The 115,343-nt window shown below is 33.0% G+C and carries 103 protein-coding genes and 1 tRNA gene (1 of these 104 cut by a window edge); 51 read left to right on the top strand and 53 right to left on the bottom strand.

Going from position 1 to position 115,343, the window contains the following annotated elements:
* Window positions 1–79 precede the first annotated feature (79 nt).
* From J3359_RS08560 to J3359_RS08520, 9 genes are all read left to right on the top strand, one after another.
* Window positions 80–646, top strand: a complete 567-nt coding sequence (locus J3359_RS08560) for a Riean_0653 family protein (protein ID WP_208080268.1) — start codon at window positions 80–82, stop codon at window positions 644–646.
* A 328-nt stretch (window positions 647–974) separates the two neighbouring features.
* Complete coding sequence (locus tag J3359_RS08555; RefSeq protein ID WP_208080267.1) at window positions 975–1,553, top strand: Riean_0653 family protein; 579 nt, start codon at window positions 975–977, stop codon at window positions 1,551–1,553.
* A 94-nt stretch (window positions 1,554–1,647) separates the two neighbouring features.
* The gene (locus tag J3359_RS08550) at window positions 1,648–2,184 is read left to right on the top strand and encodes a Riean_0653 family protein (protein ID WP_208080266.1); all 537 of its coding nucleotides are present in this window, start codon (window positions 1,648–1,650) and stop codon (window positions 2,182–2,184) included.
* A 314-nt stretch (window positions 2,185–2,498) separates the two neighbouring features.
* Window positions 2,499–2,837, top strand: coding sequence for a Riean_0653 family protein (locus tag J3359_RS08545; RefSeq protein ID WP_208080265.1), 339 nt, complete (start codon window positions 2,499–2,501; stop codon window positions 2,835–2,837).
* Window positions 2,834–3,073: a hypothetical protein gene (locus J3359_RS08540; RefSeq protein WP_208080264.1), complete on the top strand. Its 240-nt coding sequence runs from the start codon at window positions 2,834–2,836 to the stop codon at window positions 3,071–3,073. Before J3359_RS08545 ends, J3359_RS08540 begins: the two co-directional genes overlap by 4 nt.
* A gap of 94 nt (window positions 3,074–3,167) precedes the next feature.
* On the top strand, window positions 3,168–3,692 hold the full coding sequence (locus tag J3359_RS08535; protein ID WP_208080263.1) for a Riean_0653 family protein: 525 nt from the start codon (window positions 3,168–3,170) through the stop codon (window positions 3,690–3,692).
* Between the two features lie 302 nt (window positions 3,693–3,994).
* Window positions 3,995–4,531 carry a Riean_0653 family protein gene (locus J3359_RS08530; RefSeq protein ID WP_208080262.1) on the top strand — a complete coding sequence of 179 codons (537 nt, stop codon included), beginning with the start codon at window positions 3,995–3,997 and terminating at the stop codon, window positions 4,529–4,531.
* Window positions 4,532–4,852: 321 nt separating this feature from the next.
* A complete protein-coding gene (locus tag J3359_RS08525; RefSeq protein WP_208080261.1) occupies window positions 4,853–5,389 on the top strand; it encodes a Riean_0653 family protein in 537 nt (178 codons plus the stop codon).
* A gap of 78 nt (window positions 5,390–5,467) precedes the next feature.
* A complete protein-coding gene (locus J3359_RS08520; protein WP_208080260.1) occupies window positions 5,468–8,956 on the top strand; it encodes a T9SS type A sorting domain-containing protein in 3,489 nt (1,162 codons plus the stop codon).
* A 102-nt stretch (window positions 8,957–9,058) separates the two neighbouring features.
* On the opposite strand, the gene trpS is transcribed toward J3359_RS08520, so the two are convergent.
* Window positions 9,059–10,027 (bottom strand): tryptophan--tRNA ligase, encoded by a 969-nt coding sequence (trpS, locus tag J3359_RS08515; RefSeq protein ID WP_208080259.1) that lies wholly within the window; start codon window positions 10,025–10,027, stop codon window positions 9,059–9,061.
* Between the two features lie 200 nt (window positions 10,028–10,227).
* On the opposite strand from trpS, the gene J3359_RS08510 reads away from it, so the two are divergent.
* Both J3359_RS08510 and trhA read left to right on the top strand, forming a co-directional pair.
* The gene (locus tag J3359_RS08510; RefSeq protein ID WP_243766010.1) at window positions 10,228–10,992 is read left to right on the top strand and encodes a lysophospholipid acyltransferase family protein; all 765 of its coding nucleotides are present in this window, start codon (window positions 10,228–10,230) and stop codon (window positions 10,990–10,992) included.
* Complete coding sequence (trhA, locus tag J3359_RS08505; protein ID WP_208080258.1) at window positions 10,989–11,627, top strand: PAQR family membrane homeostasis protein TrhA; 639 nt, start codon at window positions 10,989–10,991, stop codon at window positions 11,625–11,627. The genes J3359_RS08510 and trhA overlap by 4 nt, the downstream gene beginning before the upstream one ends.
* 206 nt (window positions 11,628–11,833) lie before the next feature.
* On the opposite strand, the gene J3359_RS08500 is transcribed toward trhA, so the two are convergent.
* Window positions 11,834–12,307, bottom strand: coding sequence for a CYTH domain-containing protein (locus J3359_RS08500; RefSeq protein WP_208080257.1), 474 nt, complete (start codon window positions 12,305–12,307; stop codon window positions 11,834–11,836).
* A gap of 90 nt (window positions 12,308–12,397) precedes the next feature.
* Here J3359_RS08500 and porZ point away from each other — a divergent pair, with 90 nt between their 5' ends.
* From porZ to J3359_RS08485, 3 genes are read left to right on the top strand one after another with little or no spacing between them, the layout of a single operon-like run.
* Window positions 12,398–14,728: a type IX secretion system anionic LPS delivery protein PorZ gene (gene porZ, locus J3359_RS08495; protein WP_208080256.1), complete on the top strand. Its 2,331-nt coding sequence runs from the start codon at window positions 12,398–12,400 to the stop codon at window positions 14,726–14,728.
* Window positions 14,728–15,450: a DNA repair protein RecO gene (gene recO / locus J3359_RS08490; protein ID WP_208080255.1), complete on the top strand. Its 723-nt coding sequence runs from the start codon at window positions 14,728–14,730 to the stop codon at window positions 15,448–15,450. The genes porZ and recO overlap by 1 nt, the downstream gene beginning before the upstream one ends.
* Window positions 15,450–17,924 carry a TonB-dependent receptor plug domain-containing protein gene (locus J3359_RS08485; protein WP_208080254.1) on the top strand — a complete coding sequence of 825 codons (2,475 nt, stop codon included), beginning with the start codon at window positions 15,450–15,452 and terminating at the stop codon, window positions 17,922–17,924. Before recO ends, J3359_RS08485 begins: the two co-directional genes overlap by 1 nt.
* Before the next feature lie 7 nt (window positions 17,925–17,931).
* Here the strand turns inward: J3359_RS08485 and J3359_RS08480 are convergent, their stop codons facing one another.
* Complete coding sequence (locus J3359_RS08480; protein WP_208080253.1) at window positions 17,932–18,279, bottom strand: SdpI family protein; 348 nt, start codon at window positions 18,277–18,279, stop codon at window positions 17,932–17,934.
* Between the two features lie 86 nt (window positions 18,280–18,365).
* On the opposite strand from J3359_RS08480, the gene J3359_RS18400 reads away from it, so the two are divergent.
* Window positions 18,366–18,491: a hypothetical protein gene (locus J3359_RS18400; RefSeq protein WP_302850211.1), complete on the top strand. Its 126-nt coding sequence runs from the start codon at window positions 18,366–18,368 to the stop codon at window positions 18,489–18,491.
* A gap of 28 nt (window positions 18,492–18,519) precedes the next feature.
* On the opposite strand, the gene J3359_RS08475 is transcribed toward J3359_RS18400, so the two are convergent.
* Window positions 18,520–19,383 carry an acyl-CoA thioesterase gene (locus tag J3359_RS08475; RefSeq protein WP_208080252.1) on the bottom strand — a complete coding sequence of 288 codons (864 nt, stop codon included), beginning with the start codon at window positions 19,381–19,383 and terminating at the stop codon, window positions 18,520–18,522.
* Window positions 19,362–20,558 (bottom strand): peptidogalycan biosysnthesis protein, encoded by a 1,197-nt coding sequence (locus J3359_RS08470; RefSeq protein ID WP_243766009.1) that lies wholly within the window; start codon window positions 20,556–20,558, stop codon window positions 19,362–19,364. Before J3359_RS08470 ends, J3359_RS08475 begins: the two co-directional genes overlap by 22 nt.
* A gap of 533 nt (window positions 20,559–21,091) precedes the next feature.
* Here J3359_RS08470 and J3359_RS08465 point away from each other — a divergent pair.
* The 18 genes from J3359_RS08465 to J3359_RS08385 all read left to right on the top strand — a co-directional run bounded on the left by J3359_RS08465 (window position 21,092) and on the right by J3359_RS08385 (window position 40,254).
* Window positions 21,092–22,207 carry an efflux RND transporter periplasmic adaptor subunit gene (locus tag J3359_RS08465; RefSeq protein ID WP_208080251.1) on the top strand — a complete coding sequence of 372 codons (1,116 nt, stop codon included), beginning with the start codon at window positions 21,092–21,094 and terminating at the stop codon, window positions 22,205–22,207.
* 4 nt (window positions 22,208–22,211) lie between these two features.
* The gene (locus J3359_RS08460) at window positions 22,212–25,475 is read left to right on the top strand and encodes an efflux RND transporter permease subunit (protein ID WP_208080250.1); all 3,264 of its coding nucleotides are present in this window, start codon (window positions 22,212–22,214) and stop codon (window positions 25,473–25,475) included.
* Complete coding sequence (locus tag J3359_RS08455; RefSeq protein WP_208080249.1) at window positions 25,468–26,805, top strand: TolC family protein; 1,338 nt, start codon at window positions 25,468–25,470, stop codon at window positions 26,803–26,805. Before J3359_RS08460 ends, J3359_RS08455 begins: the two co-directional genes overlap by 8 nt.
* Window positions 26,806–26,872: 67 nt before the next feature.
* Window positions 26,873–27,004 (top strand): hypothetical protein, encoded by a 132-nt coding sequence (locus J3359_RS18395; protein WP_302850210.1) that lies wholly within the window; start codon window positions 26,873–26,875, stop codon window positions 27,002–27,004.
* A gap of 252 nt (window positions 27,005–27,256) precedes the next feature.
* The gene (locus tag J3359_RS08450; RefSeq protein WP_208080248.1) at window positions 27,257–27,847 is read left to right on the top strand and encodes a methyltransferase domain-containing protein; all 591 of its coding nucleotides are present in this window, start codon (window positions 27,257–27,259) and stop codon (window positions 27,845–27,847) included.
* A 233-nt stretch (window positions 27,848–28,080) separates the two neighbouring features.
* On the top strand, window positions 28,081–29,292 hold the full coding sequence (locus J3359_RS08445; RefSeq protein WP_208080247.1) for a site-specific integrase: 1,212 nt from the start codon (window positions 28,081–28,083) through the stop codon (window positions 29,290–29,292).
* A gap of 23 nt (window positions 29,293–29,315) precedes the next feature.
* Complete coding sequence (locus J3359_RS08440; protein ID WP_208080246.1) at window positions 29,316–30,176, top strand: AraC family transcriptional regulator; 861 nt, start codon at window positions 29,316–29,318, stop codon at window positions 30,174–30,176.
* 110 nt (window positions 30,177–30,286) lie between these two features.
* The gene (locus J3359_RS08435; protein ID WP_208080245.1) at window positions 30,287–30,880 is read left to right on the top strand and encodes an NADPH-dependent FMN reductase; all 594 of its coding nucleotides are present in this window, start codon (window positions 30,287–30,289) and stop codon (window positions 30,878–30,880) included.
* A 61-nt stretch (window positions 30,881–30,941) separates the two neighbouring features.
* The gene (locus tag J3359_RS08430; RefSeq protein WP_208080244.1) at window positions 30,942–31,364 is read left to right on the top strand and encodes a hypothetical protein; all 423 of its coding nucleotides are present in this window, start codon (window positions 30,942–30,944) and stop codon (window positions 31,362–31,364) included.
* A gap of 71 nt (window positions 31,365–31,435) precedes the next feature.
* On the top strand, window positions 31,436–32,695 hold the full coding sequence (locus J3359_RS08425; RefSeq protein ID WP_208080243.1) for a retroviral-like aspartic protease family protein: 1,260 nt from the start codon (window positions 31,436–31,438) through the stop codon (window positions 32,693–32,695).
* Window positions 32,664–33,716 (top strand): BtrH N-terminal domain-containing protein, encoded by a 1,053-nt coding sequence (locus J3359_RS08420; RefSeq protein ID WP_243766008.1) that lies wholly within the window; start codon window positions 32,664–32,666, stop codon window positions 33,714–33,716. The genes J3359_RS08425 and J3359_RS08420 overlap by 32 nt, the downstream gene beginning before the upstream one ends.
* Window positions 33,717–33,832: 116 nt before the next feature.
* Window positions 33,833–34,888 (top strand): winged helix DNA-binding domain-containing protein, encoded by a 1,056-nt coding sequence (locus J3359_RS08415; RefSeq protein ID WP_208080242.1) that lies wholly within the window; start codon window positions 33,833–33,835, stop codon window positions 34,886–34,888.
* Between the two features lie 136 nt (window positions 34,889–35,024).
* The gene (locus tag J3359_RS08410) at window positions 35,025–36,170 is read left to right on the top strand and encodes an epoxide hydrolase family protein (RefSeq protein ID WP_208080241.1); all 1,146 of its coding nucleotides are present in this window, start codon (window positions 35,025–35,027) and stop codon (window positions 36,168–36,170) included.
* 417 nt (window positions 36,171–36,587) lie between these two features.
* Window positions 36,588–37,298: a hypothetical protein gene (locus J3359_RS08405; protein WP_208080240.1), complete on the top strand. Its 711-nt coding sequence runs from the start codon at window positions 36,588–36,590 to the stop codon at window positions 37,296–37,298.
* Between the two features lie 171 nt (window positions 37,299–37,469).
* Window positions 37,470–38,273 (top strand): RteC domain-containing protein, encoded by an 804-nt coding sequence (locus J3359_RS08400; RefSeq protein WP_243766007.1) that lies wholly within the window; start codon window positions 37,470–37,472, stop codon window positions 38,271–38,273.
* A 295-nt stretch (window positions 38,274–38,568) separates the two neighbouring features.
* Window positions 38,569–38,853: a helix-turn-helix domain-containing protein gene (locus J3359_RS08395; protein WP_208080239.1), complete on the top strand. Its 285-nt coding sequence runs from the start codon at window positions 38,569–38,571 to the stop codon at window positions 38,851–38,853.
* A 2-nt stretch (window positions 38,854–38,855) separates the two neighbouring features.
* Window positions 38,856–39,608, top strand: a complete 753-nt coding sequence (locus J3359_RS08390) for a hypothetical protein (RefSeq protein WP_208080238.1) — start codon at window positions 38,856–38,858, stop codon at window positions 39,606–39,608.
* Window positions 39,592–40,254, top strand: a complete 663-nt coding sequence (locus J3359_RS08385; RefSeq protein ID WP_208080237.1) for an ATPase — start codon at window positions 39,592–39,594, stop codon at window positions 40,252–40,254. Before J3359_RS08390 ends, J3359_RS08385 begins: the two co-directional genes overlap by 17 nt.
* 104 nt (window positions 40,255–40,358) lie before the next feature.
* Here J3359_RS08385 and J3359_RS08380 read toward each other — a convergent pair whose 3' ends face one another.
* Window positions 40,359–40,991 (bottom strand): N-acetylmuramoyl-L-alanine amidase family protein, encoded by a 633-nt coding sequence (locus J3359_RS08380; protein ID WP_208080236.1) that lies wholly within the window; start codon window positions 40,989–40,991, stop codon window positions 40,359–40,361.
* A 189-nt stretch (window positions 40,992–41,180) separates the two neighbouring features.
* Between J3359_RS08380 and J3359_RS08375 the strand changes: the two genes are divergently transcribed.
* Genes J3359_RS08375 through J3359_RS08335 form a run of 9 tightly spaced genes read left to right on the top strand, consistent with a single transcriptional unit; the run spans window position 41,181 to window position 48,380 of the window.
* On the top strand, window positions 41,181–41,468 hold the full coding sequence (locus J3359_RS08375; protein WP_208080235.1) for a hypothetical protein: 288 nt from the start codon (window positions 41,181–41,183) through the stop codon (window positions 41,466–41,468).
* 1 nt (window position 41,469) lies between these two features.
* Complete coding sequence (locus J3359_RS08370) at window positions 41,470–41,748, top strand: hypothetical protein (RefSeq protein ID WP_208080234.1); 279 nt, start codon at window positions 41,470–41,472, stop codon at window positions 41,746–41,748.
* Window positions 41,741–44,143 (top strand): TraG family conjugative transposon ATPase, encoded by a 2,403-nt coding sequence (locus tag J3359_RS08365; protein WP_208080233.1) that lies wholly within the window; start codon window positions 41,741–41,743, stop codon window positions 44,141–44,143. The genes J3359_RS08370 and J3359_RS08365 overlap by 8 nt, the downstream gene beginning before the upstream one ends.
* A gap of 5 nt (window positions 44,144–44,148) precedes the next feature.
* Window positions 44,149–44,736, top strand: coding sequence for a conjugal transfer protein (locus J3359_RS08360; RefSeq protein ID WP_208080232.1), 588 nt, complete (start codon window positions 44,149–44,151; stop codon window positions 44,734–44,736).
* Between the two features lie 2 nt (window positions 44,737–44,738).
* The gene (locus tag J3359_RS08355) at window positions 44,739–45,581 is read left to right on the top strand and encodes a hypothetical protein (RefSeq protein WP_208080231.1); all 843 of its coding nucleotides are present in this window, start codon (window positions 44,739–44,741) and stop codon (window positions 45,579–45,581) included.
* 11 nt (window positions 45,582–45,592) lie between these two features.
* Window positions 45,593–46,216 (top strand): conjugal transfer protein TraK, encoded by a 624-nt coding sequence (locus J3359_RS08350; protein ID WP_208080230.1) that lies wholly within the window; start codon window positions 45,593–45,595, stop codon window positions 46,214–46,216.
* Complete coding sequence (gene traM / locus J3359_RS08345; RefSeq protein ID WP_208080229.1) at window positions 46,197–47,132, top strand: conjugative transposon protein TraM; 936 nt, start codon at window positions 46,197–46,199, stop codon at window positions 47,130–47,132. The genes J3359_RS08350 and traM overlap by 20 nt, the downstream gene beginning before the upstream one ends.
* Before the next feature lie 23 nt (window positions 47,133–47,155).
* Window positions 47,156–48,010, top strand: coding sequence for a DUF4138 domain-containing protein (locus J3359_RS08340; protein ID WP_208080228.1), 855 nt, complete (start codon window positions 47,156–47,158; stop codon window positions 48,008–48,010).
* 7 nt (window positions 48,011–48,017) lie between these two features.
* Complete coding sequence (locus tag J3359_RS08335; protein ID WP_208080227.1) at window positions 48,018–48,380, top strand: hypothetical protein; 363 nt, start codon at window positions 48,018–48,020, stop codon at window positions 48,378–48,380.
* Here the strand turns inward: J3359_RS08335 and J3359_RS08330 are convergent.
* From J3359_RS08330 to J3359_RS08240, 19 genes are all read right to left on the bottom strand, one after another.
* A complete protein-coding gene (locus J3359_RS08330) occupies window positions 48,377–49,528 on the bottom strand; it encodes a hypothetical protein (protein ID WP_208080226.1) in 1,152 nt (383 codons plus the stop codon). The genes J3359_RS08335 and J3359_RS08330 overlap by 4 nt on opposite strands.
* 4 nt (window positions 49,529–49,532) lie before the next feature.
* The gene (locus J3359_RS08325) at window positions 49,533–50,783 is read right to left on the bottom strand and encodes a type II toxin-antitoxin system HipA family toxin (protein ID WP_208080225.1); all 1,251 of its coding nucleotides are present in this window, start codon (window positions 50,781–50,783) and stop codon (window positions 49,533–49,535) included.
* 5 nt (window positions 50,784–50,788) lie between these two features.
* Window positions 50,789–51,076, bottom strand: a complete 288-nt coding sequence (locus tag J3359_RS08320; protein ID WP_208080224.1) for a helix-turn-helix domain-containing protein — start codon at window positions 51,074–51,076, stop codon at window positions 50,789–50,791.
* 179 nt (window positions 51,077–51,255) lie between these two features.
* The gene (locus J3359_RS08315) at window positions 51,256–52,836 is read right to left on the bottom strand and encodes a type IV secretory system conjugative DNA transfer family protein (protein WP_208080223.1); all 1,581 of its coding nucleotides are present in this window, start codon (window positions 52,834–52,836) and stop codon (window positions 51,256–51,258) included.
* A 5-nt stretch (window positions 52,837–52,841) separates the two neighbouring features.
* Window positions 52,842–53,873 (bottom strand): MobB family relaxase, encoded by a 1,032-nt coding sequence (gene mobB / locus J3359_RS08310; RefSeq protein ID WP_208080222.1) that lies wholly within the window; start codon window positions 53,871–53,873, stop codon window positions 52,842–52,844.
* 11 nt (window positions 53,874–53,884) lie between these two features.
* Window positions 53,885–54,265, bottom strand: a complete 381-nt coding sequence (locus tag J3359_RS08305) for a BfmA/BtgA family mobilization protein (RefSeq protein ID WP_208080221.1) — start codon at window positions 54,263–54,265, stop codon at window positions 53,885–53,887.
* 429 nt (window positions 54,266–54,694) lie between these two features.
* Window positions 54,695–54,892: a hypothetical protein gene (locus J3359_RS08300; protein WP_208080529.1), complete on the bottom strand. Its 198-nt coding sequence runs from the start codon at window positions 54,890–54,892 to the stop codon at window positions 54,695–54,697.
* Between the two features lie 11 nt (window positions 54,893–54,903).
* Complete coding sequence (locus J3359_RS08295; RefSeq protein WP_208080220.1) at window positions 54,904–55,284, bottom strand: DUF6876 family protein; 381 nt, start codon at window positions 55,282–55,284, stop codon at window positions 54,904–54,906.
* A gap of 78 nt (window positions 55,285–55,362) precedes the next feature.
* Window positions 55,363–55,707 carry a single-stranded DNA-binding protein gene (locus J3359_RS08290; RefSeq protein ID WP_208080219.1) on the bottom strand — a complete coding sequence of 115 codons (345 nt, stop codon included), beginning with the start codon at window positions 55,705–55,707 and terminating at the stop codon, window positions 55,363–55,365.
* A gap of 811 nt (window positions 55,708–56,518) precedes the next feature.
* A complete protein-coding gene (locus J3359_RS08285; RefSeq protein WP_208080218.1) occupies window positions 56,519–56,926 on the bottom strand; it encodes a VOC family protein in 408 nt (135 codons plus the stop codon).
* Window positions 56,927–56,937: 11 nt separating this feature from the next.
* Window positions 56,938–57,243, bottom strand: coding sequence for a DoxX family protein (locus J3359_RS08280; RefSeq protein WP_243766006.1), 306 nt, complete (start codon window positions 57,241–57,243; stop codon window positions 56,938–56,940).
* A 73-nt stretch (window positions 57,244–57,316) separates the two neighbouring features.
* Window positions 57,317–57,820: an SRPBCC family protein gene (locus J3359_RS08275; protein ID WP_208080216.1), complete on the bottom strand. Its 504-nt coding sequence runs from the start codon at window positions 57,818–57,820 to the stop codon at window positions 57,317–57,319.
* A gap of 10 nt (window positions 57,821–57,830) precedes the next feature.
* Complete coding sequence (locus tag J3359_RS08270) at window positions 57,831–58,241, bottom strand: SRPBCC domain-containing protein (protein WP_208080215.1); 411 nt, start codon at window positions 58,239–58,241, stop codon at window positions 57,831–57,833.
* A complete protein-coding gene (locus J3359_RS08265; RefSeq protein ID WP_208080443.1) occupies window positions 58,231–58,557 on the bottom strand; it encodes a metalloregulator ArsR/SmtB family transcription factor in 327 nt (108 codons plus the stop codon). Before J3359_RS08265 ends, J3359_RS08270 begins: the two co-directional genes overlap by 11 nt.
* A gap of 301 nt (window positions 58,558–58,858) precedes the next feature.
* A complete protein-coding gene (locus J3359_RS08260) occupies window positions 58,859–59,695 on the bottom strand; it encodes a DUF932 domain-containing protein (protein ID WP_208080214.1) in 837 nt (278 codons plus the stop codon).
* Window positions 59,696–59,712: 17 nt separating this feature from the next.
* Entirely contained in the window at window positions 59,713–59,874 is a 162-nt protein-coding gene (locus J3359_RS08255) for a hypothetical protein (protein WP_208080213.1), read from the bottom strand.
* A gap of 263 nt (window positions 59,875–60,137) precedes the next feature.
* The gene (locus J3359_RS08250; RefSeq protein WP_208080212.1) at window positions 60,138–61,925 is read right to left on the bottom strand and encodes a ParB/RepB/Spo0J family partition protein; all 1,788 of its coding nucleotides are present in this window, start codon (window positions 61,923–61,925) and stop codon (window positions 60,138–60,140) included.
* Window positions 61,926–62,218: 293 nt separating this feature from the next.
* The gene (locus tag J3359_RS08245) at window positions 62,219–63,211 is read right to left on the bottom strand and encodes a nucleotidyl transferase AbiEii/AbiGii toxin family protein (protein WP_208080211.1); all 993 of its coding nucleotides are present in this window, start codon (window positions 63,209–63,211) and stop codon (window positions 62,219–62,221) included.
* Complete coding sequence (locus J3359_RS08240; protein WP_208080210.1) at window positions 63,204–63,812, bottom strand: DUF6088 family protein; 609 nt, start codon at window positions 63,810–63,812, stop codon at window positions 63,204–63,206. The genes J3359_RS08245 and J3359_RS08240 overlap by 8 nt, the downstream gene beginning before the upstream one ends.
* Window positions 63,813–63,974: 162 nt before the next feature.
* On the opposite strand from J3359_RS08240, the gene J3359_RS08235 reads away from it, so the two are divergent.
* The 5 genes from J3359_RS08235 to J3359_RS08215 all read left to right on the top strand — a co-directional run bounded on the left by J3359_RS08235 (window position 63,975) and on the right by J3359_RS08215 (window position 68,298).
* Window positions 63,975–65,081, top strand: coding sequence for a helix-turn-helix domain-containing protein (locus J3359_RS08235; protein ID WP_208080209.1), 1,107 nt, complete (start codon window positions 63,975–63,977; stop codon window positions 65,079–65,081).
* Window positions 65,082–65,714: 633 nt separating this feature from the next.
* Window positions 65,715–65,891 (top strand): hypothetical protein, encoded by a 177-nt coding sequence (locus tag J3359_RS08230; protein WP_205334768.1) that lies wholly within the window; start codon window positions 65,715–65,717, stop codon window positions 65,889–65,891.
* A 257-nt stretch (window positions 65,892–66,148) separates the two neighbouring features.
* Window positions 66,149–66,643 (top strand): Pycsar system effector family protein, encoded by a 495-nt coding sequence (locus J3359_RS08225; RefSeq protein WP_208080208.1) that lies wholly within the window; start codon window positions 66,149–66,151, stop codon window positions 66,641–66,643.
* 1 nt (window position 66,644) lies between these two features.
* Window positions 66,645–67,631, top strand: a complete 987-nt coding sequence (locus J3359_RS08220) for a hypothetical protein (RefSeq protein WP_208080207.1) — start codon at window positions 66,645–66,647, stop codon at window positions 67,629–67,631.
* Complete coding sequence (locus J3359_RS08215) at window positions 67,624–68,298, top strand: hypothetical protein (protein ID WP_208080206.1); 675 nt, start codon at window positions 67,624–67,626, stop codon at window positions 68,296–68,298. The genes J3359_RS08220 and J3359_RS08215 overlap by 8 nt, the downstream gene beginning before the upstream one ends.
* A 140-nt stretch (window positions 68,299–68,438) precedes the next feature.
* Here J3359_RS08215 and J3359_RS08210 read toward each other — a convergent pair.
* A tRNA-Leu gene (locus J3359_RS08210) sits at window positions 68,439–68,520 on the bottom strand.
* Between the two features lie 220 nt (window positions 68,521–68,740).
* Here J3359_RS08210 and J3359_RS08205 point away from each other — a divergent pair.
* From J3359_RS08205 to J3359_RS08190, 4 genes are all read left to right on the top strand, one after another.
* Window positions 68,741–69,682: a ribose-phosphate pyrophosphokinase gene (locus J3359_RS08205; protein WP_208080205.1), complete on the top strand. Its 942-nt coding sequence runs from the start codon at window positions 68,741–68,743 to the stop codon at window positions 69,680–69,682.
* A 62-nt stretch (window positions 69,683–69,744) separates the two neighbouring features.
* The gene (locus J3359_RS08200; RefSeq protein ID WP_208080204.1) at window positions 69,745–70,359 is read left to right on the top strand and encodes a 50S ribosomal protein L25/general stress protein Ctc; all 615 of its coding nucleotides are present in this window, start codon (window positions 69,745–69,747) and stop codon (window positions 70,357–70,359) included.
* 325 nt (window positions 70,360–70,684) lie between these two features.
* Entirely contained in the window at window positions 70,685–71,314 is a 630-nt protein-coding gene (gene pth, locus J3359_RS08195; RefSeq protein ID WP_437440108.1) for an aminoacyl-tRNA hydrolase, read from the top strand.
* 138 nt (window positions 71,315–71,452) lie between these two features.
* Window positions 71,453–72,790, top strand: coding sequence for a transposase (locus J3359_RS08190; protein ID WP_367890397.1), 1,338 nt, complete (start codon window positions 71,453–71,455; stop codon window positions 72,788–72,790).
* A gap of 604 nt (window positions 72,791–73,394) precedes the next feature.
* Here the strand turns inward: J3359_RS08190 and J3359_RS08185 are convergent.
* The 27 genes from J3359_RS08185 to J3359_RS08055 form a co-directional block, all read right to left on the bottom strand.
* Window positions 73,395–74,111: a hypothetical protein gene (locus J3359_RS08185; protein ID WP_208077396.1), complete on the bottom strand. Its 717-nt coding sequence runs from the start codon at window positions 74,109–74,111 to the stop codon at window positions 73,395–73,397.
* A 2,308-nt stretch (window positions 74,112–76,419) separates the two neighbouring features.
* On the bottom strand, window positions 76,420–77,109 hold the full coding sequence (locus J3359_RS08180; protein WP_208080203.1) for a VOC family protein: 690 nt from the start codon (window positions 77,107–77,109) through the stop codon (window positions 76,420–76,422).
* 2,360 nt (window positions 77,110–79,469) lie between these two features.
* A complete protein-coding gene (locus J3359_RS08175; RefSeq protein ID WP_208080202.1) occupies window positions 79,470–80,162 on the bottom strand; it encodes a hypothetical protein in 693 nt (230 codons plus the stop codon).
* 134 nt (window positions 80,163–80,296) lie between these two features.
* A complete protein-coding gene (locus tag J3359_RS08170) occupies window positions 80,297–81,067 on the bottom strand; it encodes a hypothetical protein (protein WP_208077401.1) in 771 nt (256 codons plus the stop codon).
* A 209-nt stretch (window positions 81,068–81,276) separates the two neighbouring features.
* Window positions 81,277–82,080, bottom strand: coding sequence for a hypothetical protein (locus J3359_RS08165; protein ID WP_208080198.1), 804 nt, complete (start codon window positions 82,078–82,080; stop codon window positions 81,277–81,279).
* Window positions 82,081–82,932: 852 nt separating this feature from the next.
* On the bottom strand, window positions 82,933–83,679 hold the full coding sequence (locus tag J3359_RS08160) for an 8-oxoguanine DNA glycosylase (RefSeq protein WP_208080201.1): 747 nt from the start codon (window positions 83,677–83,679) through the stop codon (window positions 82,933–82,935).
* A 151-nt stretch (window positions 83,680–83,830) separates the two neighbouring features.
* Window positions 83,831–84,511, bottom strand: a complete 681-nt coding sequence (locus J3359_RS08155) for a PH domain-containing protein (protein WP_496559659.1) — start codon at window positions 84,509–84,511, stop codon at window positions 83,831–83,833.
* Window positions 84,512–86,400: 1,889 nt separating this feature from the next.
* Window positions 86,401–87,000 (bottom strand): hypothetical protein, encoded by a 600-nt coding sequence (locus J3359_RS08150; protein WP_208080200.1) that lies wholly within the window; start codon window positions 86,998–87,000, stop codon window positions 86,401–86,403.
* Between the two features lie 655 nt (window positions 87,001–87,655).
* The gene (locus tag J3359_RS08145) at window positions 87,656–88,414 is read right to left on the bottom strand and encodes a dienelactone hydrolase family protein (RefSeq protein WP_208077397.1); all 759 of its coding nucleotides are present in this window, start codon (window positions 88,412–88,414) and stop codon (window positions 87,656–87,658) included.
* A 14-nt stretch (window positions 88,415–88,428) separates the two neighbouring features.
* On the bottom strand, window positions 88,429–88,662 hold the full coding sequence (locus tag J3359_RS08140) for a DUF2798 domain-containing protein (protein WP_208080199.1): 234 nt from the start codon (window positions 88,660–88,662) through the stop codon (window positions 88,429–88,431).
* Window positions 88,663–89,849: 1,187 nt separating this feature from the next.
* A complete protein-coding gene (locus J3359_RS08135) occupies window positions 89,850–90,653 on the bottom strand; it encodes a hypothetical protein (protein ID WP_208080198.1) in 804 nt (267 codons plus the stop codon).
* Window positions 90,654–91,496: 843 nt separating this feature from the next.
* The gene (locus J3359_RS08130; RefSeq protein WP_208080197.1) at window positions 91,497–92,945 is read right to left on the bottom strand and encodes a S41 family peptidase; all 1,449 of its coding nucleotides are present in this window, start codon (window positions 92,943–92,945) and stop codon (window positions 91,497–91,499) included.
* Window positions 92,946–93,292: 347 nt separating this feature from the next.
* The gene (locus tag J3359_RS08125) at window positions 93,293–94,903 is read right to left on the bottom strand and encodes an Eco57I restriction-modification methylase domain-containing protein (protein ID WP_208080196.1); all 1,611 of its coding nucleotides are present in this window, start codon (window positions 94,901–94,903) and stop codon (window positions 93,293–93,295) included.
* Complete coding sequence (locus J3359_RS08120) at window positions 94,890–97,868, bottom strand: Eco57I restriction-modification methylase domain-containing protein (protein WP_208080195.1); 2,979 nt, start codon at window positions 97,866–97,868, stop codon at window positions 94,890–94,892. Before J3359_RS08120 ends, J3359_RS08125 begins: the two co-directional genes overlap by 14 nt.
* Window positions 97,869–97,870: 2 nt before the next feature.
* Window positions 97,871–98,206: a helix-turn-helix domain-containing protein gene (locus tag J3359_RS08115; RefSeq protein WP_151675475.1), complete on the bottom strand. Its 336-nt coding sequence runs from the start codon at window positions 98,204–98,206 to the stop codon at window positions 97,871–97,873.
* A 565-nt stretch (window positions 98,207–98,771) separates the two neighbouring features.
* Window positions 98,772–99,299 carry a condensin complex protein MksE gene (locus tag J3359_RS08110; RefSeq protein ID WP_208080194.1) on the bottom strand — a complete coding sequence of 176 codons (528 nt, stop codon included), beginning with the start codon at window positions 99,297–99,299 and terminating at the stop codon, window positions 98,772–98,774.
* The gene (locus J3359_RS08105; RefSeq protein WP_208080193.1) at window positions 99,274–100,503 is read right to left on the bottom strand and encodes a hypothetical protein; all 1,230 of its coding nucleotides are present in this window, start codon (window positions 100,501–100,503) and stop codon (window positions 99,274–99,276) included. Before J3359_RS08105 ends, J3359_RS08110 begins: the two co-directional genes overlap by 26 nt.
* Window positions 100,496–101,284: a DUF2220 family protein gene (locus J3359_RS08100; RefSeq protein WP_208080192.1), complete on the bottom strand. Its 789-nt coding sequence runs from the start codon at window positions 101,282–101,284 to the stop codon at window positions 100,496–100,498. Before J3359_RS08100 ends, J3359_RS08105 begins: the two co-directional genes overlap by 8 nt.
* 16 nt (window positions 101,285–101,300) lie before the next feature.
* Window positions 101,301–104,027 carry a coiled-coil domain-containing protein gene (locus J3359_RS08095; protein WP_208080191.1) on the bottom strand — a complete coding sequence of 909 codons (2,727 nt, stop codon included), beginning with the start codon at window positions 104,025–104,027 and terminating at the stop codon, window positions 101,301–101,303.
* Window positions 104,028–104,756: 729 nt separating this feature from the next.
* Window positions 104,757–105,074: a hypothetical protein gene (locus J3359_RS18305; protein WP_243766005.1), complete on the bottom strand. Its 318-nt coding sequence runs from the start codon at window positions 105,072–105,074 to the stop codon at window positions 104,757–104,759.
* A 4-nt stretch (window positions 105,075–105,078) separates the two neighbouring features.
* The gene (locus J3359_RS08085) at window positions 105,079–105,477 is read right to left on the bottom strand and encodes a hypothetical protein (protein WP_208080190.1); all 399 of its coding nucleotides are present in this window, start codon (window positions 105,475–105,477) and stop codon (window positions 105,079–105,081) included.
* Window positions 105,478–105,739: 262 nt separating this feature from the next.
* Window positions 105,740–106,030, bottom strand: coding sequence for a hypothetical protein (locus J3359_RS08080; RefSeq protein WP_208080189.1), 291 nt, complete (start codon window positions 106,028–106,030; stop codon window positions 105,740–105,742).
* A gap of 1,564 nt (window positions 106,031–107,594) precedes the next feature.
* Window positions 107,595–108,617: a hypothetical protein gene (locus J3359_RS08075; RefSeq protein WP_208080188.1), complete on the bottom strand. Its 1,023-nt coding sequence runs from the start codon at window positions 108,615–108,617 to the stop codon at window positions 107,595–107,597.
* Window positions 108,618–109,197: 580 nt separating this feature from the next.
* The gene (locus tag J3359_RS08070) at window positions 109,198–109,953 is read right to left on the bottom strand and encodes a CPCC family cysteine-rich protein (RefSeq protein WP_208080187.1); all 756 of its coding nucleotides are present in this window, start codon (window positions 109,951–109,953) and stop codon (window positions 109,198–109,200) included.
* 1,243 nt (window positions 109,954–111,196) lie between these two features.
* Entirely contained in the window at window positions 111,197–112,444 is a 1,248-nt protein-coding gene (locus J3359_RS08065; protein WP_496559661.1) for a transposase, read from the bottom strand.
* 884 nt (window positions 112,445–113,328) lie between these two features.
* Window positions 113,329–114,057, bottom strand: coding sequence for a hypothetical protein (locus J3359_RS08060; RefSeq protein WP_208080186.1), 729 nt, complete (start codon window positions 114,055–114,057; stop codon window positions 113,329–113,331).
* 46 nt (window positions 114,058–114,103) lie between these two features.
* Window positions 114,104–115,343, bottom strand: the 3' portion of a protein-coding gene (locus J3359_RS08055) for an IS110 family RNA-guided transposase (RefSeq protein ID WP_208080185.1). 119 nt of this gene lie beyond the right edge of the window; only the last 1,240 of its 1,359 coding nucleotides appear in the window; its start codon lies off the right edge, out of view — the gene reads right to left on this strand; it ends in the stop codon at window positions 114,104–114,106.

Here is a 115,343-nt window from a genome sequence, read left to right as displayed (position 1 = left end):
CCCAAATCGTGGAATTCTGGACTCTAAAAGTTTTCAAATAACATAATTTTACAATACAAACCTAAAACCCTATTTGATTATGAAACAATTCTTTTTAAAAACAACACTATTTCTTTTTGCACTTACTTTAAGCAATTGCGAAAAAAACGACCCACAAGACCAATTACCACCCATTACACAAACAGGTGAAAATACGTTTGGCTGTATTATTAATGGTGAAGTTTTAATACCTCAAAATGGTAAAGGAAGCTTAAGTGTAACCCCTAAAAGAGGAATAACAGCGAAATATTTATCAAATAATAATTTTATAATTGATGCTGGTAACTTTAAAGATAGTAATGGTAATAGAATATATATATATATATATAATTTAACCTCTACAGGAGTATATAACTTTGAGTTAAGTAATGGTGAAAGTACTTCTACTTTTGAACCACTTTACCCACATTGTTGGAGTATAATATCTCAAAACTCTAAATATATTTCTGATATTAATACAGGAACTATTACAATTACACGATTTGATAATAATATAATCTCAGGAGTTTTTAGTAAGCTTACTTTAGTGAATATTGACTCTCCTAATGACATTATTGAGATAACTAATGGAAGATTCGACATCAACCTAAATACAGTAAACAAATAAAAAGCAGTTGCTACCAACAACTGCCTAACAGCTAAATACATAAAAAACACAATTTATATGCGCTGAACTTGTTTCAGTGTCTAACTTAACACCTCAAAACTACAAAAAAACTGCATCATAAAACCTCCTTTTCATCCCTAAAGCAGTCCAAAATTCCACAAATGAGTCCAGAATTTCTAAAATCACTAAAAAACATTTAATTTTAGATGACTATAAATCAATGAATTAAAATTAAATGAATCCAGAATTCCCCAAATCGTGGAATTCTGGACTCTAAAAATTTTTAAATCACATAATTTTACAATACAAACCTAAAACCCTATTGATTATGAAATATTTATTTTTAAAAACAATACTATTTCTTTTTGCACTTACTTTAAGCAATTGCGAAAAAAACGACCCCGAAGACCAATTACCACCCATTACACAAACTGGAGCAAATACCTTTGGTGCTATTGTAGATGGTAGAGTCTTTATACCTAAAGATAGCAAAGGGTTTGTTGCTCCAGGAGGAAGAAATACAGAAGCTATTCGAATTACTTCAGGTGTTGGACTAAATAATACAAATTATTATGCAATTGCTGCATCTAATTTTGTTAATTCTAATATATACATATATATATATATTCCAGAAGAAAGACCTAGACAGAAAGAATATATTTTTCATTTGAGTCCAGGAGTCCCATCATCTTTAAATAAACCTAATTTTCCTCATATATTTTGTTATTTAAATGATAGAAAATATATTTCTTTTGAAAATTCAGGTACTATAAATTTTGAAAAAGTTGACTTTATAGAACAGATCTGTGCAGGAAATTTTTCTGCTAAACTAAAAAATGAAATGGACGAAAATGATACTATTGAAATAAAAAATGGTCAATTTGATTTGATTTGTACAATACCTTAAAGAGATTTATATAATAAAAGCAGTTGTTACCAACAACCGCCTAAAAGTTAAACATAACAAACACAAAATTTATTAACTCTAAAACCCTTTTAATATGAAACATTTATTTTTTAAAATAGTGCTATTTCTTTTTACTTTAACTCTTTTTAATTGTGAAGGTAATAACCTAAACACAAACGAATCTACAGGAAACGACTCCTTTTCTTGCCTTGTAAATGGAAAACTTTATACACCTTCTGCTGGAACAGGCATTGGTGGTGGTGATATTAGGCCTTTTGCTTGGGCATATTCAAATTTAGGTAATTCTAATATCCCAATGTTTTTTAAAATAACAAGTGGGGGGGAATATACTTTGTCCCTCGTATCTATTGAGCCTAACATAGGAATAAATAATTTAAATCAAAAATTAGATGATACTGTAGACTTTACACATTCAGGGATGATAATTTTAAATAGTCTTATTTTTTATAATACCAAAAACAATCAAAACAATGGTACTATAGTTTTTACTGAATTATCAGAAACAAAAGCAGTAGGAACTTTTGAATGTACTTTATACAATGATAAAGGGGATGAATTAAAAATAACAGAAGGTAAGTTTAATTTATCTCTTGACAGTAAAAAAAATTAAAAAGCAGTAGCGCTAACTACTGCTAAATGCTAAAAATACAAATACTCGAATATTAATATTAAAACAATCAAAATTATTAAAAAATTATACCATAAACCTTCCTTTTCATCCCAAAAAGAGTCCAGAATTTTGAAAGTACTAAAATTTAACAAAAAACATGAAATTTATAAATAATTAAAAATCAATTATTTAAAAAATAAATGAGTCCAAAATTTTGCAAATGAGTCCAGAATTTCCCAAATCGAGGAATTCTGGACTCTTAAAATTTTCAAATAACATAATTTTACAATACAAACCTAAAACCCTATTTGATTATGAAACAATTCTTTTTAAAAACAACACTATTTCTTTTTGCACTTACTTTAAGTAATTGCGAAAACAACGACCCCGAAGACCAATTACCACCCATTACACAAACAGGTGCAAATACCTTTGGTGCTATTGTAGATGGTAGGGTATTTATACCTAAAGATAGCAAAGAGTTTGTTGCTCCAGGAGGAAGAAATACAGAAGCTATTCGAATTACTTCAGGTGTTGGACTAAATAATACAAATTATTATGCAATTGCTGCATCTAATTTTGTTAATGCTAATATATATACATATATATTCCAGAAGAAAGACCTAAACAGAAAGAATATATTTTTCATTTGAGTCCAGGAGTCCCATCATCTTTAAATAAACCTAATTTTCCTCATATATTTTGTTATTTAAATGATAGAAAATATATTTCTTTTGAAAATTCGGGTACTATAAATTTTGAAAAAGTTGATTTTATAGAACAGATCTGTGCAGGAAATTTTTCTGCTAAACTAAAAAATGAAATGGACGAAAATGATATTATTGAAATAAAAAATGGTCAATTTGATTTGATTTGTACAATACCTTAAAGAGATTTATATAATAAAAGCAGTTGTTACCAACAACCGCCTAAAAGTTAAACATAACAAACACAAAATTTATTAACTCTAAAACCCTTTTAATATGAAACATTTATTTTTTAAAATAGTGCTATTTCTTTTTACTTTAACTCTTTTTAATTGTGAAGGTAATAACCTAAACACAAACGAATCTACAGGAAACGACTCCTTTTCTTGCCTCGTAAATGGAAAACTCTACATCCCATCTGCTGGAACAGGCATTGGTGGTGGTGATATTAGACCGTTTGCATGGGCATTTGGTAGTGCTAATGATCCTTACATTACTATAAATAGTGGAGGAGAATATACACTATTTATAAACTTAATAAACCCAAAAAAAGGTGAAAATTTTCTAAATGAAAAATTAACTGATGAACTAGATTATTATCATACAGGAATGGTAGTTCATAACGAACTTATTTTTTATAATACTCGAAACAATCATAATAACGGTACTGTAACTTTTACTGAATTATCAGAAATAAAAGCTGTAGGAACTTTTGAATGTACTTTATACAATGATAAAGGGGATGAATTAAAAATAACAGAAGGTAAGTTTAATTTATCTCTTGACAGTAAAAAAAATTAAAAAGCAGTAGCGCTAACTACTGCTAAATGCTAAAATACAAATACTCGAATATTAATATTAAAACAATCAAAATTATGAAAAAAATTACATTATAAAGTTTCCATTTCATCCAAAAACTTGTCCAAAATTCCAAAAATGAGTCCAGAATTTTTAAAACCACTAAAAAACATTAATTTTTAAACACATAACAATCAATAATTTAAAATTAAATTAGTCCGAAATTTTCCAAAATCGTGGAATTTAGGACTCCTAAAATTTTCAAATCACATAATTTTACAGTACAAACATAAAATACTATCATTATGAAACAATTATTTTTAAAAACAGTACTATTTCTTTTTGCACTAACACTATTTAATTGCGAAGGCAACAATCTAAACACAAACGAATCAACAGGAAACGACTCCTTTTCTTGCTTCGTAAATGGAAAACTTTATACACCTTCTGCTGGAACTGGCATTAGTGGTGGCGATATTAAACCTTTTAATTGGTCATATTCCAATCTAAATAACCCAAATATTCCTTATTATTTTAAAATAAGAACTACTGGTGAATACAATATAGCTTTAGTTAAAGTTTTGCCTGAAATAGGACAAAATATTATTACTGAAGAATTAAGTAGTACCATTGATTTTTCACATTCGGGTATGATTATCCAAAATGATAGAATCTTTTACAATACTAAAGATAATCAAAATAATGGTACCATAACTTTTACAGAAATTTCGGAAAACAGAGCGATTGGGACTTTTGAATGCACGTTATATAATGATAAAGGGGATGAATTGAAGGTAACAGAGGGGAAATTTAACCTGTCTTTAGATAGTCGAACAAATTAAAAAAGCAGTAGCGCTAACTACTGCTAAATGCTAAATGCTAAAATACAAATACTCGAATATTAATATTAAAACAATCAAAATTATTAAAAAATTATACCATAAACCTTCCTTTTCATCCCAAAAAGAGTCCAGAATTTTGAAAGTACTAAAATTTAACAAAAAACATGAAATTTATAAATAATTAAAAATCAATTATTTAAAAAATAAATGAGTCCAAAATTTTGCAAATGAGTCCAGAATTTCCCAAATCGAGGAATTCTGGACTCTTAAAATTTTCAAATAACATAATTTTACAATACAAACCTAAAACCCTATTTGATTATGAAACAATTCTTTTTAAAAACAACACTATTTCTTTTTGCAGTAACATTATTTAATTGTGAAGGCAGCAACTTAAACACAAACGAGTCTACAGGAAACGATTCTTTTTCCTGTTATATTAATGGTAAACTCTACACCCCATCTGCAGGTACTGGTATTAATGGTGGAGATATTAGACCTTTTTCTTGGTCATATACAAATTTAAATAATCCAAATATTTCATACTATTTCAACTTAAGTAGTTTAGGTGAGTATAGAACAGAATTATATATAGTAAACCCTAAAATTGGAGTAAATCTCATATCACAAAAACTTAATAATACATCTGATTTTACACATTCAGGTATGATTATCAAAAATGATAGAATAATTTATAATACTAAAGACAATCAAAATAATGGTACTGTAACTTTAACAGAAATTTCAGAAAACAGAGCTATCGGTACTTTTGATTGTACTTTATACAATGATAATGGAGACGAACTAAAAGTTACTGAAGGTAAATTTAATCTCTCTTTAGATAGTAGAACAAATTAAAAAGCAGTAGCGCTAACTACTGCTAAATATATTAAATACAAAAAACACAAATTTATTAATACTTAACATTTCAAAATTATGAAAAAAATTACACTTTTTTTACTCCTATTAATCCCTTTATATGGTATTGCCCAAAAATCAAAAGAAAGTAAACCTATTAATACACCAGTTTTAGAAAACAACGCTTTTACATACACACAGGAGAGTACGCTAACTTTAGCCCCCTTGCTGGCAGTAGATAAAGCTCTTTATAAAAACAGTATTTTATATGATAGAATATTAGGGTTGGCAAACTTACGTGAGGCAGGCAATATCATTGAAACAAACCCACAGCACTTTAAACATGCTTGGCAAGAGCTATACGATGCTCGTTTAACCCCTACTGAAAAACATTTGTCTCTACACGACTTACAGGCAATAGCTACACACTATCAAAAACAAAATATAATTTCTGTAGGTATTATAAATATGGACTTTACCCAATTTACCAACGCTACTTTGCAAGGCTTTGAAACCGACAAAATTACTGTTGCGCAACTGGTTGCCAGAAACCGTGCAACAAGTGTCTCACCGTATGAAAATAAGCAGGTGTTTTTAGCAAGTCCAGTAATTACAGAAAGTATAAAAACACAAGCCAATACTCCTGTTACTTTTAAAACAGATATTTTAGTATTAAACCAAGCTGCGTTGCCACTACATACTGTACAAGTTACTTACAACAACAAAACGATACCTATTGTACAAAACGGTACACTTACAAATGCAAATTTTACATTTTCGTTTGCTAGTTCTGGCCTTAAAACATTAACATTTAAAGCAACATATACTAATGGCAAACAACTAATAAGTAAAGCTACTATACATGTAGAAGTTACAACTTCTTTACACAAAACGAATGCAGTGAAAAGAATAGTAGCAACAGAACCCTTTAAAGGCTATGACGAAGCTACGGATTGTGGAGGAAATTGCTATGGCGAAGGTGAATATGAAATCTTTTTTGGTAATGATGCTAAAAAAGTACAAAGAAGAACCCTACAAAAACCACTAATTATTTTAGATGGATTTGACCCAGGTGATACAAGAGATATCGATGGAGGTTCTGGTTCAATAAGATACTTAATAAATAATGAAGGAAAAGAACCAAATATGCAGAAGTTTGCTGCAGCTGGTTTTGATGTGGTTATTTTAAATTTTCCGAAATATAAAATTAGAACAGAAACTAAAACCATTGCAAGTTTGTACGGAGGTAATAGAGATATAAATGTAGATATATACAGAGATGGTGGCGCAGATTATATAGAGCGTAATGCCAATGTATTAAAAGCTTTAATTGCAGAACTTAATGGAAAGTTAGTAAATAATGGTAGTACAGAAAAACTAAAAATTATTGGTCCAAGTATGGGTGGTTTAATAAGTAGAGTTGCTTTAACCCAAATGGAGCAAGCCAACCAAAACCACAATGCAGATATTTGGGTAAGTTTCGATAGCCCACATTTAGGTGCAAATATACCTATTGGTTTACAATACTTTTTCACCTTTATGGAGCAAGAACAAGTATCGTTACTAAAAAGTCCTGCAGCAAGACAAATGTTGTTAATACAAAATCCACCACCAATTACTTTAGCAGAATTGGCAAAAAAATATGGCGTTAACAGTTTAATATATAAATGGATAGCACCTGAATTAAAAAAGTATCCTGGCAATTATTCTTTTAGAAATACATTTAAAAATCTTTTAAATAATTTAGGTTTTCCTAATAATACCAATAGAAATTTGGCTTTAATTAATGGTAGTATAAATGGTGCAAGACAAGGCACTCCAGAAGGGGAAATGTTAGACTATAATATACAAGTAGTACAAACAATTTTAGGAAGTGTTGGAAAGTACAACATTAAAACATTTGCAACCCATGACGGTGGTAGGCATAAAATATTTGAGCGATATAAAAGATTCTTGTTCTTTAAAAGCACAAAATCTGTATATTTAGTAGACAATTCGGAAAATGGAAGTTTAGATAATTCTCCAGGTGGTACTTTTGACATGAAAAATCAATTTGAAAAGTTTTTAGGTATTAAACTTCCACTTACAAATTCTAATGCTGGTATTGCGGCAAACAATTTATTAAAAATTACTGATAAACCTACTCAGCTAACAGTAAAATTTTTAGTTCCATTGTTACTAAACGCGCTAAATTCTTCTGTATATCTTAACCTCAATCAAGGAAGTCCATCATTTATTCCAACTAAAAGTTCATTAGCTTATAAAGGCACTAATAAAGTATGGCACGAGAATTTAAGTCGTCGTAATTTGGTTTGTACCAATGAAACACCATTTGACAGTTATTTTGCACCCAATAAAAACGAACCACATATAACTTTAAATGCAACAAAAATAGATTGGATTTTAAAAGAGTTTAATGGAAATAGACAATTTCCCGTTCCAAACTCCACCACACCATATTTATCACTTAGAGAAACTTTATGCTTAAATAAAAAAAATGAAGTTACTTTCTATTTAAACGAATGTGCATCACCCAAAGCAACTTCTTGGGCAGTAAGCCCCGATTTGCAAATCGTAAGCACCACAGATTATACTGCAATTGTAAAACCTATTGGCAGAAAGACTACAAATACACCATCTACTGTAATTGCAACCTTATCAAATGGCAAAAAAGTAACAAAACAAGTAAGGGTTTTAAACAAACCCACCATAAGTTTTAAAGACACCTCTCTAAGAGATGCTATTTTAGCGGGTAAAAAACCTGCAGACTACCCAAATGTATCTATAACCAATGGTAGTAAAATTACAATAGACCAAACCTTAGCAAACACTATCTCTTGGAAATATACCCGAGAAAAAAAGTACATTCCAGAAGACGCTCCAGGTACACATACCTATTACGACCCTGCCTCTTTGGTTGGCGACTTTGTACCTTATACATCTTGCTTGCGACTAACAGATAGTGGTTTGCCTACTTTAGCTTCCAAAAGTGTAGCAAGTTTGGTGTCGTTAATTGATTATTATTTTCAAGAAGATTTTTATAGAACACTTCCTGATTCTTCTGGAGATGTATTACCAGATGGAAGTGCCTATAACTATGATTTGCCAACCATACAAGAAGTTTCTTTAAATGAAAGTTCTAAAATAGTATTTAGTAAAAGTGGTTTATTAGAAGTAGAAGTTACAGCAATAAACCAGTGTGGTTGTGCAACAGATACCAATGTGTATAAAACAGCTACCTCTACAACTCCAACAACTCCAGCACCCCAACCCTTTGTAACTTTTACTTTAACACCTAACCCAGTACAAGAAAGGTTTGTAACCATATCTTTAGATAGAAGAACTAAAACCACAAACCCACTAGCAATTGAAAATATAAATTGTAAAATTGCCTTTACAAAAGTTGCTACAGGTGCTACTGTATATAGTAAAGAAGTAATTTTTATTAACAACACCCAAAATTTCTTAGTTGATATTTCTCCTTTAACTAATTTAACTACTGGTGTTTACACAGTAACAGTTACTTCCAGTTACGGCACAACGTCTAAACAACTTATTATACAATAAGTGTAAAATAAAACTATTTTAAAACGTCATTATAAAAATGAAAAGCTCTTTTCTACTAATAGAAAAGAGCTTTTTTTAGAACAAGGGATTTAAACCCTTTGTTTAATAACCAATTTTACTTCGCACTCTTTTTATCACAGAATTCGCCGTTTTTCTTGCTTTTTCTGCACCAATAGTTAAAGCGTTGTCAATTTCGTTTTTATTTTCCATATAATGATGATATTTCTCACGAACCGTTTTAAATTTTTCTACGATTAATTCATACAAGGCTTGTTTTGCATGTCCATAACCATAATTTCCACCTAAATAATTGGCTCTCATTGTTGCAATTTGTGTCTCTGAGGCTAATAATTTGTAAATAGCAAAAATGGTATCTGTATCTGGGTTTTTGGGGTCTTCCAAAGCCAAACTATCGGTTTTAATACTCATTATTTGTTTTCTTAACTTTTTATCTGTTAGAAAGATATTAATTGTATTGTTTCTAGACTTGCTCATTTTTTCGCCATCAATTCCTGGAACCAATTTGGTATGTTCTTGAATTTTTGCTTGTGGTAACACCAATGTTTCTCCAACCATATTGTTAAATCTTCCAGCAACATCTCTTGTAATTTCTAAATGTTGCAATTGATCTTTACCAACCGGAACAATTTCTGCATCGTACAATAATATATCTGCGGCCATAAGCATTGGGTAGGTAAATAAACCAGCATTTACATCTCCTAATCTGTCGGATTTATCTTTAAAACTATGTGCCAACGTTAAACGTTGGAAAGGAAAATAACAGCTTAAATACCAAGTTAATTCTGCAGTTTGTGGAATATCGCTTTGTCTATAAAAAACAGTCTTATTAATATCTAAACCACAAGCCAGCCAAGTTGCAGCTGTGCTGTATGTATTTTCTCTAAGTTCTTTACCATCTTTAATTTGCGTTAAAGAATGCATGTCTGCAATAAATAAGTATGCTTCATTTGCTGGATTATTCGCCATTTCTATAGCAGGTAAAATAGCTCCTAATAGATTTCCTAAATGTGGCGTTCCTGTGCTTTGTACGCCTGTTAAAATTCTTGACATATTTTTATACTTTTCTTTTTTTAAGTATGAGTGAGATACAAAAACCATCTGGGATGGTTTGACCACAAAAATAAGGTTTTGTTTAAGAAAATTAATCAAACAAAAGAATATTACTACATTTGTTTTCTAAGATGGGTTTTATATTGATAATTTCTTTCGACAACCTAATTAAGAAAAAAAGCAATTTAATATTAAGTTTTTTGAAATCTCTAAAAATTCCTTTTTTACTTCTCTGGCGTTTGTGGTTTTACATTTTAATGTTTACCTCTTTATTGGTGCTATCTCCTTTTTTATTTATATTCTCTTTTAAGCAGAAACATTATCATCTTTTCTGGAAAGTAGCAAGAATTATTTCTAAGATACTTATCTATGGAATGGGTTTTCAATTAGATTTTAAAGCAGAAGAAAATATCGAGCCAGATAAAAGTTATATGTTTTGTCCCAACCATACTTCTTTAATGGATCCATTTGTACTAATTGCCATTAGCAAAAATCCCATTGTTTTTGTGGGAAAAAAAGAACTAGTTAAAATTCCTGTTTTTGGTTTTTTCTACAAAAGAGTTGTTATTATGGTCGATAGAAGCAGTGCCAAGAGTAGAAAAAGGGTTTATAATATGGCAAAACAAAGATTACAAAACGGAGTAAGTATGGCAATTTTTCCTGAAGGATTAGTACCCACTGAAGATGTAGTTTTGGCTCCATTTAAAAGAGGGGCTTTTGGTTTGGCAATAGAATATAAAATACCAGTTGTACCTCAAGTTTATTACGATTGTAAACGTTTTTTTTCTTGGGATTTTTTAAAAGGAAGACCTGGTGTTTTACGAGTGCATCAACATACATTTATTAACACAAAAGATTTAAATAATAAAGATTTAGATGCTTTAAAAGAGCAAACCTATCAACTTATGTATAACGATTTGCTAGATGATATGGAATATATGAAAGATATAAATAGAAAAAAATGAGCGAGAAATTAAACTACGAATATTCTGTAAAAGAAGAACGTTTAAATGTTATTACTCATGCTGTTGGTTTTGTTCTAAGTATTATTGCATTTCATTTTTTATTGATAAAAGCATTAAATTATAACGGTTTTTGGAAACCAACGAGCTTTATAATTTACGGACTAAGTTTAATCGTTTTATATACAGCTTCTACCTTTTATCATGCAGCAAAAAATCCTAAAAAAAGAAGAAAACTAAACATATTCGATCATGCAGCAATTTACGTTTTAATTGCAGGAAGCTATACCCCTTTTTGTTTGGTGGGTTTAAACTCTAGTTTAGGTTGGTATATGTTTATTTTTGTATGGCTTTTTGCACTTATTGGAATTATTTTAAAACTTTTTTTTACGGGTAGATTTAATATTGTTTCTACTGCTATGTACTTATTAATGGGCTGGCAAGTGTTGTTTTTTATAAAACCATTGTCTAAAAGCTTATCTCCTTTTGGGTTAAAGCTACTAATTCTCGGAGGCGTTTTTTACAGTATTGGTGCTATTTTATATTCGATAAGAAAACTGCCCTACAACCACGCAATTTTTCATGTTTTTGTATTGTTAGGAAGTTTAAGTCACTTTTTTGCAATATATTGTTTGTAAGGTGTTTTTTTATAATAATTACCTTTATTTATAGGTAAAATTTATGATAAATATTAAAAATTTAACAATTATCTTGTTTATTTAGAAAAAAAAATTATTTTTGTAAGGCTTACTATTTCTTTAACTTTAGTTAAGATTTTAGGCTTTATAAATTTATTTAGGGGGTAGGTTTATTAAATCTCCTCGAACTTTTGTTCGAGGTTTTTTTATGTCCAATTTTTAAAAGGATGTTTGCTAATTTTAGAATTGTAATATTTGGCATCTCCTGTAACTTCCTTTCCTAGCCAAGTTGGTTTTTCAAATTTTTCATCTTCGGAGTTTAGTTCTATTTCTGCTACAATTAAACCTAAATTATCTCCTAAAAACTCATCAATTTCGTAGGTGTTATTTCCTTTTTTAACGTAAAATCGAGTTTTTTCTATTAAAGTTGGTTCACTTAAAAGCAATAAATGTTCGGCATCTAAAACAGCAATAGATTTTTCCCATTCGAATCTTGTAGTGCCTTTCTTGTTCGATTTTCCTTTGATGGTTAAAAAAGCTTCAGTATCTGTAATTCGAACACGTACCACTCTTTTTTCATCAGAATTTAAATACCCTTGTTTTATATAGGTTTTTCTGTAACTTTCTTGCTTAAAGTTGTCGTTTTTTACTAAAAATTTGCGCTCTATTTCTATGTTCATATATTCTTCTTTTCTTTAATTTGTACGAATGTATTTCTTTTATCGTTATTGTAACAAGAATTAAATATCTTTGAAATATAATTTATTTTGATGAAAAAACGTTTTTCAATTTACATTTTACTTTTTTCCATTATCAGCATTTATTCTCAAACAGATTATAGCGATTCTTGGGAAGATTTCTTTTCTTACAACAATGTAAAAGACTTTACGAAAGTAGGCAATACAATTTATGCGTTGGCAGATAATGCCGTTTTTACCTACGATGCTGTTTCTGGCGAAGTAAATAAATTATCTTCTGTACAAGGTTTGTCTGGCGAAACCACCACTTCTATTTACTATAGCGAAGCATATAAAAGATTAATAATAGGTTACGAAAATGGTTTGGTAGAGGTTGTAGATGAAGATGGCACGATAACAATATCTTCGGATATTATAAATTTTAATCAATCAGGAGAAAAAAGCATCAATCATATTTCGGAATATAATAAAAAATTATACTTATCTACACCCTTTGCAATTGTGGTTTACGACATCGAAAAATTAGAATTTGGCGATACTTATTTTATTGGAATAGGATCTAGCTCCGTAAAAATAAATCAAACAGCAATTCTAAATGATGTTATTTATGCAGTAACAGAAGAAGGAATTTTTTCTGCAGATGCAAATAGTACTTCATTAATAGATTTTACGAAATGGACAAAACAATTCAATGGCAGAAATTTTAAAGAGATTGTAATTTTTAATGCTGAAGTTTTTGTTACAGAAAATTCTTCTTTATTAAAGCTAGGAGCTACAAGTTTAACGGAAGTTAGAAATTTTAATGAAGATGTAAAAAATGTAAAAGCTTCGAATTCTCATGTAACTGTTGCGTTAAAAAACGAAGCAGTCGTATTAAATACATCGTTAATAGAAGAAGTTGCTTTTATAACAAATACAGATTTTAATTTCTCTTTAAACACCGCTTTTTTTGAAAACAATACTGCCTTTTTAGCGACGAAAGAATTCGGAATTTTAGGAAGTTCTTTAAATCAATCTACAACTTATGTAGAAATTCATCCAGAAGGACCATTATCTAACGATGTTTTTTCGATTGATGTACTTAATAATAATCTTTGGGTGGTTTATGGAGGTTATTCCGCAACTTATACTCCAACACAAAAGAGGCAAGGTTTTAGCCATTTTAATGGAGAAAATTGGATCAACACAAAATACACACCTAATTTACCAAAAGATTTGGTTTCTGTGACTATAGATCCAATAGAAGAAAATAAAGTTTTTATTAGTGCATCTGGAATTACTAGCGACATAAATTCCTCGCCAACAGGAGGTGTTTTAGTGGTGGAAAACGATGTTTTAACTACAATTTACAATCATTTAAATAGCACATTAGAACCTATTGTTATTTCTTTACCATCTATAAATATTAGAACAAATGGAGCTGTTTTCGACAACCAAGGAAACTTTTGGGTAACGAATTACGAAGTAGATAAAAAGATTCATAAACTATCTAAAAACGGACAATGGAAAGGAATCGATTTAAGTTCAGTACAAACAAATTCTTCTCCTGGTTTAAATGAAATAATTGTAGATAAAAGCAATAGTCTTTGGGTTGGAACTCGAAGAAATGGTTTGTATATTTATAACGAAAATGGAGACCGAAAGAAATCGCTAACTACCAGTCCAAATGAGGGGAATTTACCAGATTTAAATGTAAGAACATTAGCTGTAGATGCAAGTAATAGAGTTTGGATTGGTACAAAATCTGGTTTGGTAGTTTACAACAATGCGTCTGGTGTTTTTGACGATAAAAACCCAGAAGCAAAACCAATTGTTGTAAATGCAAATTCAGATGGTTTTGGAGATCGTCTTTTAGGCAATCAAACCATAAATTCTATTGCTGTAGATGGAGCAGACAATAAATGGTTTGGAACGGATAGAGGAGGTGTTTTATATACAAACCCAAATGGACAAAACACTTTAGCTAATTTAAGTAAAAAAAACTCTCCTTTACCATCGAACAGAATAGCAAAAATTAAGGTCGATAATTCCACTGGAAAAGTATTCTTTGCAACTGCAAAAGGAATTGTTGCTTACAATAGTAAAGTAGCACCTTTTGGAGAAACTTTAGGAGAGGTATATGCATACCCAAACCCTGCTTTACGAAATCACGAAACAATTACAATAGATGGTAGAAATGGAACACATCTTCCAAAAGGAACCAATGTTAAAATTTTAGATGTCGCTGGAAATTTGGTGTACGAAACCAATGTTGTAGAGGGGCAAGAATTACAAGGAGGAAAAGTAGTTTGGAACAAGAAAAACTTAGCAGGAAATAAAGTAGCCTCAGGAATTTATATTGTTTTACTTTCTAACGACGATGCCTCCGAAACCTCAGTAACAAAAATTGCAATCGTAAATTAATGTCGGTTGTAAGCACAAAAGCAATTGTTTTAAGCACGTTAAAATATAGCGATACAAGCTTAATCGTAAAATGCTATACAGCAGAAAGTGGCTTAAAATCGTACTTAGTTAGAGGTGTTTTAAAAGCCAAGAAAGGTGGCTTAAAAATAGCCTATTTTCAACCATTAACGCAATTGAATATTGTTGCGAATCATAGCTCTAAAAGCACACTTCATTCCATAAAGGAAGTCCAAATTTTAAATCCGTATAAATCTATTTACAAAGATATTGTAAAACAATCTGTCGTTTTGTTTTTATCGGAGGTTTTGTCTTACAGTATCCAAGAAGAAGAAAAAAACGAACCATTGTACAACTACTTAGAAACAGCCTTTGTTTGGTTAGATGTTCATGAGAAAATAGCGAACTTTCACTTGTTGTTTTTGCTGAATTTTACAAGGTATTTAGGATTTTATCCAGACTTGTCTGAAGCTACAAAAACGGGCTTTAATTTGTTAGATGGAAATTTTACGGATTCTACTTCAGAAAAAAATATAATCTCTGGGAACTATTTTTATCAATTTAAAAAGCTGTTAGGCATAAATTTTGATGGTATAGAAAACGTGTCTTTTGGTAAAAATGAAAGGCAATTGGTACTACAAATAATTATTAGATATTTTGAATTACATTTGGACGGTTTTAGAAAACCGAAATCGTTACAAGTATTAGAAACCGTTTTTAGTTAATGAGAAATTTAATTTTTGTATTTGTTTTTTGTGTTGTTGGAAATGCGTTTTCACAAAACGTAAAAATTTTAGATAAAAAAACAGGAAAAATTGTTAAAAATGTTAGTGTTTTTAACGACAACCAAACTATTAATATAACTACGAACGATAAAGGTTTGGTAGATCTTTCTCAATTTAAAAAAGATGAAATTGTTAACTTTTCTCATATTGCATACGCAGTTTTAAGAGTTAAAAAAAATACCATTGCAAAAAATAATTACGTTGTTTATTTAACAAAACAATCCGAGCAATTAGACGAAATTGTACTTTCCGTATTTAAAAAAGCAGAAAAATCGAGTAGAATTGCAGAGCAAATTGCAGTGTTAACCACCAGAGATATTCAAAGAGTTTCGCCACAAACAGCTGCAGATTTATTAGCCACAATCCCTGGAATTAAAGTACAAAAATCGCAATTTGGTGGAGGAAGCCCAGTAATTCGTGGAATGGAATCGAACCGAGTTTTATTAGTAGTAGATGGCGTTCGAATGAACAACGCCATTTATAGAAAAGGACACTTACAAAACTCCATTACAGTAACACCAAATATGTTAGATAAAACAGAAGTTGTCTTTGGGCCTTCGTCTGTTTTGTATGGTTCAGATGCTTTGGGAGGTGTAATACATTATTATACAAAAACACCAAAACTGTCGGAAGACGAAGAAGTTATCAGTCAGGTTTTCTCAAGATTTTCAACAGTAAATAACGAAATAACAACCAATATAACTGCCGAAATTAGAAAACGAAAATGGGCCTCTCTAACAAGTATTTCTTACAGTAATTTTGGCGATTTAAAAGCAGGAGAAAGACGTTCTCATGGTTTTGAAGATTGGGGAAAAGTGTTTTTCTATTCCGAAAATGTAAATGGAAATTACAAAGAGAGTCCAACCAAAAATTCCGACCCAAATTTGTTGCGAAATACAGGGTATAGCCAAACAGATGTGTTACAAAAATTCTTTGTGCCACTTTCTAAAAATACCGATTTAAAAATAAATTTACAATATTCTACAACTTCCGATATTCCAAGATTCGATCGCTTAACAGAGTTAAAAAATAACACTTTAAAGTTTGCAGAATGGAATTACGGACCACAACAAAGATTACTATTATCTTCTCAGCTACTGTTAGAGCCAAATAAAAATTGGATTGATAATGGAACAATAACTGTGGCATATCAAAATTTAAAAGAAAGCAGAATACAACGTAAATTTGGGAGTTTAAATCGTTCTTACAGAGAAGAAAGTGTAGATGTTTTTAGTTTAAATGGAGACTTTTCTGTGCCATTAACAACAGATAAGAAAAGAACACTTGCTTATGGTTTCGAGTTTACTTATAACGATGTAAAATCCAATTCTTACGGAAAAGAATTAAACATTGTAAATGGAGAAATTAATGGTTTTTCGAACGATTTTAAAGTACAATCTCGTTATCCAGATGGAGGGAGTAATTATGTAAGTTCTGCTGTTTATGTAGATTATAGGCAAGATGTAAGTAGTAAATCTACCTTAAATTCGGGAATTCGTTTTACAAACACCAACTTAAATGCAAAATGGATTGACGAGACTTTTATTAAGCTTCCAGATAACAATATTAATGCAAACCATTCTGCAGTAACTGCAACTTTAGGGTATGTGTATAAACCAAATACAAATTGGCAAATAAACAGTGTTTTATCTTCTGGTTTTCGCTCTCCAAATATCGATGATGTGGGGCGAGTTCGAGAAAAGTCTGGAAATGTAACCGTTCCAAACATTACAGTAACCCCAGAATTTGCCTACAATGCAGAAGTTGGAATTTTAAAATATTTTAATGATAGGAAATTTCGTTTTGCAGCCAATGCATTTTATACCTTGTTAGATAATTACATTCAAAGAGACTTTATCTACAATGCAGATGGTGCAAAAAAACAACAAAGTTTCGATGGAGAAGATGGAAATGCAGTATCGAATCAAAATAAAGGAACAGCTTATATTACAGGAGTTACAGCAAGTTATTTAGGAAGAATTTCGAATCGTTGGAAAACTTCTGGCTTTGTAACTTATACAAAAGGTAGAACCTATGATACGAATGAGCCCATGTCTTCAATTCCACCTTTATTTGGTCAGTTTGAAGTAAATTACAATGCAGATAAGTTAGAATTGGGAGCAAATATTCGTTTCAACGCTAAAAAAGATATCGAAGATTTTAATATTACAGAAGGGATAGACAACCACGATTTAACACCAATTGTAAATAAAAATGGTACTACAGAACAAGAAATTTACTTTGGTTCTCCAAGTTGGGTTACTCTCGGTTTAAATGGAAGTTATATTGTAAGTAGTAATTTTTCTGTACAAGCAAGGTTAGATAATTTGTTGGACCAACATTATATAGAGTTTGCTTCTGGAGTTGCTTCTCCAGGTAGAAATTTATCTCTTTCTTTTGTAGCGAGTTTCTAAGAAACGATTAGCTTTTAAATTTTCCTTCATCCGTAAAATTATCATTTAAAGCACGTTCGGTTTTTATAATACTTACCAAGATAGATAAAAGCACCAAAACCATAGGTTGCCAAGAAAGCGCTTTAGTTGCATAGGTAGCGAAAACCAAACCAGCTAAAAGAGAAATTCCAGAATAGATTAATAAGTTTTTATTAAAAACACTGTTTGCAAAATTCCAAATCTTTTGGTTTTGCATTGCTTTTGCAGTTCTATAACCATAAATAGCATTGATTTTTTTCGGTGGAAATTTCCAAAAAATAATACTAATTAAAAATAGCAAACCGTTTGTGGTTAAAATGTATGTTAATGGATTCATGTTTTTTTTAAAATTTTAGTTTCAAAGTTTCAAAGTTTCAAAGTTTCAAAGTTTTTCTCGCAAAGTCGCAAAAGTGCATTTTTTTTTTGAAATTGGCTACTGCTACTGCTACTGCTACTGCTACTGCTACTGCTACTGCTACTGCTACTGCTACTGCTACTGCTACTGCTACTGCTACTGCTACTGCTACTGCTACTGCTACTGCCCACTGAGACTGCCCACTGAAGACTGTAAAACTGCCTACTTTTTCGGTCTCATCAATCCTTCTTGTGCAAAAGAAGCAACTAATTTTCCATCTCTTGTAAAAATATTTCCTTTTGCCAAACCTCTTGCACCAAAAGCATTTGGCGATTCTGCTGAAAAAAGCATCCAATCTTTAAAAGCGAAATCTCTAAAAAACCACATAGAATGGTCTAAACTTGCAGTTTGCGTGTTTCCAAAATTATGTTTGCTTGCATTTGGGTTAAAAGCAGCATTTAAAACATTATAATCAGAAATATAAGTAAGAATTTCTTGTTTAGTTCTTATATTTAAATCTTTATGATCTCCTTTTAAACGAAACCAAACATGCTCATTTGCTGGTAAATCTTTTGGATCCATAGGATTTGGAACTCTTACAGGTTTAAATTCTATAGGTCTTTTTACACTTAAAAAAGCTTTGGTAGATTTTGGTAAAAAGTCGCCAAATTGTGCTAACATATCATCCCAACTTAATAATTCTTCTGGCTGTTTTATCTTGGAATTATATGTTGTTTGGTGCTCAAAACCATCCTCTTTAATATGAAATGATGCAGCCATAATAAATATGGTTTTATCATGCTGACTTGCAGTAACTCTTCTTGTTGAAAAACTTCCTCCATTTCGCATTTCTGCCACATGATAATTTATAGGAACTGTTAAATCTCCAGCTTCTAAAAAATAGGAATGTAGCGAATGTAAAAATCGATTTTCTGGAATCGTTCTGTAAGCAGCATTTACTGCTTGTGCCAAAACTTGCCCTCCAAAAACATGTGGACTTCCAATCGTATAACTATCTCCGCTAAAATTATTTTCTCCTAAATCTTTTAAATCTAAAAGGTCTATTAATTCTTTACTTGTTTGCATTTATTGCTGTTTTTTTTAAATGGAAATTTTTGTTGAAATGGTGTAGGTTGAATTCTCTGCAAAAATAACTTTAATATTTTGTTTGTAATGTTTTTTTTATGACGAAAATACATGGTTAAATCTTGTGGAACTGCACCCACAGAACTCTTTATCTCACTTGCAGTTCTTCCAAAATTAATAGTTTTTAATTTTTTATTGATGGCAATTTCTATGTAAGAATATAACATTCTTTGGTATATTGCATATTTTCTATTCAAACCATAATCAATACCTACAAAATGGGCATCTAAAGAATTATTGTTTATAATTCCAGACATGAAACCAACCAGTTTATCCTGCAAATAATATGCTTTTAAAATATATTGTTCGCCGAATTTATCTTTGAAATCTTTATACGTTTCTAAATTAAAATCGCCCAAATTAAAGTTAGAGTTTGTTGCTACTTTTTTATACAAAGCAGTCATTTCAGTCAGTTTTTCTTCAATATTTGCAGAGGTTATTTCTTTAATGGTAATGGAGGCACTTTGTGCATATGCTTTTTTCGCTTTTACTCGAAACTTGGTTTTTATGGCAATTAAATAATCATCAAAACTTTGCCAATTTTCATCAATATTTAATAACATGTTTGGCTCTACAGAAAACGGATTGTAACCCACAGTTGTTAATTCATCTGTAATAAACAAAGATTCGTTTACAAAGTCTTTTAGTAGAAAAGCATCAATCTTATTTTTTAATTCTTTATTAGAGCTTACAAAATAATTAATAGCTTTTGCCAATTCTAAAATTACTTTTTGTTTATTTTGATTTTTTTTGATAAAAAGACCATGTTCTCCACTTACAAAAGTGTTTCCAGAGATTAATAACCGTAAAGGTTTGTTATCTTTTAAGATGCGTAATTTTTTCCCTAAATTCTTTAAAAAATAAAAGTTATTCTGAATAGAATTCATGTAAAAATTAACAATTTTAATTGACGAAAGTGCGATAGGAAACGCATTATCATCCACCAAAATAATATAAGAAAATGTAATTTCTGGATGATTTTTCTCAATCGATTTTAAAAACTCGCGATTAAAATACACATTGTTTTCGCAATCGAGAATCTCCCAATTTTTAGTAGGAATTTTATCGATAGAACTATAAAATAAAGCAGTATTTGTGTTTTTACAAAAAATCAAATGAATGCATATAATGGATTAAACTTTTAGAATCTTCTAAAATAGTTCTAATTATTTGCATAGTTCTGTTTTTTTGTGATTATGTGTTATTTAATTAAACAAATTTTGTTATTCTCAATTTTTCTTATAAACCTTGAATGCACACAGCTGCCATTATTAAAAAACGGAATTTCATTTTTATCAGGAAAACGCGATCTGTGTGTCCAGTAATCATCAATTGATTGTTGTTTGCTTAAATCCATTTTTTCTAAATTATATTTTATGTCGTGGTTTTCCCAGATAAAATGCAATCTATTTCCTTTCTGAGAATCGTTAAAAACACAAATTTAGAATTTTCATTAAAACAATTTTTTTTTCGTATTTTTAAAAGCACGAGAAATTCTAAAGTTAAAAGATATTTTTATAACATTTCTTTAACAGATAGTTTTTTAAACCTTTTCATTTAACTTTTGTCTTATAAGCTATTATATTTATAAGAATTATTAAAAAATCTTTATTCCTTCTTCTTATTCAGAAGGTTCAACTAACTAGTTATGAGAAAAATAATATTAGCTATTCTTGGAGTTTTAGCTATTGTAGGTGCTGTTTTATTAGGTAATTATATTGTAGAAAAAAACCAAAAACGAAAACCAAAGTTTAAAAAACAAATAAAAATGGTTTTTGTAAAAAATGTAGAAAATAAAGAAATCCCTATTATTCTTACAGCGAGTGGAAATTTAATTGCAAAAAATAAAATAGACATTTTTTCTGAAGTACAAGGAATTTTTAAACCTTCTAAAAAACCATTTAAAGCTGGAACAAAATACTATAGAGGAGAAACTTTAGTAAGTATTAATAGTGATGAATTTTATGCAAGCTTACAATCTCAAAAAAGTAGTTTATATAATTTGCTAACATCTATAATGCCAGATATACGTTTAGATTATCCAGATGAATTTAAAAAATGGGAAAGCTATTTAAAAACTTTCGATATTCATAAAACCACACCAAAATTACCAGAATTTTCTACAGATAAAGAGAAATATTTTATTTCTGGAAGAGGTATTTTAACAGCGTATTACAATGTTAAAAATTTAGAAGTTCGTAACTCTAAACATCAAATTAGAGCACCTTTTTCAGGAATTTTAACGGAAGCTTTAGTAAGCCCAGGAACGTTAATTAGAGTTGGGCAAAAATTAGGCGAATTTATAGATCCTAGTATTTACGAGATGGAAGTTTCTGTAAATGCAGCATTTGCAGATTTATTAAAAGTAGGCAATGCTGTTGCCTTGTCTAATTTAGAAAAATCTAAAAGATATACAGGAAAAGTAGTTCGTGTAAATGGCAAAGTAGACCAAGTTTCGCAAACTATAAAAGCATTTATCGATGTAAAACACTTAGATTTAAAGGAAGGTATGTTTTTAGAAGCAGCTTTAGTGGCAAAATCTGAAAGTGATGCCATTGAAATTTCAAGAAAATTATTGATTGATAATAATGCAGTTTATACCGTTAAAAACGATAGTGTTTTAACCTTAGTAAATGTGAATCCAGTTTATTTTTCGGCAGATAATGTAGTTGTAAAAGGATTGAATAATAACGATAAAATTTTAACGCAAACATTACCAGGAGCTTTTGATGGAATGATTGTAAAAATTAATAAAAAGAAGTAATTAGATGAAAAAAATAATTACTTACTTTATAAAATACCATGTTGCTGTAAACGTTATGGTTTTTGCATTTTTTGCATTTGGTATTTTGGGAGCATTAAATATGAAATCTTCCTTTTTTCCATTGGTAGATTCGCAATTAATTAGAATTTCTTTAGCATACCCTGGAGCTTCTCCAGCAGAAATAGAAGAAGGAGTTGTGCTAAAAATTGAAGATAATTTAAAAGGAATTGTTGGTGTAGAAAGAGTAACTTCTGTTTCTCGAGAAAACTCGGCAAGTGTAAATGTAGAGGTAGAAAAAGGGAAAAATATAGACATTGTTTTATCGGATGTTAAAAACGCAGTAGATAGAGTACCTTCTTTCCCTTCTGGAATGGAACCACCAGTTATTGCAAAGGTAGAAAGTATAAGACCCACCATAAGTTTTACCATTAGTGGAGACAATGTTTCTTTAAAGTCTTTAAAACAATACGCAAGAAATGTAGAAAACGACATTCGTGGAATTGAGGGAATTTCGCAAGTAGAGATTTCTGGTTTTCCAGAAGAAGAAATCGAAATTGCGGTTCGTGAAAACGATTTGCGTGCCTACAAAATGTCTTTTACAGAAGTTGCAAACGCCGTTCGAAACTCAAATATTTTAATTACGGGTGGAAACATAAAAACGACTGACGAAGATTATTTAATTCGTGCTAGTAACAGATCTTATTATGGAATTGAGCTTCAGAATTTAATTGTTAGAACAGAAACGAATGGAAATATTATTCGTTTAAAAGACATTGCAGAAATTAGAGATACTTGGTCCGAAAACCCAGATAGATTGTATTATAATGGTAATTTAGCCATCGATATTACAGTAAGTAATACCAATAACGAAGATTTAATATCCTCTGCCGATAAAATTAAAGATTACATAGATAAATACAACCAACAACAGCAAAATGTTCAATTAAGTGTAACTAGCGATAGGAGTATTACCTTAAATGGAAGAACCAAATTATTGGTCGAAAACGGAATCGTAGGAATCCTTTTAGTGTTGTTCTTTTTAGCACTTTTCTTAAACCTTCGTTTGGCAATTTGGGTAGCTTTTGGTTTGCCAGTTGCCTTTTTAGGAATGTTTATTTTTGCTGGTCAATTTGGGGTTACTATTAATGTATTATCTTTATTTGGAATGATAATCGTAATTGGTATTTTGGTTGATGATGGAATTGTAATTGGCGAAAATATTTATCATCATTATTACGATTTAGGAAAAACAAAAGTACAAGCAGCAATCGATGGAACTATGGAAGTAATTCCACCTATTGTATCTGCAATTTTAACCACCATTATTGCGTTTTCTACCTTCTTTTTCGTGGATGGAAGAATAGGAAGTTTCTTTGGAGAAGTTTCTACAATTGTACTCTTAACATTGTCTGTTTCATTAATTGAAGCCTTAGTTATTTTGCCAGCTCACATTGCACATTCAAAAGCTTTAGATAGAAAAAAATTAGAAAATGACGAAGACAAAAAAACCAATAAATTAGATGCTTTTTTTACCAAAATAAACAGAGGTGCAGACAAGTATTTAGGCAAATTTAGAGACAACTGTTATGTGCCGTTTTTAAAATTTTCTTTAAACAACAAGATTTTTATTTTTTGTTTATTTATTGCTACTTTATTTATTAGCTTTTCAGCTTTAAAAGGTGGCATTATAAAAAGTTCATTTTTTCCAAGAGTAGCCAGTGATCGAGTTCAAATTACATTAAATATGCCTCAAGGAACCAATGAGAGAATTACAGATTCTGTAATTTCTTTTATTGAAGAAAAAGTATGGCTGGTTAATAAAGAGTTTACAGCAAAACAAAGTGGAGACGAAGATGTTGTAGAAAACGTTATTAAAAGAGTAGGACCAGGAAGTGCAAATGCTACTTTAAGTGTAAATCTTTTACCTGGAGAAACAAGAGATTTTTCTTCCCCAGAAATTACCAATGCAATTCAGAAATTAGTAGGAAAAGTATATGGAGTAGAAAGTCTGGTTTTTGGTTCTGGAGGTAATTTTGGAGGTAGCCCTGTTGCAGTTTCTTTATTAGGAAACAATATTACAGAATTAAAAGCCGTAAAAGACGAGCTAAAACAAACGTTGGAAAACAATCCGCTTTTAAAAGATGTTACAGACAACGATCCTGCAGGAATTAAAGAAGTACGCATTAAATTAAAAGACAATGCCTATTTATTAGGGTTGAATTTACAATCGATTATGTCGCAAGTTCGTTTTGGATTTTTCGGTTTTCAAGCACAGCGTTTTCAACGAGGACAAGACGAAATTAAAGTTTGGGTTCGTTACGATAAAAAAGACAGATCTTCGATTAACGATTTAGACGATATGCGCATTATTACGCCAATAGGAACTCGTGTTCCGTTATCGGAAATTGCAAATTATACGATTGAAAGAGGAGATATTGCCATAAATCATTTAGAAGGAAAACGCGAAATACAAATTTCGGCAGATTTAAAAGATTTAGAAACCAGTGAAACCGAGATTTTAGATAATATTAAAAATAATATCATGCCAGAAATCTTATCTAAATATCCAACAGTTTCTCCTTTGTATGAAGGGCAAAATAGAGAAGCGAAAAAAACAACAGATTCTTTAAATTTAGTAGGGCCAATTATTTTATTGTTGATTTATATTGTAATTGCATTCACATTTCGTTCTTACAGTCAGCCAATTTTATTAATAATAATGATTCCTTTTAGTATGATTGGAGTTATTTGGGGGCATTATATTCATAATTTTTCCATCGGAATTTTATCCTTTTTAGGAATTATTGCCCTTATTGGAATTATGGTAAACGATGGTTTGGTGTTAATTGGTAAATTTAACAGTTATCTTAAAGAAGGATTTAAATTTGATGATGCTTTGATAAAAGCAGGGCAATCTCGTTTTAGAGCCATTTTCTTAACCTCTTTAACCACAATTGCAGGTTTAGCACCTTTAATTTTCGAAAAAAGTAGGCAAGCCCAGTTCTTAATTCCAATGGCAATTTCCATTGCTTATGGAATTGCATTGGCAACCATTTTAACCTTGGTAATGCTACCTTTAATGTTGGCAGCTTCTAACACGATAAAAGTGCAAATAAAATGGTTACGAACCAACCAAGATGTTACCAAAGAAGAAGTAGAAAGAGCTATTATAGAGTCTAATTATAATGATGGAAGTACTACAGAAGTCGAAGCTAAAGAAGCACAAGAAAGGTTAGAATCTAACTATAAAAAAGACAAAAATGAATAAAAAAGCGATACTATTTTTTCTTTGTTTAGCAACTTTAAAAGGGTTTTCACAAGAAATTTTAACAAAGAAAGAAGCCTTAGAAATTGCGTTAGAAAATAACTTCGGAATTAAAATTGCAAATAATAATATAGAAGTTGCAAAAAATAATTCGAGTATTTACAATACGCGCTATTTGCCAACTGCCACTTTAAATTCAGGAGCAGATTATCGAAGAAATAACCAAACAATTGTGTTTACAGACCCAAATACTGGTGGCGATAATGAAAGAGTTGGTAATGGAGTTGTTACAAAAACCTACAATGCATCTTTAGGATTAAACTACACAATTTTTGATGGTTTGGGTAGAAAATATAATTATCAGCAATTAAAAGAAACCTATAATTTAACAGAAATTCAGGCAAGAGAAACTATTGAAAACACCTATTTGCAGTTGTTTACAGTGTATTTTCAAATTGCACGTTTGTCGGAAAATACTACTAATTTAGAAGAAGCACTAACGATTTCTAAAAGCAGATTAGAGCGCGCAAAATATCAATATGAATATGGGCAATCTACCAGATTAGAATTGTTAAATGCAGAAGTAGATATTAACAACGATAGTATTACTTTAATAAATTCCAAACAACAATTAAGCAATGCAAAACGTAGTTTAAACATTATTTTAGGCGTTGAAAAAGTAGCGAATTACGAAGTAGAAACAGCAGTTGAGTTTAATAAATTAATGAATTTTGAAGAATTGCAGCAAAAAACTTTGGCAAACAATAGTTTGATAAAACAAAACGAAAAAAATATTGCGATTAGCGAATTCAATATAAAAATAAACAAAGCAAGTTATTTGCCTTCTTTAAATTTTACTACTTCTTATGGTTTTAACAGAACAGAAAACGAAAATCTGGTAAATCCTTTTGGGGCGCGTTTAATTACTTCCGATGGTTTAAATGCAGGTTTAAATTTAACATGGAATATTTTTGATGGCGGAACTACAAAAACAAGAGTTGCGAATGCTAAAATCGCTTTAGAGAATCAGCAAATTTTGTTAGAACAACAAAAAGTAACCATTTCTAATAATTTAAAAAATACTTGGGAGAATTATAACAATCAACTATTTATTTTAAAAGCACAAGAAAAAAATGTGCAAACCACGCAGAATAATTTCGATAGAACGCAAGAGCGCTACAAATTAGGGCAAGTAACTTCCATAGAATTTAGGCAAGCGCAAATTAATTTAATCAACTCTAAAACAGCATTTAACAACGCAAAATTCGATGCAAAATTAATTGAATTGCAACTACTACAATTAAGTGGAGATATTTTAAATGTGAATTTCTAAAAGCTGATTTTTATCATAATTTAAAATAAAATTTTTGTTTATTTTTGAAATAAAAATAAATGAAACGATGAATTATTTAAACCTCCCTCTGGTTTCTTGGACAAATGGCACAATTATGATTGGTATTTTTGCCTTGGTAATAATTGGTTTGGTAACTGCCGTTTTTTTATTGATGAATAGCGATAAAAAAGCCAAGTAGTTGCTACAAATAAAAGCTAATACTCTTTATATCTTAATTGTTACTTTTTGTTAAGGATAAGTTAAGGCACAAAAAATATGATAATTATCATATTTTGTAAAATGCAAAGCTACTAATTTTGTAACGTAATTATATCTTTGTAATTAAAGCGGTTTATAAGCCCACACTATTTAGTAAGTAGTAGTATTTTGACGACTAACCCGAGTTTTTAACTCGGGTTTTTTTATCTTTGAGTATATTTAAATTTACACAATGGACTTATCAGAAAATACGTGGAACAATCGTTACAAAACGAACGATATTGGTTGGGATTTAGGAGAAGTCTCTCCACCTTTAAAAGCTTACTTTAATCAATTAGAAAATAAAAGCCTAAAAATATTAATTCCTGGAGGAGGTAATTCTTATGAAGCAGAATATCTGTTTCATCTAGGTTTTAAAAACGTATTTGTTGTAGACTTATCTAAAACAGCTTTAGAAAACATTAAAAATAGAGTTCCAAATTTTCCGGCTTCACAACTACTTCACGAAGATTTTTTTAATGTAAACGATACTTTCGATTTAATAATCGAACAAACCTTTTTCTGTGCCCTTAATCCTAATTTACGAGAAAAATATGCAGTTAAGATGCACGAACTTCTCAACAAAAAAGGAAAATTGGTTGGTTTGTTATTCAATGCACCTTTGTTTGATAATCGTCCACCATTTGGAGGCTCTAAAAAAGAATATCTCGCTTATTTTAAACCTCTTTTTGAACTAGTAATTTTTAAAAATTGTTACAATTCTGTAGAAAGAAGAAATGGAAAGGAGTTGTTTGTTAAAATGGTTAGGAAAGAAAAACCTTAACTTTTTAAAGTTAAGGTTTATAGTACTCAAGGTGGGAATCGAACCCACACTCCCGAAAGAACTGGATTTTGAATCCAGCGTATTTAACTATATATTTTATCAAATTTACTCATAATCAATTGTTTAGCAGTTGATTAATATTATATTATCGTATCTGATATGATTTAAAATCAATAAATGTTGTACCTATGTTGTACCAAAAATGATTATCTTTATAATCTAAATTTAAAGGTATGGCCTCAAATGCAAAAGTTGTTATAAGAAAAAAAGCTAATAAAGAAGGCCTTTATCCTTTGGCAATCCGTATTACAAAAAACCGTCGATCAACATATCATTATGTTGGTCATTATATCGATTTAAAAGATTGGGATGAGAAGAACCTACGAGTTAGAAAATCCCATAATAATGCAGACAGATTAAATAATTTGATTTCTACAAAGCTTTTAGAGGCTAATAAAGCTCTTGTAGATTTACAATCTGACAAAAAGGACTTTTCCGCAAATCAGATTAAAGAAGTTCTTTACACGGATACTAAAGCAAACACCTTTTACGAAGTTGCAAACGATTTTCTTTCCGAGCTTGAATCAAATAAAAAACTATCCCAACTGTCAGCAGATAAGGCTCGTGTTAATCACGTTATAAACTTTTACAAATCCAAGCAGTTGACCTTTCAAGAAATAGACGAAGCCTTTTTGAGAAAATTCAAAATTTATCTCAAGAAATTAAATCTTTCAGAAAGGTCTATAGTTAATAATCTTGTAGTCATAAGAACAATTTACAACAGGGCCATAAAAATGGGAATTGTTGATAGAAAGCTTTATCCCTTTGGATCTGGTAAGATTAGAATAAAATTTCCCGAAACAGAAAAAATTGGTTTGACAAAAAAGGAAATTAAGTCATTCGAGTCTACAACAAATCTTACTAAAAACGAAATTCACGCCCGAAACGTTTGGCTTTTCAGTTTCTATTTTGCTGGAATAAGAGCTGCTGATATTCTTAAAATTAGGTGGTCGGATATTTATGACGGAAGGCTTCATTACCGTATGAACAAGAATTCCAAATTACTTTCCCTCAAAATACCGGAAAAAGTTTTCTCTATTTTGGAAAATTACAAATCAGAAAAGCAGAACAATGATGATTTTATTTTTCCCGAAATGAAAAAAGCGGATATCAACGATGCAAAAGATGTTTATGCAAAAACCAAAACAGCTACAAAAAAATTCAACAAATATTTGATAGAGGTCGCGAAAAAAGCAAAAATTACTAAAAAAGTAACTATGCATATTGCAAGGCACAGCTTCGGTCACATTTCAGAAGATAAGATTCCGATTAAAATGCTTCAAAAGCTTTATAGACATTCATCCGTCACTACCACAATAAAATACCAAGCTAATTTCATCCACAAAGATGCTGATGATGCTTTGGATAGTGTTATTGATTTTTGATCATACAACAACTTTTTTAATAAATGAAAAATCAAAATTTAAATAAATTCAATATTTATGAGCATTTAAAGGAATTAAGAGCCCATTCTTTGAGTACACCTTATTTTCTTGCCAATCAAGACACTTATAAGCAAGCATCTATAAACTTTCCATTTAGAACCTTTGCGTATGGAATTGGCATCACATACTCTGGCAAAAGAAGACCATTTCAAATTGGCAGCATGAAATATTATACTGATACTGGCAGTCTAGTTACTATTGGACCCGGTATAGTATGCCAATGGAAGGGAGAATATCAGGCAGTCCACGATACGATTTATTTTACAGAAGAACTTTTTAAAGATGGTTTAAAACCATCATTCTTAAAAGAGATGTCGTGTTTCAATGCAGGAGGAAATCACGTAATAAATATATCAAGCCAAAACGTTGAAAATTTTAAAGTATTATTTCAGTCCCTTAAGGATTTGAGTGATAACGAAGACTTGGTACCAGGCATTATTTATTCAATTTTAATGTTAGTAAAACGCTGTCATCGGATTGATGACAGCCAATTTCGAAATACGTCCCAAAAAGAAAAGCTGACCTCTGATTTCAAAAAATTAATCCCTGTTTACTTTCAAGAAAATAAAGAGGTAGCCTTTTACGCAAATAAATTGAACATAAGTCCAAAATATTTAAGTGAAGTATTACTCTCTGAAACGGGAAATACTGCAAAGTCTCTCATCCTTCAACATATTTTTTTAGAAGCAAAGAGTCTATTGCGCCAAACGAGTATGACGGTACAAGAAATTTGTTTTTGGCTAGGGTACGATGATGCTTCCTATTTTACCAAAGCTTTCAAAAAGCACGAAGGAATGACCCCACTTTCATATAGAAAATTGTGATTTTAGAGAACCGCAAAAGTTACCATTTTTACGGAATTAACCACATAATGAGTTTCTTTAAATAAATGTTCTTTTGTATTTGTAATAGGCAATGCTATACTTTTAAAAGAATGCAAGCCAAAACAAAGGAACAGATGAATATAACCATACTACTCGGTAGCGTGCGCCAAGAGAGACAATCTCATAGGCTAGCATATTTTTTAGGAAATAAGCTTAATGAACTAGGGCAAGACACGAAGATTGTTGATTTAACTTTGACCCCGTTACCTATTTACGGTCAGGTCGGAACCGATATTTCGAATGTTCAAAATATAGGCTCTGTTATATCCAAAGCAAAAGCCCTCATTTTTGTGACGCCTGAGTATCACGGCAGTTATTCTGGTGCTTTAAAAAATTTATTGGACTATTTCTGGAGTGAATTTCATAAAAAACCAATAGGGGTAGCAACTGCTTCTGCTGGTAAGATGGCAGGCATCAATGCATCCACACATTTACAGCAACTAATATTGAGTTTGGGCGCTTACCCTATGCCTTTAAAATTATTGGTGCCGGAAATACAGAACGCATTTTCCGACGATTATAGTTCCTTGAACTCTTCTGTCGCGAAGGACACAAAGAAATTCATCGATGAATTCCTGTGGTTTTCAGAAGCCATTGTAACAAAAAAAGAAGCTACACTTCTTTTGGAGAAAACAAAGAAATAGAAAGCCGACTCTTAAAATTAACCTTTGTAGACAAATATTAATCTGAATAAATAAACGAGCTATGAACACAGCACAAAAATCTATTGGAGCTTGGGTAAAAATAACGAATGATGTATTTACAAACCTAACAAGAACCACAAAAGACTATGGTTCTTTCAACAGACTTGAATGGCAATTTCTAAATTATTTGAAAGAAAACGAAAGAACCACCGAAACAGCAATCATTGATTTTTTAAGCTTTTTCACTAAAGAAAATGAAATCAAAACTTTAATTGAACATTTTGAAAATAAGGGGCTAATCTCTTCAGTAAACAGCGATTATCAAATTACCCGAAAAGGGAAAATGGCCTATTCCGAAGTTTTAAAAATTCAAGAAGAAATTAAGGTTGCAGCAATGAAAGGCATTAATGATGAGGCTTATGAGACTACGATTTCAACATTGAGCCAGATGATTGTAAATTTAAAACCTTATTCACCCAACTAAAGAACACCTTTTAGATTCATTCTCAGGTTCAAAAACCGATTATATAATAAAAAAATCAAATCAAAATTTATATGTATAAATTTTATTTCAGTATCGCGGTTTTGCTCTTATTGTGCTGCAATAGCGAAGTACATAATTCAGAGTTACATTTGCTATTTAAAAAGAAACAGTATCAGAGTCTAGAATCTGAAAACAACGACCCAAACTCTTCGCTTTATTATTTTTATAAAGCTGTATTCTCAAACGTGACCAACAAACCTAGAGAATCCAATCAGTATCTCGACAGCTTGCAATTAGAAGAAAATCAAATTCCAGATAGTTTGTCCTACGAAATAGTGAAGTTACGAAATGATAATTATATCAAACTATTCGATTATCAAAACGCTTACAGTACCGCAACCGAATTAACCTCAAAATACCGCTCATTTATAAAATCTGAGGATGTAGATGATGAAGCAAATGCAGCAAAAATATGGAAAACCTTAAAAGCGCAAAAACCTCAAAAAGTTCACCAATTTAACAGAACAAGCATACCTGTTACTCGCGATTTGGCACAACTACCCAATGTCGAAATTGAATCAAACGGAAAAAAAATGAATTTTGTTTTTGATACCGGAGCTGGTATCTCAAGTATTCAGGAAAGTGTCGCTATAGAATTGGAAATGATTTTTATGGATGACTTAGGAATAAAAGTAAAAGGATTTAACGGCATTGACAATGACATTAAAATTGCATTGGCTAAAGAGTTAATCATAAATGGAATCCTAATTGAAAATGTGCCTTTTCTGGTTTTTAAAAATGAAGCCCTCACATTTGCGAATGGTGCGTACAAAATAAACGGCATTATAGGATTTCCCATTGCAAAAGAACTTGGCACTATTGAGATTTTTTCTGATAAACTTGTAGTTTCAAAAGGAGTGGAATATAAAAGTGAACTTAGAAAAAACCTATTCGTAGAATCACTACACCCTATTATTCTAATGAATTACCAACAAAAAACACTTCCTTTTATTTTAGATACAGGTGCTCAACAATCACAATTTTCAAAGCAATTTTATGAGACATTTAAAACCACCTTTAGAAATGCAAAATCAGAAAATAGGAAGCTAGAGAGCGCAGGCGGAAGTAGAGAATACAAAGCAATTGTGTTGGGAAACATCATATTGAAGTTGGATAATAAGGATGTAAAGTTTAATAATGTCGAAGTAGATATAGAAAATGACCACATACTAGGAAAAGAATTTTATGGGAATATTGGTCAAGATTTACTTAAAAATTATGAAAGTGTGACTATAAGTTTTGAACATAATTATCTACTACTTAAAAATTAGTTATGCAATTGCTAAAAAAAATATCAAAACAAGGATGAAAGTTGAGGATTTTAACCATTTTAAAGGGCAACATTGCGAGACAACCGCAACCGGAACGCTATTAAAGCAAATGGGAATAGAGTTTTCCGAACCTATGCTTTTTGGATTGGGCGAAGGTCTTGGATTTATCTTTTGGAATATGAAAACGTTGGATTTTCCCTTTATTGGCGGTCGTATTAAAACGGATCTAGTGACAGAAAATATCTGCAAGAACTTAAACCTACATTTGGAGGTTGAAGAAACTTCCTCGAAAACGAAAGCCTGGGAAAATGTTAAAAAACATATCGACCAAGGCAATACGGTCGGACTAAAATTGGACTGTTACCATTTAGAATATTTCACAAGCAAATTTCATTTTGCAGGTCATTATGTTGCGTTTTACGGCTATGATAAAGAATTTGCCTATTTGATTGACACTAACCAACAAGGCGGAAAAGTCAAAACGACTTTAAAAAGCCTTCAATTGGCGAGAAATGAAAAAGGCCCAATGTCCTCAAAAAACAGAAGCTATACAATTCAAAAAAAAGAGCCGATGACCGACTTGAAAAAAGCCGTAAAACAAGCGATAAAAAATAATGCTACTGAATTTCTCAATCCACCAATCAAAAATATCGGTTACAAAGGAATTCTGAAAACAAGTTCGGAAATCAAAAAATGGTTTCAAAACAGTAATAATGTGAAGGATGAATTTCAAATGTCTGCAAGCCTAATGGAAAACGCTGGAACTGGAGGTTCATTATTCAGAAATCTGTATCGGGATTTCTTAAAAGAAAGTGCCGAATTATTGAAATCAGCTGAAATTGAAGAGGCCTATCTGGAATATTCAAAAATTGCAGAACAATGGAAAACTGTTTCAGACTTATTTTATCAGGCAGGAACAACAAAGAACATTAAATATGTGAATGAAGCGTCCAACATTTTATCAAAATTATCTGAAAATGAAAGGATGCAGATGGTGAAGCTGGAAAAAGCCTGTATGTAGCAAAGAATTAAAGAAAATGCAAACAATTTACTCAAGTAAGTGAGAAATAATAGAATCCTAAGAAAATAGTAAAGCATAGCACTTAATATACGGTTGAATGAATTACGTATAAAAGAATGACACAGCAAGAATTACTAGAATATCGATTCAAAAACCATTTGTTGTGCCCCAATAACAAAGGGCAAAGTACACAAGAAATTGTGCGGTATTTCGGGGCCATACAGGCTCAAAACTACACAATGGCAAAATGGGCCATAGGTTCTAGGCTGGTTAACGCTACCAATTTAAAAATTGAAGAAGATTTTAATTCTAACAAAATCCTAAGAACACACATATTAAGACCTACTTGGCATTTTGTTGCACCCCAAGATATTCGATGGATGTTGGCTTTGACTGCTGTTAGAATAAAAGCTGGAAACAAAAACCATCATCAAAGATTGGGAATAGATTACGGAATATTGAAAAGAAGTAAGAAATCAATTCAAAGAGCTCTGTGTGGAAAACGGTTCCAAACTCGCTCTGAATTAAAAAAGAATTTTGAGAAAGACCATATCAATTGTGATGATGAAAGACTAGGTTTTTTATTAATGGATGCCGAATTAGATGGGCTTATCTGTAGTGCCGGTAATAAAGGAAAGGAAATGCTATATGGTCTTTTGGATGAGATTGTGCCAAAAACCAAATCTTTGTCTAGAGACGAGTCTTTGATGACTTTGGCTCAAATCTATTTTAATAGTCGAGGTCCTGCTACTGTGTATGATTTTGCGTGGTGGTCCGGATTGACAATTAAAGATGCAAGAAAGGGCATTGAGTTGAGTAAAGAGCTAACTTTCGTTTATTTAGAAGCTCAAAAATATTGGTTCAATAGAAGCTTGCTTCATAAGCATATTGTAAAAAGAGAAACTATCCATTTGTTGCCTGCTTTTGATGAATATTTAATCAGTTATAAAGACAGGTCATTGATGGTGGAAAATGAGGACAAAGGAAAAATTTTTACCCGCAACGGAATTTTCAAGCCAACATTGATTGCTAATGGAAAAGTTATAGGAATATGGAGAAAAAGTATAAAAAATAAAGAAATAATAATTGATTATTTCGGTTCTAAAAATAAATTGAACCTTCCCTTAATAAAAGAAATTGAAGATAGATATTCTTACTTTATCAATCATTAATCTTCAGTAAAGCGTCTCGCAACTCAACTATCACACAAACGGAAAAAAGTACCATTTATACAGAATTGTTGCCCTAGAATAGAATTTCAGATATGTGCATATTTGAACTATACTTTAATAATAAACAATTCCAAAAATGAAATCAAACCTTACACCTTTCAAAATCCAAATTTCCGATAAAGTCCTGAATGATTTACAGACCAGACTATCATTGACCAGATGGCCCGATGAACCTGAAAATGCAAATTGGAGCTATGGAACCAACCTTGAATACTTAAAGGAACTGGTACACTTCTGGCAGAACCAATATGATTGGAGAGCCAATGAAAAACACCTTAACCAATACCCTCAGTTTAAAGAGACTGTTGATGGAGTTGGAATTCATTTTGTTTACATAAAAGGGAAAGGGAAAAACTCAAAACCCCTTATTTTGACACACGGATGGCCAGATAGCTTTTATAGATTCTACAAAGCAATCCCTATGTTGACAGAATCCAAAGAAAGCAACAATCCATCTGACTTTAGCTTCGATGTTATCATTCCATCCATTCCAGGGTTTGGGTTTTCGGATAAAACTGCTTTGGATGATGACCGAACGGCTAAAATATGGAACTCCCTAATGACAGATATTTTAGGATATAAAGAATATTTTGCCGCTGGAGGGGATATGGGAGCAAATATCACAAAGTCGCTTGCAAATCAATTTCCCGATGCGGTAAAGGCCATCCATCTTACTGATGTTGGCTACCCGAACGGTAGTGAGGACTGGTCACAAATGTCAGAAGCAGAACAAAAGTTTGGACAACATATTCAACAATGGTTTTACACAGAAGGAGCATTTAATATGGTTCAATCCACAAAGCCGCAAACATTAGCTTATGGGCTTAATGATTCACCGGTGGGCTTGGCAGCTTGGATTATAGAAAAATTCAATTCTTGGAGCGATAATAATGGAAACATTGAGAATTGTTTTACCAAAAATGAACTGTTGACCAATATAATGATTTATTGGGTTACAGAGACCATAAATAGTTCTATAAGAACTTACAAGAACGTTGCAATGGCAAGTTATTCAGGAGGCTTAAAATCTTCTGAATATGTTGAAGTTCCAACTGGTGTTTCTGGCTTTCCTGGGGAAGCGCCAGTTCCTAAAGAATGGATGGAAAGAAAAGTAAATTTGAAAAAATTAAGTTATCCATCCAAAGGTGGCCATTTTGCAGCAATGGAAGTTCCAGAGTTCTGGACAAAAGAAATTACATCGTTCTTTTCGGACTCAAAGTAATCACATTATTAAATTAATCAGATTTCTCTAAACCCTTTAGTGAACGAGCTTTGATACAAATATGGTTGAAATTTTTAAAACAGACATATCAACGGAAAAAGAAGCGAAAAAGGTCAAAAGGAAATTAGAGAATTTATTTCCCGATTACAAAATAAACTTTGATTTGGAAGATTGTGACAATATTCTAAGATTAGAAAATAACTACATCGATATATCCTTAGTAATAAGTGTTTTAACAGAACATAAAATCGAATGGTTAGGTGATTAATAAAAGTAATGAACTTAATTATTAGTTAATACATACAACATTGATTCTTAAACTGTGGACAAAAACACATAATAAATGATTACAAATAATAGTCAGATAGTTTCATCGGTAAACAAAAATTTATTCAACTATAATTTTAAATGACAAGTATGCCTACTAATAGTTTCATCCTAAAACTCTACGCAATATCATTGACCTTTATTTTGGGTTACATCATTTTATCTGGATTTACCTCCGATGTAACTTCTAATGAATTCAAAGAGATTACTGTGGAACGAATAAATGTGGTGGAACCTGACGGTACATTGGTTATGGTTATAAGCAATTCAAAAAAGCAACATCCGGGAATGTTTGATGGTGAGGTATTAGAAGAACGTGTGAGACCTCCTGGGGTTATCTTCTTTAATGAAGAACAAGATGAAGTTGGAGGATTAATCTATTACGGGAACGAAAAAGAAGGAGCTGGTATGGCCTTATCACTTGATCAATATAAAAATGACCAGGTAGTACAGATACAGTATCAACGAAACGCAGAGGGCAAACAACAATATGGTTTAAATGTATGGGATCGGTCGCACACCTATACACTCCCTCACCTAATAACCACTCTTGATTCATTAAAAAAACAAGGAGTTCCTAGGAAGTCCATAATCGATACTTTACAACGAATGAACGGCGGCAAACCAATTTCAGCACAAAGACTATTTACAGGCAAGAATTATGACGAGGAAGTTGGTGTGTTTATAAAAGATGAATTGGGCAATCCACGGATTAAAATTTACATCGATAAAAACAATGAGCCCAGATTTCAAATTTTAAATCAAAGCGGAGAATTGGTCAAGGAATTGACTTCAGAATGAAAATTTTGTCCCGTGAATTAAATATGAACAGTCGTAAGACCATAATAACTGAGCTTAAATTTTATTAAAAAGCAAAAACAAGAGACTTGAATATAGAGGTGTATAATAAAATATTAAATAGAATTGCAACATTTAATAACCGACATATTAAATTCGTACAGAAGTGACATTTTGGAGGTTGAGAGAGCAAACGTTAATGATTTCAATAATGTTGAGAAAGGAATCTCAATTTCGCGAAAATGCCTTCAAAAACTACGCGTATGCCTAAGGGAAAATAAGTTTGAGAATCAAGCACAGGAAATCAAATTCTTTAAAGAACAAAAACCCTGCATTTATGCTCGATTAAAATTCTACGCAAAATGGTATCATTACCTTATTCAAAAACCTGAAGGAAGTATAAAAATTCAACGTAAATTTATAGATTCTAAAATAAAAAAGCTTCAAAAAAAGAATCTACGTAATCTTGATTTTGTTAAGTACTATAGAGAAAATGCTACCGTTTTAGATGAATTCTATTTTTTAAGAGGCAAGGACAATATTGGTTTGGTTTCTGACACATCACACTTTTATACCGATGCTGAATTTTCTACTAGCCACGACAATTCCGTAGCCAAAATTATTGCTTATGACCTCTTAATAAACCAATACTCTATTGAACTAATCCGACTCAGAAAACTATCTCTAGGTAAATCAAAAAAAGTTAACCTATTACCCAATGATGAACGACTTAGTTGGACAGCCTCAAAAACAGACCTAATTGAATTGATATATGCTTTACAGGCTTCGGGAGCTATAAAAAGTGGTACTGCAGGAATTAAGGAGATGGCTTCTGCTTGTGAATACATTTTTGAACTTAATCTTGGCAATGTTTACAGAACTTTCCTCGAAATAAGAGAGCGGAAAATCGACCAGACAAAGTTTATCGATAGATTGAAAACAAATCTTTTAAGAAGAATGGAAGAAACGGACGGTTAACGCTTTTAGTTTCAAAAACTGTTAAATTTTTCCCCAAGTTGGGTACAACTTGGGGAAAAATAAAATCAATTTTAGGTGAAATAATTTAGTGTAGGGAAATTATAAAGCAACCTCTAATTAAAACTATTTTAAACTATTGAAAATGAAACAAAAAAATCACCCAACTTGGGTGCAACTTGTGAATAAAATCCGATAATACCCCTCAAATTTGTAGAACGAAAGTCAAATCAGGTTAAGGGCTATCAATTAAAAACTTAAAATTCCAGATAGCCCTTTTCTTTAAAACCGTTCTATTATGCCGACAAGTATTATTACCACAGACGACCTTCGGGAATTCAAAATGGAATTACTCGATGACATCAAAAGCCTTTTATCAAAGCAAGCCAAAGGAAAACTAAAGAAATACCTCAAATCTTCAGAGGTTATGGACTTGCTTCAAGTGAGCCCTGGCACCCTTCAAAATCTTCGTATCAATGGCACCTTACCATATACCAAAGTGGGCGGTATTATTTACTATGATACAGAGGAAATTCAAAAAGTGATGGACGCCAATCGTGTTCAGCACAAGCTCGATTCTTAAATATGAACTATATAAAGCTACTCAACGCGGCTTTTGAAAAATTCTATTTTGATGACCGCCTAAACCCTACCCATATCAGTTTGTATATGGCGCTGTTCCAGGAATGGAACAGCTCTCGGTTTATGGATGAATTCTACGTGAACCGTAGGGAATTGATGCGTTGTGCCAAAATAGGTTCTAAGTCCACATATCATAGATGTATTGTGGAATTGGATGCTTGGCTTTACCTGTCCTACTTCCCATCAAACAACCCATACAAAGGCAGTAAAATCAAGATGGCCATAATCGGGACAAGTGATGAACCAGTCGCGGGACAGTACAATCCCATTTTAGAACAGCTTGCGGAACAGTACCATCCCAGAGGTGTACCGCTTGAGGGACACCACCATCCCAAAAACGGACAGGTTGTGTACCAACACCGTCCCATAGGTGGACAAGCATTGGTAACTAATACAAACAATAACAAACAAGAAAACAATATAAAACAGTCAAAGGGCAGGCAGGCCGTTATTTTATTTTTTGAAGAAAAAGGTTTTGATGCTGATGAAGGAAAAAAATTCTACGTGCATTATGCAGACCGAGAATGGAAAACAAGCGACGGAAAACCGATTCGGGATTGGCGTTCATTGGCCACAAACTGGATGGATAGAACCGAGCTTTTCGAAGAAGAAAACAAACTAAACAAAAAAGAAGTGTCCCAAATCAAGGACAACTTGCGAACCACTAAAAATAAGGATTATGGACAACCCCTCTAAAATTATCGAAGGTGGTGTGGAATATTCGCTGGGAAAATTCGATGGCAAAAGCGTTCTCTACGATTTCCCGAAAATTCTGATTTACCTGAATGCGAAGGGCAAATTATTGTTCGGTAAAAAATTTAGGATTTACCATGAGGATAAGGATATTCTGCTGAGGCTATGTTCATACTTCATAAGAGACAAGGAAAACTGTGAGAAATATGAAATCGACATTGACAAAGGGATTCTGCTTTCCGGACCTGTAGGCTGTGGTAAAACCAGTTTGATGAAATTGCTTCGTCATATTGTGCCGTTACAACGTCCTTATGAAATGATTCCCTGTCGTAACGTAACATTCAGCTTTAACTATTTAGGATTTAAAACGGTTGAAGAATATGGTAACAACAAATTCTATTGCTTTGATGATTTGGGTGTCGAACCTTCCGGTAGATTTTACGGCAAAGACTTGAATGTAATGGGCGAAGTACTACTTTCTCGCTATGATCTATATCTCGAAACTAAACGCAAAATTAAGACCCACGCCACCACCAATCTGAATGCTGAAGAATTGGAAGAACGTTATGGTAATCGTGTCCGTAGTAGAATGCGAGAGCTCTTTAATTTGATTGCTTTTGATACAAAAGCTAGGGACAAAAGGAAGTAGCTCAATTTCTGAAGGATTTATATAGCAGAATCACTTCTGAGATGAATTGTAACACAATATCCTTTAAGCTATTTGTTAACTCTAAAAATAGTTCTTTCATAATTCTAATGTTTTTGAAGGGATTGTAATATGGTCAATGCAATAGGTTGGATGCTAGTGGAATCTGAAATATACTTGCCTTCATCCACATTACTCAAAAATCCCAATTCCAAAAGTACCGAAGGGCAATAATCAATGGTTTCACGTAGCACCTGAAAATTCGCAAACTTCACACCCCTACTCTCAAAACCTAATTCTTGATTAACCGCAGCTTGCATTTGGAAAGCAAGCCAAGTAGAATTATTTCGGTATTTTGATTTTCTATCAGAAACATAAACCTCAACCCCTCTTGCATTTGCATTATCCGAATGATTGCAATGCAACGACACGAACAAATCTGCTTTTAGGACTTTGACCAGCTTGGTTCTATCAGATAGCGAAATGAGCGTATCGCTGTATCGAGTCAAATAAATATCCAAAGGTGCTTTTAGCTTATCATTTAGCTTCAAAATGGCATTTGCTATATCCAAAACCACATACTTTTCCTGGATATGATTTTTACCTATTGCACCGGAATCTTTTCCACCGTGGCCAGGGTCAATGATAATTATCTTTTTTGCGTCCAGATCCTGACTCAAAAGGATGCAACTTTTCAGAAGTAAAATCACAAAACTGACGTTTTTGAGCAGGTTTTTCATTTTAATTTTTTGGGTTATCAACAGGTCGGCTTCAAATTTCCATAGAATTTGACACCAATTAATACCATCGGAAACCAATCTATATCAAATAATATTTTATTCACAAATATTTGATTTTCAGGTATTTATATTCAAATATATGTAAATTTCACAAAACAAAAATGAACCAAAATTTTAAACTCGTTCGTTATGAAAAAATCATATTATTTGGCATCGCTTCTTTCGCTATTATCCACATCACTTTTTGCGCAGATTGGTGGCATTGAAGATTCGGTAAATGATGTTTCCGATACCATCCGAACCATTTTCCCAATCATTTTAGGGGTTATCTTCTTAATTGGTTTCCTCTTCAATGCTGGACATTTCTTTGGTGAAAATGCCGACCTCAAAAAAGGGATTACCCGTGTACTCGTCTTTGTCCTAATCGCTGGGGCAGTTGTAGGCATCTTTACTTACCTAATCGGAATCGTAGTGTAATATGAAACGGTACGAGGTCTATAGAAATATTCGAAAACGGGCAGTCATCTTTGGGCTGCCTCTTTCGCTGTTTGCCTTGATGATGGTGGCCATTTTGGTTTCACTCTTGGTCATCATCTTTTCCTTCAGCTTCGGCATCATCATCGGTCTGCTCGTAATCAATGCTGCACTCTACATCTCATTGACCCGAATCGCCCACAATCCACAGCTTTTTCAAATGGGGAATCCTTTTCCAAAAATCATCAGTAACAAACGCAATTCGGGATTTAACTATGAATAAGATGACCCTATCGGCATATCAGCCCATCACAGATATTCAGGACAATATCGTGTTTGCCAATAATGGCAATGTGGTTTTGTGCTATGAAGGTAACTTACCTGAAATCTATTCGTTGTCCGAAAAGGATTTTGAGGATATACACGGTGCTTGGTTTCAAGCGTTGAAATCCCTTCTGGTAGGAACAGTCGTCCATAAACAGGACATCTATTTGAAGAAATCCTATATCTCAAAACAGCTACCCAATGAAAGCTTTCTCGAAAGAGCAACATACAACCATTTTAGAGGACGAGAATATATCGAGCATAAATGCTATTTGTACTTCATCCTGACCAAAAACAAAACATTGAACAATGCCAAGTACATCAATCCTTTCCGAAAGATTTCAAAGAGTATTGTTCAGGAATATGACGAGAACGTAAAGAGCTTCGTCAACTCGGTAAGTGATTCCATAGCATTCATCAACAACAGTCGGAAAATGGATTTTGTTTCGCTTAAATCGAAAGAAATACAGGAATTGACTACCACGTATTTCAACGGGTTTAGTGAAGGCTACGATACCGATGCCATCCTTGGCAAAAATGACATTTATATAGGGGAAAACCATTTTGATGCCCTGGCCATCAATAGCGAACTGTGCTTTGGCGAAAGTGTACAGAGTAGCAAGACCAATGAGAAATTCACTTCTGACGATTTTGTGTTTCATCAAGGGTTTATTGATGGTTTAGGGCTTACGCTTAACGAAAACCATATCGTCAACCAAATCCTTTATTTGGACGACAAACAGAAGTGGCGCAAGCTGCTGGATAAGAAAGTCGAAGAACTAAACAAAAGTTCCAACTTCGGGTCACAGAACAAAGTGGTACTCGGCAAAATCCAGCATATCCTTGACCAAATCAATGCCGATGATAATGCACGGATTATCCGTGGGCATCTCAACGTGGTGTATTGGGCGAAAGACCAAAAAAGCCTCGATTCAATTACCTCAAAAATCAAGACCGAATTTAAGGAACTGGATATTATCCCATATTACCCAAGAGGCGAAGAACGCAAGAACTACATCCTGAACAGCTATTTCTGTTTTTCTTCCAATCTCTCGAATAATGATTTATATGTAACGGATTTAAAACACGCCCTCTGCCTGTTCATCAATAATACGAACTACAAGTCCGATGCTACTGGTATCATATTCAACGACCGTGAACACAACATTCCCGTTCTAAAGGATGTTTGGGATGAGCGCAAGAAGCGCATCAAGGCACGGAACTTTGCCATTTTTGCGCCCACCGGTGAGGGCAAGTCTTTCTTGGCCAATAACATTCTACGCCAATATTTTGAAAGTGGTGTTCGTCTGGTCATTATCGACCTTGGTGGATCCTACACCAAGTTTGCCAAACTCTACCCAGAAAAATATACAGTACTACGCTATGAAAGCGGAAAGAACCTTGGCATCAACCCTTTTTACATAGGTAGCAAAGACGACCTGACGCCTGAACGCTTGGAAGACTTATCAGTATTCCTTTTTGAGTTGTTCGCATCAGATTTAAAAGTGACCAAAGCACAATCGGTTTCGGTTAAAAAGATATTGCGCCACTATTACGATAGCATATCAGAAAACCACTCTTTGGATGGTTTTTACAGTTTTATAGAAAGGAATCAGAAAGAGCTTCTGAGCACCTTAAAAATCCATCCCGACTACTTCAACGTTACAAGCTTTTTGCACGTAATGTCCGAATATGTCGGCGATGGTCTATACAGTTTTCTATTTGAAGTGAGTGAAGACCAGACCTATAAAATTGAGGACAAGCGATTGATTGTTTTTGAACTAGATGAAGTCAAAGACAATAAAGAAATCCTGTCCGTAATGTTGAAGCTGATCAAGTCAGCTATCCAAAGAACCATTTGGAAAAACCGTGCTGAAAAAGGCATCATCCTTTTCGATGAGTTTGCCAAACAACTAAAATTTGACAACGTACTGGAAAGTGTCGAATTCTACTATCAAGCCATCAGAAAACAGAATGGTGCGATTGGGATTATTCTGCAATCCATCAATCAGCTGCCCAACAATTCGACATCGGCAAGCATACTGGAAAACACACAGGTTATTTATAGCCTGAACAATGAAAAAGGCTATGACGAATTGGTCAAGCGGCTAAACCTATCCAGTCACGACCTGAACCAATTAAAATCCATCAAGAATAACCTATCCGGTCCTCGTAAGTACACAGAAATGTTTATCAAAATAGGTCGAGAGAGCAACATCTTCCGTCTCGAAGTCCCGAAGGAAGTCTATGCCGCTTACCTCACGGACGGTAAGGAAAATGAGGAAATAATGAAGTTCTACAACGAGCATCAGGATATGCAAAAAGCAATCATTCAATTCACATCTAAAAATTAAATAATATGAAGACAAAATTCAAGACACTTTTATTTGGGTTAATCCTTTCGATTACTCTTTTATCACCCAACGGTACTACCGCTCAGGGAATGCCCGTTTATGACAATACTAATTTTATCAGCCTGGTCAAACAACTGATAGAATCCGGAAAACAGACTGCCGAAATGATTAAGTCCGTAAAATTCCTGAAAGATGCAAAAGAAGCCATCGAAAAGGTATCAAGCGTGGTACAACAATTGAGAGCGGTCGAAGAAATCGGTCAGAACAATCAGAGGTTGATTCAGGTGATGCAGACCGACCTGCAGGATATTCTCAATTCACCCTACATCAAACCAGATGAAGTTGCCCGCGTTACTGAATCCTTTGAAGCCATTGTTCAGAATTCATTGGATACGGTAGATTTCATCGATGAAGTCCTATCGAGTGACTATCTAAAAATGAGCGACGCTGAACGTGCTGAAGTATTAAAACAGAAAGAAAAAGAATCCCAAGAAATGATTTCTAATATCACCACCAAGACCAGACGGTATAGAGACATCATTTCCTTTAGAAAGATGCAGGACAAAATCAATAACAGGGAAACGGCTTATTAAAAATGACTGCGGCAATTCTTTTATCGTTCGGATTGGAATACGTTGATACTGTATTTCAGACAATTCAAAACAGTAGTTTCTCGCAATATACCATTGCGGGAATGAAGACACTTGCCGTATTGTTTTTTCTCATCAACATTCTCAAAAAATACAATGAGGGAATAGCCGATAAGGACGGCTACACTTGGGGGCTGAGTCCGGGCGAACTTGCGAAGAATTTTGCCATTGTGCTGTTGGTTATTTTTTCGACGCAAGTGCTCGGATTCTTTGATGGTATTTTGGTGGCCATTGAAGGCCAGTATCGAGGGACTGCGCCAGCACTATTGCCTTTACAAATGCAGGATATTCCCATAGAGGAAGAGGTAAGCGTGATAGAAGTTGCCAAAGCAGCTATGACTTTGTTATACGAAGCTCTTATCACTCCACTTTATGGCTTTAAGACTATTGCGTTCATCCTGGGGATGATTCTATGGTTGTTGGACTTGTTCATCTATCCACTTTTTCTGGCTGAACGTTTCTTCCTCTTGGGCATAATGCAGGCTTTCTTCCCGTTGGTCATAAGTTTGGCCGTTTTTGAAAAGTTTCGGTCGCTCGCCTATAATTTCTTTAAGCTGTATGCGGCGGTCTATATGCTCGTTCCAGCATTTTTTCTGGTCAACATATTCGTGAATGCCATTTACACAGAAATCAATACCAATTTCTGGACCAACCTTTTCGGAACGGACGTTGGAAGTGGATTCTTTGCGCCAGTAGTTCAGCTCGGTTCTGTCGGTTTCATCGTCTTTTTGAAATTCAAACTGTACCGACGTGCTACCTCATTCACACTAAGACTTTTTTCCAACTAATTACAATATCTATGAAAACACCATACAAGGATATTTACAAGGTTCTAAAACTGAATCGGTTTATCGTACTGGCGGTTGTCGTATTTGCATTCTTGTCCAGTTCAATAGCACTATGGATGGCCTTTTCTGCCAATAAAAAAGTGCTGAATAGTGCTTTTGCCATCAATACGGATGGTAGTATCATCCCACTTAAGCTCGTCACACAAAAAGAGAATTTCAAAGTTGAGGCTCTTGCCCATTTGGAACTCTTCCATACCTATTTCTATAATATTGATGCCAGCAATTACGAAAAGAATCTGGAAAAGGCACTTTGGCTGGGCAACAGCTCTGTGGACAACCTCTATCGCCAAAAGAAATCGGATGGTGTATATAACCGACTGTTACAATATTCCTTGGTACAAAAGGTACTGAGCATTGATTCTAAAATCATTGAACAAAATGGCTCTTATGGGTTTAGAACTATGACCATTTTTGAAATCAATAGAGGAAGTGTAGTCGATACTTATGAGCTGGTTTCTTCCGGAAAGCTGATTACGGTGGACCGAAACTTTCCCAGCAATCCGCACGGCCTGTTGATTACTGAATATTTTGAAAATACCCTTAAAAAATTGACTGATGAAAGTAGAAAAGAATAAAATAGTATTTGCTGCGGTTCTGGTAGTGATTTTCATTTTCCTCATAGCCTATTCAATGATGATAATGGGCGATGACGAGACCGAAACTGAAAACCTAAACCAGACCTTGGTGCCAGAGCTGGAGGAAAATCAAAAGGAATATAATTCCAAACTGGATGCCATCAATGACCTCAAGAAAGTCAGGGAAACCAATGCACCGAGCATTTATGATGAAAAACTCATTGATTCAACAGGCGTTTACAATCCGGATTTGCCACAACTTGAAAAACAGCGTGTGGTGGATAGCATCTACAAGGCCAATAGGATTGAATATTCCGAAAGAAGAGCTCGTACATCGACAAGAAGAAAACGTTCTCAAAATGTCAAAACAGAGGTAGATTCTACTGAAATTTTACGCGAACAAAAAATACAGGCCAAAGAGCTTGGTCTCGAACACCAACTCTTTTTTGCAGCTGACCCAAAAATCAATGAACATACTGTTCTTGGAAACACAGATGAGACCATTTCTGTGGTTGTCGATGGTAACCAAGTGGTCCAAGCCAACAGTCGGCTGAGGATGCGATTGACCAAAGCGGCAACCATCAATGGAAAATTAATGCCGGCGCACACACCTGTTTTTGGCTTTATCAGTTTTCAACCCAATCGTGCTCTGATCGAGATAGAAAACATCAATCATCATCCCACCAAACTCAAGGCATTCGATTTAGAAGACGGCAGCGAGGGCATTTATGTAGAAAATAACTTTCGTGACGAAGTAAGCAAAGAAGTGCTGGATGACGTCATCAGCGACATCAACATTCCATCTGTTCCACAAGTGGGCGGTATTACACAGGTCTTTAGACGTTCCAATCGAAGGGTTCGAGTGACCATCCTCAACAACTACAGATTAATCCTAAAACCAAAATATAGCCCATAATGGGCATTTAAAAACCCACTCTTATGAAAAAGATTATTATCATTTTAGTTCTTGTAGTTTACCCTTTCGCACCTCGGTTTTGCTCGGCACAGGTTATAGCTCAAACAAATCAAGTTCTAGACACTATCTATGCGAACGACACCAAAAACGTTGCCCTGTTCTTTCCCAATCCCATACGGCAAGGGCTTACAGGTTCGGATAACTTCGTGTTTACCTTTAATCGGGAAAAAGAACAACATTTGGGACTACTGCAAGCCAAGCCCGGAAAAGAAAGCAACCTACTGGTAATTAATAATAATGGCTCAATTTTTTCGTATATTATAGCCTATAAGGCAGAACTTTCAAAACTCAATTATTTTATCCCCAGGTCAAGTAGTATCGGGAATGAAAATGGGTCGGTTGATGAGACTTTGGGCATAAAGCATACACCTAAAACACCATTGGGCAAGGTTCAATATTATGAGAGGTTCTGCTCTTATTTATTGAATATCCAAAGTCGTGTTGCCCTGAAAAGAAAGCGTAATGATGGTGTCGTGTTGAGTCTTGAGGAAATTGTTTTTGATAAGGATGAACTGTATTTTGTTATCGAGATAGAGAACAATTCTTCAATGGATTATGATTTGAACTTTTTGAATCTATCCCTTGAAGCTCGACAAAAAGGCAAAAAGAAGTCTTTGCAACGTATATGTAAAGAACCTCTTTTTCGGTATCAAGTGCCATCAAGAATCAAGGAAGGTTCTAAGGCCAAACTGGTTTATGTGATGCCCAAGTTTTCCATATCGAATGAGCGTCGGGCAATTTTGGAACTGAACGAAAAAAACGGGGAACGCAACATAAAACTGAAGATACCGCATAGGATGATTAACAACCCAAATTGATTGGATTATGAAACATATATTTATTTTCACTTTGCTCATTTCATTTCTGTCTTGTTCAGAAACTAAAAATTTGACACCTGCTGAAACTGCCAAAGTCGTAGCTCAAAGCTTTTTCACAAAAGACAAATCGGCACTAAAGGCGCATACTACTGAAGAAGGCTATGCCAGCCTGGTCGCCATCCAGGATATGATCCCGACGCCTGAGAAAGAAGTTACCGTGGAAATTCTGGACGAGAAGAAGGAAGGCGAGAATACTTGGGTAAAGTACAGCACTTCCTATGATGGAAAGCCAGGTATTTTCAAGCTTGTAAAAGAAAACGGGATGTGGAAGGTAACTTATAATGGTCCTCGGGATAAAGGGCCGTTTTAAGCCTCAACCTCTAAACCTGCAATAGTCTTTTTAAATGCTTCAACATCTTTGAAAAAAGCACTTCCGATTTCCAAAGCTTTACGATAATAGGGCAGAATCATTTTTGGAAAACTTCGTTTTTTATAAATGTTTTCTTCGGTGTCCATTTTAGTTTTACGGATATCACCAAACTTTAGAAGTAATTGGGTGGCTCGGACAATCTCATTTGCATTATTGCGTTCAACCACCTTGTCTACAAGGTTGAAAAAATCGGCATTGTTTTTAGTTATATCATCTTTGTTTTCAAAACGCTGAAGTTGTTCATCGATTTCAATATCCTCGATACGGTCAAAATACATATTGATATTATGACCAGCCCAAAACTTATATTTTTCATCATACCATATTCCCGAATCGTGCCATTTTCCATAAAAATTGACCGCATTTTTGATTCTGAACCCCTTTAGCCCTTCTGAAGAACCAAGTATTGTGACCTCGCAAGGGTTGGGAAAAGAACCATCAACCATTTTATCCTTTTGGTACGAGTTGAATATTTCCCAATAAGTATCCTTGAACGTCTGAAATAGGTTGAATACTTCTTCAAGTTTTGGGTAAAAGAATTCCTCGATATCAAAGGATTTTTTTAGTACACCTTCAATATTCATTGGTTCAGAGTCGTGCATTACATAGTCCCCATCTTCGATCGAATAAGCAGAATGAAAAAAAGTATTTCTAATCTCTTTAAAGTGGTTCTTTTCGTAGAAATCAATTAGAATAGTTTTTTCTGCGTCGGCCAAAAGCTCTAATAAAAACTCTTGCTTTTCACCGATACCTAACAGCCTCTCATACTTTTTTGTTTTCCAAAACAAATATGAGGAACCTTTGTACCCAAGTTTGATTCTACAAAGACTGCCAAGAATATTGTAAAAATCGCTGTTCTCAAAAAAGGTTGAATAAAGTTGCAAACCCATTCTAGCTTTTTCCTTTTCTTCCAACTCATTGAATAGTTTGTAATAAAATGGAATAGCATCAAACCATTCCATAAGATTTGAGTTCAAGTTTGCTGAACTTATACCCCTGTAATTTAGAATTGTCAGAACAACGTCGAATTCACTTCTTGCCATTGCTTCTGAAAATAAGCTCTTAAGTTCTTCGGATGGTGTAGTCATAACTTTAAAATTTAAACGCCCCAGCCATTAATTCTATTTCCGCATTCTTAATCCCGATTTCTTTTGCGACGGCTTTCCAGTTCTTTATTGCCAAAAGCACTTCATCTAAAATAGTCTGCATTTCTTCTTCGCTTAACCGGAAATATTCGCCAACGCTTTTCGCCAAATCAAAGTCCAAGGCATTATTGTCCATATCGATATTTAGGGACAGGCCATCTTTTTCTATGGATGGATTTATGTCATAGGCGGGTGATAGTATCCAACCTTTGTCCTTTAGAATGAAGCCGTGGTTACGTAAATGGTCATCCGTATTTGAGATGGCAATATTGAACACGATGCGTCGCCATAGCTGGTGCAAGTTGGTTTCCACATCAACCCCATAGTTCTCGATAAATTCCACAATCTCAAGATAGCTGGGTACAGCATCTTTAATGGTATCTTCAGTATTGCCGGTCATTGTCATTACAGAGGCAAAATGAATCCGCTTGTTGTCTTCCCTGTCAAACCGTTTGGTCAAAAAAGTATGATACTGGCCGCTAATCCTTTCTACCTTGGATTCTGCCATATCTATTCCTGCGGTTGTGGCCAATCGATATGCCAAGAATTCCCACAGCGCTTTATCAACGGTATCTGTTTTGGATGGAAATTTGGCTATCCATAAATTTTTTTGGGTATCAAAAACATTGGCCTTTGGCCTTGCACCACCCAACGAGGAACCTGGGGCAATCAAGACGGCAATCCATTTTCTTATCGCTTCATCTTGAGCATCACTTTCCAACTGTTTGGCGGCTTCCTGTAAATCGCCCAAGGATGACCAAGGTGGTGTTGGTGTCTGGGCATCGTTATCCAAAAACGGACCTTCTAAGTCTGTCTTAAAGCGCAAAGCACCCATTCTGCTTTCATCATAAACCCCAAGCAAATAATCTATTTCATAGAGTGTACTTGCCTTTTCATTGTTTGCACGAGCATCTTGGGCAGCCCTACGTTTCATTAAAGTCTTACCCCAAGTGTCTGGCATACTATCTAAAAAGATTCCGAAGTTCTCTTTGTTAGTAGGATATTGTGGACCTGAATAAAATTCTATATCTGGGTCTAGCAATCGTTGTGCATCAGTCTTTAACCAATCTTTATTATACTCAAAACTGAATGCCTTTTTCCCTTTAGCAAAGTGAGCGGAAAGTACACCTACCAAGGTTGGTTCCTCTAAAGCTGCCCAATCGGCAAATACGTATATGTCAAATTTTCCTCCAGCCATCTTTTTTATAATAAATCAAGGTCTTGTAATTTTCTACCGAATTCATCATCTACTGCTAATCTTTTAAAATCGTCTTCTAGATTCAACACTCTGAAAACATTAAAATAAGAGCCTATAGCAACAGCAGGGTCGCCCTTTTCTATTCGGTACAATGTAGTCCGGTTAATACCCGCACGTTCTGAAACTTGTTCAGCCGTGAGCTTTCTTCGCTTTCGTGCAAGCTTTATATTCTCGCCCAAATGCTCAAAAATTTTCTGGTATTTCGGTAAAAGAACTGCTTTCTTAGAATTCATTTTGTTGCATATTTACCACAAATTTAATATTATTGTTGATAATATACAACATTGATAGAAATTTTAGTAATTCTGTCTAGTGTTTTTAATCAAAGACATCCTTTGGAAATATCATATGTGCTTCGGTTTCAACAACTAATTACACCACCAATTACACTACCCGTTACACCACCTTCAAATTATTTAAAAATCGACCTCGCCTCCTCATAAACTCTCTCAAAATTTGCCTCTAAATCAGCCTGAGAAAATGGTTTTGATGCTCTCGGTAGTTCTCGTTGAATGTTCGCCAATTTGAACTGAACTTTCTTATCCTTTCCATCAGCATAGGTAATAAACTCCCCTTGCTTTAATCTAAAGAACACATCTGCTCTAATTTTTGGGATTTCCTTTTCACCTGTGGTAATGCGTGTATCAAAATCAAGGTTATGCCCACGACTAATACTCTTCGTTGAGTCTTTGATGATTTCAAAAAAGCGTTCGTAATATTTAGCGGTATCTGGGTCGTTTACCTTACCGAAAAACTGGTAAGAAAGATTACTCAATATTGCTTTACTCGCCTTATCCCCGTACATCATATCGTTCTGAATTTTGTCTTGCATCACATAGATGGTAGCAATATCATAGCTTCTCAACGTTGCAGGAATGCGATGCATATTCAATAATCGGATAGTAGGCGCTTCTTCCATTAGCAAGAACGACGAATTAGAATTTCGCACGCTCATTTGTTTGGTAATGGTGTGAATAATGGTGGCAATCACAGGCGAATACGATGTTTCATATTTCGGATTGTTTACTACGGCAATGATGGCAGGATTATCTTTGCTATTAATATTCAGTGGTATTTCGTCTGCGGACAATGCCATAAAAATACGTTGTGTACTAATACGTTTTAGTGCATTGGCCAAGGTGCTTTTAACGCCAGCTGTCTGCCTATCGGAATCCTTTCCACTAATAAAAGCATCTGCCATTGCCCTCGATGTGGTATTGGTTTCCAAAAACTGTATAAGACTGTCTGTGTCCAATAGTTGATAAATAGCTATTAGATGTGGAAGGGTACAGTATTTAGGGTAGTCGATTTTCAGTTTCCAAATCAAACCGCCTATCAAACCTTCAGCAGCATCGTTAAAGAATTTTGTTGTGCCGGTTGTTCCCGATTCCCTTTGTTCCAAAAGGTTTTCAATCATCACCCTAGACACTTCGTTTACGCTTTCCTCGTTCTCTAAATACTGTGGTGCAATAGGATTTACCCTGTGTATGATATTATCAAAGGAAACGACCTTAAACGGGATATCGCTATCCTTGAAAAGCGGATATGCCATTTCGGTCAGCTCAAAATCCTTGTAATCGTGAATGATTCCGCAAAATTCCTCTTTCTGGAAGTGCTTTAAAAAACCATAAACCACACTTTCGGTTTTTCCGCTTCCGGCGGATCCGATGACGGATGCGCCACGTTTAATATTATCTAATTTGAAGTTTCCCTTATTAGTATAAAAACTGACCTGATATTTAGTATTTCCATTTTGTGCGTTTTCAGTTTTATGTAGAAAAATATACAGTCCTGTATTAATTAGCATAAGAGGACAAACCAAATACAATAATATCGATACTAATTCATTTCCTTCAGAAAGATAGAATACAAGAAATGAAAGCATTATGATATTTAAAAGAAAAGCATATTTGCTTACTCGAAACATCGCATAAAAAACAGTACTGGCTAGACCAATAATTAAAAGTATTGTTATGACATTATCTATCTGCATATCAATTAGATTCCGATTGAACTTGATTTTATGGCCACTTCTGCACCACGTCTTAAACGTTTGAAAATTCGAAGTGCAATTTGTGCTTGACTAACTGGAATACTTGGAACGATTGGTAATCCCGTTTTTGTAATCATTTTGAAAGCCAATGCTTTCTCGTTAGCTGGTAATTTCATCAAAACAGCAAAGTAGAGTTTGGGATTTTTCACAAAGTCCTTTCGTGCCTTATAGGTCTCGGCAAAGTTTCGTTTATATCCAAAAGTCTTGTCAAACGTCTTTTCGGATTTCGCAAAAAATTTATCTCTGTCAAAACCTCGTTTTACATTCTTACCGTGCATTTCAACTTCTGAAGCTTTGTGCTTACTTCCTGGGGAAAGACTAACCGAATTGGAAGCATCCTTTCTGCTCACGATGATATGGATATGACTTTGGTTTCCATCCTTTCGCATTCCCTGGACAATCCGTTTTCCATTTTGTTGATGTGGGGCTTGGCTTTCAAGTCTGGTAATTTCTTTTTTCATTTTTTTAATATTCCCTTCAGCTCGCCCTTCTTGAATATTTCGAATATCCGTTTTGAGCTGTAATATTTTTGTAGCGAATGGCTGGTTTTCTTTTATCTGAAAATCTGTTCCTTTAAAGGTGCGTTGATGCTCTATTTTTGCAAAATATTTTATGTCCTTAATTGTAATAGGTCGCCCATTTATTTCACGATTGAAACTGGCAACATAATCCTTCATAAGCTCACGAGTGTAGGTTTTTAAATCTTGACTATTATTCTGAAGTTTACGCAATTCATATTTTGAAGGACTGACTGTAATTGAATAAAATTTAGGTTCTTTCTTTTTTAATTTTGCGGTGTTTCCATCAATCTCTTTTACCACTTCTTCAGCAGAAATCTCATCCCCATATTGATTGAAAAAATGTTCCATATTCTGTTGTTCCAAACCTTGATTTTCTTTCTCTAAATACCCCACAAAATCCGCTGAACTTTGTGAATAATTGCTACCCAATTTTTGAGGTGTGATTGTGATGTACATAATTCAAAAAATTAGAGTTGATTACTTGTATTTTGCTTTTCGTGAAAGCGCACTTCTTTCTTTTCTTCGGCATATTTCTTTTCTACGATTAGCGGTTTTTTGGTTGGTTCTTCTGTTTCAAAAAGGGATTGAATCATTGCTACCGTAGGTTTGGTTTGTGTCTTTTCTACATCTCGCATTATGGCGATAACCGCATTAATTCTTTTTAAGAGTTTGGCTTCGATGGTGCGTCCCGTTGGACCTAATTTTTCTTTTGGGGAAATCTCGTTGTAGAAGAAAAAATCGAGCATCGTGGACATTGCCTCGGTGTGCGATTTGAAGTATGTGCGTGAGAATGTTTGGAAACGTTTTGCAGTTTCTTTTTTAAATCTAATTCCAGTAAATGAGTCCATATTTCGCCGATTTGTCGCAAAACTTTCCCTAAAAATGGGCGTTCTCAGCCCGTTTGTCGCAAATCGTTGATTGTCAGGAAATTAAAATATATTCAAATCGCTGGTAATCAGCTATTTGGAAACGAAAAGGAATCCGAAACATCGCAAAGCGTGTTACCCTCTTGCTATTCCTTTTCGTCACGCGCAAGCGTGACAAAATCCATACAATCTGGTTAAAAAACCGATTGCCGTTTTAGGAAAATAATTTTCCGATATGTTATTTTTCGATGTATAAGGGTATCGGCGAAAGTCAAAAATTGGATAACCTTACTTTAATTTGTGTGCTGAATTTCAGCATTGTAAAGATACATTTATTTTCTTGAATTGAATATGAATTGCATACAAAAACACCTCTAACATTAGAGGTGCTTAAAAACTAACTTTAGGAAATTAGATGTTGAAAACGAAGTTGTATGTGTATAGATTCTTAATCATTTCTTCGTCTATCAACTTGTTATAATCTGCCCCAGTTTCATCAACATATTTTTGAATAGATTCCCCAAAAAGATGTATAACGTGTTCTCTAGAAACCTGAAAAAGTTCCTCTTGTTTTTCCTCGCTCAAATCTTGAAATTTAATGTAAATCATAACCTCAAAATTTAATATTCGCTAGGTAACATCAGCGTGTCATTTACAAAAAATAACCGCAGTTCATCAAGCGGAAAATCAGTTGTACGATAGCCGTGTTTTTCTAAAATATTGTCGTTACCGTCGGTGTAAATTATCTCGGCTTCGTAGCCTGTAAAATCCTGCTTTTCTTCAGATAATCTTTTGAAGTCTATGGTTACAAATTCGCTTCTGCTCATCAGACTTTTTGCAATTATGGAAGTGTCTGTAATAAGCCAAAAACATTCGGCTACTTCCGACAAATATTTCAATCCATCGGTAAACCGAGTTTTAAGAAGTGGTATTTGGTAGAAGAAATTTGTACCGCCAAATGTCTGTAAATTTTCTTTTATTTCGTTAACTTGTGCTTTCATTGTTTGTGATATTTAAATTGTGAATAATGGAAAAAGAGGGCGCATCTTTCGAGAGGAACGCCCTCTTTAATTTTAGGTTTACTTATCGCCTTTACCTCCAAGTAAAAGGATTTCATCGGCTACAACTTCCGTAACATAGCGTTGGTTTCCGTCGTCGGTGGTATAGGTTCGGGTCTTTAACTTTCCCGTGATTCCCACTTCTTTGCCCTTTTCAACAAATTTCTCAACGATTTCAGCCGTCTTTCCCCAAGCCACTACGGTATGCCAATTAGTGTCCGTTTGTTTTTCGCCTTTGCTGTCTTTGTAATACTCGTTTGTAGCGAGTGAAAAGCGGGCTACTTTCTTTCCGCTTTCAAGGTTCGTAATGGTTGGCTCTTGACCAACGTTTCCAATTAACTGTACGTGATTTCTAATAGTACTCATAACTAAATGGTTTTAAATGCCCTTTACAGGCTTGATTAATATTTCCCTTTTCAATTCAAATTAAATTTTAAGGGGTGTTTGTTCTTTTCTTTCGTGCACCGCACAATGGATAGAGTGGGTTTTGTCAAGACTTTTAGGGAACAAATCAGGTGTGTTTGCGACGTAGTAAAATCCTTGGATTTTCAAGGAAGTAGATTCCTTATTTTTCACTAAAACTTTGTACAGTCTTGACAAGTTCCATAAGGGCATTAGGAATTCTTTTAAATCCGGTTACGATTTGAGCGTACCGACAGTTAAGCGAAATGAGTGGCTGGGTTTAATTTAGAATTGGTTATGCACTGCCTGTTTTTCGACGACCCGAAAAACAATAAAGGCTTTATCCATTATAAACCCCTTAAAATGTGTAAGACAGCGGTTTGGTTTTTAAGGATTTTCGAGTGAGGGCTCAAGAAGACCGCACCGAAAATCCTGTTAAGAAAACCGAAGTGATGGCTTTCCGATGAAAAGCGGACTTAATTCACAATTTCAGCTCGGGAAAGAAGTGTTCCTTTCCAGGGCACCGGGAAGGGTTAACGGAATGGAAAGCTGAAATTGGGGATTGTGTCCAAGATATTTGTAGTGAAGCGCTTTTCCCGAAATGAAGTGGTTGCCTGCCTTTTTCAGCAGGCAGGCGGGGAATGTAGGGGAATGTGCTGAGGGGGTCGCGAAGTTGAATTTGCCCATTATCTTTGAAGTTCAATTAAAAGAAAAACGGTTTAGATTCGCACCTAAACCGCTATTGCTTATACACGTCTTTGTTGTGGGCAGTTTTTTATTCCGTTGGCATTTTCGACATATCCATATAGAACATTTCCCAAGTGTGTCCGTCTAAATCTTCGATTGTTCGTTGTTGCATAAAACCGTAATCCCTTAATTCGTTTGGTTCATTTCCGCCTGCCCTTAATCCGTTTTCCAAGATTTCATTCATTTCATCCACACTATCGGTAGATAAAGAATAAAGTCCGGCAATATTTGCTTTTGTGTCTGCAATTGGCTTGGTGGCAAAGGTTGAAAACTTTTCATGTGCCATCAACATTACGAAAATTGTATCACTCCAAACCATACATTTTGTGGTGTCGTCTGAAAATTGAGGATTGTTTGTAAATCCCAATGCTGTGTAAAAGTCCATTGATTTGTTCACGTCTTTTACAGCTAAATTGATAAAGATTTGTTTTGCCATTTTTTCGATTTTTAGTTTATTGTTTGAATTTTGTTTTTGTAATGGTAAGAAAGTGCAAGTATGCCCAAGAAAGCCAAAGGCATAATCATATAACCGATGTTTTTATCTACACAAGCGTGACTTATGAACGCAAAAATAAGTGTGAACGCAAGCCCTGAATATGCCCATTCTTTAAGCTTTTCAGGTGTTTTTGGGTAACCAATCGCAATAACTCCAAGGACTTTTGCTATCGCTAAAGCGTATGCGAAATAATCGGGATAGCCCAAAGCTTTTGTTCCGATTGTCATATACTCTGGTGCAAAAATCCAAGTACTCATTGGCATAACGGCTTCCCAAAGAGCTATGATGATGGTAGCCGTCCAAAATATGATTTTGTTCTTTTTCACTATCTTAATTTTTAAAGGTTGATAACAATTTCGCTAAATGGTTTAATGTTGCTGTAAATCCTTCTTTGAAGCCCATTTGTATGTGCATTTCTAGGTCTTCAAGTTTTTCGTGCTTTATGGAAATCTTTACCGTCGTAACTCCTTCCGTTTCGCTAAAATCCAAATTCCATTTTGAAGATGGCATTTGTTCATTAATGTTTTCGTCCTTATCGGCAAAAGCGTCTTTGAATTGGAAATTGTCCTTGGGTGAGATTGAAGTAAAGTCTTGAATTGACCAATGTTCCTCGCCTTCGGGTCCAACCATTGCGTAAAATCTTCGTCCGCCTTCTTCAAAGTTCATATACTTTGTTTTTGATTTCCACGGTTGTGGTGCCCACCATTGGTCAAGGATTTCTTGTTTTGTAAAAGCATCCCAAACCATTGGTTGGTCTGCATTAAATTCTCGGTTTACAAAAACGGTACTTGTTTTTTTGTCGACAGTAAAGTCGAATAACAGATTATTTTTCATTTTTTTTGTTTTAATTATTCTCGGTATAGGTTTTAAAATTGTTGAGGATAGCTTGCCATCCTCCCTTTTGCATTTCAACGGGATTGTCCTTTTCGGGTTCAAAGAGAACCACGATTTCGGTTTGGTCATTTCGGTTGTGAAATTTTACGTTGGCCGTCCTACCTCCAAATTCATAGGTAAATTCCTTGCCCTCCGCTACTTTGGTGTAGATGGCTTCAAAATCAAATCCGAAACTTCCATCCTTAGCTTCCATTCTTGCTTTGTATTCCCCTCCTACCTTTAGGTCATTGGAAGCTTTCGGGCAATGCCAGGATGGGTCTGCAAAGTTCCAATTGACAATGTGTTTTGGGTTAGTGTAGTAATCCCAAACTTTTTTCACATCTGCTTGTATGGTTGTAGATACCTTAATTTCATTTTTCATTTTTTTTATTTTTAAGAGTTGATAATAAATTGTCCAATTGTCCGAAGCGGTTTTCCCAAATCTTTCTGAATTGTTCCAACCATTTATCGATTTCTTTCATTTTATCGATTTTTAGCTCGTAGTAGATTTCTCGCCCTTGTTGGTTTGCCTTGACAAGGTCACATTCGTTCAAAATCTGAATGTGCTTTGAAATGGTAGGTCTGGCTACATCAAAGTTTTCGGCAATTGCTCCTGCTGTCATAGTCTGAGAGGTTAACAGAACCAAAATAGCTCGTCTTGTAGGGTCTGAAATAGCTTGAAATATGTCTCTTCTCAATTTCATTATGAAGTTATTTGGCTACAAATATATATGAAGCCATTTAACTACGCAAATATTTTTTCAATTTTTTTGTTTGGATGTTAAAATTATGTAGCAAGGGTTGATGTTCGTAGGCTCGCTTAAATTGGGGATTGTGTCCAATATATTTGTAGTGAAGCTCTTTTCCCGGAATGAAGTGGTTGCCTGCCTCTTTCGGCAGGTAAGCGTGGAATGTAGGGGAATGTGCTGAGTGGGAAAGTAAATGCTTGTGATATATTTAGTCATCCAGTTTAAGGTACTGGACAAACCTTTATTTAATTTATGCCATAGCATAGACTTCATCAAACAGCTTTTTATCCAACCGTTCTTGTTGGCCGAAGCTTTTCTTCAATACATTATGAAGTATAGAATTAAAGGCATTGTAACCCAGCCAAAGATTCGGTTCTTCATTAAGCAACAAGGCTTCGTAGTTCAATATTTTAATGACTTCACGAGACTTTTTTGAAGGGTCGCTATTCTTGTCGCTACACTCGTATCTGAATAGCTTTGTCTTATCGAGAACTGCTTTTACAAATTCCTGAGTGTCGATGATTTTAAATTCCTTCATCTTATCGAATTTCTTGGTAATGGTGTAGAATTCATTGTCCAGAAACTTATCGAAAAGATTATTTAGTCTCGGCATTATAAGATGTGTATTGTTCTTACTGTGCTTAATCGAAAACTCGATTTCTGCTTGTGAAACGTGCAGACCGTTTGAGCACACTTCTCTATAAAATCCAAAATGACCAGAGGTCTTTTCACTACCGTCATACGAGTTTTTAAACCGAAGCATCGGTAATATCAAGTCCTTATCATTTTTAACCGTAAACTGGCTTTTATCATCGATGATAAAGTCGGTAATGAACGACCTATCATTTTTATTGATGGTGCGCTTGTGAAAGTTCAGTTGGGCATCGGTCAGCATTTCCTCAGCTTTCTTGAAGAACAGTTGATTCGGAATATGTCCGTAGCTGTTCGAGACCACATTGACGATTTTGCCATTTGATATGATGGCATTTTCAAGCCCTCGTCTGGATTCCATCTGTGTCAGGCTTTTTAAGGATTTCATTTCTGATGGAATAAAGATTTCATCCTGTTGCAAATTTTGTAAATACATAGCTTTTGAATTTTAGATTAAACATTTTGTAATAACACCGCATAATAGATTGGATGTTTTTCTCTGTAATAAGCCAAGTGGCTTTCTGCACTTTCAATGGTGTAATTTTCTTTACTCGATTGATAATGCATTTCAGCCTCTTGTGGCGAAATTTTAGGTTTTTCGGATACTCGTTTCATAATGATATATTTTGATTAAACAATATTTGAGCAGTACCCAAACGGAAGCTAAAATCTCAGCTCAAAAGGAAACGGAATAAATGAGAAGAGGGATGAGCGCAATGGCTTTATGCCGTAGTCTTTTGATGGGTGTATTTTACGAGTTTATCTTTGCGCTAACTATTGATTGATAACCCTTTCCTTGCGAATACATTCTTTTAGGCACTATTATTAAAAAGAAAAAGGGCCAGCACGAATGCCGACCCTTCTTCTAACAACAAAAGCTAATCGTTGAATTCCTGAATTTTCTTTTCAAGAACTGTGATACGCTCTTTCAAACGTGCTTCACGTTTGTCCCTCTTTTCGGCATATTCCTTCTCAATGTCAGCAATCTTGGATTTGTAATATCCTTGTAGCGCATTATAGAATGAAATGTTGGTCAAGTTATTGAGGTGATTGCTTTCGCCAAAATGCACTTGCTTGGTAAGCATATAGCGTATCAGTTTGTGGAAGATTTCTTTTTTGAACTTCTTCTTGAAATTGTCAACCATTTCAACTTTGGTCATCTTGGACGTGTTGCCCAATAGCTTTGAGAAATACTTTTGTTGGCTCATATAGTCCACATTATTTTCAAAGAGCGATATCGAGAATGCCACCATTTCGTCTGTCGAAAGTGTTTTCTTTGTATTGATGTATTCGGTCTCACGAATCACCTGAACAACTTCTTCAAAATGCTTGTTGTTCTCTATTTGCTTCTTACGGATTTCCCTTTCGTTGATTTTCACGATTTGTTCTTCAGGTGTACAATCCACCATTTTTCTATTGGCCAATGGTGCTGAATAATCAGTTACTTCATCTTTTGATTTCTTGATTACCTTGACAAACACTTCCTTGTTCTGGTAGGTCTCAGGATGGAATACGATACCATTTACAAATCCATTGTCCGCTGCTAAATTGTAATTTTTCAACTCTTCTTCGAAGTTCTGAATTGCTTCCTTAAATTCAGCCTTTAATTCATCTTCTGAATAATCGTAATGTTGATATTCTATTTTGATGGCCTCAATTGTTGGCTCAATTGGATTTTCGATGATTTCAACATCATCCAGTAAATAGACCTTCAAGCCATTCTTTTCCAACTGTGATATAATGAGCTGATTGTTTTCGTCATCTGCCCAATACTGTCGTATTTCGGGAATCAGAAGTTTATTCTTTTTCTTGGATTTTTCAATCAAGTTCAAGAACGACTTGCTTTTCTTCGTTTCAAAACAAGCTGCTTTAGTACAGACCATTTTACTCTCGCCAAACAGATTGCCTTGATTGGCTGCATTGAAAGGACATTCTATACAAGACCCAGCTTTCGGCACCAACTTCTTATCAGTTACATCAAAAGGTGCCTTTTCCAAATCATAGGTTTGGTCTTTTATCATCCTGTTAATTTGGTGTGCATTAAAATTTATGCCCATCGTTTCCAACATCATCTGTTGTTCCTCTGGTTCAAAAAGTGCTACACCGACACCTAACGAAATGGTCATTTCACCGCTACGAACATAATGCTTAAAACCTTCTATCAAACCTGCCAACTTCAGACGTTGTCTTATGAAATTGTCCGTTCTTCCCAAACGCTTTGCAATTTCTGAAGGCGAGTACTTATCGCTCAGATAAGCAATCGCTTCGGCCTCTTCGGTCGGTTCTACGTCCTTTCGTTGCAGATTTTCAATGATTTGAACTTCGAGGACATCATTGTTCTCATAAGTTCTTACGATGCAAGGAATAGTTTTCTTGTTCGCCATTTTGCTTGCGCGAAATCTTCTTTCGCCCATTACGATGATAAAACCCTTTCCAGATTTCCGAACCGTTATCGGTTGTAGGACGCCGAATTCCTTGATACTATTTGAGAGCTGTTGTAGCTGTTTCTCATCAAAGGTCTTTCTCGGTTGCTTAGGGTCAGGCTTGATGTTGCCTATTGGAAGGTTCTCGATTTGAAGTGTCGGCACTTTCTTTCCGTTCACTTCTTTCTTGGCAGTAGATTTCGTTCTACTGCGCTTCTTTGTGGTACTCGCTTTTGTTGTCATAATACTCAAATTTTTGATTAAACAATATTTGAGCAGAAACCAAACGGAAGATAAAATCTTAGCTCAAAAGGAAACGGAATAAATAAGTAGTGGAAGAAGCGTTGGCTTTATGCCGTAGTCTTTTGATGGAAGTATTTTACGAGTTTAAATTGCGGGTATATTGTATGATAATAAACTCTCTCTAAAACACATAATCCAAAAATTTTGGTTAAAGAATGTTATACTTCTTTAGGGTAAATAGGGAAGTGAAAACCGAATTAAGAGAAAATATATTAGGCAAAACGTTGACAATACTACCAATCCAGCCCTCTAATTCTTTCCTGCAATTGCGTTAGGCGTTTTAGAATAGCATCCCAACTTAGGGATTCGCCAACAAACATATTTTCTTGCATCACATTATAGTCATTCTCATAGTCTTTAATTACTGCATCTGGCGGGACTATTTGAATCAATTTTGGTTTGTGACTGGCATAATTTACACCTTTTAATGGCGAGAAAGTACTTCTGTGCTCTGCGATGTGATAAAACAATTCTTTATTTTTTAAAGCTCTTGTTGCGTGTTCAGTATCCATTAAACGTTCTAAATCATAGAGATGCCTACTTAGTCTATCTACTCTAATATTGTTTTTTTGCCATTCTTCGTGCAATAGGAAGATTTTTTCCAGAAACGTTCGTTGTGGTTCTACCGTTTTTACTGGAAAGGTTGGATTGGCAAAAGTCTCGGACGCAAACTCTCGGTCCACGAGGGATTGTATAGGTACGTCCTCACAGGGTTCGCGAAGCGACCTACAACTGATTTCCAAAAGCACCCTTGGTCTTAGATAATCGCTTTGCTTTGTCAATGGGTTATAAGTCACATAAATACGTAAGGGGTCGGTATCCGAATCTTCAAAAGGCTCAACACCTAACGATGCTATTGGAAGCTTCCTTTTCTTTATTGCTTCAGCAAAATTTCCAACTAATTCAGTACTGATAAAGTGGGCACTTTTCTTTCTAAGTTTCTTGATTTGAGTTCTGGACAATTCCCCACCCATATCAAAAAAAGCTCGGTCAACAGCTAAATCTATATCTTCGGAAAACCGTTCTATCAAGCCATAACCTTTACTCAAAGAAGTTCCGCCCTTAAACACAAAGGCCTCTGCATAAGACAACGAAAAAACAATGCGAAGCATTTCGGTGACCCACCAATCTTTTTCAACAGCAAATGCCGGAAGTCCGGTTCTTACACCTGTTTGGGTGAAAATTCTTGTTTTTTGTTCATCCGTAAGGCCTATAAAATCACTCATAATAGTATCGAAGTAAATCCCCCAAAATATCAGCTATCCACGATGGCGCAAGTTTCATATCGTGGTATAGGTTTTCTGGCTCTTCTTTTTTCAGTTGTTCTTTAATCTTAATAATTTCGTCTTGTGACACTTTTTCTTTTCCTATTTCCTTTAGTGCCTGTATGGCGAGACCACTCAGTCTTCCCTTGGCTGCCAGATTTTTTGGGCTGGCCTTTTTAAACTTTATTTTACGTTTACCGATGCTAATTGTTCGAGGCGAGCCATCAGTTAGAAAAACGGCATTCAGCGGAACTTGTGTTGAAAGTCCTAGCAGGTTTAAGGCTTGGATTCCTGTTGGAATGATACGTGCATTATCTCGAAGGGCGATTTCTTCCGCGATAGTTTCAATATCGGGATAAAGCACCCCTAAAAGTTCATCTCGTTCGGGATATAGGTAAATACCGCGCGCCAAACGTTCCAGAAAGCCTTCATTGGTAAGTCGCAATAAAGATTTCTTGGTGTTTTCTACACCATATTTAATCTCAAAGTCTGACGGCAACACTATCTTACCCCTGTTCCCTGCTTTAATTTCGTCCTTTATTTTCTCTTTTATTGACTTCAATCAATTTATTTTGTCCCAAATATATACTTTTTTTGGGACAATTAACCTAAATAGACCATTAAATAGAATAATAATACACACAATAATAAACAATATTATATTTTTGTGTGTGTATTGATAAATTTCGTATCTTTGTAAAAAGTTGAACTAACACGTTTAAAAATGGAACTTGGAAAAAGAATAAAACAGTTACGGCAAGATGCAGGTCTATCCCAGCAGGAATTTGCCGATTATACGGGGTTTTCAGTTTCTTATATCCAAAAATTTGAAGAAGGAAAGCGAGAAATGAAAACAAACCATTTAATACGTTTTTCTAAGGTTTTAAAATTAAAGCCATTCGATATTATAAATACCGAAAGTACTAATTTGGAATATCGCCCTGGCGATAAGTCTGCCTTTTCAATGACCAATATTGAGTATCGTGAAAAACAAGAGTCGCATAAGGTCTTTGAAAATGAAATCATAGAAAGTATTTCGAGTGATTTCTTTAACATTATAGAACTGGAAAATATAATGGACGATAAAATCAAGTTCAAAAATCCAGTAGAGAATATTGTGATAAGCAAAGGCACCGATGTTGAAGATGCAGTTAAAGTAATTCGTAAAAAATGGAAACTTGGGAAAAACCCAATTTACGATGTGATTCATCTATTGGAAAATAAAGGTGTTAAAATCTTTGAGGTTGAAAAGCCAAATAGTTTTGTTGCGTTTTCGGGTTGGGCAGGTGAAGTCCCTATTATTGTCCTTAACGCAATAAATCCAGATGTAGCTAGAAGGCGTTTTACCACGTTACACGAACTGGCTCATTTAATTCTTGATTTTGATATTGATGACCATAAAAAAATCGAACGCTTTTGTGACCATTTTGCAGGAGCGATGCTTCTTTTTGAAGACGTACTTTATGACCACTTTAATAACGAAAGAAATGGAATTACTCTTGAGGAATTAAAAAGTATCAAAGCTGCATACGGAATATCCATTTTGGCTATCATAATTCGTGCGCTTACCCTCAAAATAATTGATTGGGACACCTATCACTCGTGGAAAGAAAAATATGACCAATGGCGAGAAAATGATGACACTTCATTTGGTGAGTATAATGGTGTTGAAAAGCCAAAACGGTTTTTTAGCCTGTTGGCCAAAGGACTAAATATGGATAATCAAGAAGGTAAGTCCCTTTTGTCGCCAACGAAAGCGGCAGAATTATCGAATATGACTATAAAAGATATTAATGCCAGATTTGGCGGAAAAAATTTTATGCGAAACTAGATGTATATATTCAGCGACATAGAATTATTGCTTCTGTTGGACAGTCTAAGAATATTGGACAGTTCAACAGATTCATTTTATGTTACTGAAATGGCTCTGGAATCAACTTGTTACGATTACGTGCAACGCAATCATTTAAAACGGTTGGTTGAAGAAGGCAAAATAAAAACATATTCGCTCGAAGGCGAATTTTTTAAGTTTTGCTGCAAGGAAAGTATAAAGTTCGGGGGATTACAAATTATGGATTTCGCCGCTATTTACTATTGTAAAACTATAAATGGCGTTCTCGTAGAAAGAAATGATATTATAAAAGAGTGTGCCGAGACTAATGGGGTAAATGCCCTATCGGTCAATGAAATATTGAGCACTATTGTTAAAGAAAAAAGTATATGGAATTTATAAAAGCACTATAAAAAAAGCTGATATCTATGTGATACCAGCTCTATTATTTACTTTAAGATAAGATTGGAATATTATCTGTAAAGACTTTGTTTTAAGCGACACAAATATACCGTTTATTTTGGTATTTACAAGTCTTCCGCACACAATCCTCCCTTTCCTTTTAGAGTAAGTAATAGTCAGCTACCAATTGGTGGCACGCACTATTTGTATAATTTTTTAAATCAATTTGTTATGGCAAAGAACAAGCCGTATGGCGACAATGCAAGAAAAGGGGCAGTTAAAAACCGTTCCCAAGTTCTAAACCCAAAAACTGGGCTTTACGTTAAACGAGATTCCAACTCTGGAAGATTTATGGATGTAAAGACCAGCGGCGGAAAATTCAAAGGCGTTACTGATAAAAGTAAGTAGCACTTCAGCGAAACCCAAATGCTGTGAACTTGGGCTAATTTAAATTTTGAGTATGAATTATTCATTTCAAAATGACAAGTTGAGTCTTTGCGAGAAAGACACTTGTCTTCATTTAAAAGGGGATAACGCAAGAGTTATTTCCACAATTCTTACTGTGGTAACATTTGTTGCGGCTGTTTCGGCCATTGCAAAAGCTATCAGGTAAACAACTAGGCTGGCTCTTAGGGAATCAGCCTAGTTATTAATCAAATTTCGCTATGGAAAAAGAAAGACTAGAATACACAATGACCCGTTTGGACCACTATTACGATAGTGTGAATAACAAAACTGCGGTATATATCGCCATCAACACCTTTATTACTGGTGGTTCGATTACGTTGCTAACCCAAATCCAAGACCTTCTAGATAAGGAAATTTGGCTCTTGATATTGTTGGCTGCCATCATTGCTTTCGGCGTGGGCAGCCTAATACTATTGGCATTGGCAAGTATGCCTTATTTATCGCCCAAGACGGAAATAGAGTCGTTGTACTATTTCGCCAGTATTGCGGAAAAAAGTGCTCAAGAATTTTTTGATTTATCAAAAGAGCAAGGCAAAAAAGGGGACAAAAAAGATTTGAGAAACCAAGTGTATGTGCTTTCAAAAGGCCTGAAATCAAAATTCAAAAAACTAAAATGGGCTTGTGGCCTATTAATCATACAATTTGTGCTATTGGCACCCTTAACCTACATATTAATTAAAATTACCTCATAAAATGAACTTATTTGAAGACTACAAAAATGTAATTAAAAAAGCGGTCGAGAACGACCCTACAAAATCAAACAGAATTCTTGGGCTTAGTGAGTCTGCGCTAGAAAGCAATCGTGAGTACCTTAAATCATTAAGGAACGAGCTACCAGGCAGGGAACTATCATCCGAGATGAAATTGTTTGCCAAAGGAATGGGTGTGCCTGAGACTTTCGACTACCAACCCTTAGGAAGCCATCCAGATTTTGCTTACCTAAAGGGTACTGATTTGGTTGAAGAACATTGGATTATTTCAGGTTTTATAGACGTAAAGAAAAGCACCAAGCTATTCAATAATTTCACTAAGGCAACGGTAAGATTGATTACCGAAAGTATCATCAGAGCATCAATGTTTGCGGTTAACCTCTGCGGCGGATATGTCCATCGTATTCAAGGTGATGGCCTAATGGTGTATTTTGGCGGAAAGAATATCGAAAAGCTTAAAGCAGTTGAAGACGCGCTAAAGTCTTTTTCGATGATATCATACTTCGTTAAAAATGACCTAAAGGACTTTTTTGAGGAAAATGGCATACAAGATATTCATACCAGGGCTGGGCTGGATTTAGGTCATTCGAAACAGGTGGATTGGTTCTATTCTGGCATTGGGGAATCAGGTGAAGTTACTACTTGTAGCCTTCACACAAGTCTTGCACCTAAAATGCAGAGCAATGCCAAAAACAGCGGAATAGTTGTTGGACACAACATAACCATTCAGCTGAGAAAAGACAGGTATTTTGAGCAGCGAAGTAAAGAAATACACGACTATGAGGATGGACGAAAATACTACCAATACAATTTTGATTGGGAAAGATATCTAGTTGACAATAAACTAGCCGTTCAAAACGATATGGGTGTTTTAGTGCTTACCATTAACGTTACACCTGACCCCAGTAGAAATAGCAGAGATTTATACCCAATAGCCTCAAAAAGCAAACCCTACTTTAATTATGGCTAAAAATGCATTAAAGAAAGATGTTGATGGCTTTCTAAACAAATATTTTTCATTTGAGAAAGTTGAAAGTCCTAAAACCGGGTATTTAGCTCTTGAGGGTAAAATAAGTGTACTCGACAGAAATGATAAACTCTGGGGGCAGTTTGAAATACTCATTTTAGTCAATGAGAAAAACTACCCGTACACCATACCAATCGTAATTGAGAAGACAGAAATAATTGAAAGGGATTGGGATTTCCATATTTCAAAAGAAGGCGAATGCTGCCTGAATATACCCCATAAACTACTAAAATTAAAAAAACGAGGAATCGTTTTTGAAGATTTCTATAGAGAGGTCATATATCCCTTTTTCGCTAATTATCACTACAAAGTAGCAAATGACAAGTACGCCAATGGCGAGTACGAACATCACTTTAAAGGTATTGCTCAATTTTATCGGGAAGAATATGGTCTTAAAGATTATGAAGACATTATTGCGCTGCTTGAAATAACCATTTCCGGAATCAAGCATCAACCGAATAAGCAATGTCCGCTATGTGGTGGTCCAAAATATAAGAAGTGTTGCCGTAAGAAAGTTTATAGTTTGCGCGCATATGGTCTATACCGGTTAGAACGTGATTTAGCTTTATTTAGGGAAAACAGCCTTAAAACTGAGAGTATCTCGGTATAAAATCTAAGTTCAAATGAGGTTTAGTATCAAGTGATATCAATTTATAGCAAGTAATACCTACCTATATAAAATGCTAAAATGTTGTACCTATGTTGTACCTAAGCATAAAAAAAGCCTAGATTTTCATCTAAGCTTTTTCGTACCTCGGGTGGGAATCGAACCCACACACCTTGCAGTACCGGATTTTGAATCCGGCGCGTCTACCAATTCCGCCACCGAGGCATTAAATTTCAAATCTGGATTTTGAATCCAGCGCGTCTACCAATTCCGCCACTTGAGCAATTTTAGAATTTTCACTTAAACTTTGAACTTTGAACCAATTTTAAGCGAGTACAAATGTATTAAAATATTTTATTTTAAAGTCAAAAAATTAATTTCAAAGTCAATAAATAATTTCTACTTTTGTTCACTTACAACAACACAACAAAAAAACCATCACTAAATGCCTACAAATCAACTTGCGCCAAAATTATTTGCATGCTCACAGAGCGTAACATTAGCAGAAAAAATTGCAAAAGAATACAACACAACTCTAGGAAAAGTTAAAACAACCAAGTTTAGCGATGGAGAATTTCAGCCAGCTTTCGAAGAATCTGTAAGAGGAAGGCGCGTTTTTATTATAGGATCTACGTTTCCAAATGCAGACAATTTAATGGAAATGTTATTAATGTTAGATGCCGCAAAAAGAGCATCAGCAAGACACATTACAGCAGTTATGCCCTATTTTGGTTGGGCAAGACAAGATAGAAAAGATCAGCCAAGAGTTGCAATTGGAGCAAAATTAGTAGCCAATTTATTACAATCTGCAGGAGCTACCAGAATTATGACGATGGATTTACACGCAGATCAAATACAAGGTTTTTTCGAAAAGCCAGTAGACCACTTATTCGCATCTACTATTTTTATGCCTTATATTAAAAGTTTAAAACTGGAGAACCTTACAATTGCATCTCCAGATATGGGAGGTTCAAAAAGAGCGTATGCATATTCTAAGCACTTACATAGCGATGTTGTAATTTGTTACAAACAACGTAAAAAAGCCAATGTAATTTCTCATATGGAATTAATTGGAGATGTAAAAGGTAAAAATGTTATTTTGGTAGACGATATGATAGACACTGGAGGAACCTTAGCACACGCAGCCAATTTAATGATAGAAAGAGGCGCTTTAAGTGTTCGTGCAATTTGTACACATCCTATACTTTCTGGAGGCGCTTACGAAAAAATAGAAAACTCAGGATTAACAGAATTAATAGTTTCAGATACAATTCCATTAAAGAAAGAAACTTCTAAAATAAAAGTTGTATCTTGCGCGCCATTATTTGCAGATGTTATGCACAAAGTGCAAGACAATACTTCAATTAGTGGACAATTTTTAATGTAAAAATCCCTAAGAAATCTTTCAAAATGAAAGCAAAAAGGGTAAATTAATTTAAACAAATAGTAATGAAATCAATTACAATTAAAGGATCAAAAAGAGAAAGCGTGGGCAAGGTAGCTACCAAAGCCTTACGTAATGCTGGTATGGTTCCTTGCGTTATTTACGGAGGAGATAAGCCAGTGCATTTTTCAGCAGAAGAATTAGCATTTAAAAAGTTGGTATACACTCCAAACGTATATACTGCTACAATTAATGTTGATGGAGAAAAAATATCTGCAATTTTGCAAGACATTCAATTTCACCCAGTAACAGATAAAATTTTACATGTAGATTTTTATCAGTTATTTGATGATAAAGAAGTTACAATGAACATTCCTGTAAAATTAGTAGGAACTTCTCCAGGAGTTTTAAATGGAGGTTCTTTACGTTTTACAAATCGTAAACTAAAAATTAAAGCATTACCTGCTAATTTACCAGATTATGTAAATGCAGACATTTCTAAATTAAAAATTGGAAATAAGTTAACGATAACATCATTATTTAACGACGATTATACGTTTATGCACCCAGATAATACTGTGGTTGTACAAGTTAGAACTTCTCGTAATGCAACAAGTATTGAAGACGAAGATGAAGACGAAACAACAGAAGAAGCTACACCAGAAGCAGCTGCTGAATAGTTTAGTTTAAACAAATATTATAAAAGCGCTACTCCCAAAACTTTAGGGTTGTAGCGCTTTTTAGTTACCCTGAACTTGTTTCAGGGTCTGATAAATTTATCTCAAGATATATTGTAAGTTTAGCTTAATTGTAGGTTAAAAAAATAACCTACTGGAATCTTTCAGAATTCCTGCAAGGTCTTTTTTTTAACCTTGTAGGTGTAAAATTGTTATTATAGAAAGAGATACCCAAAAGGTTTTTAGAACCTTGCAGGAAATTAAGAATCTTTTAATTTTCAAGGGTTCACTCCTTAAATCATTATTTATTTCTTCTTATTTTTGAAAAATGAATGTGATATCATTTTTTAAAAATCTTTTCGGTATAAAAACCGAAATTAAAGAAGCATTAATGAAAAAGTTTTTAATTGTCGGTTTAGGAAATATAGGAGAGAAGTACACAAATACGCGCCATAATATTGGGTTTAAAATTTTGGATGAAGTTGCAGAAGAACACAATGTAACATTCGAGACAGGGAAGTTAGGCGATATTGCTAATTTCCGTTTTAAAGGAAGAACTTTCGTTCTATTAAAGCCAAGTACATTTATGAATTTAAGTGGAAAAGCCGTAAAATATTGGATGCAACAAGAAAAAATTTCCATTGAAAACATCTTAATAATTACAGACGATGTAAATATCGATTTTGGTACCATTCGTGTAAAAGCAAAAGGTTCTGCTGGCGGACATAATGGGCTTAAAGACATTCAAGAAAAATTAAACACCCAACAATATGCTCGTTTTCGTTTTGGAGTTGGTGGAAATTATTCCAGAGGAAAACAAGTAGATTATGTCTTAGGCGAATGGAATAAAGAAGAAACCAGCCAATTGATTGAGCGTTTACCAACTTCAGCAAAAGTTATTACCTCTTTTGGAACAGCAGGTTTGGCAAACACTATGAATACTTTTAACGGAAAATAGGCGCTTTCATAAAACAACGCATCCCTTGTTTTTACGAGGGATTTGTTGTATTTTGTAGCTATAATAAACCCCGAAAATGGCCAATATAGGCAAAAAACGGGGTTTTAATTTCGATAATTATGAAAGTACGAAGAATTTCTGAAATGCAACACCGCATTTCAATTTTTTCCCCTCAGCGAGAATTATGATGCTCATTATGCGCGATTTTTAGAGGGAGATTTAGGTAAAATCTACTCTGCAATTCCTTGGAATGATTTAGTTAGCTCTTTTGGTATTTCTGAACAATCAAAAGGGAGAAACTATCTTTTTAGTCCTAAAGGAAGACTAGGTTTAATGTTTTTAAAACATTATGCTAATTGTTCAGATAGAAAATTGATTGAGCAACTAAACTCGAATTTAGACTATCAATTTTTCTGTGATATAGAACTAGGTTTTGAACGCTTAACAAACTATAAAATAGTGAGCCAAATACGTTGTGAATTAGCAGAGAAACTCGATATTAATTCCATAGAAAAAATTCTATTCAACTCTTGGAAAAACGAAATTGAAAACCCCAATCAAATTGTAATGGATGCTACTTGTTATGAAAGTGAAGTTCGTTACCCTAGCATCCAAAAATTACTTTGGGAGTCGGTTCATTGGTTGTACAATCAATTACGTAAAACCTGCTCTATATTAGGGGTTAAAATGATTAGAAGTAAATATATCAAGTGGAAAAAACGTTATCAAGGATTTAGTAAAATGCGAAGAAAAACCAAGTCGAAACGTATTTCATTAACCCGAGGTTTACTCAATCTGTTAAGTAAATTTATCAACTTTGAAAAAGAGTTGTCAGAAAATCACAATATTGAGTTTATAGCTTTGTATTATAAGCGAATAAATACAATTCAAAGGATTTACAAACAACAAAAAGATCATTTTGATACAGGAGAAAAAATCAAAGATAGAATTGTAAGCATTCAAAAGGATTATATTCGTCCTATTGTTCGAGGAAAGGAAGTAAAACCTGTTGAATTTGGAGCAAAAGTTAACAAAGTTCAAATTGATGGAATTAGCTTTATCGAACATATTAACTTTAATGCATTTCATGAAGGAAATCGTTTTATTCAAACAGTCCAAAAAGCACAAGGATTAACTCGAAAAAAAGTAAAAATAGCTGGAGCAGATAAAATTTATGCCACCAATAAAAATAGAAAACACTGTAGTTCTAAGAACATAGAAACAGACTTTATCCCCAAGGGAAAAAAGCCGAAAAATCATAAAGAAAAAAAGCAACTTAGAGCTATTATCGCAAAAGAAAGAGCTACAAGATTAGAAGGTTATTTTGGAAAGGATAAAGAATATTATCACTTACGAAAAATAAAAGCCAAAACTAAAAAGAATGAAATTCTATGGATATTCTTTGGAATACACACAGGGAATGCTCTTGAAATTGGCCGAAGAAAAATAGCTAAAACAGCACAACAAGTAGCCTAAATTTGAAGCATTGAATATAGTTTTATGGGAGAGGTATGTCTTGTTGGGAAATTTTTAAGAAACTGAACCCTTAAAACAGCTTTAAAACAAAAATTGAGGGTAGAATTTAAATAATTATGCCCGCAATTTTAGCTGCATTTTTAAAAATAACCTATTTTCTGAATGTGCCTTTGTGTTTTATTCAGCTCAACTTTCATTCCGTAAACTTGCTCAAATTCCGCAATATTTTTAATTCAGATTTCGAGTGAGCAATTCCTCAACTTGCTAAATTCCGATTGAGTGAAATTCCGCTTTTCAATTCAGTTTTCGATTCCGCAAACGAGCTAAAAAGTCAGACGCAATTCAACTCAGAGTTTGAGTGATTATTCAGCACAATATTCCGCATTTTATTTTTAAATTCTGCTTTAAATGACTTTTGATTTAAACCTGAAATTTTCGGTTTTGCAATGTCCCGAGCATTAAAGCCAACGGTCTAGTGTATGATTTCGTTGCGTGTTTAAGCACTAAAGTTAGCAAATAAATCACAGATAGAAAGTCCGCGAGGACTTTCGTAAGTAGGCTATAACTAGCAATGAATTATACACATTGTTGCCAGTAGTATTTTTTAATATACTCGATAGCCAACTAATTCCATTTTTCCGTTAAAATTCTGAAAATTGAAAGATTCATATTTCGCACGATTATTTTTCTGCCAATATCTATATTCAATAATATCTGTTAATTCGTTTGGGGAATCATTGAATTTAACTAATGCTTTATTAAGATATTCACGTTGTTTATTTTCAAATCCTAATTCTTTTATTTGCTCTAAAAAACTCAAAAACTGTTCGTAAGTAAACTCTTTAGTTATATTCGAATGTAAGTTTTTATAAAATTCAGAATAGTTTTCGTTGTTCAACATCTCAATTAGTTCCTCAACTTTTTTAGTTGATTCCAAAATTAATGTTTCATTTTTTTTCTGCTGTTTTTTTATTTCCTCTATCTGCTCAATAGTTACTTCTCGGATTTTTTCCAAATTCTTTGGTTTGTCAAATTTCGGATATCTGAATTGTATTATTAGTTTGTTTTCTTCTGGTCTTGTATTCGTAAAGAACTTCAATTCTTTAGTGTCTTTTGAGTCAAATCCACTAATTTTTGTTTTTAAAAATTCATTCCAATTCTGATTGACAATATCTTTACTCAACTTAACATTGTCTTCGTAATTCTCAAATATGTCAATATGCGCAATTTTGTCAATTTCAATGTGGTTCACTTGACTATTACAAGATGTAAAAATCAAAGTGATAATAAATAATTTTAGTACGATGTTTGTTTTTTTCATATTACTGGCAACGTTTTTGTATAAGAATAGTTGCGATTTTGTGCGCGAGGAATTTCAGCATGAAATTCAGAAGTGTGCAAAATTGCAACGACCTTTGGTTAAGCTAAAATAGCAATTATTTTTATGCGTTGTTAGCAAATGTTGTTTTTTTCATTCTCCTTAGTTCATTAATTAAATCCTAAAACTCAGCTTTTGAGTAAGAATTCCGCAATTTATATTTTTCATTTTCTGCTCAATTCCTCAAACTTGCTAAATTTCACGATTGATTGGAAATTCCGCAATTTTGTTTTTCGAGTTTAAGAAAATTCTCACGTTTTATAATTCCACATTTGAGTATATTCCCACGCAAAATCTTACGAGCGAGAGAGTGCTCAGCATTTTGAAATTCCTTTTTTGTGATAAAACCGATTAGTTTTAATTCACTATTTTTCAGCGTTTGAGTGAGAACAATATTTGCTAACGGTTTTGTATAACAAACGCACCGTTTTTAGTGCTTAAACTTTCAGGCTGTAACTGGCTTTGGATTGTATCAGAAACCACCGAGCCAAGCCGAAAAAAGGTGTGTTTGTTATACGTTGTTACCTTTTTGTTTTTTCAATTCGTGCTTCTAGTTTCGTTGTGTTTGTTGCCATAATTTTGCCATTTGAGGGATTTGAATTACTAAATTATAATTTTTTTCGGTTCGATTAACGTTTTTTTAAAGTTTTTAGGCTTGCGCCTAAATTTTCGCACAGAACGATTTTGTTCGGTTTGCTCTACGTTTCTACTTTCACGTTTTCCGTAACGTTTCAGCTTTTTATGCGTGGTTGTTTTTCGATTTTTTAGAGTTTCATTTTTTCTGCGTTATAGGTTTCAACGTCTTTAATTTTCAGCTTTTAAAGTTTCATTTTTCACGTTTCTAATTCATTTCAAGCCGAAACTTTGTGTACATGAACAGTTTTTCGGTATGGCATTTCAGCCCGATGAAAGGCACGAAATTAAATACTTCAGCGTTGCAATTTTCACGTTTCTATTTTATTTCAAGCCGAAACTTTGTGTACATGAACAGTTTTTCGGTATGGCATTTCAGCCCGATGAAAGGCACGAAATTTCATCTTTTAGCGCAAATTTTGTTTCAAATAAAAGGTAACGTGTTTGTATAAGAATAGTTGCGATTTTGTGCGCGAGGAATTTCAGCATGAAATTCAGAAGTGTGCAAAATTGCAACGACCTTTGGTTAAGCTAAAATAGCAATTATTTTTATGCGTTGTTAGCAAATGTTGTTTTTTTCATTCTCCTTAGTTCATTAATTAAATCCTAAAACTCAGCTTTTGAGTAAGAATTCCGCAATTTATATTTTTCATTTTCTGCTCAATTCCTCAAACTTGCTAAATTTCACGATTGATTAGAAATTCCGCAATTTTGTTTTTCGAGTTTAAGAAAATTCTCACGTTTTATAATTCCACATTTGAGTATATTCCCACGCAAAATCTTACGAGCGAGAGAGTGCTCAGCATTTTGAAATTCCTTTTTTGTGATAAAACCGATTAGTTTTAATTCACTATTTTTCAGCGTTTGAGTGAGAACAATATTTGCTAACGTGTTTGTATAAGAATAGTTGCGATTTTGTGCGCGAGGAATTTCAGCATGAAATTCAGAAGTGTGCAAAATTGCAACGACCTTTGGTTAAGCTAAAATAGCAATTATTTTTATACTTTGTTGGCAACCGTTTTTCCTTTGCCGCTTTGCTTTTTCATGTCAGCTTTAATTCAGTCGTTTTTATTCTTTAAACGACCAATTTAGTCAATTCTGCTTAATTCTTTTTACGGTTTTCCACATTCCGATTCTGCTTTTTCCTTTTCAGATTCATTTTCGTAGATAAACACAAACTTTTCGGATTATTACTTAAAAATCAAAAAAAAAAAATTCGATTCTTTTTCCGCTGATTTTTTCCGTCCGAGTAAAATTCGGCGCAATAGTTTTCGGTTCAGTTTTTTATTCCGCAATAATTTTCACGTTTCTTATGCGTTTCACTTGTCAGAAATCGGCTTAAAACTCAAAAATTTTCGGTTCAGCTTTTAGTCGGCAAAAAATCCGTTTTCATTCGGTTTTGTATTCAGTTCAGTTTGTCAATTCCGCAATTCAATTCCGCCCACAATATTTTTTTCGGTTCTATTTGGCTGGATATTTCAAATGTTTACGGATTTTTCTTAAATGGTTGCCAACGTGTTTGTGTATTGTTAGTGGCGTGTTTAAGCAACTAATTTAGCAAATAAAAACCGAATAGAAAATCCGCGAGGATTTTCGTAAGTAGGCGAAAAACAAGCCATTAATTATACACGGTGTTGGCAGTAGTTTTTATTTTTTCGTTCCTATATTTTATATGATATTCCTCTTTTCCATTTTCAATAATAGCTTCAAATGGTTCTGGTTTTATTTTTATTGAAGTTGGAAACCAAATGTCTTTTAAATCATAGTTTGGTAAAAGAAATATTCCTTCTTGTGTGCCATTTGTTCCAAATCGCTCAATATCTCCTTTCCAAAATTCTGTTTTTAATTCATTTTCAAGTTGGTCATTTGTCTTTCTAACATCTGCTGTTGGCATTCCCATTTCATTTACTCCTAAAACTTTAGAAATGTCAAAATTAGAATTATCATCATTTTTTAAATTGTATCGTACAATAAATTCTGCTATATTTCCACTTGCATCGAAAAAGTAAAAAGAGTCAGCATTCCAAGATTCAAAGTTTTGAATTTTTCTACCATTTTCAATATTCACAATTTCAGTCCTTTTTTCCATCCATTCCAAAGCTTCGTTTAATTTGTTTGCAGGAATTAAAAAGCAATAATGATATTTATATTCTTTTTCAGATTTTTCAAACGATAATTCGCTCCAACCAACTTTTACAGTAAAAGACTTCTCATTTTGTTCTATAATTTCAAATCCTAAAGTTTCCGAGTAGAACTTTAATTCCGATTCTAACTTATTTGTATAAAGTTTGAGTTTCTTAAATTTCATTGTCAATTTTCAGTTAGATTGGTCAAATTACTGCCAACGTGTTTGTATAAGAATAGTTGCGATTTTGTGCGCGAGGAATTTCAGCATGAAATTCAGAAGTGTGCAAAATTGCAACGACCTTTGGTTTAGCTAAAATAGCAATTATTTTTATACTTTGTTGGCAACCGTTTTTCCTTTGTCGCTCTGCTTTTTCACGTCAGCTTTAATTCAGCCGTTTTTATTCTTTAAACGACCAATTTAGTCAATTCTGCTTAATTCTTTTTACGATTTTCCACATTCCGATTCTGCTTTTTCCTTTTCAGATTCATTTTCGTAGATAAACACAAGCTTTTCGGATTATTACTTAAAAATAAAAAAAAATTCGATTCTTTTTCCGCTGATTTTTTCCGTCCGAGTAAAATTCGGCGCAATAGTTTTCGGTTCAGTTTTTTATTCCGCAATAATTTTCACGTTTCTTATGCGTTTCGCTTGTCAGAAATCGGTTTAAAACTCAAAAATTTTCGGTTCAGCTTTTAGTCGGCAAAAAATCCGTTTTCATTCGGTTTTGTATTCAGTTCAGTTTGTCAATTCCGCAATTCAATTCCGCCCACAATATTTTTTTCGGTTCTATTTAGCTGGATTTTTCAAATGTTTACGGATTTTTCTTAAATGGTTGCCAACGTTTTTGTATAAGAATAGTTGCGGTTTTGTACACGAGGAATTTCAGAATGAAATTCAGAAGTGTGCAAAATTGCAACTACCTTTGGTTAAGCTAAAAGTAGCAATTATTTTTATACTTTGTTAGCTTTAGTGCTTTTTTGTCCGTTTATTTTTTAGTCAATATTAAATTTCGGTCGGCTTTTTAATTCCGCATTTTATGCTTTATTCAGCTCTACTTTCATTCCACAAACTTGCTCAAATTCCGCTATATTTTTAGTTCAGATTTTGAGTAGGCAATTCCGCAACTTGCTAAATTCTGATTGAGTGAAATTCCGCTTTTCAATTCAGTTTTCGATTCCGCAAACGAGCTAAAAAGTCAGACGCAATTCAATTCAGAGTTTGAGTGATTATTCAGCTCAATATTCCACATTTTATTTTTAAATTCCGCTTTAAATGACTTTTGATTTAAACCTGAAATTTTCGGTTTTGCAATGTCCTGAGCATTAAAGCTAACGTGTTTGTATAAGAATAGTTGCGGTTTTGTGCGCGAGGAATTTCAGCATGAAATTCAGAAGTGTGCAAAATTGCAACTACCTTTGGTTTAGCCAAAATAGCAATTATTTTTATACTTTGTTGGCAACCGTTTTTCCTTTGTCGCTTTGCTTTTTCATGTCAGCTTTAATTCAGTCGTTTTTATTCTTTAAACGACCAATTTAGTCAATTCTGCTTAATTCTTTTTACGGTTTTCCACATTCCGATTCTGCTTTTTCCTTTTCAGATTCATTTTCGTAGATAAACACAAACTTTTCGGATTATTACTTAAAAATCAAAAAAAAATTCGATTCTTTTTCCGCTGATTTTTTCCGTCCGAGTAAAATTCGGCGCAATAGTTTTCGGTTCAGTTTTTTATTCCGCAATAATTTTCACGTTTCTTATGCGTTTCACTTGTCAGAAATCGGCTTAAAACTCAAAAATTTTCGGTTCAGCTTTTAGTCGGCAAAAAATCCGTTTTCATTCGGTTTTGTATTCAGTTCAGTTTGTCAATTCCGCAATTCAATTCCGCCCACAATATTTTTTTCGGTTCTATTTGGCTGGATATTTCAAATGTTTACGGATTTTTCTTAAATGGTTGCCAACGTTTATGTATAAGAATAGTTGCGGTTTTGTGCGCGAGGAATTTCAGCATGAAATTCAGAAGTGTGCAAAATTGCAACGACCTTTGGTTAAGCTAAAATAGCAATTATTTTTATGCGTTGTTAGCAAATGTTGTTTTTTTCATTCTCCTTAGTTCATTAATTAAATCCTAAAACTCAGCTTTTGAGTAAGAATTCCGCAATTTATATTTTTCATTTTCTGCTCAATTTCTCAAGCTTTCTAAATTTCACGATTGATTGGAAATTCCGCAATTTTGTTTTTTTTGAGTTTAAGAAAATTCTCACGTTTTATAATTCCACATTTGAGTAAATTCCCACGCAAAATCTTACGAGCGAGAGAGTGCTCAGCATTTTGAAATTCCTTTTTTGTGATAAAACCGATTAGTTTTAATTCACTATTTTTCAGCGTTTGAGTGAGAACAATATTTGCTAACGGTCTAGTGTATGATTTCGTTGCGTGTTTCAGCAACTAAATTAGCAAATACAAACCGAATAGAAAATCCGCGAGGATTTTCGTAAGTAAGCCTTTGCTAGCAATGAATTATACACATTGTTGCCAGTAGTTATTTAACTCACTATTTCTGGTCCAATTCCACCAATCCATTCCCATTTTCCATTAATCTTTTTATAAATATACGTTCCTGAATTTGCACATAAAGACCCACAGGAATATGAATATCTGAAAAATGCTATTTTTTTGTCGATAGAAAATAAAGGCAGTTCTATACTGTAATAACCACTACCCATTTTATAGATTTCATTCCAATAAGTTTCTAAATCCACTTTTTCTAGAAGGTCATCTAAATATTTTCGTTCAATCTTTTTTCGAGGAATATTTTTAGGTTTTAAAACGATTCCTTTTTGTAATTCAGTTTGTTCGTAAATAAAACTAATGTCATTTTTGTCAATTAATTCACTTAATGAACTGTCTTTATCCTTTTCGGTTAGTCTCATCAAATCCGCATTCCAATATTTCGATTCCATTGGGAAAATCTTAATCGGTTTGTTCACTATCATTCCGTCAGTTCTCAAGACGTCTTTAAAGAAATTTAAATAGTCCGCTTTTGAAATTTTAGGTTTTTCTACGGTACTGTATTCAGGTATTACTTTTTCTCTTTTTTTCTCAACTATTTGTGTTTTTTCCGTGTCAATTTTGGTTTCGATTAATTCAGTTACATTCTCATTTTCAGAATCGGTTTTTTTCTTGCAAGAAGTCGCAATGAATATCAAAATTATTAAGACTGGCAGAAGTTTTTTCATAATTACTGGCAACGGTTTTGTGTATGATTTCGTTGCGTGTTTAAGCACTAAAGTTAGCAAATAAATCGCAGATAGAAAGTCCGCGAGGACTTTCGTAAGTAGGCTATAACTAGCAATGAATTATACACGTTGTTCTACGCAGTTTTTTTCCATAAATGGTTCAGAGACTTTTTTACTTTCCCTTTAATTTCATAAAAATATGCTCTATTTCCTTTGATAATTACTTTTTTATTTCTCGGCATTCTTTCTTTGTCGATGGGAATTACAACATCTAATTCGTAATAGTCAGAATTTTTGTTTTCAGTTTTGAGTTCTATAAAATCTGTAAAACCATAAGTGTAAATTCCGATTTTCTTAATGTCTTTTTTTGCTATTCTAAAAGTATTTGTTGAATCCAAATTCACTCTATTTCTTATTCGAGGTGCCCAAGCGCAACTTCCTTCTTTCAACCATTCTCTCGTTAAATGCTTGTATTTTCTTCTTTTATTAAAGTACAGAGTTAATAATTCAAATTCCGTTTTTTGTTTTTCAATCAAGTTTTGGTTTTCGTAAAGTTCAATATAATGATTGACTTTAATTTCAATTGAGTCTTTAAGTCCAATTTGCTTTTCGATTATATTCACAGTTGGCTCTCGTCTTTGTAAATCTGGATTTAGAATAACTTCTCCATCTTTTAAAATCCATTTTCCTTCGTTTGTATAATCTTTAAAGGTTTGTGGGTAAACATAATCAGTTGTTCGTAATCGAAAAGTCCAGTCCGCTTTTAATTCCAATTCAGTTCCTCCAAATTCTCCATTAGCCAAAATCATATCTCCATATGTTCCGATAAATTCGGATTTTCCATTTTGAGCTTGAGCATTGATTGTCAGCAGAAAGATTGTTAATATGTAAAGCGTTTTTCTCAAATTGCGTAGAACGGTCTTGTGTATGGCTCGTTGCGTGCAAATTAGTGATTATTTTTCGGTTGGGCACAAGCCAGATTTTTAAATTTTACTATTTATCTTTTCTATTGGAAATCGTCAAATTTAAAAATTTGGCGACTTTCCAAATACGCCTTAACTTCGGATTAAGCAACTGATTAGCAATGAGCTATACACGTTGTTGCCCACAGTTTTTATTCTTTTTTCCATTCAAATATTTTCCTTCCACGTACTTTAAAATTAGATTCGCTTAATACTCTTCCTAATCTTATTATCTCAATTATCGAATCATTTTTATCGTACTTATATTCGTCCATAAACTCAACAAACTCGTTAGGATTTGTTCCTTGATTAAAAGAACTATCTATTTCTCTAAAGAGTTTACCTTTTTCGTTATACTCGAATTTTGTTTTCATTCTGTGATTTCCGCTAAAAACCCAATTTTCCAATTTCGGTCGATTTAGTGAATCGTAATAAAATTCAGAGATTTTAGGTTCTGCATTTCTGTCCTTCTCAATTCTCTTTTTCATAACTCCATTTTCAAATTCTTGGGTAATTGTTCTGAAGTTAGTCTTTGTCTCAATGAGATTTTTTCCCGAATCATATTTGAATGATATTAAAGTGTCAATTTTCTCACTCTTTTCTGTGATATATTTTAGTAAGCCTTTTTTATCGTATTCATAATTCTGTATGTCTATAAATGCTTTTCCTTTTCCTTCTCTTTTGTAGATTGATTTAGTCTTTTCAATCCGATTTTCATTGTCATCGTAGTAATAAAATTTAACGTTATTAATGTTAATCAACCGATTTTTGGAATCATAACTTTTAAATGACTTTCTCTGGGAATAAATAGAATCCTTTTTCGTCAAAGACTTTTCGGTTTTCCAAATCCGGTAACTCTCTTTTGCTTTAAATTCCGCAATCAATTTATCTTCTTCTAAATTCCCGCAAGAAGTTAAAATCAGACTTAAAAATGTTATGGTTAGCAGTTTTTTCAAATTCTGACTAACGTAAAATTATGTTTCTAAAAATCAGCAATTTATAAATATTCGATTTTCTCATATTTTCTTAAATTTTTAAGCTCAATTTACTCAATTTTTCGTTAGCCTACGTACTGAGGAAATTTGAGGTTTCTATGGGGGATTGTGGGCAACGTGTTTGTATAAGAATAGTTGCGATTTTGTGCGCGAGGAATTTCAGCATGAAATTCAGAAGTGTGCAAAATTGCAACTACTTTCGGTTAGGCTAAAATTAGCAATTATTTTTATACTTTGTTAGCTTTAGTGCTTTTTTGTCCGTTTATTTTTTAGTCAATATTATATTTCGGTTGGCTTTTTAATTCCGCATTTTATTTTTTATTCAGCTCTACTTTCATTCCGCAAACTTGCTCAAATTCCGCTATATTTTTAGTTCAGATTTCGAGTGGGCAATTCCGCAACTTGCTAAATTCCGATTGAGTGAAATTCCACTTTTCAATTCAGTTTTCGATTCCGCAAACGAGCTAAAAAGTCAGACGCAATTCAATTCAGAGTTTGAGTGATTATTCAGCTCAATATTCCGCATTTTATTTTTAAATTCCGCTTTAAATGACTTTTGATTTAAACCTGAAATTTTCGGTTCTGCAATGTCCCGAGCATTAAAGCTAACGGTCTTGTATATGAAACGTAGTGCAGAAAATAGGCAGTTTCGTTTCGGATAAGCACAAGCCGAATTTTTAAATTTTTCTAATTATATTTCTTTTCTCAATTAGCCAAATTTAAAAATTTGGCGACCTTGCAAAAATGCCCAAACCTTCGTGTTAGCAACGGCTCGCACTATGTTTTATATACGTTGTTAGCCACAGGCATTGTTCACAGCATTATGTTTTCCGCTGTATATTCATCATCATCAAAACTCGAAAAAACAACTGCGTCAAATACACAAGGATAAATATCGGCTTTTTCACATAATTCCTGAATTCCGTCCGAAACAAAATGATAATAATTGTTCTCGCTCAAAAGTGCTGACGATAACTTTACGGGAAATCCAAAATCATTTAGCCAATTTATAATCCGCGAATCAATTGGAATTTCATATTTGGTTAGTCCGAGAGCTTGTAAAAAATTCCGAGATTGTTTTGGACCAAATCCTTTTAGCTTGACTTTTAAAAAATCGGCTAATTCTCTTTCGTTTGTTTTGGATTGGTTTTCATTTAGAAATTCCAGTTTTTTCATTATTTCCCAATCGTTCTTTTTTATCTCGTCAAAATTGATTGAAAAATACTCGCTGTTTTTATTTATAAATCTTGTTAGTCCATTTTTTAAAAAAATCTGTTTGATAGATTTTTCTTTATTTTCCGTTCTCTCAATTAATTCGGCGGTTATCGAAAATGGTTTTTGGTTTAAAAACTTGGCTACTTGAGAATTCGGTCCCGAACGTTGTTGAGATGTCAACAAGCACATAATCATCGAGTGAATTACATTGTCTTTACTTATTGAAATATTTTTCTTTTCTACATTTCGTTCAATCCGACTTTTCAGAAATTGATTGTCATTTTCGCTAACGACATTTTTTATTTTTTGAATGTCACTTTTTTCTATTTTCCAACTAAATGTCATTGATTGCAGGATGTTGTTTTGCTTGTGGCCAACGGTTTTGTGTATGATTAGTGGCGTGTTTAAGTACCTAATTTAGCAAATAAAAACCGAATAGAAAATCCGTGAGGATTTTCGTAAGTAGGCTATAACCAGCCATTAATTATACACGTTGTTACCCAACGTTTTTATTTCCCATTATTATTTTAACTGCTTTGACAGCTTCTTTCTGATATTTTGATTTGTTAGCCAAAATTTCATTCAATTCCGTTTCAGATTTTGTTTTAAATTTTTCCACAAACTTTTCCGTTTGACTTTTTTCTTTTTTCCTTTCCAATTCTTGCTTTAAAGTTAAAGCTTCTTTAGAGTCGGATTTGTTAATGTATTGAAACATTCTAAACCTATACTTTGTATTCTCCACAATTGGTTCGTCGTGCAGAAAGTCCACAATTAAGTTTGAAATATAATATCTGTCTCCATTATTAAATTCCAAATCCCAGTATGCAAGGTCAGAGTTTATCATTTTCCAACGCATTGCATTGTCAATCCGATTTTTGTAATAAATTCCTAAATGATAAATTGAAGATTTTATTTCCGTTATTTTGTATTGTTTTAATACTCCGTTTTTGACAATTCCGATGCTATTATTTTTTGTGTCAATTTTAATTTTCGTATTCTTATTTTCTTTGTAATAGTTAAAATAAATAATGAAATTCGGTAGATTATAGATTAAGAAAATCACAGACATTATTTTGATAAACAAAAAGTCCAAAACAAATTGCTCTCCTTTTTTCAGATAATAATAAATAGGCGTTATTATTATTAAACCAATAACAAAATAAATATTCTCCCTCAAGAGGATTTTCAGAAGTTTGTTGTTATGTTCAAAGGTTTTTTTCAAATGTTGGGTAACGTTTATGTATAAGAATAGTTGCGGTTTTGTACGCGAGGAATTTCAGCATGAAATTCAGAAGTGTGCAAAATTGCAACTACCTTTGGTTTAGCCAAAATAGCAATTATTTTTATACTTTGTTGGCAACCGTTTTTCCTTTGTCGCTCTGCTTTTTCACGTCAGCTTTAATTCAGCCGTTTTTATTCTTTAAACGACCAATTTAGTCAATTCTGCTTAATTCTTTTTACGGTTTTCCACATTCCGATTCTGCTTTTTCCTTTTCAGATTCATTTTCGTAGATAAACACAGCTTTTCGGATTATTACTTAAAAATCAAAAAAAAAAAAATTCGATTCTTTTTCCGCTGATTTTTTCCGTCCGAGTAAAATTCGGCGCAATAGTTTTCGGTTCAGTTTTTTATTCCGCAATAATTTTCACGTTTCTTATGCGTTTCACTTGTCAGAAATCGGCTTAAAACTCAAAAATTTTCGGTTCAGCTTTTAGTCGGCAAAAAATCCGTTTTCATTCGGTTTTGTATTCAGTTCAGTTTGTCAATTCCGCAATTCAATTCCGCCCACAATATTTTTTTCGGTTCTATTTGGCTGGATTTTTCAAATGTTTACGGATTTTTCTTAAATGGTTGCCAACGTTTATGTATAAGAATAGTTGCGGTTTTGTACGCGAGGAATTTCAGCATGAAATTCAGAAGTGTGCAAAATTGCAACGACCTTTGGTTAAGCTAAAATAGCAATTATTTTTATACTTTGTTGGCAACCGTTTTTCCTTTGTCGCTCTGCTTTTTCACGTCAGCTTTAATTCAGCCGTTTTATTCTTTAAACGACCAATTTAGTCAATTCCGCTTAATTCTTTTTACGATTTTCCACATTCCGATTCTGCTTTTTCCTTTTCAGATTCATTTTCGTAGATAAACACAAGCTTTTCGGATTATTACTTAAAAATCAAAAAAAAATTCGATTCTTTTTCCGCTGATTTTTTCCGTCCGAGTAAAATTCGGCGCAATAGTTTTCGGTTCAGTTTTTTATTCCGCAATAATTTTCACGTTTCTTATGCGTTTCACTTGTCAGAAATCGGCTTAAAACTCAAAAATTTTCGGTTCAGCTTTTAGTCGGTAAAAAATCCGTTTTCATTCGGTTTTGTATTCAGTTCAGTTTGTCAATTCCGTAATTCAATTCCGCCCACAATATTTTTTTCGGTTCTATTTGGCTGGATTTTTCAAATGTTTACGGATTTTTCTTAAATGGTTGCCAACGTTTATGTATAAGAATAGTTGCGGTTTTGTGCGCGAGGAATTTCAGAATGAAATTCAGAAGTGTGCAAAATTGCAACTACCTTTGGTTAAGCTAAAATTAGCAATTATTTTTATACTTTGTTAGCAAATGTTATTTTTTTCATTCTCCTTTGTTCATTAATTGAATCCCAAAATTCAGCTTTTGAGTAAGAACTCCACAATTTTTCATTTTCTGCTCAATTTCTCAAACTTTCTAAATTTCACGATTGATTGGAAATTTCGCAATTTTGTTTTTTTTGAGTTTAAGAAAATTCTCACGTTTTATAATTCCACATTTGAGTATATTCCCACGCAAAATCTTACGAGCGAGAGAGTGCTCAGCATTTTGAAATTCCTTTTTTGTGATAAAACCGATTGGTTTTAATTCACTATTTTTCAGCGTTTGAGTGAGAACAATATTTGCTAACGGAATTGTGTATGATCTCGTTGCGTTGTTTAAGCACTAAAGTTAGCAAATAAATCACAGATAGAAAGTCCGCTAGGACTTTCGCAAGTAAACACTAACTAGCAATGAATTATACACGGTGTTGGCATTAGTTTAAGTTTCATTGTGATTTCTCAATCTCTTTTTTCCAATTTTCTAAACTGATTCTTTGCATACCCTCATTTAAAATTAAATTTGAGTTTTTATTTAATTTAGCTATCATTAATTTATGATTTGGTTTTCCTTTCATATAGCTCCATTCAGTTCTTAACCTACCATATTCCCATAAATTGAATTTGTTTTTGACTTTCTGCTGCAATTTATTTAAATCGTAATTATTCAGATGTTTTTCATTTATTTGAGGTTCAAATAAAATAAGTCCATAAGCACAAGGTAACCCATTTCTACCTCTCCAATCATAACTTATAATTGTTGTAAAACCATTAATTTTACCTAGTAAATAATATTCTTTTTCTTCAAAACCAATTTTTAAAAATTCATTAAAGGGATATTTTTTTAATTCAGAGCTCCTTTTTTTAGGTCCGAAATATATGTCGTATATATAAAATAAACTCCCAAGTATAATTGAAGTTCCTAAGGCTAATAATAAAGAATAAAATAAAGCTTCGAGGTTAAGATTCCAATTTAGAATCATTGGTATTATTATCGAAACTAAAAATATAGATAGTAATAGTTTAAACCAATTTCTGTAATATTCCAAAATTTTCATCCAATTAATGCCAACGTGTTTGTATAAGAATAGTTGCGGTTTTGTACGCGAGGAATTTCAGCATGAAATTCAGAAGTGTGCAAAATTGCAACTACTTTCGGTTAGGCTAAAATTAGCAATTATTTTTATACTTTGTTGCAAAATCGTTGTTTTTTCAGTTTATAATTCCGTCTTATTTTCCTTTTTCTCTCTTTAAAATTTCAACTTTTGAGTAATTTTCTCACTATTTTTTATTCAGAGTTTGAGTAAATTCCACAGTTTAGATTTTTTGTCTTTCCTCAATTCGAAAACTTCCTATATTCAGATTTTGAGTAAGAAATCCGCCAAACTTATTTTCAGAATTCGAGTAAGTTCAAACATTTTAAATTCCAAATTTTCTGATTATTTCTAAAATTTTCGAGCGAGAGAGTGTTCCACAATTTTCATTTTTTCTAAATTTTAAAAAATAAAATCTCAAAATTATTTATTCAGTTTGAGTGATTTTCACAAACTTGCTCGACAATGTTTTGCAACGGGTTTGTATATGAGCTGTGGCGTGCCTCGGCACAGACCTTTCCAAATAAAAACTGGCTTTGGAAAACCCGTAGGATTTTCCAAGTGAGGACTAACCAAGCCATAGCTTATATACTGTGTTGTGCGTAGTGTCTCAAAGTTTGTTTTTCAATATTTTTTGTATTCGTTCCCAAGCATTGTCTCTCGAAGACTTATCAAAAGTTAAAGGTCGCTGTTCGCAGAAGAATCCGTGTTTTGCTTGTGGATAAACTATTATCTCGTGACGAACGTTGTTGGAAGTCAAAGCCTCTGTCATTAATTCCAATTGTTCTTTTGTTATAAGGCTATCCTGCCCTCCAACAAAATAGTATAGTTGTCCATTGTTTTTTGCAATACCTGAAGTCAGCGTTACTGTTGGCTCTGGTTGACTTAATTTAATATCTTTGTTCACTATCCAACCTGCGTAAAAACAAATTGTAATTGAAAGGTCAAGTTTTGTTGCAGCCAAGTAAGCAATATGGCCTCCAATACTAAATCCAATAAAACCAATTTTTTTGGTACTTTTTTCCATTGATTTAAGAAAATCCATTGTGGCTTTTACATCTTTAAGTACTTCTTCACGTGAAAGTTGGTTCATCAATTCCATTCCTTTATTCCGACCTTCTGTGTCAAAAGAAAGTTCCAAATTTGGTTCTGTCCGATGATAAAAGTCAACAGCGATTGCTATGTAACCAAGCTTGGCGATTTTGTTTGTTATGTCCTTTATGTGTCCATTTACGCCAAAAATCTCCATTCCGATAATCACGCTCGGAAATTTCCCATCAGTTTCGGGTTGAGCTAAATAACCACTCATTTTGGAAGTGCTACCCTTGACTTGAATATGCACTTTTTTGCTTATTGTTTTGTGTTTCATAAAAATGTCTTTAATTAATCGCTGTCCTTTTTGCCAACAATCTTATCCGTTAATTTTCTGGCAATTGGCACTAAAATAAGAACAGATAGATATGCTATTGGGAACATAAAAATAGTTGTTTCTATGAATTTTTGAACCCACCCTTCTTTGAATCCATAATTATGGGATATTCCAACAAATGCCATAATCAGTGTCATTGGAACTGTAACTAAAACGGTGTTGATGTATTTATAAAATTTGTCCGACATTGCTTAAATTTTACTTGTCTTGATATGGTTTTTTCCATTACGCACAACGTTTTTGTATAAGAATAGTTGCGATTTTGTGCGCGAGGAATTTCAGCATGAAATTCAGAAGTGTGCAAAATTGCAACTACTTTTGGTTAGGCTAAAATTAGCAATTATTTTTATACTTTGTTAGCTTTAGTGCTTTTTTGTCCGTTTATTTTTTAGTCAATATTATATTTCGGTTGGCTTTTTAATTCCGCATTTTATTTTTTATTCAGCTCTACTTTCATTCCGAAAACTTGCTCAAATTCCGCTATATTTTTAGTTCAGATTTCGAGTGGGCAATTCCGCAACTTGCTAAATTCCGATTGAGTGAAATTCCGCTTTTTAATTCAGTTTTCGATTCCGCAAACGAGCTAAAAAGTCAGACGCAATTCAATTCAGAGTTTGAGTAATTATTCAGCTCAATATTCCGCATTTTATTTTTAAATTCTGCTTTAAATGACTTTTGATTTAAACCTGAAATTTTCGGTTTTGCAATGTCCCGAGCATTAAAGCTAACGTGTTTGTATAAGAATAGTTGCGATTTTGTGCGCGAGGAATTTCAGCATGAAATTCAGAAGTGTGCAAAATTGCAACTGCTTTTGGTTTAGCTAAAATAGCAATTATTTTTATGCGTTGTTAGCAAATGTTTTTTTTCATTCTCCTTTGTTCATTAATTGAATCCCAAAATTCAGCTTTTGAGTAAGAATTCCGCAATTTATATTTTTCATTTTCTGCTCAATTTCTCAAACTTGCTCAATTTCACGATTCCTTGGAAATTCCGCAATTTTGGTTTTTCGAGTCTAAGAAAATTCTCACGTTTTATAATTCCACATTTGAGTAAATTCCCACGCAAAATTTTACGAGCGAGAGAGTGCTCAGCATTTTGAAATTCATTTTTTGTGATAAAATCTATTAATTTTAATTCACTATTTTTTCAGCGTTTGAGTGAGAACAATATTTGCTAACGGTCTTGTGTATGGCTCGTTGCGTGCAAATTAGTGATTATTTTTCGGTTGGGCACAAGCCAGATTTTTAAATTTTACTATTTATCTTTTCTATTGGAAATCGTCAAATTTAAAAATTTGGCGACTTTCCAAATACGCCTTAACTTCGGATTAAGCAACTGATTAGCAATGAGCTATACACGTTGTTGCCCACAGTTTTTATTCTTTTTTCCATTCAAATATTTTCCTTCCACGTACTTTAAAATTAGATTCGCTTAATACTCTTCCTAATCTTATTATCTCAATTATCGAATCATTTTTATCGTACTTATATTCGTCCATAAACTCAACAAACTCGTTAGGATTTGTTCCTTGATTAAAAGAACTATCTATTTCTCTAAAGAGTTTACCTTTTTCGTTATACTCGAATTTTGTTTTCATTCTGTGATTTCCGCTAAAAACCCAATTTTCCAATTTCGGTCGATTTAGTGAATCGTAATAAAATTCAGAGATTTTAGGTTCTGCATTTCTGTCCTTCTCAATTCTCTTTTTCATAACTCCATTTTCAAATTCTTGGGTAATTGTTCTGAAGTTAGTCTTTGTCTCAATGAGATTTTTTCCCGAATCATATTTGAATGATATTAAAGTGTCAATTTTCTCACTCTTTTCTGTGATATATTTTAGTAAGCCTTTTTTATCGTATTCATAATTCTGTATGTCTATAAATGCTTTTCCTTTTCCTTCTCTTTTGTAGATTGATTTAGTCTTTTCAATCCGATTTTCATTGTCATCGTAGTAATAAAATTTAACGTTATTAATGTTAATCAACCGATTTTTGGAATCATAACTTTTAAATGACTTTCTCTGGGAATAAATAGAATCCTTTTTCGTCAAAGACTTTTCGGTTTTCCAAATCCGGTAACTCTCTTTTGCTTTAAATTCCGCAATCAATTTATCTTCTTCTAAATTCCCGCAAGAAGTTAAAATCAGACTTAAAAATGTTATGGTTAGCAGTTTTTTCAAATTCTGACTAACGTAAAATTATGTTTCTAAAAATCAGCAATTTATAAATATTCGATTTTCTCATATTTTCTTAAATTTTTAAGCTCAATTTACTCAATTTTTCGTTAGCCTACGTACTGAGGAAATTTGAGGTTTCTATGGGGGATTGTGGGCAACGTGTTTGTATAAGAATAGTTGCGGTTTTGTACGCGAGGAATTTCAGCATGAAATTCAGAAGTGTGCAAAATTGCAACGACCTTTGGTTAAGCTAAAAGTAGCAATTATTTTTATACTTTGTTAGCTTTAGTGCTTTTTTGTCCGTTTATTTTTTAGTCAATATTATATTTCGGTCGGCTTTTTAATTCCGCATTTTATTTTTTATTCAGCTCGACTTTTATTCCATAAACTTGCTCAAATTCCGCAATATTTTTAGTTCAGATTTTGAGTGGGCAATTCCGCAACTTGCTAAATTCCGATTGAGTGAAATTCCACTTTTCAATTCAGTTTTCGATTCCGCAAACAAGCTAAAAAGTCAGACGCAATTCAATTCAGAGTTTGAGTGATTATTCAGCTCAATATTCCGCATTTTATTTTTAAATTCCGCTTTAAATGACTTTTGATTTAAACCTGAAATTTTCGGTTTTGCAATGTCTCGAGCATTAAAGCTAACGGTTTTGTATATGGCTCGTAGCGTGCAAATTAGCGATAACTATTCGGTTAAGCACGAGCCGAATTTTTTAATTTTCTTATTTTCTTTTTTTTTCAATAAGCCAAATTAAAAAATTTGGCGGACTTGCAGATATGCCTTAACTTCGTTTAAGCAACTAATTAGCTATGAGCTATATACGTTGTTAGCGGCTGTGCTTATTTTTCAATTATTTTTTCTGTAAAATCAATCCACTTATATTTCGGTATGCTTTGGTCGATATAATAATCGGGTTGAATTCCTTTGTCGTCAATGGTCATTTCGGGAATTCTCATACTTTTAGAAGTACAAATGGCTGTTTTATAATCTCCACAAGGCGAAGTAACATAATAAAAATTTGAAATATCTAATGCTCCTCCAGTCGTTGTTCCAAACAGTTTTACTTTTTCACTTTGCTTTGCGGCTAGTAAAAATTGTTCGGTAGAACTGTAATTATTTTGATTGATTAATATTGCTATGTTTTGGGGATATTTGTAAATAGTGTCAAAAGTTAATGTGTCAACCGATTTATTCTCTAAATTGACGAATTTTCCTGTTGGTGTAGCTTTTAATTTTTTAAGTGCATTGTTTACCCATTTTTTTTCGGCTGTTGTTAAATCATTGTTTTTGGCAAAGTTTTCTATACCACTATTGTTCAATGGTGTCGATAATCTTTTTACACCTATTGTTCTTATTGGGTTTGTGTACAGAAATTTGAGTATTTCCTGAAAACTTTCATCGCTTCCGCCTCCGTTGTTTCTCAAATCGATTATTAAATTTTTCTTGCTTATAATTAGGTCTGTATTCAGATCTATAATGCTGTCGATTGCTTTTTTACTTTGGTAAGAAAATGAAGGGATTCTAATATAATTTGTGCTATTTGAAAGCTCTTTAAAAAAAGGTTTATTAACATTTATAACATTGAAATAACGTTCGACTTCCTTGTCGTTTTTGAAAGTAGAATTAAATCTTTTTAATGTAATATCTCCAATTTTTAGATAATTATTTCCCCACAATGCAACATTTTCAATTTCCTTTGCAGAATGGTCTTTCATAAAATAGGTTGATGTAAAAGATTTCCTTTGTTCTTTAATTTTAAATTTCACTTGTCCTTTTTTCCAATAAACACCATCAGCATCTATAATGAATCCAATGTATTCATTTTCCTGTTTCTTAACACCTATTTTATAAGAATCTGTAGTCCAAATTCCTTCAAAACCTATCGTTGTTTTACTGTCAATATATTTTTTGAATTTTTTATAATCAATACTGAAGGTTTCCCAATTTTTAAATTGTTCTGCAATTTGTTCGTTGCTTTTCCCTTTTTTTGTCGGAATGTTTTTATTTCTAACTATTGCGATATGACCAGACCTAAAAAACGTTAGCCATTGGTAAAGCGTTTGGGCACATTTTTCATAATCTTTTATATCTTTTGCTTTTTTTTCAAAAATTTCATTGTGCCTTTGGTATGCTTCTTTTCCTTTTTGTTTTAAAATGTAGTTGAAGCCTGCATCATTTTGTTCAAACGTCTCTTTTAACCAATTAAAATTATCTGTACAGTTACAATTTTGAGAAAACCCAACAAGTGGTAACAGCAGGACTAAAAAGGTAAGCTTTAGTGATTTCATTTTGATGTTTTATTTTATATAAGGACATTGTTATTTAAAGATTGTTACATTAGTAGCAGGATTTTTGTTACATTGCCGCTAACGGTCTTGTGTATGAAACGTAGCGTGTAAATAAACGCTTACTTTTCGGATTTGGCGTACTTTGTAAATGTATAAAAACCTCTCGAAAAGCCTATAATAGCTATGTTTTATACACGTTGTTGTGCATAGTGCTTTCACGTTCAGCTTGGTTTTCCGATGTTTGTTATTTAGTTCGGAATTGAGCGTTGGCAAGACATACTCTTTTGCAATTTTTGGCGTAGCGTTGGCTTTAGCGAATTGCAAATGTGTATGGCTTTGAGCGTTGGCTATTTTTTTCCTCTATTCAATCTTCGGTTTGATAGCTTTTTCCATATATTGTCCGCCAAGTCAATTTCTTTATAAGTCAAGCCGTAATTATCCTTTAGTATTTTTTTATTCGTGATTTTTAATAATTCCGAAATATCTTTCTTTTCACGAATCATTTTGTCAATAGTTGGTAACAGTTCCGCATTTTTTTCATTGTAAGGTAAAAGTATTCTCTCCACTTCGTTTGGCATTAATTCCAAAACTCCGCCACCGTGACTCCTTCCACAAATCTCCGCAAATGCAAAGGATAGAGAATTGTAGTAACTAGCTGTCAATGCTTTTATTTCCGTTTTTTCTTTTACAGTTACTCTGTGCATAGTATCTGTTGTAAAAGCCTCAGCTTCATTAATTATTAACTTTGGATACTTGTTGTTTCTCCGAATAAATAATGCATCTGATATTCTTTGTGAAGGCACAATTTGCCATTCATCACGTATTCTACATTTATAGCCTTTGTGTATTTCATTTTCCTCTCCCCAAGAAATGTAATCTCTAGCTCCAATCGAGCCATTTAGTTCGTCCATTTTTGGAAATGATAAAAAGTGTGTTCGTGCTTCGGAATTTCTGTTTTTAATCCAATCTTTTTCTGTGAAAATCGCACTTGGAACTTGAACACTTCTGCCAACTAATGGTTTTGCATACTTTTCTAAATTGTAAAATTGAACTATAGAAAGCGGAACTGTAAAAAATGGATTTGAACCTGTTGTAATTCCAACCTCTACTTTTGCGTATTCTTTAAGTCTTGGAATTATTTTGTCGTTTTGAAGCTTTTCTAAAAAGTCAATTTCATTTTGTTCAAGGAAATAAAAAGTCCATTTGTTCGATTTGAAATCAATTTTCTTCTTTGGACTTTTTAATTTTGATACATCTAATTTTTCTAGTTCTTCTGCATCTTTCAATTCTAAATGTTCAATCAAATGTGTTTTAGAATTATTTTTTTCGCATAATAATAAAACTACTTCTTGCTGAATGTCTGGAAACACCAACTTTTCAAAAGAAACAATGTTTATTTTATTATAAAATTGAGCTAAAAATTCTCGTAAGGGTTGAGCGTAGGAAACTTGAAGAATTTCAGCTGGTAATACAAATCCAATTTTGCCTTTTTCTTTTAAAAGTAGGGAAGAGCCAACAACAAACGAAACCCAAGCATTTGTTAGTTTAGAATACTTTAGTTTGGCTTTGTCAAAAATGTTGGAAGCAAATTCTTGTTGTTCTTTGTCAAAATATTGGTAGCGAATATAAGGTGGATTTCCGACTACCAAATCAAATTTTTGTTTGGTATTAATGCAGAAATCGTGAAAATCGGCATTAATAACGTTGGTCTTGTCCAAGCCAATTTTTTTAGATTTTTCAGCTTCAACTTTATCAAATTCTATTGCAGTTACAGAATTATATTCAAAATTGCCTTTCTGTATTTCTTCAAGAAATACGCCATCTCCACAACTTGGTTCTAAAATATCAAGTTGTTTATTACCGTTAAATGCCCATTTTAAAACAAATGATGCAATTGGTTCAGGTGTATAGAAACCACCCCTTAATTTTTCCTTTGATGCTTCTTTAATTAGTTGCATAAATTTCAGAAATTAAAGGGATATCACTATCAGCTTCTCCCAAGTTAAACAAAGTTTTAAGTGTATCGTCAAGCTCAGCTTTTAAACTGTCGAACTGACGTTGTAAAGGAATTGAGACTCTTTTATTTCCATTATTTTTATCTATTCCACCTTGGACATCAATCAATTCTTTTTGAATTTTCGCGATTTTATCGTGAATATCTTTCTCTGATTTAGTCTTAAAATCAATGAGTCTGATAGGTAATTTTTTGAGCACTTTTGTACCTCTTGCAATATAACCACCCCTGAATACTTCGCCAATTAGTGCAGAAAACCACTCTAGATATTTAGAGTTCAATAAAGCTTGAATGTAATAGATAGAGTATGGAAAGTTGTCAGGTAATGTAATCATACAATAACCTGCTGTACCACCTGATGATATTAAAGTGCCGAAGTAGTCAATTGCATATTTATTGCCTTGTGCTAAAACGCCAACAATAATTTTTGCAGGTACATCACATTTGTCTAGACTTTGATGTCTGCCATATCTGTACCATTCATTTTTGGTCTGAGGTTCAGGTTTAATGTCTCTTTTATCATTATCAAGTTTATCCTTGTAGTGATTTAAAAACTTATATGTTTCTGGATAGTTTGCTTTTAAATCATCAATTTCAACAAACTCAATTCCCTTTTTGGTTTTTAAGTAAGGATAAATAACAAATGAATTTGATAAAAATTGGCGATAAGTATATAAATTATCTTCTCCGCTAGAAGTCTTGAAATATGGTCTAGTTAATGTTTTCTCAACTTTCCATTGAACTCCATTTTTTTTGAAATAAAGAAAGTGTTTATCTTCTTTTTCTATCGAATGGATATAAATGTTATTGGCACTTGTTTGAATTCCATTGTAAATATTTTCAGAACCAATTAGCTCCTCTAATGTTTTTGATTGCGAAACAATTGAAGTGTATATTGGTTTTAAGATACTTGGATAAAGCACCCAACCATCTGCTTCTAAAGAATTTATTTTGAATTCATCAAAATATTCCTTTCCAATATTTCTTGTTTTCCAATTTTTTAATGAGTTTACCTCAAGATATTTGACTTGTTCAAGTTTTTCTTTTTTGAGAATTAAGAGACAGGTGTAGGTGGTTTTATTTTGAAAAACCTGATTTGCTCCAAAGGATATTATTTGCTGAATTACTTTATTATCGACAAGTAATTCTCTCAGTTTTTTTCCAGCTCCAACTTTCGCAAATTTACTTGGTACTATGTAACCAAAATATCCGCTATCTTTCAAAAATTCCAAACCTCTTTCAATGAAAAGAAAGTACTTGTCAAACTGTTTGTAAGATGATTCAAATTTCGATTTGTAAATAGGCAGTTCAAGAGGTGTAAACTCTTTCATATGTTCTGTAGCCAGATATGGTGGATTGCCAACGATTACATCAAAACGAGTTTTACCAAAATCAAAAGGATTTATTGCCTCTTGATTTTTTTTGTTTGTTTCTGATGGCTCAATTAGGCTATTTCCAAACTGAATATTTTGGTCAAGATTTGGTAATGCAGGTGTTGTTATCGTTGCATTATCTTCATTTTCAAGAAGTTTCAATAGCAAACCAAATTTGCAGGCTTCAACAGCATTGTAATCTTTATCAATTCCAAAAATGCAATTTTCTAAAACTTTCTTTTTGATTTCAAAGGGCAATTTGAAAGTGGTAATTGATGTTTGAATTAGTTTTTTTTTATTATTTAGCAAGTAATAATCAATAAGAATATCTTGTAATAATTGATAAGTTTCTAGTAAAAATGCCCCTGAACCACAAGCAATATCAGCAAATGAGGAATTTATAATTTCTTTATCAGTTTTATTTTTACAATGTTCTACAACCGTTTGCCTTAGAATATCTTGAATAATAAAAGTTGGTGTTGTAACAATATCTCTATCAACATTTTCAGGTTTCTTTTTTAAGAGAATTTGTCCGTTTTCTATCGTTAATTGTTCTCCAAGAAATATTTCATAGATGTTTCCTAGAATATCCGAAGCAAAAACTGAAAAGGAATAAGTGCTTTCAGGGAAATATAAATCTCTGATTATTTCCCAAAATGCGGAAGAGCTATCAGAAACTACTTTTTCCGTTAAAGGCTGATTAAATAAACCTGCGTTATATTTTTTGTCGGCTTCTTTGAATTTTTTGATAAGCGAAGCGAAATCATTATTTTCTGCAAAGTTTAAAAGTGTTTTATAGGTTTCTAAATTTCGGTCTTCACAAACTCTTAAAAATATGATACTATTGATATAAGACTGAACGATATCATTTAACTCTTCTATATTTAAGTCAGGTTTGTGCGAGTAAATTTCTTTGCCCAAAACGATGCGCCATTCGTTAATATGGGAAAGGAATAAATCATCTACACTTGAAAGTTTTAATTGCTCTTCAATTTCTTTCCAAGTTTCATCAAATTCTCCGGAATAGACAGCTTGGTTACTTAGCTGTTTTTTTATGTCCTCAAAAGCTGATTCATATTCTGTATAGTGATAAAGATTGATTCTAGATTTTGTTACAGAATCATCTTTTCCAACTTTTTGAGAGCAATCATAGATTGCCAAATACTCAAAATTTGATAAAACTGAAATTTTTAGTTTTGCTGTGAAACCATATCTACGAATCTGTTTTGCAGGATCGTTGTCGCTTTCAATTTTTACGTTTGGTTTTTTAGCTTCTAAAAAGAACTTTCGTTCAGAAAAAAGCCTAAAAGTGTAATCAGGTTTTTTAGTATTAGAACTAGCATCTGCTTTTAATCCTTCTTCAACCAAGACTTCACGTTCGTTAGTTGGTTTTCCAGTCGAGTTTTTAATGTCCCAACCAAGCATTTCAAATAATGGGTCAAGAAAATCTGTCCGAAGCTGAGTTTCGTTGTAATCCGCTTTTAGATATGCTTCTCTATTCGAGTGATATTTTTTAACAAGGTCTTTAATATTCATATTTATTTTAAGTCCAATGAACCTTGTTTAAGATTCTTATTTTTTAAATATTTAATTTTTTCTTCAGCTACTTTCAGGATTTCGTTTGTATTTTCTTCTTCGATAATCTGATAAGCTACTTTGTCGCTAAAAAGAATAAGTCCAAGAGTTTTTTCCTCTATTCCGAATAATTCCGCCAATATTGGAAGCATTTCTTTATTAGCACTTCTTTCGCCACGTTCAATTTTTCCCAATGTTGATGGGTCAATATCCAGTTTTGATGCAACTTTTCGTATCGGAAGATTTTGGTCTTCCCTTAATTTCCGTAAGTACTCTCCAAACGATTGTTTCGTATTCATTTTGCAGTATTTTTCCTTAAAATTTATTCAGGACAATAATTGTCCAAATTTAACAATAGATTTTGTTTTTCGAGCTAAAAATTTCGATTAATTTATTTCGGTGGTGTGGCGTTGGGAAAAGGCAAGCTCTTTTTATTTTTGAGGCACGAAAAAAATGAAATGTGCTTGACTGAGCGTTGGCGTTTTTAGTTCAAATGCTAAATTTTAGTACGACTTTCGCATTATGCACAACGTCTCCGTATATGAAACGTAGCGTGTAAAAAGACGCTGTTGTTTTCGGATTATACACGAGCCGAATTTTTATTTTTTATGTTTATCTTTTCATTTTTAAATATACAAAAATAAAAATTTGGCGGACTTAGCAAAGAAGCAAAAACCTCCCGGAAAGCCTTTAATAGCTATGTTTTATATACATTGTTGTGCATAGTGCTTTTCACGTTCTGCTTGGTTTTCCGATGTTTGTTATTTAGTTCAAATGTGTGCGTTGGCAAAACATACTCTTTTGCAATTTTTGGGGTAGCGTTGGCTGTAGCGAATTGCTAATGTGTATGGCTTTGAGCGTTGGCTATTCTTTTTCCAAAATGTTCTGTTCTTTAAGTTTTTCTTCTGCTATTTCCATTGCAAACCGAAAAAACAGTTTTATTGCTTTTGTAAATTTAAACTTACTTCCATTAACTTCTAAAAGATTTTTACTTCTCCACGTTTTTATAAACTTCTCAAAATCGGCAACCGTGGTTTTCTCCAAAATTTCCCATTTGCTTGATTGTCTTAAAAGTTCTTCTGTTTCTTGAATGTCAAAAGTTCCAAATTCAATTTTTTCTCTAAAATTCTTTCCCGAATAATCTAATTCTCTTGAAAGTATTGCAAGAAATAAAGTAAAATCCCTTGTTCGTTTTTCATTCACATCTTCTGATGATAAGTAAGCAAAATCAGTTTCTATAATAAGGTCAAAGTCATAAGATTTTTTGAAAAACTCAATATAATCTTCATCATTCTCTACTAAAACTCCAAATAAAGGATTTGGGTAAATCATAAATTTGCCATCTAAAAGTAAGCTAACTAATTCTCTATGTTTTGTTGGATATTCTCTCATATATTTTAACTTTTGGCATCATAAGTATGGCATCATCTAATATAATTTCGTTTCTCTCATCGCTATTGTAATCAACAGCTAAATCTTCTTCAAGTAATAAATTAGTAATAGTAAAATACTTTGATAATGTAATTTCTTGCGTGTGTTGCTTTAAAATATCAAAGCACCATTTATAAAAATCAGATACACCTTTCTCTTTCAATAACTGTTCTTTGAAATATGTAGAATCTGGCAACCATTCTAAATCTTCAACTTGTTCTACGTAAAACGTGTCAGCAGTTTTATAGTTAAACTGGTCAACGTAAAATTGTGCCTCACTATCAAATTTCTTAAAAATTGGATTGCCTTTTGTTTTTTTGATTGGGTGAGGAATAGGGATAATATATCTTTCAGGATAATCTATGTTTTCTACAAAATGATAAAAACCGCTTAGTATTATTGAATCACTTTTAATTCTATCAAGTAATGGTTTAAGCTCTCTTGTTAGCTTTTGTAAATTTTGGTCTAATTCAGTTCTTGCGTATAATGCAGATGCATACAATTTCGCATATTCTCTTTTTAACTTATAAGTTTCTGCCACATATCTTTTTTCACTCGTGTAGCTCTGAATTTCAACTATTGCAGAATAAAAAGATTCAGGATGTCCTTTCTCAAGAATTTTATTTAATGGCTCAATATATTCATCAATCCAAAATATAGCTTTTTCTAATCGTTTTGATAAATCAGAAAATTCATTTGCGTTAACTTTAAGAGACTCTGTATCTATTAAAAGACGTTGGGTTTGTCTATGAATATCGTTTAGAAAAACATCGATGACATTAATAATATTTGTAATTAAAACAACAGTTTTACTCGTCTTATCAGCTGTTTTGAGCTTTGAAAACAACTCAAAAATTGTTTTATATCTTTCTTTTAGTGTTTCTGGTAAATCTAAAGTAAAATCGTCAAATAAAAATTGTAAAAAATCAATATAACTTCTATTAATCTTAAAATCTTTAGTTGGTAATTGACGACAAAATTTGACATCGATTAGCTTTGTAATTGATATTTTTCTTTCGTGATTTAAATTGTACTCCTCAATGTATTTAGTTAAAGTATCTGAATCCAAAATGAAATCTGGTTTACTCACATCAAAGATTTCTTTTACAAACTCATAATGAACTTGTAAAAAAACTAATATTTGTTTACCAGATAATTTAATCATTTTGAAAAAGGGCTTGTTGTTCTAAAAATCGCTTTGTTTTATATATGTCAGTTTTTATTTTACAAACCAAAGGGTCTTTAGATTCTTGAACTGTTTTATGAGGATTTTGTTCTTTTCCATTCTTTGTTTTTATACTTCTTGAATATTTTTTGAAAAGATTTTCGTAATCCTTTGGGTAATATAATTGTGAGTCAGGAAATATACTTTTTACCTTTATATAGTTTTGCAACCCTTTGTAATCGTAGTCGGGAAAAACCCATAATTCATTGACAATCAATTTCTCTACAACAGATTTGCTTAAACCACCATAAGGATGAATAAAGACGAAAATATTATCTATAACTTTTTCTGCTTGAAGAAATGAATCGAGGTTTTCAACTATACATATTTTGTCTGTTTTTATTGTATTTACCTGAGCCGAAAAAGTGCCGAAATCTTTTGTATACTTTCCTAAGTTTACAATTTCATCGTTTATTTGGATATTTTTGAAACCTCTTACCAAAATAACATTCTGACTAACTCGTTTGCCTATTTTTGTATTTTTAAATGTTCCGACATTTGCATCAGCTGTAAAACTGTCGTGTAATTGCTTTGGAAACTTATCATTGAAATAATTTTTCAATTTTTGATTATTCTTTACAACATAACTGCCTCCTCCAGAAACAGCTTTTTGATATTCAATAAAACCACAAGTTAATAGAGTTTTAAAATCGCCACTTTTTTTAACAGATTGAGCAACCGATGAAGAGTTTAATCTTTCTTCGCTTATAATCTTACTCAAGAAATTATAAAATGTTTTATTCTGCATCTCTGTATTTTACTGGAAATGATTGTAATTCTCCAAATGAAATTTTTCTTTTTTGCGTTTTGTTGTTTAAGGTTGAAGGTTCCTTAATCATATAATATTTTTGAATTCCCTCAACTTTTCTTGGTGCTGCAAATACAGGAACAAAATGATTTACCTTACAAAATTGAATTAGATGCTTAACGTTCTTTTGACCGATTGCATCTAATTCATCAACATATATAATGACTTTGTTTTGTTCGTTACTATGGACTAATTCTTTAAGTATGTTTAAAAATAAATACAACTTTAAAACAATATTTGTTCCTCTAGATTGTACTTGTTTTGAGAGGTCAATTTCTTCTTTCTTGCCGGTAGCTTTAGTTATCTCAACACTAATTTTGAATAAATCAACTATATCAATTGATTTTCCCTGATTGGTTTCTAATTGTCTTTTTAAAGCGATTCTGCTTTCCTCGTAAGCGTTATCAAAATCAAGACCGTCAGAGAATTTTAGATTTGATATTTTCTTTAAATCTTCTATCAAATCTTTGTTTTCATTGATTTTTACCTTTACATCTTGAATGTTTGATATAGGATATTCAGCTAATTTCCGATTATAACTTTTGTAAACGAATGTTTTAAAATGCTCAAATTGTGTTAGAAATGAATCAGTTGGACTTCCAATTTCGTGTGAGAGAGTATCTAAGAGCGTATCGATTATACGAGTTGTCTGAGGTATATTTATGATTTCTTCGTCAACTTCTCTAATAAAGGTTTTTATATCTTGAATATCCTTGTTTAACTTTAGATTGATACTATCTTTAGACTTTTGACGATTTTCACGTGTGTTCCTAAAAGTTCGATACGTTTTCTCAAAATCAGAAAATATTTCATCAAAAGGTTTTTTTAGTTCTTCTTCAAGTTCATAGATATCATCATATCCAGTTATTGCATTATATTGTTCTTTATAATCACTTAGTTTTTTAATCAGCTTATTTTTTTCAATCTTCTTGCCATCTAATTCTAATTTTATAGAATTTATCTCTTCGTCCTTTTTAGTGATTTTCTCATCTGTTTTCTCTACTTCTTTTCCTTTCGCGACAATGAGTTCTTCATTTTTCTTATATAAAGTTTCAAGTTCAGGTTTCTTCTCAACTTTGTCAATAAGGCTTTGAGTTTTATCTATAGATTGTTTTAATGTATTTACTTGATTTTGGACACCATTACGGTCTTTAATTATTTTAAGTTGAGACTCTTTTTCTTTTAATTCTTTATCCAACAAGATAATTTCATCTTGAAGTGTTTTTATAGTTGGTAATTCATTGTCGAGTTCTAAACTCGAAACGTCAATTAGACCATCAAAAAATGACATTGGTAAGTCAGCTTTTGATATGGTTTTAATTATTTTACTTTTATCAAGATTTGCAACTTGGTTATCTAAATAGCTATAAACCTTCCTTACTACATCTTCGTCTTTGGAAATATTTTGGTAAAGCAAATTATCAAAATCAGAAACTGAGTTTTTCTTTCTGCCAATATCTTTGGTAAGTTTTCGAATAGAAGACTCAATTTCATTTTTAGTAAATTGACTTCGTTTCAGTTGATTTAATTTGGAAACTAATTCTTCGCGTATTGTTGTTTCTTCAACAACTTTAGTTTTGAGACCTTGATACAAGAGATTATCTTCTTTTGGTTCATAATCTTGAACTTCATCAATTACTGTTTTTATATCTTTATTTTCATTGGTTAAATCACTTATTCTATTGTTAGCTGTTGTTTTTTCAGCTACTAATTTATCTCTTTCTTCTTTTAAAGTTGTATCTATTTTCTTTTGAAGTTTAGCTATCGACATCGATAATTCACTTGTATCACTTACTTGTGAAGAAATTTCTTTTTCTGACTTGTTGAAGTTTTTAAAAAAAGTATGTTTTAGTTTACCCAAAATCAATTCTTGACTTACAAAATCGTCATTAAGGATTTTGAGTTTTTCAAATTCAGGTTTTATAGCTACTAAGTTTTGTAATTGGATTTTCTTTCTCTCAAATTCATCAATTTTCTCAAAGCTTGAACTTGAAAGAACATTTAAAGGTATATGCTGTTGGCCATCCGCAATCAGAAGTGCAGATTTAAACGATTTTTCATTGATAGCACTTGTTCTTATTAAATGTCTATAAATGTCTGTAAAACTATTGGAAAATGATTTACGTCCATTTCGTTTAACTTCTTTCTTTAACCAAACTACTGGATTTTTGTTTTTGTCAGAATTGTAAACCAGATTATAAAGTTCTTCGTTTGTTAATTTTATTGGTGGTTCTGTTGCATTTTTTAGAGTTAGCTTTTGTAGAGCCTCATTCCATCTACGAGCTTTGAACCCTTGATTGCTTTTCTCAATAAAGCAGTCTTCATCAAATTCTCCAATTATTTTATAATATTCGATTGAATTTTCAGGTGTAGCCTTAACAAGAATATTATAATATCCGTTTTTAAAAATTTCAAAAATGATATAGCTATGTAAACTTGTCCCATCAAAATAATGTTTCATTGAGTCAGATAGTTTTCTATCATCTTCAAATCTCATTTGCTCATTGTCAGTTATGTAAAGAAAGTTTAGTGTGTTTATGAAAGAACTTTTTCCAACATTATTTTCTGCGGTAATTTGAATGCTTGAGTTTTCTCCAATCTGAATACTTGCTTTTGAATATAATTCAGAGTTAATAATAATGATTTTGTTCAGCATTCTTTTTTTGTGTCTAAGATAATTATTTCCGAGCGTTGGCAAAAAACAGCTCTTTTATTTTTTTAAGTGTTGGCTTTCCGCTTTGGCAAAAAATAAATGTGCTGTTTGAGCGTTGGCGTTTTTAGTTCAAATGTTCAATTTTAGCACGATTTTCGCATTATGCACAACGTGTTTGTATAAGAATAGTTGCGGTTTTGTGCGCGAGGAATTTCAGCATGAAATTCAGAAGTGTGCAAAATTGCAACGACCTTTGGTTAAGCTAAAATAGCAATTATTTTTATGCGTTGTTAGCAAATGTTGTTTTTTTCATTCTCCTTAGTTCATTAATTAAATCCTAAAACTCAGCTTTTGAGTAAGAATTCCGCAATTTATATTTTTCATTTTCTGCTCAATTTCTCAAACTTTCTAAATTTCACGATTGATTGGAAATTCCGCAATTTTGGTTTTTAGAGTTTAAGAAAATTCTCACGTTTTATAATTCCACATTTGAGTATATTCCCACGCAAAATCTTACGAGCGAGAGAGTGCTCAGCATTTTGAAATTCCTTTTTTGTGATAAAACCGATTAGTTTTAATTCACTATTTTTCAGCGTTTGAGTGAGAACAATATTTGCTAACGTGTTTGTGTATGGAAAGTTGCGTTGATTTAGCAATAAAGTTACTAAATAAAACACAAACCAAGAAAATCCGCGAGGATTTTCGTAAGTTGGCTTTTACCAGCAATTTTTTTTACACGGTGTTGTGCAACGTATTTTTTAATATTTTCTTTTTATTTCTCAATAACATTATTCCCGAAATTAGTCCAATTCCTGCGATTCCAAACATAAATAATTTTTGTCGCTTAACATTGTTTTCAATATCGTTAATTTCTTTCGTTTTTTCTCTAATTTCTCTTTCAGATAATTTATTAGAATCTATTTCCAAAAATGTCCTTTCGTGATTAACTTGATATTTTTCGGTAATCATTGTTCCTAAAATTCCGATTCCAGATAAAGGAATCATTAAAAATAAAATTCCGACAATAATGTAAAATAAAATTGGTTTCAAAATCTTAAATATTATGAATTCTACCTTTTAGTTTGTTTCTATTGAACGAGTTCACTCTTGTTCGGTCTTGTTTTTGTATAATTCCATATGCAATTATAGGAACAAGTAAAAATCCACCAATAATATATATTATGTAATGATTCCGACTTCCATTAAATATTGGATTTACGAATAAGAACATCAAAGGAGTTCCAATTAACAAAATTAATCCAGCTCCAATTTTAGCAACTTTTGATTCTTTCGTGAATAATTGGTCAACGTGAAATTTTGTTATTGTTCCGCAATTTTTACAATTCAGAGTTTTATTTTCTCCATCTTGCATTGCAAATTCAACTCTTGTATTCGCACTTGTTGAATATCCAATTTCATTTTTACAATTTTTACATTTTCCGTAAATTTTCATTCGTTTTCTGCGGTTCGTTTTATATGTTGCACAACGGTTTTGTATAAGAATAGTTGCGATTTTGTGCGCGAGGAATTTCAGCATGAAATTCAGAAGTGTGCAAAATTGCAACTGCTTTTGGTTTAGCTAAAATAGCAATTATTTTTATGCGTTGTTAGCAAATGTTGTTTTTTTCATTCTCCTTTATTCATTAATTAAATCCCAAAATTCAGCTTTTGAGTAAGAATTCCGCAATTTATATTTTTTATTTTCTGCTCAATTTCTAAAACTTGCTCAATTTCACGATTCCTTGAAAATTCTGCAATTTTGGTTTTTCGAGTTTAAGAAAATTCTCACGTTTTATAATTCCACATTTGAGTAAATTCTCACGCAAAATCTTACGAGCGAGCGAGTGCTCAGCATTTTGAAATTCCTTTTTTGTGATAAAACCGATTAGTTTTAATTCACTATTTTTCAGCGTTTGAGTGAGAACAATATTTGCTAACGTTTTTGTATAAGAATAGTTGCGATTTTGTGCGTGAGGAATTTCAGCATGAAATTCAGAAGTGTGCAAAATTGCAACTACCTTTGGTTAAGCTAAAAGTAGCAATTATTTTTATGCGTTGTTAGCAAATGTTGTTTTTTTCATTCTCCTTAGTTTATTAATTAAATCCTAAAACTCAGCTTTTGAGTAAGAATTCCGTAATTTATATTTTTCATTTTCTGCTCAATTTCTCAAACTTGCTCAATTTCACGATTGATTGGAAATTCCGCAATTTTGGTTTTTCGAGTTTGAGAAAATTCTCACGTTTTATAATTCCACATTTGAGTAAATTCCCACGCAAAATCTTACGAGCGAGCGAGTGCTCAGCATTTTGAAATTCCTTTTTTGCAATAAAACTGATTAGTTTTAATTCACTATTTTTCAGCGTTTGAGTGAGAACAATATTTGCTAACGTTTTTGTATAAGAATAGTTGCGGTTTTGTGCGCGAGGAATTTCAGCATGAAATTCAGAAGTGTGCAAAATTGCAACTACTTTCGGTTTGGCTAAAATTAGCAATTATTTTTATACTTTGTTAGCTTTAGTGCTTTTTTGTCCGTTTATTTTTTAGTCAATATTATATTTCGGTCGGCTTTTTAATTCCGCATTTTATTTTTTATTCAGCTCGACTTTTATTCCGTAAACTTGCTCAAATTCCGCAATATTTTTAGTTCAGATTTTGAGTGGACAATTCCGCAACTTGCTAAATTCCGATTGAGTGAAATTCCGCTTTTCAATTCAGTTTTCGATTCCGCAAACGAGCTAAAAAGTCAGACGCAATTCAATTCAGAGTTTGAGTAATTATTCAGCTCAATATTCCGCATTTTATTTTTAAATTCTGCTTTAAATGACTTTTGATTTAAACCTGAAATTTTCGGTTTTGCAATGTCCCGAGCATTAAAGCTAACGTGTTTGTATAAGAATAGTTGCGGTTTTGCGCGCGAGGAATTTCAGCATGAAATTCAGAAGTGTGCAAAATTGCAACTACCTTTGGTTAAGCTAAAATTAGCAATTATTTTTATACTTTGTTAGCTTTAGTGCTTTTTTGTCCGTTTATTTTTTGGTCAATATTATATTTCGGTCGGCTTTTTAATTCCGCATTTTATTTTTTATTCAGCTCTACTTTCATTCCGCAAACTTGCTCAAATTCCGCTATATTTTTAATTCAGATTTCGAGTGAGCAATTCCGCAACTTGCTAAATTCTGATTGAGTGAAATTCCGCTTTTCAATTCAGTTTTCGATTCCGCAAACGAGCTAAAAAGTCAGACGCAATTCAATTCAGAGTTTGAGTGATTATTCAGCTCAATATTCCACATTTTATTTTTAAATTCCGCTTTAAATGACTTTTGATTTAAACCTGAAATTTTCGGTTTTGCAATGTCCTGAGCATTAAAGCTAACGTTCAGTATAAGAAACGTAGGGCAGGTGATAAGCACTTTCGTTTCGGTTTATAACTTAGCTAAATATAAATATTTTGCTTTTATCTTTTCTGCTATAAATGCCAAATTTTATATTTAGCGGACTTTGTTAATATTCACAGAACTTTCGATTCAGCACAAACGCCCTATGTTTTTTATACATTGTTACCAGCTTTTTTATTTTCGGATTATTATTTCTAGTTCTTTTTTATCAGTCGAAAAACAAATTAAATCATTATCAAAACCAAAATGAATTGGAGTCACGTTCTCAATTATTTTTTCATTAACGAGTTTTCCGTTTTCATTAATTTCAGAATAATATTTTTTTGATTCCTCATAAACCTTTTTATATCCAACAATTTTCGGCTTATTCCAAGTAACAGAATGCACAAAGTCAGAATCTATGAGTTTTGAGATTTTGTCTGAATCAACATTCTCTTTTAAATTCTCGGTTCCAAATAACTCAAATTGATATTTTTTTGAATATTCCTGAGATGCCGTCCAGAAATAACTAAATATTTTATTCTCTATTTCTACTAATCTACAATCAGCATATTCGTGTAATTTTTTTAAAGGAATGTTTAATTCTTGTAATTGAATATTTTCTCCTTTTGAGTTTGTTTTAATTAGAGTACATTTTTCGGATATAATACTAATGAATAAATTTTCCTCAGAAACAATAAGGTCAAATTTGTGTTTCGTGCTATTATGAACAAGTATTGATTTGTTTAGCTGTGGTAATTGCTTTAAATCAGAGGTTGTTGCTAAATTTATAAATGTTCGTCTTTCTTTAAATTTCTTTTTATTTTGTTTTAGTCCAATCCAATACCTTACATTGTTATCACAATAACTTTTTATACTCGTAAAATCTGATTGTGGCCAAGTTTTTATATGTTGAAAAACAATCTTATTTTTTGATAAAATATTTTTTTTGAAATAAACTTCATACCACAAAGTATTGAATCCTTGATATTTGTTTTTTTCATTTTTAAACGTTTCAGTTGTAGCAATCGAAATCAACACTTTATTTTCATCTATATGAAAATTGGCATTCCAAATGTCAACATTACCAAAACTAAACTCGGTAATTATTTTTAATGTTCTATCTAAAACACTTAAGGTATAATTCTCAGAATATCCACTAATTATCAAATAGTGATTATTAAATTGTTCTATGTGAGAAATTAAATCAGGGGTCATTTTGTGTAATTGCTGGTAACGTGTTTGTATAAGAATAGTTGCGATTTTGTGCGCGAGGAATTTCAGCATGAAATTCAGAAGTGCGCAAAATTGCAACGACCTTTGGTTGAGCTAAAATTAGCAATTATTTTTATGCGTTGTTAGCAAATGTTGTTTTTTTTATTCTCCTTAGTTCATTAATTAAATCCTAAAATTCAGCTTTTGAGTAAGAATTCCGTAATTTATATTTTTCATTTTCTGCTCAATTTCTCAAACTTTCTAAATTTCACGATTCCTTGGAAATTCCGCAATTTTGTTTTTTCGAGTTTGAGAAAATTCTCACGTTTTATAATTCCACATTTGAGTAAATTCCCACGCAAAATCTTACGAGCGAGAGAGTGCTCAGCATTTTGAAATTCCTTTTTTGTGATAAAATATATTAATTTTAATTCACTATTTTTCAGCGTTTGAGTGAGAACAATATTTGCTAACGTGTTTGTATAAGATTAGTTGCGTGTTTTAAGTACTAAAATTAGCAAATAAATCACGTATAGAAAGTCCGCGAGGACTTTCGTAAGTAGGCTATTACCAGCAATTAATTTTATACGGTGTTAGGCAACGTTATTTTCCATTTCCAATCAGTTCCTTTTTCAATCAGATACTCATTGTCAATTATTTCAAATATTCTGCCTTTTTCAAATTCGTTTTGTTCCGCTTTTAATTCCATCAGGTCAGTTCGTTTTGGGTCATAAAGTCCATAAATCAGATAGTTGTATCTACCTATAACTAAACTAATTCCGTAATTCGGTCCGCCCATTATTTTTTCAGAATGCTGATTGTCTTGTCCATCATCTTCCCACCAGCAAACTTTACAAATATCATAATTACCACGTTCTTCAATTGTTCTGTAACCACAACAAGGACACGATTCGAGTTTAATCGGTTCGCCTATTATCCTGTCAAGATTAAGTTTTTCGCATAAGAATTCGTTTGTTACAGATTCCAGTCGATATCTTAACCAAATCATTAAAACTGCATCATACTTTTCCAATTCAGGGTTTTTAATTTCTTTCCCAGACTCAAATTCATTCCGAACAGGTTTTGGTAAAGAATTCCAACCTATGGAATCGCTCCAATCTTCTAAAGTCATAACTTCTAACTGTTCCGCTCTTTCTTTTTCTGAAAGTTCGGTCAATTTGATTGTTGAATATTTTTCTATTGCTTGTTGCCTTTCCAATGGGTTTGTTCTAATGTTGCCTAACGTGTTTGTATAAGAATAGTTGCGGTTTTGTACGCGAGGAATTTCAGCATGAAATTCAGAAGTGTGCAAAATTGCAACTACCTTTGGTTTAGCCAAAATAGCAATTATTTTTATACTTTGTTGGCAACCGTTTTTCCTTTGTCGCTTTGCTTTTTCACGTCAGCTTTAATTCAGTCGTTTTTATTCTTTAAACGACCAATTTAGTCAATTCTGCTTAATTCTTTTTACGGTTTTCCACATTCCGATTCTGCTTTTTCCTTTTCAGATTCATTTTCGTAGATAAACACAAACTTTTCGGATTATTACTTAAAAATCAAAAAAAAAAATTCGATTCTTTTTCCGCTGATTTTTTCCGTCCGAGTAAAATTCGGCGCAATAGTTTTCGGTTCAGTTTTTTATTCCGCAATAATTTTCACGTTTCTTATGCGTTTCACTTGTCAGAAATCGGCTTAAAACTCAAAAATTTTCGGTTCAGCTTTTAGTCGGCAAAAAATCCGTTTTCATTCGGTTTTGTATTCAGTTCAGTTTGTCAATTCCGCAATTCAATTCCGCCCACAATATTTTTTTCGGTTCTATTTGGCTGGATTTTTCAAATGTTTACGGATTTTTCTTAAATGGTTGCCAACGGGTTTGTATAAGATTAGTTGCGATTTTGTGCGCGAGGAATTTCAGCATGAAATTCAGAAGTGTGCAAAATTGCAACGACCTTTGGTTAAGCTAAAATAGCAATTATTTTTATGCGTTGTTAGCAAATGTTGTTTTTTTCATTCCCCTTAGTTCATTAATTAAATCCTAAAACTCAGCTTTTGAGTAAGAATTCCGCAATTTATATTTTTCATTTTCTGCTCAATTTCTCAAGCTTTCTAAATTTCACGATTCTTTGAAAATTCCGCAATTTTGTTTTTTCGAGTTTGAGAAAATTCTCACGTTTTATAATTCCACATTTGAGTAAATTCCCACGCAAAATTTTACGAGCGAGCGAGTGCTCAGCATTTTGAAATTCCTTTTTTGTGATAAAATCTATTAATTTTAATTCACTATTTTTCAGCGTTTGAGTGAGAACAATATTTGCTAACGTGTTTGTATAAGAATAGTTGCGGTTTTGTGCGCGAGGAATTTCAGCATGAAATTCAGAAGTGTGCAAAATTGCAACTACCTTTAATTTAGCTAGGCACATTCAGAAAATAGGTTATTTTTAAAAATGCAGCTAAAATTGCGGGCAGAATTATTTAAATTCTACCCTCAATTTTTGTTTTAAAGCTGTTTTAAGTGTTCAGTTTCTTAAAAACTTCCCAACAAGACATACCTCTCCCATAAAACTATATTCAATGCTTCAAATTTAGACTACTTGTTGTGCTGTTTTAGCTATTTTTCTTCGGCCAATTTCAAGAGCATTCCCTGTGTGTATTCCAAAGAATATCCATAGAATTTCATTCTTTTTAGTTTTGGCTTTTATTTTTCGTAAGTGATAATATTCTTTATCCTTTCCAAAAGAACCTTCTAATCTTGTAGCTCTTTCTTTTGCGATAATAGCTCTAAGTTGCTTTTTTTCTTTATGATTTTTCGGCTTTTTTCCCTTGGGGATAAAGTCTGTTTCTATGTTCTTAGAACTACAGTGTTTTCTATTTTTATTGGTGGCATAAATTTTATCTGCTCCAGCTATTTTTACTTTTTTTCGAGTTAATCCTTGTGCTTTTTGGACTGTTTGAATAAAACGATTTCCTTCATGAAATGCATTAAAGTTAATATGTTCGATAAAGCTAATTCCATCAATTTGAACTTTGTTAACTTTTGCTCCAAATTCAACAGGTTTTACTTCCTTTCCTCGAACAATAGGACGAATATAATCCTTTTGAATGCTTACAATTCTATCTTTGATTTTTTCTCCTGTATCAAAATGATCTTTTTGTTGTTTGTAAATCCTTTGAATTGTATTTATTCGCTTATAATACAAAGCTATAAACTCAATATTGTGATTTTCTGACAACTCTTTTTCAAAGTTGATAAATTTACTTAACAGATTGAGTAAACCTCGGGTTAATGAAATACGTTTCGACTTGGTTTTTCTTCGCATTTTACTAAATCCTTGATAACGTTTTTTCCACTTGATATATTTACTTCTAATCATTTTAACCCCTAATATAGAGCAGGTTTTACGTAATTGATTGTACAACCAATGAACCGACTCCCAAAGTAATTTTTGGATGCTAGGGTAACGAACTTCACTTTCATAACAAGTAGCATCCATTACAATTTGATTGGGGTTTTCAATTTCGTTTTTCCAAGAGTTGAATAGAATTTTTTCTATGGAATTAATATCGAGTTTCTCTGCTAATTCACAACGTATTTGGCTCACTATTTTATAGTTTGTTAAGCGTTCAAAACCTAGTTCTATATCACAGAAAAATTGATAGTCTAAATTCGAGTTTAGTTGCTCAATCAATTTTCTATCTGAACAATTAGCATAATGTTTTAAAAACATTAAACCTAGTCTTCCTTTAGGACTAAAAAGATAGTTTCTCCCTTTTGATTGTTCAGAAATACCAAAAGAGCTAACTAAATCATTCCAAGGAATTGCAGAGTAGATTTTACCTAAATCTCCCTCTAAAAATCGCGCATAATGAGCATCATAATTCTCGCTGAGGGGAAAAAATTGAAATGCGGTGTTGCATTTCAGAAATTCTTCGTACTTTCATAATTGTCGAAATTAAAACCCCGTTTTTTGCCTATATTGGCCATTTTCGGGGTTTATTATAGCTACAAAATACAACAAATCCCTCGTAAAAACAAGGGATTCGTTGTTTTATGAAAGTGCCTAGCTAAAAATAGCAATTATTTTTATACTTTGTTGGCAACCGTTTTTCCTTTGTCGCTCTGCTTTTTCACGTCAGCTTTAATTCAGCCGTTTTTATTCTTTAAACGACCAATTTAGTCAATTCTGCTTAATTCTTTTTACGGTTTTCCACATTCCGATTCTGCTTTTTCCTTTTCAGATTCATTTTCGTAGATAAACACAGCTTTTCGGATTATTACTTAAAAATCAAAAAAAAAATCGATTCTTTTTCCGTCCGAGTAAAATTCGGTGAAATAGTTTTCGGTTCAGTTTTTTATCCCGCAATAATTTTCACGTTTCTTATGCGTTTCGCTTGTCAGAAATCGGCTTAAAACTCAAAAATTTTCGGTTCAGCTTTTAGTCGGCAAAAAATCCGTTTTCATTCGGTTTTGTATTCAGTTCAGTTTGTCAATTCCGTAATTCAATTCCGCCCACAATATTTTTTTCGGTTCTATTTGGCTGGATTTTTCAAATGTTTACGGATTTTTCTTAAATGGTTGCCAACGTGTTTGTATATGGTTTGTTGCGTGTTTTAAGCACCTAATTTAGCAAATACAAACCGAATAGAAAATCCGCGAGGATTTTCGTAAGTAGGCTAGAACTAGCAATAAATTATATACGGTGTTGGCAGTAGTTTTTTAAAATCCATTGCAGTCTATTTCAAAATCCAATTCAGTTAATTCATTTTCGTCAGTTTGATATGAAACAACTGGTGCGTAGTGAAAAATCGGACTATTTGAATTATAATTTTCGATATACCAGAATTTAATATTAATTTCAGAATTTGGTCGAGTTTTTCTTTCAAACGACTTAAAATTATCATAGGTAAATTCAGTGCCAAAGTCAAAATTGTCATTATATTCTATTCCAGTAATTAAAGGTGGTGTGTGATTATTTAAAACAGTGAGGTTAAATTTTAATTTAATTGGAATAAAAGCATTTAAATTTAGAATATTATTTTCTCCCTCAACTAAATTCGAAGTATTATAATCTCTATAAAATTCTCCAGAATTTGAAACAAATTCATAATAATAGGTGTTGTTTTCAGTTTCATTAAAAGCTAATCGATAATTTTCATCACTTCGTAAATTGTAGTCAAAATCTAATTGGTAGTTTCCATCAATATCTGAATAAGTTGTTGCAATTTCTTTTGTACAATAATTGGGTCCTATTCCTCCACCAGGACACGACCAATATTTAATTAGTTTTATTTCAAAATTATTCACATCTAAATTTCGATGATAGTCTTTAACAGTTCCAGAGATTGATGTCGGTGTTCCGGGTAATTCTTCTCTAACGTCATCTTTCTCACAAGAAAAAAATAACACTAACGATAGTGTGATAATTAATAACTTAATTCTTTTCATAACATTTTTTCAAATTCTGACTAACGTAAAATTAAATTCTTGTTTTTCAAGGGGTTGTGTTTAGCTCTAAATCGTCATTTGTTATTCCAAATTTAGTGATTTGTTTCTTCATTCTTTTAACGATACCTAATTTTCTTTTTTGGTCAAGGTAGAGATAGCCTTCTGGGTTTTGGTATGGAATTCCTTTTGTGACCATATTCCAAATGATGACTGCTAATTTTCTTGCTGTTGCAGTGATGGCCGAGACACGGCCTTTTCTGAAGTTGATTCTATGGAAAAAATCCCGCAGGGGTGTGCTGTCTTTTAAATTACCAATGGAGTTTGCTGCATTTCGCAGAGCAATTTTGAGTCTGTTGCTTCCTTTCCCTATTTTGCTGGATAGCACTTTTCCACCACTTACTTTGTTGTTGGGCGCCAGCCTAAGCCAAGATGTAAATTGTTTTGCGGAATTAAACTTTTTGATTCCATCAAAACCTACTTCACTCATGATGGTAAGGACGGTATTGTAACTCATACCTTCTATGGCTAAAAGGTCTACACCTTTGAACATTTGGTAGGATTTTAAATTGATGTCTATGTCTTTAGGGGTGTTTTTGTTAATGCGTTTATACGGTTTCTTATCGATATAATGTTCTTGTTTTTCAGGGTCTTTACCTATTATTTCGTCGAGTTTTGCGGCAATCTGGTCGTCACATTCTCTTATTTTCTTTTGCACGAAATCGTAGGTGTCTAGCTCATCTTTTAGTGCATAAAGGAAGTCTTTTCTTCCGTTGGAGTGCAATGCTTTGGCAATTTCTTCTTCGCTTTTCTTGCAGTTGTAATGACGTAAACTTGCTAGTTTTTCTGGATCGGTTTCGCCTAGAGCAATGGCACGAATAATTTTAAGTCCTGTAAGTCCCACCACATCTTTGACCACTACATCGAGGCGAATATTCATAAGTCTAAGGTATTTCTGCATCTTCTTTGTTGCCGAGGCAGCTTGTTTTATCAGATTGTATCGGTGTCTTGTGTATGTTCTGAGTATTTCGGTGTCTTCATCGGGTAAAAAACTACCCGAGAGCAGTCCTAAACTGTGTAGTTTTTGGATCCATTGACAGTCTTTGACATCTGTTTTCTTTCCTTTGATGTTTTTGGTAAATTTACCATTGCACAGGGTTACCTCAAATCCTCTTGAGAGCAGTACGGCATGTAAATTTTGCCAGTAGTTTCCGGTACTCTCCATAGCAACATGCTTAATGTTGTGAGAGGTCAACCAATCGGCGAGTTGGTATAGATTTTCATTGTAG

The organism is Polaribacter cellanae (genome assembly GCF_017569185.1).
Classification (GTDB): Bacteria; Bacteroidota; Bacteroidia; order Flavobacteriales; family Flavobacteriaceae; genus Polaribacter; species Polaribacter cellanae.
This window is presented reverse-complemented; position numbering and strand designations above follow the sequence as displayed.

Bases quoted from the DNA above. Each gene is read 5' to 3' on its own strand.
- J3359_RS08275 (WP_208080216.1), bottom strand. From the start codon at position 57,820: ATGAAAAATAATCTGTTATTCGACTTTACTGTCGACAAAAAAACAAGT.
- J3359_RS08525 (WP_208080261.1), top strand. From the start codon at position 4,853: ATGAAACAATTCTTTTTAAAAACAACACTATTTCTTTTTGCAGTAACA.
- J3359_RS08215 (WP_208080206.1), top strand. From the start codon at position 67,624: ATGGCTAAAAATGCATTAAAGAAAGATGTTGATGGCTTTCTAAACAAA.
- J3359_RS08145 (WP_208077397.1), bottom strand. From the start codon at position 88,414: ATGAAACACAAAACAATAAGCAAAAAAGTGCATATTCAAGTCAAGGGT.
- J3359_RS08560 (WP_208080268.1), top strand. From the start codon at position 80: ATGAAACAATTCTTTTTAAAAACAACACTATTTCTTTTTGCACTTACT.
- J3359_RS08225 (WP_208080208.1), top strand. From the start codon at position 66,149: ATGGAAAAAGAAAGACTAGAATACACAATGACCCGTTTGGACCACTAT.
- trhA (WP_208080258.1), top strand. From the start codon at position 10,989: ATGAGCGAGAAATTAAACTACGAATATTCTGTAAAAGAAGAACGTTTA.
- J3359_RS08110 (WP_208080194.1), bottom strand. From the start codon at position 99,299: ATGAGAGAATATCCAACAAAACATAGAGAATTAGTTAGCTTACTTTTA.
- J3359_RS08550 (WP_208080266.1), top strand. From the start codon at position 1,648: ATGAAACATTTATTTTTTAAAATAGTGCTATTTCTTTTTACTTTAACT.
- J3359_RS08360 (WP_208080232.1), top strand. From the start codon at position 44,149: ATGAAGACAAAATTCAAGACACTTTTATTTGGGTTAATCCTTTCGATT.
- J3359_RS08220 (WP_208080207.1), top strand. From the start codon at position 66,645: ATGAACTTATTTGAAGACTACAAAAATGTAATTAAAAAAGCGGTCGAG.
- J3359_RS08120 (WP_208080195.1), bottom strand. From the start codon at position 97,868: ATGAATATTAAAGACCTTGTTAAAAAATATCACTCGAATAGAGAAGCA.
- J3359_RS08180 (WP_208080203.1), bottom strand. From the start codon at position 77,109: ATGAAATTTAAGAAACTCAAACTTTATACAAATAAGTTAGAATCGGAA.
- J3359_RS08375 (WP_208080235.1), top strand. From the start codon at position 41,181: ATGAAAAAATCATATTATTTGGCATCGCTTCTTTCGCTATTATCCACA.
- J3359_RS08520 (WP_208080260.1), top strand. From the start codon at position 5,468: ATGAAAAAAATTACACTTTTTTTACTCCTATTAATCCCTTTATATGGT.
- J3359_RS08545 (WP_208080265.1), top strand. From the start codon at position 2,499: ATGAAACAATTCTTTTTAAAAACAACACTATTTCTTTTTGCACTTACT.
- J3359_RS08205 (WP_208080205.1), top strand. From the start codon at position 68,741: ATGCCTACAAATCAACTTGCGCCAAAATTATTTGCATGCTCACAGAGC.
- J3359_RS08075 (WP_208080188.1), bottom strand. From the start codon at position 108,617: ATGACCCCTGATTTAATTTCTCACATAGAACAATTTAATAATCACTAT.
- J3359_RS08340 (WP_208080228.1), top strand. From the start codon at position 47,156: ATGAAAAAGATTATTATCATTTTAGTTCTTGTAGTTTACCCTTTCGCA.
- J3359_RS08300 (WP_208080529.1), bottom strand. From the start codon at position 54,892: ATGATTTACATTAAATTTCAAGATTTGAGCGAGGAAAAACAAGAGGAA.
- J3359_RS08115 (WP_151675475.1), bottom strand. From the start codon at position 98,206: ATGAATACGAAACAATCGTTTGGAGAGTACTTACGGAAATTAAGGGAA.
- J3359_RS08095 (WP_208080191.1), bottom strand. From the start codon at position 104,027: ATGCTGAACAAAATCATTATTATTAACTCTGAATTATATTCAAAAGCA.
- J3359_RS08445 (WP_208080247.1), top strand. From the start codon at position 28,081: ATGGCCTCAAATGCAAAAGTTGTTATAAGAAAAAAAGCTAATAAAGAA.
- J3359_RS08460 (WP_208080250.1), top strand. From the start codon at position 22,212: ATGAAAAAAATAATTACTTACTTTATAAAATACCATGTTGCTGTAAAC.
- J3359_RS08105 (WP_208080193.1), bottom strand. From the start codon at position 100,503: ATGATTAAATTATCTGGTAAACAAATATTAGTTTTTTTACAAGTTCAT.
- J3359_RS08185 (WP_208077396.1), bottom strand. From the start codon at position 74,111: ATGAAAAAAACAAACATCGTACTAAAATTATTTATTATCACTTTGATT.
- J3359_RS08290 (WP_208080219.1), bottom strand. From the start codon at position 55,707: ATGAGTACTATTAGAAATCACGTACAGTTAATTGGAAACGTTGGTCAA.
- J3359_RS08450 (WP_208080248.1), top strand. From the start codon at position 27,257: ATGGACTTATCAGAAAATACGTGGAACAATCGTTACAAAACGAACGAT.
- J3359_RS08355 (WP_208080231.1), top strand. From the start codon at position 44,739: ATGACTGCGGCAATTCTTTTATCGTTCGGATTGGAATACGTTGATACT.
- J3359_RS08555 (WP_208080267.1), top strand. From the start codon at position 975: ATGAAATATTTATTTTTAAAAACAATACTATTTCTTTTTGCACTTACT.
- J3359_RS08350 (WP_208080230.1), top strand. From the start codon at position 45,593: ATGAAAACACCATACAAGGATATTTACAAGGTTCTAAAACTGAATCGG.
- J3359_RS08160 (WP_208080201.1), bottom strand. From the start codon at position 83,679: ATGACATTTAGTTGGAAAATAGAAAAAAGTGACATTCAAAAAATAAAA.
- J3359_RS08285 (WP_208080218.1), bottom strand. From the start codon at position 56,926: ATGGCAAAACAAATCTTTATCAATTTAGCTGTAAAAGACGTGAACAAA.
- trpS (WP_208080259.1), bottom strand. From the start codon at position 10,027: ATGTCAAGAATTTTAACAGGCGTACAAAGCACAGGAACGCCACATTTA.
- recO (WP_208080255.1), top strand. From the start codon at position 14,728: ATGTCGGTTGTAAGCACAAAAGCAATTGTTTTAAGCACGTTAAAATAT.
- J3359_RS08390 (WP_208080238.1), top strand. From the start codon at position 38,856: ATGAACTATATAAAGCTACTCAACGCGGCTTTTGAAAAATTCTATTTT.
- J3359_RS08305 (WP_208080221.1), bottom strand. From the start codon at position 54,265: ATGGACTCATTTACTGGAATTAGATTTAAAAAAGAAACTGCAAAACGT.
- J3359_RS08480 (WP_208080253.1), bottom strand. From the start codon at position 18,279: ATGAATCCATTAACATACATTTTAACCACAAACGGTTTGCTATTTTTA.
- J3359_RS08315 (WP_208080223.1), bottom strand. From the start codon at position 52,836: ATGCAGATAGATAATGTCATAACAATACTTTTAATTATTGGTCTAGCC.
- J3359_RS08385 (WP_208080237.1), top strand. From the start codon at position 39,592: ATGGACAACCCCTCTAAAATTATCGAAGGTGGTGTGGAATATTCGCTG.
- J3359_RS08365 (WP_208080233.1), top strand. From the start codon at position 41,741: ATGAATAAGATGACCCTATCGGCATATCAGCCCATCACAGATATTCAG.
- J3359_RS08060 (WP_208080186.1), bottom strand. From the start codon at position 114,057: ATGAAAAGAATTAAGTTATTAATTATCACACTATCGTTAGTGTTATTT.
- J3359_RS08320 (WP_208080224.1), bottom strand. From the start codon at position 51,076: ATGAATTCTAAGAAAGCAGTTCTTTTACCGAAATACCAGAAAATTTTT.
- J3359_RS08270 (WP_208080215.1), bottom strand. From the start codon at position 58,241: ATGAAAAATGAAATTAAGGTATCTACAACCATACAAGCAGATGTGAAA.
- J3359_RS08455 (WP_208080249.1), top strand. From the start codon at position 25,468: ATGAATAAAAAAGCGATACTATTTTTTCTTTGTTTAGCAACTTTAAAA.
- J3359_RS08430 (WP_208080244.1), top strand. From the start codon at position 30,942: ATGAACACAGCACAAAAATCTATTGGAGCTTGGGTAAAAATAACGAAT.
- mobB (WP_208080222.1), bottom strand. From the start codon at position 53,873: ATGTACATCACAATCACACCTCAAAAATTGGGTAGCAATTATTCACAA.
- J3359_RS08330 (WP_208080226.1), bottom strand. From the start codon at position 49,528: ATGACTACACCATCCGAAGAACTTAAGAGCTTATTTTCAGAAGCAATG.
- porZ (WP_208080256.1), top strand. From the start codon at position 12,398: ATGAAAAAACGTTTTTCAATTTACATTTTACTTTTTTCCATTATCAGC.
- J3359_RS08335 (WP_208080227.1), top strand. From the start codon at position 48,018: ATGAAACATATATTTATTTTCACTTTGCTCATTTCATTTCTGTCTTGT.
- J3359_RS08245 (WP_208080211.1), bottom strand. From the start codon at position 63,211: ATGAGTGATTTTATAGGCCTTACGGATGAACAAAAAACAAGAATTTTC.
- J3359_RS08140 (WP_208080199.1), bottom strand. From the start codon at position 88,662: ATGTCGGACAAATTTTATAAATACATCAACACCGTTTTAGTTACAGTT.
- J3359_RS08085 (WP_208080190.1), bottom strand. From the start codon at position 105,477: ATGAAAATTTACGGAAAATGTAAAAATTGTAAAAATGAAATTGGATAT.
- J3359_RS08130 (WP_208080197.1), bottom strand. From the start codon at position 92,945: ATGAAATCACTAAAGCTTACCTTTTTAGTCCTGCTGTTACCACTTGTT.
- J3359_RS08425 (WP_208080243.1), top strand. From the start codon at position 31,436: ATGTATAAATTTTATTTCAGTATCGCGGTTTTGCTCTTATTGTGCTGC.
- J3359_RS08485 (WP_208080254.1), top strand. From the start codon at position 15,450: ATGAGAAATTTAATTTTTGTATTTGTTTTTTGTGTTGTTGGAAATGCG.
- traM (WP_208080229.1), top strand. From the start codon at position 46,197: ATGAAAGTAGAAAAGAATAAAATAGTATTTGCTGCGGTTCTGGTAGTG.
- J3359_RS08175 (WP_208080202.1), bottom strand. From the start codon at position 80,162: ATGAAAAAACTTCTGCCAGTCTTAATAATTTTGATATTCATTGCGACT.
- J3359_RS08405 (WP_208080240.1), top strand. From the start codon at position 36,588: ATGCCTACTAATAGTTTCATCCTAAAACTCTACGCAATATCATTGACC.
- J3359_RS08380 (WP_208080236.1), bottom strand. From the start codon at position 40,991: ATGAAAAACCTGCTCAAAAACGTCAGTTTTGTGATTTTACTTCTGAAA.
- J3359_RS08500 (WP_208080257.1), bottom strand. From the start codon at position 12,307: ATGAACATAGAAATAGAGCGCAAATTTTTAGTAAAAAACGACAACTTT.
- J3359_RS08415 (WP_208080242.1), top strand. From the start codon at position 33,833: ATGACACAGCAAGAATTACTAGAATATCGATTCAAAAACCATTTGTTG.
- J3359_RS08200 (WP_208080204.1), top strand. From the start codon at position 69,745: ATGAAATCAATTACAATTAAAGGATCAAAAAGAGAAAGCGTGGGCAAG.
- J3359_RS08410 (WP_208080241.1), top strand. From the start codon at position 35,025: ATGAAATCAAACCTTACACCTTTCAAAATCCAAATTTCCGATAAAGTC.
- J3359_RS08255 (WP_208080213.1), bottom strand. From the start codon at position 59,874: ATGAAACGAGTATCCGAAAAACCTAAAATTTCGCCACAAGAGGCTGAA.
- J3359_RS18395 (WP_302850210.1), top strand. From the start codon at position 26,873: ATGAATTATTTAAACCTCCCTCTGGTTTCTTGGACAAATGGCACAATT.
- J3359_RS08395 (WP_208080239.1), top strand. From the start codon at position 38,569: ATGCCGACAAGTATTATTACCACAGACGACCTTCGGGAATTCAAAATG.
- J3359_RS08325 (WP_208080225.1), bottom strand. From the start codon at position 50,783: ATGGCTGGAGGAAAATTTGACATATACGTATTTGCCGATTGGGCAGCT.
- J3359_RS08535 (WP_208080263.1), top strand. From the start codon at position 3,168: ATGAAACATTTATTTTTTAAAATAGTGCTATTTCTTTTTACTTTAACT.
- J3359_RS08125 (WP_208080196.1), bottom strand. From the start codon at position 94,903: ATGCAACTAATTAAAGAAGCATCAAAGGAAAAATTAAGGGGTGGTTTC.
- J3359_RS08260 (WP_208080214.1), bottom strand. From the start codon at position 59,695: ATGTATTTACAAAATTTGCAACAGGATGAAATCTTTATTCCATCAGAA.
- J3359_RS08230 (WP_205334768.1), top strand. From the start codon at position 65,715: ATGGCAAAGAACAAGCCGTATGGCGACAATGCAAGAAAAGGGGCAGTT.
- J3359_RS08370 (WP_208080234.1), top strand. From the start codon at position 41,470: ATGAAACGGTACGAGGTCTATAGAAATATTCGAAAACGGGCAGTCATC.
- J3359_RS08250 (WP_208080212.1), bottom strand. From the start codon at position 61,925: ATGACAACAAAAGCGAGTACCACAAAGAAGCGCAGTAGAACGAAATCT.
- pth (WP_437440108.1), top strand. From the start codon at position 70,685: ATGAATGTGATATCATTTTTTAAAAATCTTTTCGGTATAAAAACCGAA.
- J3359_RS08280 (WP_243766006.1), bottom strand. From the start codon at position 57,243: ATGAGTACTTGGATTTTTGCACCAGAGTATATGACAATCGGAACAAAA.
- J3359_RS08295 (WP_208080220.1), bottom strand. From the start codon at position 55,284: ATGAAAGCACAAGTTAACGAAATAAAAGAAAATTTACAGACATTTGGC.
- J3359_RS08440 (WP_208080246.1), top strand. From the start codon at position 29,316: ATGAAAAATCAAAATTTAAATAAATTCAATATTTATGAGCATTTAAAG.
- J3359_RS08530 (WP_208080262.1), top strand. From the start codon at position 3,995: ATGAAACAATTATTTTTAAAAACAGTACTATTTCTTTTTGCACTAACA.
- J3359_RS08235 (WP_208080209.1), top strand. From the start codon at position 63,975: ATGGAACTTGGAAAAAGAATAAAACAGTTACGGCAAGATGCAGGTCTA.
- J3359_RS08435 (WP_208080245.1), top strand. From the start codon at position 30,287: ATGCAAGCCAAAACAAAGGAACAGATGAATATAACCATACTACTCGGT.
- J3359_RS08475 (WP_208080252.1), bottom strand. From the start codon at position 19,383: ATGCAAACAAGTAAAGAATTAATAGACCTTTTAGATTTAAAAGATTTA.
- J3359_RS08465 (WP_208080251.1), top strand. From the start codon at position 21,092: ATGAGAAAAATAATATTAGCTATTCTTGGAGTTTTAGCTATTGTAGGT.